Source organism: Pseudomonas sp. LTGT-11-2Z (genome assembly GCF_003691445.1).
Lineage (GTDB): Bacteria > Pseudomonadota > Gammaproteobacteria > Pseudomonadales > Pseudomonadaceae > Aquipseudomonas > Aquipseudomonas monteilii.
In genome coordinates this window covers 1,387,485-1,501,708 of sequence record NZ_CP033104.1, presented here as the reverse complement: position 1 = coordinate 1,501,708, position 114,224 = coordinate 1,387,485, and the positions used below count along the sequence as shown (strand labels likewise).

104 protein-coding genes and 1 pseudogene (2 of these 105 cut by a window edge) are annotated in these 114,224 nt (G+C 62.1%); 63 read left to right on the top strand and 42 right to left on the bottom strand.

Translation table 11 applies throughout. The features are described 5' to 3' along the window. The 7 genes from D8767_RS06860 to D8767_RS06840 form a co-directional block, all read right to left on the bottom strand. Positions 1-716, bottom strand: partial view of an HlyD family secretion protein gene (locus D8767_RS06860; RefSeq protein WP_016713808.1) — the 5' portion only. The gene continues 154 nt to the left of window position 1, outside the view; the window shows 716 of its 870 coding nt (coding positions 1-716); the start codon lies at positions 714-716; its stop codon lies off the left edge, out of view. Positions 717-728: 12 nt separating this feature from the next. Beyond that, positions 729-935, bottom strand: coding sequence for a DUF1656 domain-containing protein (locus D8767_RS06855; protein WP_016713807.1), 207 nt, complete (start codon positions 933-935; stop codon positions 729-731). Further along, on the bottom strand, positions 922-2,910 hold the full coding sequence (locus D8767_RS06850) for an FUSC family protein (protein WP_016713806.1): 1,989 nt from the start codon (positions 2,908-2,910) through the stop codon (positions 922-924). The genes D8767_RS06855 and D8767_RS06850 overlap by 14 nt, the downstream gene beginning before the upstream one ends. A 183-nt stretch (positions 2,911-3,093) precedes the next feature. Next, the gene (ccoM, locus tag D8767_RS29430) at positions 3,094-3,210 is read right to left on the bottom strand and encodes a cytochrome c oxidase subunit CcoM (protein ID WP_008097462.1); all 117 of its coding nucleotides are present in this window, start codon (positions 3,208-3,210) and stop codon (positions 3,094-3,096) included. A 135-nt stretch (positions 3,211-3,345) separates the two neighbouring features. Beyond that, positions 3,346-3,507 (bottom strand): hypothetical protein, encoded by a 162-nt coding sequence (locus D8767_RS28650; RefSeq protein ID WP_016713805.1) that lies wholly within the window; start codon positions 3,505-3,507, stop codon positions 3,346-3,348. A 66-nt stretch (positions 3,508-3,573) separates the two neighbouring features. After that, positions 3,574-3,903, bottom strand: a complete 330-nt coding sequence (locus D8767_RS06845; protein ID WP_016713804.1) for a hypothetical protein — start codon at positions 3,901-3,903, stop codon at positions 3,574-3,576. Positions 3,904-3,965: 62 nt separating this feature from the next. After that, on the bottom strand, positions 3,966-4,661 hold the full coding sequence (locus tag D8767_RS06840) for a M949_RS01915 family surface polysaccharide biosynthesis protein (RefSeq protein WP_016713803.1): 696 nt from the start codon (positions 4,659-4,661) through the stop codon (positions 3,966-3,968). 162 nt (positions 4,662-4,823) lie between these two features. On the opposite strand from D8767_RS06840, the gene rapA reads away from it, so the two are divergent. After that, on the top strand, positions 4,824-7,670 hold the full coding sequence (rapA, locus tag D8767_RS06835) for an RNA polymerase-associated protein RapA (RefSeq protein ID WP_016713802.1): 2,847 nt from the start codon (positions 4,824-4,826) through the stop codon (positions 7,668-7,670). A gap of 237 nt (positions 7,671-7,907) precedes the next feature. Then, positions 7,908-10,172 carry a bifunctional diguanylate cyclase/phosphodiesterase gene (locus D8767_RS06830; RefSeq protein ID WP_016713801.1) on the top strand — a complete coding sequence of 755 codons (2,265 nt, stop codon included), beginning with the start codon at positions 7,908-7,910 and terminating at the stop codon, positions 10,170-10,172. On the opposite strand, the gene D8767_RS06825 is transcribed toward D8767_RS06830, so the two are convergent. Further along, positions 10,072-10,959 carry an NAD(P)-dependent oxidoreductase gene (locus D8767_RS06825; protein ID WP_016713800.1) on the bottom strand — a complete coding sequence of 296 codons (888 nt, stop codon included), beginning with the start codon at positions 10,957-10,959 and terminating at the stop codon, positions 10,072-10,074. The two genes, D8767_RS06830 and D8767_RS06825, sit on opposite strands and share 101 nt — an antisense overlap. Before the next feature lie 169 nt (positions 10,960-11,128). Next, a complete protein-coding gene (locus tag D8767_RS06820; protein ID WP_016713799.1) occupies positions 11,129-11,440 on the bottom strand; it encodes a DUF2288 domain-containing protein in 312 nt (103 codons plus the stop codon). Between the two features lie 359 nt (positions 11,441-11,799). On the opposite strand from D8767_RS06820, the gene D8767_RS06810 reads away from it, so the two are divergent. The 8 genes from D8767_RS06810 to nhaA all read left to right on the top strand — a co-directional run bounded on the left by D8767_RS06810 (position 11,800) and on the right by nhaA (position 20,714). Next, positions 11,800-12,915 carry a branched-chain amino acid ABC transporter substrate-binding protein gene (locus D8767_RS06810; protein WP_016713797.1) on the top strand — a complete coding sequence of 372 codons (1,116 nt, stop codon included), beginning with the start codon at positions 11,800-11,802 and terminating at the stop codon, positions 12,913-12,915. Between the two features lie 185 nt (positions 12,916-13,100). Then, entirely contained in the window at positions 13,101-14,024 is a 924-nt protein-coding gene (gene livH, locus D8767_RS06805) for a high-affinity branched-chain amino acid ABC transporter permease LivH (protein WP_016713796.1), read from the top strand. Then, positions 14,021-15,277: a high-affinity branched-chain amino acid ABC transporter permease LivM gene (locus D8767_RS06800; protein WP_016713795.1), complete on the top strand. Its 1,257-nt coding sequence runs from the start codon at positions 14,021-14,023 to the stop codon at positions 15,275-15,277. The genes livH and D8767_RS06800 overlap by 4 nt, the downstream gene beginning before the upstream one ends. After that, complete coding sequence (gene livG / locus D8767_RS06795; protein WP_013973920.1) at positions 15,274-16,041, top strand: high-affinity branched-chain amino acid ABC transporter ATP-binding protein LivG; 768 nt, start codon at positions 15,274-15,276, stop codon at positions 16,039-16,041. Before D8767_RS06800 ends, livG begins: the two co-directional genes overlap by 4 nt. Beyond that, positions 16,042-16,743: an ABC transporter ATP-binding protein gene (locus D8767_RS06790; protein ID WP_003254879.1), complete on the top strand. Its 702-nt coding sequence runs from the start codon at positions 16,042-16,044 to the stop codon at positions 16,741-16,743. It begins immediately after the preceding gene. A 159-nt stretch (positions 16,744-16,902) separates the two neighbouring features. Continuing rightward, a complete protein-coding gene (locus D8767_RS06785; RefSeq protein ID WP_016713794.1) occupies positions 16,903-17,577 on the top strand; it encodes a COG3650 family protein in 675 nt (224 codons plus the stop codon). Positions 17,578-17,680: 103 nt separating this feature from the next. Continuing rightward, positions 17,681-19,288: an NAD(P)/FAD-dependent oxidoreductase gene (locus D8767_RS06780; protein ID WP_016713793.1), complete on the top strand. Its 1,608-nt coding sequence runs from the start codon at positions 17,681-17,683 to the stop codon at positions 19,286-19,288. A 250-nt stretch (positions 19,289-19,538) separates the two neighbouring features. Continuing rightward, on the top strand, positions 19,539-20,714 hold the full coding sequence (gene nhaA / locus D8767_RS06775; RefSeq protein WP_016713792.1) for a Na+/H+ antiporter NhaA: 1,176 nt from the start codon (positions 19,539-19,541) through the stop codon (positions 20,712-20,714). Between the two features lie 68 nt (positions 20,715-20,782). On the opposite strand, the gene D8767_RS06770 is transcribed toward nhaA, so the two are convergent. Continuing rightward, positions 20,783-21,247: a glycine zipper 2TM domain-containing protein gene (locus tag D8767_RS06770; RefSeq protein ID WP_009684613.1), complete on the bottom strand. Its 465-nt coding sequence runs from the start codon at positions 21,245-21,247 to the stop codon at positions 20,783-20,785. Positions 21,248-21,394: 147 nt separating this feature from the next. Between D8767_RS06770 and D8767_RS06765 the strand changes: the two genes are divergently transcribed. After that, positions 21,395-21,628 carry a hypothetical protein gene (locus tag D8767_RS06765; RefSeq protein WP_016713791.1) on the top strand — a complete coding sequence of 78 codons (234 nt, stop codon included), beginning with the start codon at positions 21,395-21,397 and terminating at the stop codon, positions 21,626-21,628. Positions 21,629-21,670: 42 nt separating this feature from the next. Here the strand turns inward: D8767_RS06765 and pdxH are convergent, their stop codons facing one another. From pdxH to dinG, 5 genes are all read right to left on the bottom strand, one after another. Then, positions 21,671-22,318 carry a pyridoxamine 5'-phosphate oxidase gene (pdxH, locus tag D8767_RS06760; RefSeq protein ID WP_016713790.1) on the bottom strand — a complete coding sequence of 216 codons (648 nt, stop codon included), beginning with the start codon at positions 22,316-22,318 and terminating at the stop codon, positions 21,671-21,673. Between the two features lie 18 nt (positions 22,319-22,336). After that, positions 22,337-23,317, bottom strand: coding sequence for an OmpA family protein (locus D8767_RS06755; protein WP_016713789.1), 981 nt, complete (start codon positions 23,315-23,317; stop codon positions 22,337-22,339). Positions 23,318-23,416: 99 nt separating this feature from the next. Beyond that, positions 23,417-24,562 (bottom strand): EstA family serine hydrolase, encoded by a 1,146-nt coding sequence (locus D8767_RS06750; RefSeq protein WP_016713788.1) that lies wholly within the window; start codon positions 24,560-24,562, stop codon positions 23,417-23,419. Positions 24,563-24,671: 109 nt separating this feature from the next. Further along, positions 24,672-26,906 carry a beta-galactosidase gene (locus tag D8767_RS06745; RefSeq protein ID WP_016713787.1) on the bottom strand — a complete coding sequence of 745 codons (2,235 nt, stop codon included), beginning with the start codon at positions 26,904-26,906 and terminating at the stop codon, positions 24,672-24,674. Positions 26,907-26,985: 79 nt separating this feature from the next. Further along, the gene (gene dinG / locus D8767_RS06740) at positions 26,986-29,130 is read right to left on the bottom strand and encodes an ATP-dependent DNA helicase DinG (protein WP_016713786.1); all 2,145 of its coding nucleotides are present in this window, start codon (positions 29,128-29,130) and stop codon (positions 26,986-26,988) included. Positions 29,131-29,228: 98 nt separating this feature from the next. On the opposite strand from dinG, the gene D8767_RS06735 reads away from it, so the two are divergent. Next, entirely contained in the window at positions 29,229-29,693 is a 465-nt protein-coding gene (locus D8767_RS06735; protein WP_016713785.1) for a CopD family protein, read from the top strand. 49 nt (positions 29,694-29,742) lie between these two features. On the opposite strand, the gene D8767_RS06730 is transcribed toward D8767_RS06735, so the two are convergent. The 4 genes from D8767_RS06730 to D8767_RS06715 all read right to left on the bottom strand — a co-directional run bounded on the left by D8767_RS06730 (position 29,743) and on the right by D8767_RS06715 (position 32,369). Next, a complete protein-coding gene (locus D8767_RS06730) occupies positions 29,743-30,501 on the bottom strand; it encodes a hypothetical protein (RefSeq protein ID WP_016713784.1) in 759 nt (252 codons plus the stop codon). Next, positions 30,494-30,769 (bottom strand): DUF1145 domain-containing protein, encoded by a 276-nt coding sequence (locus tag D8767_RS06725; RefSeq protein WP_016713783.1) that lies wholly within the window; start codon positions 30,767-30,769, stop codon positions 30,494-30,496. The genes D8767_RS06730 and D8767_RS06725 overlap by 8 nt, the downstream gene beginning before the upstream one ends. A gap of 98 nt (positions 30,770-30,867) precedes the next feature. Further along, positions 30,868-31,587 carry an OmpA family protein gene (locus D8767_RS06720; protein ID WP_016713782.1) on the bottom strand — a complete coding sequence of 240 codons (720 nt, stop codon included), beginning with the start codon at positions 31,585-31,587 and terminating at the stop codon, positions 30,868-30,870. 89 nt (positions 31,588-31,676) lie between these two features. Beyond that, positions 31,677-32,369, bottom strand: a complete 693-nt coding sequence (locus D8767_RS06715; RefSeq protein ID WP_016713781.1) for an OmpA family protein — start codon at positions 32,367-32,369, stop codon at positions 31,677-31,679. Positions 32,370-32,528: 159 nt separating this feature from the next. Between D8767_RS06715 and D8767_RS06710 the strand changes: the two genes are divergently transcribed. Genes D8767_RS06710 through D8767_RS06695 form a run of 4 tightly spaced genes read left to right on the top strand, consistent with a single transcriptional unit; the run spans position 32,529 to position 34,189 of the window. Beyond that, positions 32,529-33,023, top strand: coding sequence for a DUF6231 family protein (locus D8767_RS06710; RefSeq protein ID WP_016713780.1), 495 nt, complete (start codon positions 32,529-32,531; stop codon positions 33,021-33,023). Positions 33,024-33,025: 2 nt separating this feature from the next. After that, complete coding sequence (locus tag D8767_RS06705; RefSeq protein ID WP_025754557.1) at positions 33,026-33,502, top strand: YchJ family protein; 477 nt, start codon at positions 33,026-33,028, stop codon at positions 33,500-33,502. 2 nt (positions 33,503-33,504) lie between these two features. Further along, the gene (locus D8767_RS06700) at positions 33,505-33,984 is read left to right on the top strand and encodes an LEA type 2 family protein (RefSeq protein WP_029380282.1); all 480 of its coding nucleotides are present in this window, start codon (positions 33,505-33,507) and stop codon (positions 33,982-33,984) included. Positions 33,985-33,991: 7 nt separating this feature from the next. Continuing rightward, positions 33,992-34,189, top strand: a complete 198-nt coding sequence (locus D8767_RS06695; RefSeq protein ID WP_009684590.1) for an SEC-C metal-binding domain-containing protein — start codon at positions 33,992-33,994, stop codon at positions 34,187-34,189. Positions 34,190-34,221: 32 nt separating this feature from the next. On the opposite strand, the gene D8767_RS06690 is transcribed toward D8767_RS06695, so the two are convergent. The 4 genes from D8767_RS06690 to D8767_RS06675 are packed head-to-tail and all read right to left on the bottom strand — an operon-like array spanning position 34,222 to position 37,827. Next, a complete protein-coding gene (locus D8767_RS06690; RefSeq protein ID WP_016713769.1) occupies positions 34,222-35,124 on the bottom strand; it encodes a pyridoxal-phosphate dependent enzyme in 903 nt (300 codons plus the stop codon). Continuing rightward, complete coding sequence (locus D8767_RS06685; RefSeq protein ID WP_016713768.1) at positions 35,121-36,332, bottom strand: MFS transporter; 1,212 nt, start codon at positions 36,330-36,332, stop codon at positions 35,121-35,123. The genes D8767_RS06690 and D8767_RS06685 overlap by 4 nt, the downstream gene beginning before the upstream one ends. Further along, positions 36,329-37,117, bottom strand: coding sequence for an alanyl-tRNA editing protein (locus D8767_RS06680; protein WP_016713767.1), 789 nt, complete (start codon positions 37,115-37,117; stop codon positions 36,329-36,331). The genes D8767_RS06685 and D8767_RS06680 overlap by 4 nt, the downstream gene beginning before the upstream one ends. Continuing rightward, positions 37,114-37,827: a serine O-acetyltransferase gene (locus tag D8767_RS06675; protein WP_025754559.1), complete on the bottom strand. Its 714-nt coding sequence runs from the start codon at positions 37,825-37,827 to the stop codon at positions 37,114-37,116. Before D8767_RS06675 ends, D8767_RS06680 begins: the two co-directional genes overlap by 4 nt. 170 nt (positions 37,828-37,997) lie before the next feature. On the opposite strand from D8767_RS06675, the gene D8767_RS06670 reads away from it, so the two are divergent. The 7 genes and pseudogenes from D8767_RS06670 to pdeM all read left to right on the top strand — a co-directional run bounded on the left by D8767_RS06670 (position 37,998) and on the right by pdeM (position 49,038). Further along, complete coding sequence (locus tag D8767_RS06670) at positions 37,998-39,338, top strand: PLP-dependent aminotransferase family protein (RefSeq protein ID WP_028698541.1); 1,341 nt, start codon at positions 37,998-38,000, stop codon at positions 39,336-39,338. Between the two features lie 103 nt (positions 39,339-39,441). After that, positions 39,442-41,883: a penicillin acylase family protein gene (locus D8767_RS06665; protein ID WP_016713764.1), complete on the top strand. Its 2,442-nt coding sequence runs from the start codon at positions 39,442-39,444 to the stop codon at positions 41,881-41,883. 107 nt (positions 41,884-41,990) lie between these two features. Further along, positions 41,991-43,007, top strand: coding sequence for a ligase-associated DNA damage response exonuclease (locus D8767_RS06660; protein ID WP_016713763.1), 1,017 nt, complete (start codon positions 41,991-41,993; stop codon positions 43,005-43,007). Then, a pseudogene (locus D8767_RS06655) lies at positions 43,004-44,661 on the top strand (ATP-dependent DNA ligase). The gene D8767_RS06660 and the pseudogene D8767_RS06655 overlap by 4 nt, the downstream one beginning before the upstream one ends. 99 nt (positions 44,662-44,760) lie before the next feature. Continuing rightward, positions 44,761-45,876 carry a succinylglutamate desuccinylase/aspartoacylase family protein gene (locus D8767_RS06650; protein WP_016713761.1) on the top strand — a complete coding sequence of 372 codons (1,116 nt, stop codon included), beginning with the start codon at positions 44,761-44,763 and terminating at the stop codon, positions 45,874-45,876. A 67-nt stretch (positions 45,877-45,943) separates the two neighbouring features. Beyond that, complete coding sequence (locus D8767_RS06645) at positions 45,944-48,391, top strand: ligase-associated DNA damage response DEXH box helicase (RefSeq protein ID WP_016713760.1); 2,448 nt, start codon at positions 45,944-45,946, stop codon at positions 48,389-48,391. After that, positions 48,388-49,038 (top strand): ligase-associated DNA damage response endonuclease PdeM, encoded by a 651-nt coding sequence (gene pdeM, locus D8767_RS06640; protein ID WP_016713759.1) that lies wholly within the window; start codon positions 48,388-48,390, stop codon positions 49,036-49,038. The genes D8767_RS06645 and pdeM overlap by 4 nt, the downstream gene beginning before the upstream one ends. A gap of 6 nt (positions 49,039-49,044) precedes the next feature. On the opposite strand, the gene D8767_RS06635 is transcribed toward pdeM, so the two are convergent. Continuing rightward, complete coding sequence (locus tag D8767_RS06635) at positions 49,045-49,272, bottom strand: hypothetical protein (protein ID WP_016713758.1); 228 nt, start codon at positions 49,270-49,272, stop codon at positions 49,045-49,047. Between the two features lie 94 nt (positions 49,273-49,366). After that, the gene (dcd, locus tag D8767_RS06630) at positions 49,367-49,933 is read right to left on the bottom strand and encodes a dCTP deaminase (protein ID WP_003258001.1); all 567 of its coding nucleotides are present in this window, start codon (positions 49,931-49,933) and stop codon (positions 49,367-49,369) included. Positions 49,934-50,261: 328 nt separating this feature from the next. Between dcd and D8767_RS06625 the strand changes: the two genes are divergently transcribed. Beyond that, positions 50,262-50,471 (top strand): cold-shock protein, encoded by a 210-nt coding sequence (locus D8767_RS06625; protein WP_003254922.1) that lies wholly within the window; start codon positions 50,262-50,264, stop codon positions 50,469-50,471. 121 nt (positions 50,472-50,592) lie between these two features. Here the strand turns inward: D8767_RS06625 and apbC are convergent, their stop codons facing one another. After that, entirely contained in the window at positions 50,593-51,687 is a 1,095-nt protein-coding gene (apbC, locus tag D8767_RS06620; protein ID WP_016713757.1) for an iron-sulfur cluster carrier protein ApbC, read from the bottom strand. Positions 51,688-51,846: 159 nt separating this feature from the next. Here apbC and metG point away from each other — a divergent pair, with 159 nt between their 5' ends. From metG to D8767_RS28645, 7 genes are all read left to right on the top strand, one after another. Then, positions 51,847-53,886, top strand: coding sequence for a methionine--tRNA ligase (metG, locus tag D8767_RS06615; RefSeq protein WP_016713756.1), 2,040 nt, complete (start codon positions 51,847-51,849; stop codon positions 53,884-53,886). An 89-nt stretch (positions 53,887-53,975) separates the two neighbouring features. Continuing rightward, positions 53,976-54,524: an Rnf-Nqr domain containing protein gene (locus D8767_RS06610; protein WP_016713755.1), complete on the top strand. Its 549-nt coding sequence runs from the start codon at positions 53,976-53,978 to the stop codon at positions 54,522-54,524. Next, positions 54,521-55,495, top strand: coding sequence for an RnfABCDGE type electron transport complex subunit D (locus D8767_RS06605; RefSeq protein WP_121757785.1), 975 nt, complete (start codon positions 54,521-54,523; stop codon positions 55,493-55,495). The genes D8767_RS06610 and D8767_RS06605 overlap by 4 nt, the downstream gene beginning before the upstream one ends. Then, positions 55,492-56,094, top strand: a complete 603-nt coding sequence (locus tag D8767_RS06600; protein ID WP_016713753.1) for an RnfABCDGE type electron transport complex subunit G — start codon at positions 55,492-55,494, stop codon at positions 56,092-56,094. Before D8767_RS06605 ends, D8767_RS06600 begins: the two co-directional genes overlap by 4 nt. Continuing rightward, on the top strand, positions 56,087-56,611 hold the full coding sequence (locus tag D8767_RS06595) for an Rnf-Nqr domain containing protein (protein WP_016713752.1): 525 nt from the start codon (positions 56,087-56,089) through the stop codon (positions 56,609-56,611). Before D8767_RS06600 ends, D8767_RS06595 begins: the two co-directional genes overlap by 8 nt. Positions 56,612-56,615: 4 nt before the next feature. Beyond that, entirely contained in the window at positions 56,616-57,254 is a 639-nt protein-coding gene (gene nth / locus D8767_RS06590) for an endonuclease III (RefSeq protein ID WP_009684568.1), read from the top strand. Between the two features lie 104 nt (positions 57,255-57,358). After that, on the top strand, positions 57,359-57,535 hold the full coding sequence (locus tag D8767_RS28645) for a PA3496 family putative envelope integrity protein (protein ID WP_016713751.1): 177 nt from the start codon (positions 57,359-57,361) through the stop codon (positions 57,533-57,535). Positions 57,536-57,591: 56 nt separating this feature from the next. On the opposite strand, the gene D8767_RS06585 is transcribed toward D8767_RS28645, so the two are convergent. Next, complete coding sequence (locus D8767_RS06585) at positions 57,592-58,215, bottom strand: response regulator transcription factor (RefSeq protein WP_016713750.1); 624 nt, start codon at positions 58,213-58,215, stop codon at positions 57,592-57,594. A 369-nt stretch (positions 58,216-58,584) separates the two neighbouring features. Between D8767_RS06585 and D8767_RS06580 the strand changes: the two genes are divergently transcribed. Next, positions 58,585-59,052, top strand: coding sequence for a hypothetical protein (locus tag D8767_RS06580; RefSeq protein WP_016713749.1), 468 nt, complete (start codon positions 58,585-58,587; stop codon positions 59,050-59,052). 70 nt (positions 59,053-59,122) lie between these two features. Here D8767_RS06580 and D8767_RS06575 read toward each other — a convergent pair whose 3' ends face one another. Together D8767_RS06575 and D8767_RS06570 are read right to left on the bottom strand one after the other, a co-directional pair. Beyond that, positions 59,123-60,340, bottom strand: a complete 1,218-nt coding sequence (locus D8767_RS06575) for an argininosuccinate synthase (RefSeq protein ID WP_016713748.1) — start codon at positions 60,338-60,340, stop codon at positions 59,123-59,125. A gap of 174 nt (positions 60,341-60,514) precedes the next feature. Beyond that, positions 60,515-61,474 carry an OmpA family protein gene (locus tag D8767_RS06570; protein ID WP_016713747.1) on the bottom strand — a complete coding sequence of 320 codons (960 nt, stop codon included), beginning with the start codon at positions 61,472-61,474 and terminating at the stop codon, positions 60,515-60,517. Between the two features lie 130 nt (positions 61,475-61,604). Here D8767_RS06570 and pyrC point away from each other — a divergent pair, with 130 nt between their 5' ends. Together pyrC and rnt are read left to right on the top strand one after the other, a co-directional pair. Next, entirely contained in the window at positions 61,605-62,651 is a 1,047-nt protein-coding gene (pyrC, locus tag D8767_RS06565) for a dihydroorotase (protein WP_016713746.1), read from the top strand. 59 nt (positions 62,652-62,710) lie between these two features. Next, positions 62,711-63,322 (top strand): ribonuclease T, encoded by a 612-nt coding sequence (rnt, locus tag D8767_RS06560; RefSeq protein WP_225917480.1) that lies wholly within the window; start codon positions 62,711-62,713, stop codon positions 63,320-63,322. An 84-nt stretch (positions 63,323-63,406) separates the two neighbouring features. On the opposite strand, the gene D8767_RS06555 is transcribed toward rnt, so the two are convergent. Further along, positions 63,407-64,009, bottom strand: coding sequence for a peroxiredoxin (locus D8767_RS06555; RefSeq protein WP_012273884.1), 603 nt, complete (start codon positions 64,007-64,009; stop codon positions 63,407-63,409). Between the two features lie 224 nt (positions 64,010-64,233). Here D8767_RS06555 and D8767_RS06545 point away from each other — a divergent pair, with 224 nt between their 5' ends. Further along, complete coding sequence (locus D8767_RS06545) at positions 64,234-64,452, top strand: bacterioferritin-associated ferredoxin (RefSeq protein WP_016713743.1); 219 nt, start codon at positions 64,234-64,236, stop codon at positions 64,450-64,452. Positions 64,453-64,653: 201 nt separating this feature from the next. Beyond that, on the top strand, positions 64,654-65,127 hold the full coding sequence (gene bfr / locus D8767_RS06540) for a bacterioferritin (protein WP_016713742.1): 474 nt from the start codon (positions 64,654-64,656) through the stop codon (positions 65,125-65,127). Between the two features lie 57 nt (positions 65,128-65,184). On the opposite strand, the gene grxD is transcribed toward bfr, so the two are convergent. Both grxD and D8767_RS06530 read right to left on the bottom strand, forming a co-directional pair. Continuing rightward, entirely contained in the window at positions 65,185-65,520 is a 336-nt protein-coding gene (gene grxD, locus D8767_RS06535; protein WP_016713741.1) for a Grx4 family monothiol glutaredoxin, read from the bottom strand. Positions 65,521-65,611: 91 nt separating this feature from the next. After that, entirely contained in the window at positions 65,612-67,720 is a 2,109-nt protein-coding gene (locus D8767_RS06530; RefSeq protein WP_016713740.1) for a molybdopterin oxidoreductase family protein, read from the bottom strand. A 373-nt stretch (positions 67,721-68,093) separates the two neighbouring features. Here D8767_RS06530 and argF point away from each other — a divergent pair, with 373 nt between their 5' ends. After that, complete coding sequence (gene argF / locus D8767_RS06525; protein WP_016713738.1) at positions 68,094-69,014, top strand: ornithine carbamoyltransferase; 921 nt, start codon at positions 68,094-68,096, stop codon at positions 69,012-69,014. After that, entirely contained in the window at positions 69,011-70,120 is a 1,110-nt protein-coding gene (locus tag D8767_RS06520; protein ID WP_016713737.1) for an ABC transporter ATP-binding protein, read from the top strand. The genes argF and D8767_RS06520 overlap by 4 nt, the downstream gene beginning before the upstream one ends. A 37-nt stretch (positions 70,121-70,157) precedes the next feature. Here the strand turns inward: D8767_RS06520 and ybaK are convergent, their stop codons facing one another. After that, positions 70,158-70,628 carry a Cys-tRNA(Pro) deacylase gene (ybaK, locus tag D8767_RS06515; protein WP_016713736.1) on the bottom strand — a complete coding sequence of 157 codons (471 nt, stop codon included), beginning with the start codon at positions 70,626-70,628 and terminating at the stop codon, positions 70,158-70,160. A 303-nt stretch (positions 70,629-70,931) separates the two neighbouring features. Here ybaK and D8767_RS06510 point away from each other — a divergent pair, with 303 nt between their 5' ends. The 4 genes from D8767_RS06510 to glpD all read left to right on the top strand — a co-directional run bounded on the left by D8767_RS06510 (position 70,932) and on the right by glpD (position 75,908). Further along, positions 70,932-71,783, top strand: a complete 852-nt coding sequence (locus tag D8767_RS06510) for an MIP/aquaporin family protein (RefSeq protein WP_016713735.1) — start codon at positions 70,932-70,934, stop codon at positions 71,781-71,783. 51 nt (positions 71,784-71,834) lie between these two features. After that, on the top strand, positions 71,835-73,334 hold the full coding sequence (gene glpK, locus D8767_RS06505) for a glycerol kinase GlpK (protein ID WP_016713734.1): 1,500 nt from the start codon (positions 71,835-71,837) through the stop codon (positions 73,332-73,334). Positions 73,335-73,436: 102 nt separating this feature from the next. Then, positions 73,437-74,192, top strand: a complete 756-nt coding sequence (gene glpR, locus D8767_RS06500) for a DNA-binding transcriptional repressor GlpR (protein WP_016713733.1) — start codon at positions 73,437-73,439, stop codon at positions 74,190-74,192. A gap of 174 nt (positions 74,193-74,366) precedes the next feature. After that, positions 74,367-75,908 carry a glycerol-3-phosphate dehydrogenase gene (gene glpD, locus D8767_RS06495; protein WP_016713732.1) on the top strand — a complete coding sequence of 514 codons (1,542 nt, stop codon included), beginning with the start codon at positions 74,367-74,369 and terminating at the stop codon, positions 75,906-75,908. A gap of 48 nt (positions 75,909-75,956) precedes the next feature. Here glpD and D8767_RS06490 read toward each other — a convergent pair whose 3' ends face one another. Then, entirely contained in the window at positions 75,957-80,381 is a 4,425-nt protein-coding gene (locus tag D8767_RS06490; RefSeq protein ID WP_016713731.1) for an NEL-type E3 ubiquitin ligase domain-containing protein, read from the bottom strand. Between the two features lie 332 nt (positions 80,382-80,713). Here D8767_RS06490 and D8767_RS06485 point away from each other — a divergent pair, with 332 nt between their 5' ends. The 7 genes from D8767_RS06485 (at position 80,714) to D8767_RS06455 (ending at position 87,592) form a co-directional block, all read left to right on the top strand. Next, entirely contained in the window at positions 80,714-81,631 is a 918-nt protein-coding gene (locus D8767_RS06485; protein ID WP_016713730.1) for a glutamate/aspartate ABC transporter substrate-binding protein, read from the top strand. A gap of 147 nt (positions 81,632-81,778) precedes the next feature. Continuing rightward, the gene (locus D8767_RS06480; protein ID WP_016713729.1) at positions 81,779-82,525 is read left to right on the top strand and encodes an amino acid ABC transporter permease; all 747 of its coding nucleotides are present in this window, start codon (positions 81,779-81,781) and stop codon (positions 82,523-82,525) included. Continuing rightward, on the top strand, positions 82,526-83,197 hold the full coding sequence (locus D8767_RS06475; RefSeq protein WP_028698557.1) for an amino acid ABC transporter permease: 672 nt from the start codon (positions 82,526-82,528) through the stop codon (positions 83,195-83,197). Beyond that, a complete protein-coding gene (locus D8767_RS06470) occupies positions 83,194-83,928 on the top strand; it encodes an amino acid ABC transporter ATP-binding protein (RefSeq protein WP_003258023.1) in 735 nt (244 codons plus the stop codon). The genes D8767_RS06475 and D8767_RS06470 overlap by 4 nt, the downstream gene beginning before the upstream one ends. Positions 83,929-84,001: 73 nt before the next feature. Beyond that, the gene (locus D8767_RS06465) at positions 84,002-85,906 is read left to right on the top strand and encodes an ATP-binding protein (protein WP_028698558.1); all 1,905 of its coding nucleotides are present in this window, start codon (positions 84,002-84,004) and stop codon (positions 85,904-85,906) included. Beyond that, positions 85,903-87,231, top strand: a complete 1,329-nt coding sequence (locus tag D8767_RS06460; protein WP_016713725.1) for a sigma-54 dependent transcriptional regulator — start codon at positions 85,903-85,905, stop codon at positions 87,229-87,231. Before D8767_RS06465 ends, D8767_RS06460 begins: the two co-directional genes overlap by 4 nt. A gap of 25 nt (positions 87,232-87,256) precedes the next feature. Beyond that, complete coding sequence (locus D8767_RS06455) at positions 87,257-87,592, top strand: GlpM family protein (RefSeq protein ID WP_016713724.1); 336 nt, start codon at positions 87,257-87,259, stop codon at positions 87,590-87,592. An 18-nt stretch (positions 87,593-87,610) separates the two neighbouring features. Here D8767_RS06455 and D8767_RS06450 read toward each other — a convergent pair whose 3' ends face one another. After that, entirely contained in the window at positions 87,611-88,606 is a 996-nt protein-coding gene (locus D8767_RS06450) for an alpha/beta fold hydrolase (RefSeq protein WP_016713723.1), read from the bottom strand. Between the two features lie 196 nt (positions 88,607-88,802). Here D8767_RS06450 and metR point away from each other — a divergent pair, with 196 nt between their 5' ends. Then, positions 88,803-89,720: a transcriptional regulator MetR gene (metR, locus tag D8767_RS06445; protein WP_019097212.1), complete on the top strand. Its 918-nt coding sequence runs from the start codon at positions 88,803-88,805 to the stop codon at positions 89,718-89,720. Here the strand turns inward: metR and D8767_RS06440 are convergent. Next, a complete protein-coding gene (locus D8767_RS06440; RefSeq protein WP_016713721.1) occupies positions 89,704-90,117 on the bottom strand; it encodes an NUDIX domain-containing protein in 414 nt (137 codons plus the stop codon). The two genes, metR and D8767_RS06440, sit on opposite strands and share 17 nt — an antisense overlap. A gap of 240 nt (positions 90,118-90,357) precedes the next feature. Between D8767_RS06440 and D8767_RS06435 the strand changes: the two genes are divergently transcribed. Continuing rightward, entirely contained in the window at positions 90,358-91,977 is a 1,620-nt protein-coding gene (locus D8767_RS06435; RefSeq protein ID WP_016713720.1) for an FMN-binding glutamate synthase family protein, read from the top strand. Between the two features lie 40 nt (positions 91,978-92,017). Here the strand turns inward: D8767_RS06435 and D8767_RS06430 are convergent, their stop codons facing one another. After that, positions 92,018-93,436 (bottom strand): amino acid permease, encoded by a 1,419-nt coding sequence (locus D8767_RS06430; protein WP_016713719.1) that lies wholly within the window; start codon positions 93,434-93,436, stop codon positions 92,018-92,020. Between the two features lie 392 nt (positions 93,437-93,828). On the opposite strand from D8767_RS06430, the gene D8767_RS06425 reads away from it, so the two are divergent. The 3 genes from D8767_RS06425 (at position 93,829) to D8767_RS06415 (ending at position 98,366) form a co-directional block, all read left to right on the top strand. Further along, on the top strand, positions 93,829-96,978 hold the full coding sequence (locus D8767_RS06425) for a transglycosylase domain-containing protein (protein ID WP_016713718.1): 3,150 nt from the start codon (positions 93,829-93,831) through the stop codon (positions 96,976-96,978). 88 nt (positions 96,979-97,066) lie between these two features. Beyond that, positions 97,067-97,612, top strand: coding sequence for a PadR family transcriptional regulator (locus D8767_RS06420; RefSeq protein ID WP_016713717.1), 546 nt, complete (start codon positions 97,067-97,069; stop codon positions 97,610-97,612). Beyond that, entirely contained in the window at positions 97,605-98,366 is a 762-nt protein-coding gene (locus tag D8767_RS06415) for a siderophore-interacting protein (RefSeq protein ID WP_016713716.1), read from the top strand. Before D8767_RS06420 ends, D8767_RS06415 begins: the two co-directional genes overlap by 8 nt. Before the next feature lie 66 nt (positions 98,367-98,432). Here D8767_RS06415 and D8767_RS06410 read toward each other — a convergent pair whose 3' ends face one another. Then, the gene (locus tag D8767_RS06410; RefSeq protein WP_016713715.1) at positions 98,433-99,074 is read right to left on the bottom strand and encodes a Pr6Pr family membrane protein; all 642 of its coding nucleotides are present in this window, start codon (positions 99,072-99,074) and stop codon (positions 98,433-98,435) included. 1 nt (position 99,075) lies between these two features. Further along, positions 99,076-99,297, bottom strand: coding sequence for a VF530 family DNA-binding protein (locus tag D8767_RS06405; protein ID WP_016713714.1), 222 nt, complete (start codon positions 99,295-99,297; stop codon positions 99,076-99,078). Between the two features lie 164 nt (positions 99,298-99,461). Here D8767_RS06405 and D8767_RS06400 point away from each other — a divergent pair, with 164 nt between their 5' ends. From D8767_RS06400 to D8767_RS06380, 5 genes are all read left to right on the top strand, one after another. Beyond that, positions 99,462-101,510, top strand: coding sequence for a TonB-dependent receptor (locus tag D8767_RS06400; RefSeq protein WP_122048288.1), 2,049 nt, complete (start codon positions 99,462-99,464; stop codon positions 101,508-101,510). Positions 101,511-101,727: 217 nt separating this feature from the next. After that, positions 101,728-103,062 (top strand): carbohydrate porin, encoded by a 1,335-nt coding sequence (locus D8767_RS06395; protein ID WP_016713712.1) that lies wholly within the window; start codon positions 101,728-101,730, stop codon positions 103,060-103,062. A gap of 29 nt (positions 103,063-103,091) precedes the next feature. After that, positions 103,092-105,503 carry a glucose/quinate/shikimate family membrane-bound PQQ-dependent dehydrogenase gene (locus D8767_RS06390; RefSeq protein ID WP_016713711.1) on the top strand — a complete coding sequence of 804 codons (2,412 nt, stop codon included), beginning with the start codon at positions 103,092-103,094 and terminating at the stop codon, positions 105,501-105,503. 227 nt (positions 105,504-105,730) lie between these two features. After that, positions 105,731-108,151, top strand: coding sequence for an endopeptidase La (lon, locus tag D8767_RS06385; RefSeq protein ID WP_016713710.1), 2,421 nt, complete (start codon positions 105,731-105,733; stop codon positions 108,149-108,151). Between the two features lie 107 nt (positions 108,152-108,258). Beyond that, positions 108,259-108,651 carry a protease inhibitor I42 family protein gene (locus D8767_RS06380; protein ID WP_016713709.1) on the top strand — a complete coding sequence of 131 codons (393 nt, stop codon included), beginning with the start codon at positions 108,259-108,261 and terminating at the stop codon, positions 108,649-108,651. A gap of 6 nt (positions 108,652-108,657) precedes the next feature. On the opposite strand, the gene D8767_RS06375 is transcribed toward D8767_RS06380, so the two are convergent. Together D8767_RS06375 and D8767_RS06370 are read right to left on the bottom strand one after the other, a co-directional pair. Further along, on the bottom strand, positions 108,658-109,593 hold the full coding sequence (locus D8767_RS06375; RefSeq protein WP_016713708.1) for an alpha-xenorhabdolysin family binary toxin subunit B: 936 nt from the start codon (positions 109,591-109,593) through the stop codon (positions 108,658-108,660). 1 nt (position 109,594) lies between these two features. Beyond that, positions 109,595-110,785: an alpha-xenorhabdolysin family binary toxin subunit A gene (locus D8767_RS06370; protein ID WP_016713707.1), complete on the bottom strand. Its 1,191-nt coding sequence runs from the start codon at positions 110,783-110,785 to the stop codon at positions 109,595-109,597. A gap of 210 nt (positions 110,786-110,995) precedes the next feature. Here D8767_RS06370 and cmoA point away from each other — a divergent pair, with 210 nt between their 5' ends. Both cmoA and cmoB read left to right on the top strand, forming a co-directional pair. Then, the gene (cmoA, locus tag D8767_RS06365; RefSeq protein WP_016713706.1) at positions 110,996-111,739 is read left to right on the top strand and encodes a carboxy-S-adenosyl-L-methionine synthase CmoA; all 744 of its coding nucleotides are present in this window, start codon (positions 110,996-110,998) and stop codon (positions 111,737-111,739) included. After that, on the top strand, positions 111,736-112,692 hold the full coding sequence (gene cmoB / locus D8767_RS06360) for a tRNA 5-methoxyuridine(34)/uridine 5-oxyacetic acid(34) synthase CmoB (RefSeq protein ID WP_016713705.1): 957 nt from the start codon (positions 111,736-111,738) through the stop codon (positions 112,690-112,692). Before cmoA ends, cmoB begins: the two co-directional genes overlap by 4 nt. Before the next feature lie 68 nt (positions 112,693-112,760). Here cmoB and D8767_RS06355 read toward each other — a convergent pair whose 3' ends face one another. Further along, positions 112,761-112,964, bottom strand: coding sequence for a hypothetical protein (locus tag D8767_RS06355; RefSeq protein ID WP_016713704.1), 204 nt, complete (start codon positions 112,962-112,964; stop codon positions 112,761-112,763). A 239-nt stretch (positions 112,965-113,203) separates the two neighbouring features. Between D8767_RS06355 and D8767_RS06350 the strand changes: the two genes are divergently transcribed. Both D8767_RS06350 and D8767_RS06345 read left to right on the top strand, forming a co-directional pair. After that, complete coding sequence (locus D8767_RS06350) at positions 113,204-113,878, top strand: heavy metal response regulator transcription factor (RefSeq protein ID WP_016713703.1); 675 nt, start codon at positions 113,204-113,206, stop codon at positions 113,876-113,878. Beyond that, positions 113,875-114,224, top strand: the start of a protein-coding gene (locus D8767_RS06345; protein WP_122048287.1) for a heavy metal sensor histidine kinase. Its footprint extends 1,033 nt past the window's final position; the window shows 350 of its 1,383 coding nt (coding positions 1-350); the start codon lies at positions 113,875-113,877; its stop codon lies beyond the right edge, outside the window. Before D8767_RS06350 ends, D8767_RS06345 begins: the two co-directional genes overlap by 4 nt.

The following is a 114,224-nucleotide window of genomic DNA, read 5'->3' as shown; positions in this document are numbered from 1 at the left end:
TGGCTGTCCGGGTTGCTGTTGCGGTCGGTAATACCGCGGCTGATGCTCTCCACATGCCCTTGCATCGGCTCACCCGCCCCCATCAGCCAGACTTTCACGGTATCCCCCACACGAATACGGGGCAGCTTGGTTTCCTCGAAGTACGCCTGGATATAAAAGGTTGAATCATCCACCAGGGCCATGACCGCTTCCCCGGTGTTCACATAATTGCCTTCGGCCAGACGCAGGTTGGTGATATGCCCGCTGCGCGGCGCCCGCACTTCACTGCGCGCAAGGTTGATCCTGGCCACCTGCAACTGCGCCTCGGCTTCGTGCAACTCGCCACGCGCGATGGCCGCATTGATCTGGGCGTTTTCACGCAACTCGGCACTGATCGCCTCGGGCCCCAAGGCCGTGCGTCGGGCGGCTTCGCGTTCGCGCAGGCGCAATTGCTGGGCGCGGGTCTCGGTCACGGCGCTGGCCTGGTCGAACGCGGCCTGGAAGCGCTCGCGGTCGATAGTCATCAACAGGTCGCCCGCCTTGACCTGCTGGTTGTCATGGACCTTAAGCCCGCGTACCCAGCCGGACACGTCAGGCGCAATCACCACCACATCGGCGCGCACACGGGCATCGCGGGTCCAGGGGGTAAGCATGTAGTACTGCCACAGCTGGTAGCCGGCCAACACGGCCAAGGCCACCACACACAGCGTCACCAAGGTACGTACGGCCGCACGCATCGAAACACTCCTTCATAAAGGCCCCAGCAGGCGTACCACCAGGAACAACACACAAACGAACAGCGCCGCGTCAAACAGCGCCTCATGCCAGATCCAGCGCCCCAGCGGCGTGGCCTGCACCACCAGGCGCAACAGGCCGGTGAGCAGCAGCGCCAGCAACACATAAAGCAGAAACGGGCTGAGCAGCACGCCGCCCACTTCCCATTCACGCAACCCCATGGGCTTCCTCCTGCCAGCGGCACCACTTGCCCCAGCTTTTTTGCAGTTGCAGCACCGCACCTTCCGCCAGCCGCAACGGGTCGCTGGCAGGCAGCCGGCGCAGGGCCGCGATGAATTGCTCACTGGCGGTGTCCAGGCGCTGCCCGCGCCCGGCGGCAGGCCCTTTGGCCAGCACCGCCTCCACCTGTTGCAGGTACTCGCGCTCGGCACGCCCCAAGGGGGCCTGGGCGACCGCCAGGCACATGCGCAGGTGTACCAGTTCATCACCAATGTCCAGCCCATGCAGGCCGTCGTCCCAGCGCTTGCGCTCGTCTTCCGGTAATTCACTGGCATGCCGCGCCAGTTGCATCAGGCGGTCAGCCATCCGCCCGCCAAACCAGCTGTCAGCCCCACGCAGGTCGCGCCGGGTCAGGCGCACCAGGTCGCTCTGGGTGGCTGCGCGCAGTCGCCGGCCCAACCAGGCCGGGTGACGAAACACCAATAAACGAAAGGCCATGACTGCTGCAGACACCCCCACCAACATGGCCAAGGCACTGTTCAGCATGGTCGCCACACCGAACTGCATGGCGTTGAGCGGCGACACCAACACAATGAAGTGCAGGCAATAGGAGGTGGCCGTGGCCCCGGTACGGGGGTGGGCCATGCCCAGCGCACCAAGAAACAGCGGCACACCCATGGCAAGGCACAGCATGGCGAAGCTGCTCCACTGCGGCAGCACAATTTGCCCGACCAGAAACGCAGCAGGTATGGCCAGGAAAATCCCGCGCAAAAAACTCAAGCCAATCTGCGCGCCGTTCTCACGGCTGGCGAACAGGCTACAGACTACGCAGGTCAGCACCAGGCCACCCGGCGCCGAAGGCCAGGCCGTGGCCAACCAGAACCCGCTCATTACCAGAAAGGCCAGCGCGCTGCGCGAACCAAACAGCAAGGCCAGTGACCAGTCGCGGTGCGCAGCCAGGCCTTGGGACACATCCTTGGGCGCCCTGCCCGCCTCCACATCCTCCAGCGCCTGGCCGGCAGCCATGGCGTAATCCAGCAGCAGGGCCATGCGCGCCAGACAGAAGTGCTCCGCCGAACTGATCTGCTCATCGTGGGCGGCATCCCAGATACGTTGGCGCAGCAGTAACAGGCCGGGCTTGTCGGGTTTGCCCAACAGTGTGCGCACTTCGTGCAACCAGGGCGCCAGGTGCTCAGCCTCCCGCTCATCCAGTTGCCGCCACTGACGGCGCACCGAACGGGAGATGCGCAACAGCACCATCAGCTTCTGGCTGAGCCCACGAATGGCGCGGGCACGCTGCCGGCCTCGGTTGCCTTCGAACCAGGCATGTTCGCGCTGGCTGTCGATGGCCACGATGCGCCCCAAGCTCTCCAGCAAGCCTTTGCGCGCCTCGTCCTCGCCACCCAGCATGGCGCTGGCAGCTTGCAGACCGTTCTGCCAGGCCTGTCGGGCCTGCCCGCCCAGTTGCTGCTCCACGCGCATGGGCCAGAGCAAGGCACTGCTGGCAGTGGCGCAGAAAATGCCTAGGCAGATCTCGGTGCAGCGCGCCACCGCCTGGTCAAACACCTGCAGCGGGTGGTCGATGGCCGGCAAGGCGATGATGGCAGCGGTGTAGCCGGCCAGCACGAAGGCATAAGCCCAGGCGCTACGCAGCTGGGTGGAGGCGGCGGTGCACAGGGCCAGCCAAAGGGCCAGGGTGAGCAGAAACAAACCTGGGGTCTGTGCAAACAGGCCAATGAACAGCACCGACATGACGGTGCCAACCAAGGTACCCGCCAGCCGCGCCAGGCCCTTCTGCACCACCATGCCGGACAGCGGCTGGGCAACAATGAAAGCGGTCATCAGTGCCCATGACGGTTGCTCCAGCCCCCAACGCATCGCCAGCCACAACGCCAGGCCGCCACCGAGCAGAGTCTTGATGGCGAACTTGAGGGCGAGGCTGCTGGGGGCGAACAGGGCCTGGAAGGTAATGGGCACGAAGCGGACCTTGCGGGGATGGTCTTGTAGAAAAGATAGACAATGGGGAGCAGGATAAAGTAGAAATGGATAATTAGCTAGCTAATCATCTTTATCGAGATGCAACCAAAACACAAATCCCAGGCAAAAAAATGGGCGACCGAAGTCGCCCTAAATGCCTTGCGTGCTCGTGTACCCGGAAGGTCAGCGCGGCTTGCGCTTGTTCGAGTCCTTCCAGATGAAAATGCCCAGACCGGCAAAGAAGGCAAACATCAACCCAACCGTTACCACACCGGCGATAACCACGTTGTCGAAGAACATGCTGGCCTCCCCATTCGTTTGCCGTTGTCCGATGGGTGCAAGATAACCAATGTGGTGGGGGGGAAAATTGATCGGGATCAATGGTGCCCGAGGCCGGGCACGCGAGGGGAGTGCAGGGTTGACCTGCGTCAAATTTCAGCGCTTCTTCGGCTTGCTCTTGGGTTTCTTTTTCTTGCTGCTGTTCAACGGCAGGGCCTGCTCGAACGCGTTGCGCATGTCGTTCAGGCGCTTTTCCTTGAGGTCGTGGACGCGCTTGGCGCGTTCGGCATCGAAATCGATGAGGTTGTCTTGGCTCATGGGTGGGCTCGACGATCTACTGAGACTTGCATGATGAGGCCAGCCGCAGGTGCTGACCAGCCCCTGTCAGACTTCGATATCCACCAGCAGCCCCTGGCGTACGTGTTCGCCCATCAACGGGGCCACCGGCACGGTGTTGTCGGCGTTGACCTCATCACCAGGCATGGCACTGTAGCGTTCCTGATCGCCCTTTTGCCTGCGTTGCTGCTGGCGACGTTGTTCATCGCGCAGCAACAGTGCTTGCTCTTGCGGGTCACGCTGGTGCTTGAGGTCGATGGCACTTTCGCCGGACGCAGGCTGCGTCGGCACCACCGGTTTGATGTCGGGGGTGGGTTTGACCGGGTCCTGTTGCGAGGTCACCGGGGCGGCACTGAGCGGAATGATCGGCGGCAGCATGGACGTTCTCCTGTGCCCCTGTATCGGCAGGTGCGGGTTTACCTTGATGTCATGGACAACATTTACTCGGTTTCGTCGTCAGGCTCGTCGTCATCTGGCGGGCTGGCTTCGCTCCAGGGCCGCTTGTAAACCTGCTGCCAGACCGCGTCCATATGGTCGCGCAAGACCTGCGGCGCGGTTTTCAGCGAAGCACTGTCCTCGCGCTCGCCACCGACCGGTTCCTCGCCCGCCGGGGTGATCAGCGACTGGCCGGTAATGGTGTAGCTGGCCTGCCCTTCGCGCATCTCGATGGCGATGTCGTGCGGGTCGATACCGCCGCCACAGAAGGCATGACTGGCTACCGTCACCTCGGCGACACCGTCCTTGTTCAAGTCGCTGGCATCACTGACGTCGGTGTAGAAGTCCACGTCCAGGTCCAGCCCTGGGCAGGTGGTTTCCTGCTCGATCTGCCAACGCGCCTTGAATGCATCACTTTCGGCTGTGCGCCCGTACAAGGTGGCCTTGAGTACCACCTTGTCCACTTCCTGTTCGCTTTCCGGGTCACTGGCCTGGCCATCGCTGCGGCTCAGTACCAGCAGGCCTTCACCGTCGCGGTCGCGGTAGTGCACGCTCTTGATCGGCGTCTGGACGCCCAGCACTTCAAGCTGTTCCATCGGAATGGGGGGCAAGGTCTCGAAATTCTTCTGTTCGCAGGCACTGAGCAGCAGCAGGCTGCCCACGGCCATGGAAGCGCTCATCCAGCGGTGCTTGGCAGACATATAGAAGCGGTGCCCTCGTCGGCTGCACAGTGCGAGGCGATGAAACAGCTAGACTGACTTACTTCCTGTTGTCGTTCAGCACCTTTTGGTGCGTTCGCACTTTGGTCTGACCGGCCGATCCGTTAACATAATCGGCTTTTTCATCGCGGGAGTTCAGGCAGTATGGCGCAGCAGTATCAACCGGGGCAACGCTGGATCAGCGACAGCGAAGCCGAGCTCGGCCTGGGTACCATCCTGGCGCAGGATGGCCGCCTGTTGACCGTGCTTTACCCGGCCACTGGCGACACCCGCCAGTATTCCCTGCGCAATGCGCCGCTGACCCGCGTGCGTTTCTCGCCCGGCGACCAGATCACCCACTTCGAGGGCTGGAAGCTGACCGTGCGCGAGGTCGAGGACATCGACGGGCTCATGGTGTACCACGGCCTGGACGCGCAGAACCAGCCGCGTACCCTGCCAGAAACCCAGCTGTCGAACTTCATCCAGTTCCGCCTGGCCAGCGACCGCCTGTTCGCCGGGCAGATCGACCCACTGTCGTGGTTCAGCCTGCGTTACAACACCCTGCAGCACACCAGCAAGCAGATGCAGTCGGCACTGTGGGGCCTGGGTGGCTGCCGCGCGCAACCGATCGCCCACCAGTTGCACATCGCCCGCGAAGTCGCCGACCGCAGCGCCCCGCGCGTATTGCTGGCCGACGAAGTGGGCCTGGGCAAAACCATCGAGGCTGGCCTGGTGATTCACCGCCAATTGCTGTCGGGCCGTGCCAGCCGCGTACTGATCCTGGTGCCGGAAAACCTCCAGCACCAGTGGCTGGTGGAAATGCGCCGCCGCTTCAACCTGCAGGTAGCCCTGTTCGACGCTGAACGCTTCATCGAGAGCGACGCCAGCAACCCGTTCGAGGACGCCCAGCTGGCGCTGGTTGCCCTGGAGTGGCTGGTCGACGACGAAAAGGCCCAGGATGCGCTGTTTGCTGCCGGCTGGGACCTGATGGTGGTCGACGAAGCTCACCACCTGGTCTGGCACGAAGATCAGGTCAGCGCCGAATATGGCCTGGTCGAGCAACTGGCCCAGGTGATCCCGGGTGTGCTGCTGCTCACCGCCACCCCAGAGCAGCTTGGCCAGGACAGCCACTTTGCCCGCTTGCGCCTGCTCGACCCCAACCGTTTCCACGACCTGGCCGCCTTCCGTGCCGAGAGCGAGCACTATCGCCCGGTCGCCGAAGCCGTACAGGAACTGCTCGACGAGGGCCGCTTGTCGCCCAAGGCGCACGCCACCATCCAGGGCTTCCTGGGTGCCGAAGGCGAAGCCCTGCTGGCCGCGGTCAACGATGGCGACACCCAGGCCAGTGCGCGCCTGATTCGCGAACTGCTTGACCGCCACGGCACCGGCCGCGTGCTGTTCCGCAACACACGTGCCGCAATTCAGGGCTTCCCTGAGCGCCAGTTGCACCCCTACCCGCTGGCCACGCCCGAGCAGTACCGCGACCTGCCGGCTGGCGAACACGCTGAGCTGTACCCGGAAGTGGCCTTCCAGGCCCAGGGTGAGGCAGCCGACGACGAACGCTGGTGGCGTTTCGATCCACGCGTCGACTGGCTGATCGATACCCTGAAGATGCTCAAGCGCACCAAAGTGCTGGTGATCTGCGCCCACGCCGAAACCGCAATGGACCTGGAAGACGCCCTGCGCGTGCGCTCCGGCATCCCGGCGTCGGTGTTCCATGAAGGCATGAGCATTCTCGAACGCGACCGTGCCGCCGCCTACTTCGCCGACGAAGAATTCGGCGCGCAGGTGCTGATCTGCTCCGAGATCGGCAGCGAAGGTCGTAACTTCCAGTTCGCCCACCATCTGGTGATGTTCGACCTGCCCGCGCACCCCGACCTGCTCGAACAGCGCATCGGCCGCCTGGACCGGATCGGCCAGAAGCACACCATCCAGCTGCACATCCCGTACCTGCAGGACAGCCCGCAAGAGCGCCTGTTCCAGTGGTACCACGAAGGCCTCAACGCCTTCCTCAACACCTGCCCGACCGGCAACGCCCTGCAACACCAGTTTGGCCCGCGCCTGTTGCCGCTGCTCGAAGGTGGCGAGAGCAAGGCCTGGGATACACTGGTGGCCGACGCCCGCAGCGAGCGCGAACGCCTGGAGGCCGAACTGCATACTGGCCGCGACCGCCTGCTGGAGCTCAACTCTGGCGGCGCTGGCGAGGGCCAGGCGCTGGTCGAGGCCATTCTTGAACAGGACGACCAGTTCGCCCTGCCGATCTACATGGAAACCCTGTTCGACGCCTTTGGCATCGACAGCGAAGACCATTCCGAGAATGCCCTGATCCTCAAGCCAAGCGAGAAGATGCTCGACGCCAGCTTCCCGCTGGGCGACGACGAAGGCGTGACCATTACCTACGACCGTGGCCAGGCGCTGTCGCGCGAGGACATGCAGTTCCTCACCTGGGAGCACCCGATGGTGCAGGGCGGCATGGACCTGGTGCTGTCCGGCTCGATGGGCAACACCGCAGTGGCGCTGATCAAGAACAAGGCGCTCAAACCGGGCACTGTGCTACTCGAACTGCTGTTCGTCAGCGAAGTAGTAGCACCACGCAGCCTGCAACTGGGCCGCTACCTGCCGCCGGCGGCACTGCGCTGCCTGCTCGACGCCAACGGCAACGACCTGGCATCGCGCGTAGCCTTCGAAACCCTCAACGACCAGCTCGAAAGCGTGCCGCGCGCCAGCGCCAACAAGTTCGTCCAGGCCCAGCGCGATGTGCTGGCCAAGCGTATCAGTGGTGGTGAAGAGAAAATCTTGCCGACCCACATCGAGCGCGTGGCCGAAGCCCAGCGCCGCCTGGCGGCAGAGGCCGACGAGGAGCTGGCCCGCCTGGTGGCACTGCAAGCGGTCAACCCGAGTGTGCGTGACAGCGAAATCAACGCCCTGCGCAAGCAGCGTGAAGATGGCCTGGCAATGCTGGAAAAGGCCGCCCTGCGCCTGGAAGCCATTCGCGTGCTGGTGGCGGGCTAAATACCGGAGCTATGGGGCCGCTTTGCGGCCCCATAGCCGGCACAGCAGCCCTGATCTCGCGAGCCTCTATTACGGTCCAAACTCTTTATTCCTGGCCACAATCACGCTGATTACCAAATCGTAGAAATCAATGTGCCATTAGTCAGGAAGGCTTAAATACTCCTTCCTATACTGCCTCTGGACAGTCTGCACAGGGTTGTAGCGCAGACGAGTGAAAACTCGATCAAGAGGCATTCCATGGAGTGGTTAGGGCTGCAACTGTTCGCCGACTTGCCGGCAACCGGGCGTATCGTCATTGATTGCCGTCATGAACCGTTTCTGGTTCTGCTCGCCTACTTCGTTGCCTGCGCGGCCTGCTTCGCCACGCTCGACATGGCCGAGCGACAATCCCACAGCCCCGAACCCACTGCCCACCGCCAATGGAACATGCTCGGCGCTTGCTGCCTGGCCGGTGGCATCTGGGCCATGCACTTCATCAGCATCCTGGCGTTCCAGGCACCGGTGGAAGTGCACTACGACGTTTCCCTGACCATTCTTTCGCTACTCATCGCCCTGGGCGTAGCCTGGCTGGCCATGTACAGCCTGGAACGCACACAAATGCGCGTGCATCATTTTGTGCAAAGCGCAGTGTTGATTGGCCTGGGCATCATCCTCATGCACTTTGTCGGCATGGCCGCCTTGGAAACCGGCGCCGTGCAGTATTACCAGACCGGCCTGCTGCTGGCCTCTGGCGCCATTGCCCTGCTCACCAGCCTGGCCGCGTTGTGCCTGGCCCGCTACTTCCGTAATGGCAGTGGCACTCTTTATCAGGCCATGAAGTACGGCGCCAGCCTGCTGATGGCTGCCGGTATCGTCGCTACCCATTTCACCGCGATGTCGGCCATGACGCTGGTCATCCCGGCCGATACCGCCCTGCGCCTGCCTTCTGGCGACAACAGCCTGCAACTTGGGCTGGGCATCGGCTTCATCACACTGCTCATCAGCGGTGCCAGTATCAGTGCCGCATTGGCCGACAAGAAGTTGCAGAGTAAAGAGCACGACCTGCGCCGGGTCAGCGTGCTACTCAGCCAGCTGGACCAGGCCCGCGCCTCGCTGCAACAAGCGGCGCATTACGACGCGCTCACCAATCTGGTCAACCGCCGTGGCTTCAACCAGGTGTTCGCCGAGCGGCTGGCCGAACACCAGGCCAGTGAAAGCCGCCTGGCGGTGATGTTCCTCGACATCGACCATTTCAAGCGCATCAACGACAGCCTCGGCCATGACGCCGGTGACGAGTTGCTCAAGGTGATCGCCAACCACATCAAGGCCGCCACCCGCAGCCAGGACCTGGTCGCGCGCTTCGGGGGCGACGAGTTCTGCATCGTGACCAGCCTCAATAACCGCGACGAAGCCCGCCATCTGGCCCAGCGCATCATGCAACGAATGAAAGAGCCGATCGACCTGGGTGGACGGCGCATGGTCATGACCACCAGCATCGGTATCAGCATCTTCCCTGACGACGGCACCAGCGTCGAAGAGCTGCTCAAACATGCCGACCTGGCCCTGTATCAGTCAAAGGACAACGGGCGCAACAGCCTGAACTTCTTCAACGACAACTTGAAGACCCAGGCCACGATGGCATTGCAACTGGAAGAAGAACTGCGCATGGCACTGCTCGAAGAACGCGGGCTCTGCGTCCATTACCAGCCCATCTTCGATATGCGCAGCGGGCAGCTGGCCAAGCTGGAAGCCTTGGTGCGCTGGCAGCATCCGCAACATGGCCTGCTCGGCCCCGAACGCTTTATCGGCATTGCCGAAGCCAACGGCCTGATCATCGACCTCGACCTGTGGGTACTGCGCCACGCCTGCAACGATCTGGCCCACCTGCAGCGCTATGGCTACGGCGACTTCAAGGTCTCGGTCAACTGCTCGGCCGTGACCCTCAACCATGACGAGCTACCCAACGAAGTGGAGAAAGCTCTGTTTCACGCCGGGCTCTGCGCCCGGCAACTCGAGCTGGAAGTGACCGAGAACGCCCTCATGGGTGATCTCCAGCACACGGTGAACCTGCTCAAGCGCGTTCGCGCCCTGGGTGTGACGCTGTCGATCGACGACTTCGGCACCGGCTACTCGTCTCTGGCCTACCTCAAACGCCTGCCGCTGGATGTACTGAAGATCGACCGCACGTTCCTGCAGGATGTGCCGGGTAGCCAAAAGGATCGGGAAATCGTCCAGGCGATCATCGTCATGGCACACACGCTGCACTTGCAGGTGGTCAGTGAGGGCGTAGAGACTACGGAACAACAGGCGTTCCTCAAAACCCACGGCTGCGACTATCTGCAGGGTTACCTGCTGGGTCGCCCGGTACCACTGGCCGAGCTGCGACCACTGCTGGAGCGGTTGCAGCGCCAGGACGGCGTGCTCAACCCTTGTTACGGTAAAGTTCTACCAGGGTCGCCGGATCTTTTTGCAGGTAACCCTGGCTACCGTGCAGGCGCATCAATTGCGCGGCGAGGCCACTGAGCGGCGTCGCCGAACCCTGCTCGCGGGAGAATTTGACCGCGCCATCAAGGTCCTTGAGTAGCGTGCGCACATGCCACTTGATCGGTTCGAAGCGGCTTTCGGCCATTTGCGGCGCCAGGATCTGCAGGGGCTTGGAGTCGGCAAAGCCACCGGCCAACGCTTCGGCGATCAACGTCGCATCCACCCCGGACTGCTCGGCCAACGCCACGACTTCGGCAATGACCAAGGCGTTGCACGCCACGATCATCTGGTTACAGGCCTTGGTCACCTGGCCTGCGCCCACCGCCCCCATATGCGTCACCCGCTGGCCAAGTACCTGCAGCACCGGCCGGGCACGCTCAAGGTCAACCGCCTCGCCACCGACCATGATCGCCAGGGTACCGGCTTCGGCACCGGGCGTGCCGCCAGACACCGGGGCATCCAGCCAGGCCATGCCACACAGCGCGGCCAGTTCGGCAGCCATTTCACGGGTGGCGGTGGGCTCCAGGCTGGAGAAATCGATCAGCAACTGGCCACTGCTTCCACCCTGGGCAATGCCGTGTTCGCCGAACACTACCTCGCGCACCACAGCCGTATCGGCCAGGCACAGCAGCACCATGTCGCTGCCCTGGCACAGTTCGGCGGGGCTGTGGGCCAGGCGCGCACCGGCGGCGACAAGTGCAGCGCACTTGTCCGGGCTACGGTTCCAAACGGTCAGCGGATACCCCGCCGCCAGCAGGCGTCGGCACATGGGCAGGCCCATCAGACCGATGCCAGCAAATCCAAGCGAAGGTAGTGCAGTGCTCATCAATGACTCCCGACTGTTCGAATTGTTTTACAGGTTGGCAGCGGGGTAGACACATTACGCATCCCGTAAACTGTTACCGCCACGCCGAATTGTTACTTCCCTCTACCCGCCTTGAATGCTTTCAAGCACCAATAAGGGGCTACTGCGCATTTTTGCGCACCAAAAACGATCACGCCACTTCGGGGCCCTTCACCTGAATCACGATGAACGGCGAAACCACTACCGCCCAGATCTCTGGATCGCGGCTTTGCAGGTCCAGCGCTTGTTCGGCCGACACCGGCCCAACAGTGCCATCACTACGCCACTTGGCGAAGATCTCGCTGCGATTCTCGGCCATCGCCTCGGCAACGGTGATCAGGTCCAGGCTGGGGTCGACCCAAATCAGGTCACCCTTGGCCCAGAAACGCTCCAGCGCTTTCCACTCGATGATTGCCGTCTCGCCAAGCAATTTGGCATAGAGGGTGCTTGTTTGATCAGTCATGGGTGGTATCCGCAAAAATCGGCCAATAAAAAAGGCCGGCATTTTTGCAGAAAAACCTGGTTTCAAATATGTAATTTGGTCGATTGACCCCGAAGTTGTGGGGTGGGGTCACAGATACAGGCAGTTTGATGGCGCCTTTCTGTATCTTTCTGTCGATCAAGCGACAACCCAGGAAACAGGCACTTTTCGACCGCTTTTCAAGCGCTCGAACAGCGCTCTACACTGTACCGGTACAGTTCCGGGACATGTTCCGGGGGAAGGTGGGCTTGCGCGTTGGCATGGCCACGCCGCAAATCCCGCCCGGTCTGTAGCCCTGGCCGCCAGGACTATAAGAATTACAACAGAATGAGTGGAGCACTATGATCAAGATTTCCAAGCTGTTCGCCGCAATGGTACTGGCCGGGGTAGCCAGCCATTCGTTTGCCGCCGATACCATCAAGATCGGGATTGCTGGCCCTAAAACCGGCCCTGTGACCCAGTACGGCGACATGCAGTTCATCGGCGCCAAGCAAGCCATCAAGGATATCAACGCCGCGGGCGGCGTCGATGGCAAGATGCTCGAAGCCAAGGAATACGACGACGCCTGCGACCCTAAACAGGCCGTGGCAGTCGCCAACAAAGTGGTCAACGACGGCGTCAAGTTCGTCATCGGCCACCTGTGCTCCAGCTCCACCCAGCCAGCGTCCGACATCTACGAAGACGAAGGCGTAATCATGATCACCCCGGCCGCCACCTCGCCGGAAATCACCGCCCGTGGCTACCAGCTGATCTTCCGCACCATCGGCCTGGACAGCGCCCAGGGCCCGGCTGCCGGCAACTACATCGCCGACCACGTCAAGCCAAAAGTGGTTGCAGTGCTGCACGACAAGCAGCAGTACGGTGAAGGTATCGCCACTGCGGTCAAGCAAACCCTCGAGAAGAAAGGCACCAAGGTTGCCGTATTCGAAGGCCTGAACGCCGGCGACAAGGACTTCTCCTCGATCATCCAGAAGCTCAAGCAGAACAACGTCGACTTCGTCTACTACGGCGGCTACCACCCCGAGCTGGGCCTGATCCTGCGCCAGGCGCAGGAAAAGGGCCTGAAAGCCAAGTTCATGGGCCCAGAGGGCGTGGGTAACGACTCGATCTCGCAAATCGCCCAGAACGCCTCCGAAGGCCTGCTGGTCACCCTGCCGAAGTCGTTCGATGCCGACCCGGAGAACAAGAAGATCGTCGACGCCATCAAGGCTGACGGCAAGGACCCAAGCGGCCCGTTCGTGTTCCCTGCCTACTCGGCTGTCGAGCTGATCGCCCAGGGCATCAAGGCCGCCAAGTCCGAAGACACCGACAAGGTGGCAGCCGCCATCCACGCCGGCTCCTTCAAGACCCCGACCGGCACCCTGTCGTACGACGAGAAGGGCGACCTGAAAGACTTCAAATTCGTGGTCTACGAATGGCACTTCGGCAAGCCGAAGACCGAAGTCTCCCCTCAGTAACTGCGTGACTAATAGCTGACCGAAGAAGCCCACTGTGCGAGCAGTGGGCTTTGTTTTACGAGGTTCATGGGCCCGATCCCCGCGATCCGGGGGCAGGCTCACCTGAAAATCTTAAAACCGTCACCCGCGGTTTCCTGGCCTACCCCCGCCAGCGAAATGCAAATCAGGTTTTTAGGAGCGCTGTAATGCCTGAGATCTACCATTTCTTCCAACAACTGGTTAATGGATTGACCATCGGCAGCACCTATGCCTTGATCGCCATCGGCTACACGATGGTGTACGGCATCATTGGCATGATCAACTTCGCCCACGGCGAGGTGTACATGATCGGTTCCTATGTGGCCTTCATCGCCCTGGCGGGCCTGGCCATGATGGGTATCCATTCGCTGCCTATCCTGATGACCGTCGCCTTCGTCGCGACGATCTTCGTCACCAGTGCCTATGGCTACAGTATCGAGCGCGTTGCCTACCGCCCCCTGCGCAACAGCAACCGTCTGATCCCGCTGATTTCCGCCATCGGCATGTCGATCTTCCTGCAGAACACCGTCTTGCTGTCGCAAGACTCCAAGGACAAGTCCATCCCCAACCTGATCCCCGGCAGCTTCTCGTTCGGGCCAGGTGGTGCTGAAGAAGTACTGATCAGCTACATGCAGGTCCTGGTGTTCGTGGTCACCCTGGTGGCCATGACCTGCCTCACCCTGTTCATCTCCCGTTCCCGCCTGGGCCGCGCCTGCCGTGCCTGCGCCGAGGACATCAAGATGGCCAACCTGCTGGGCATCAACACCAACAACATCATCGCCCTCACCTTCGTCATCGGTGCCGCCCTGGCCGCCGTGGCGGCCGTGCTGCTGAGCATGCAGTACGGGGTGATCAACCCCAACGCCGGTTTCCTGGTGGGCCTGAAAGCCTTCACCGCGGCGGTACTGGGTGGCATCGGCAGCATCCCGGGCGCCATGCTCGGCGGGCTGGTGCTGGGTGTGGCCGAAGCGTTCGGCGCCGACATCTTCGGCGACCAGTACAAGGACGTGGTGGCATTCGGCTTGTTGGTTCTTGTCCTGCTATTCCGGCCGACCGGCATCCTGGGCCGCCCGGAGGTTGAAAAAGTATGAACAGAAATCTCAAACAGGCGTTCTTCAGCGCCTTGCTGGTATGGGCCGTGGCCTTCCCGGTGCTGGGCCTGAAACTGAGCATCGACGGCATCAGCCTGGCCGTGCACAGCCAAGGGTCGTTCACCATCAGCATCATCGCCGTGTGTTCGGTGCTGATGTTCCTGCGCGTGCTGTTCGACAAGCAGTGGAGTGCGGTAATGGGCAGCCGTTCGGATCGCAAGCTGATCCCGCCGGCCGTCAGCAACTACCTGACACTGCCCAAGACCCAGCGCTACGTGATCATTGGCCTGATCGTCGCGGCACTGGTATGGCCGTTCTTCGGCTCGCGCGGTGCAGTCGACATTGCCACGCTGATCCTGATCTACGTGTTGCTGGGCCTGGGCCTGAACATCGTGGTCGGCCTGGCGGGCCTGCTCGACCTGGGTTACGTGGGCTTCTACGCCGTCGGCGCCTACAGCTACGCCATGCTCTCGCACTACCTGGGCTGGAGCTTCTGGGTGTGCCTGCCGATCGCCGGCCTGATGGCCGCCACCTTCGGCTTCCTGCTTGGCTTCCCGGTGCTGCGCCTGCGTGGGGACTACCTGGCGATCGTGACCCTCGGCTTCGGCGAGATCATCCGCCTGTTCCTGCGTAACCTCACCGACTGGACTGGCGGCCCCAACGGCATCAGCAATATCCCCAAGCCGGAGTTCTTCGGCCTCACCTTCGAACGCCGCGCCGCCGAGGGCATGCAGACCTTCCACGAGTTCTTCGGGCTGGAATACAACTCGATCAACAAGGTGATCTTCCTGTACCTGGTGGCGCTGTTGCTGGCCCTGCTGGCGCTGTTCGTCATCAACCGCCTGCTGCGCATGCCGATCGGCCGCGCCTGGGAAGCCCTGCGAGAAGACGAGATTGCCTGCCGTGCGCTGGGTTTGAACCCGACCGTGATCAAGCTCTCGGCATTCACCCTGGGTGCCTGCTTCGCCGGTTTCGCCGGCAGCTTCTTCGCTGCGCGCCAAGGCCTGGTGACGCCGGAGTCGTTCACCTTCATCGAGTCGGCGATCATCCTCGCCATCGTCGTGCTCGGCGGCATGGGCTCACAACTGGGCGTGATCCTCGCGGCCATCGTGATGATCCTGCTGCCCGAGCTGATGCGTGAGTTCAGCGAATACCGGATGCTGATGTTCGGTGCGCTGATGGTGTTGATGATGATCTGGCGTCCGCAAGGCCTGCTGCCTATGCAACGTCCACACATGGAGCTGCGTCGATGAGCCGCGAAATTCTGCAAGTCAGCGGCCTGAGCATGCGCTTCGGCGGCTTGTTGGCGGTGAACGGCGTAGGCCTGACCGTCAAGGAAAAACAGGTGGTGGCGTTGATCGGCCCGAACGGCGCCGGCAAGACCACCGTGTTCAACTGCCTGACCGGCTTCTACAAGCCCAGCGGTGGCACCATCCTGCTCGATGGCCAGCCGATCCAGGGCCTGGCCGGCCACCAGATTGCCCGCAAGGGCGTGGTGCGGACCTTCCAGAACGTGCGCCTGTTCAAGGAAATGACCGCGCTGGAAAACCTGCTGATCGCCCAGCACCGTCACCTCAATACCAACTTCTTCGCCGGCCTGTTCAAGACCCCGAGCTTCCGCCGCAGCGAGAAAGAGGCCATGGAGCGCGCGCAGTACTGGCTGGAGAAGGTCAACCTGACCGAGTTCGCCAACCGTACCGCCGGCACCCTCGCCTACGGCCAGCAGCGCCGCCTGGAAATCGCCCGCTGCATGATGACCCAGCCGCGCATCATCATGCTCGACGAACCGGCTGCGGGCCTGAACCCGAAAGAAACCGAAGACCTCAAGGCACTGATCGCCTACCTGCGTGAGTCGCACAACGTCACCGTGCTGCTGATCGAGCACGACATGAAGCTGGTGATGAGCATCTCCGACCATATCGTGGTGATCAACCAGGGCACCCCCCTGGCCCACGGCACGCCGGAAGAGATCCGCGACAACCCTGATGTGATCAAAGCCTACCTGGGGGAAGCGTAAATGCTGAAGTTCGAAAACGTTTCCACCTTCTACGGCAAGATTCAGGCGCTGCACAGCGTCAACGTGGAGATCAACCAGGGCGAGATCGTTACCCTGATCGGCGCCAACGGCGCTGGCAAGTCGACCTTGCTGATGACCCTGTGCGGCTCGCCGCAGGCGCACAGTGGCAGCATCAAGTACCTGGGTGAAGAGCTGGTCGGCCAGCCGTCCTCGCACATCATGCGCAAGAGCATCGCCGTCGTGCCGGAAGGCCGCCGCGTGTTCGCCCGCCTGACCGTAGAGGAAAACCTGGCGATGGGTGGTTTCTTCACCGACAAGGGCGACTACCAGGAGCAGCTGGACAAGGTGCTGCAGCTGTTCCCGCGCCTGAAGGAACGTTACATCCAGCGTGGCGGCACCATGTCTGGTGGCGAGCAGCAGATGCTCGCCATTGGCCGGGCACTGATGAGCAAGCCCAAGCTGCTGCTGCTCGACGAGCCTTCGCTGGGCCTGGCACCGATCATCATCCAGCAGATCTTCGACATCATCGAACAGCTGCGCCGTGATGGTGTGACGGTGTTCCTGGTGGAGCAGAACGCCAACCAGGCGCTGAAGATTGCTGACCGGGCGTATGTGCTGGAGAACGGCCGGGTGGTGATGCAGGGCACGGGTGAAGCCTTGTTGACTGACCCGAAGGTGCGCGACGCGTACCTCGGCGGTTGATAGATAAAGGGCCAACTACTGGCCCTTTTTTTTGCCTGCCAGAAATGTAATGCCTGTGCCGGCAATAGGGCCGGTACAGGCAACCATAAACTTGTGATCCCGCGCCAGCCTGAGTAACGTGGCCAGCTTTCACGGCAAAGATTCCCCGGAGCCCGCCCCATGCGCCTCACCCCCACCCTGCTGCTCACCGCCCTGCTGCCCCTGTTCGCCGGCTGCCAACTGATGGCGAGCCCGCCAACCGACCCGAACATCGGCACCACGCGCATGCAGGGCGAACTGCGTGCCGCCGGTGGCCAGTTGCTGTTCAAGCCATGCAGCGAAAACCGCACCTTCGTGATCAACGACGTCGGTGCGACGGGCATCCTGCAAGAGGCCGCCAACCTCGCCAAGGACGCCAACGACAAGCTGTTCGCCGACGTACGTGGGCGCCTTACCGGGAGCAAGCAGGCCAACAATGATGGTCAGCTGGAAGTGCGCCGCCTGTACCGCCTGGAACCTTCCACCCGCGCTTGTGACGACCCCAACTTCAAGCAGCTGACCCTGCGCGCCAATGGCCACGAACCGGAGTGGGACATCAAGGCCAGTGGCAAGGGCATGGTGCTCAACCGTGTCGGCCAGGAGCCCCTACCCCTGCCCTTCCTCGAAGAAGAAGTACCCGGCGGCGGCCTGACCCTGACCAGCGAAGCCAACAACCAGCATGTGGAACTGTGGGTCGCACCGCAGCGCTGTGTAGACAACGCCACCGGTGCCATCCACCACCTGCGTGCCGAGCTGCGCATCGACGGCAAGACCCTGCAGGGCTGCGGTTACTACGGCGGCGCACGCGACAACTGATCGCCGGGCGCTTTTATCCTGCCGTTCGGGGCGGCTAACAGCTTATACTTGGCGGTTTGTGTAAAGCCGCCGGCCGCCCATGGCCGGGATACTGGACCCTGCCATGCTACGAATCACCGAACTGAAGCTGCCCCTGGACCATCCCGACGAAGCCCTGCGTGAAGCCATCGTCCAGCGCCTGGGCATCCGCGACGAGCAACTGCTCAGCTTCAACCTGTTCAAGCGCAGCTACGATGCGCGCAAGAAGAACAGCGAACTGCTGTTCATCTACACCATCGACCTGGAAGCCAGCAACGAAGCCGAACTGCTCAGCAAGTTCGCCGACGATCGCAACATCGGCCCAGCGCCGGACGTCACCTACAAGTTCGTCGGCCAGGCCCCGGCAGGCCTGCAGGAACGCCCGATCGTGGTCGGTTTCGGCCCCTGCGGCATCTTCGCCGGCCTGCTGCTGGCACAGATGGGCTTCAAGCCGATCATCCTTGAACGCGGCAAGGAAGTACGCCAGCGCACCAAGGATACCTGGGGCCTGTGGCGCAAAAGCGTGCTCAACCCCGAGTCCAATGTGCAGTTCGGCGAAGGCGGCGCCGGCACCTTCTCTGACGGCAAGCTGTACAGCCAGATCAAGGACCCGCAGCACCACGGCCGCAAAGTGCTGGAAGAGTTCGTCAAGGCCGGTGCGCCCGACGAGATCCTGTACATCAACAAACCGCACATCGGTACCTTCCGCCTCACCGGCATGGTCGAGCAAATGCGCCAGGACATGATCGCCCTGGGTGCCGAAGTACGCTTTCAGCAGAAGGTGACCGACCTGTTGGTCGAAGACGGCCAGCTGACCGGCGTGGTACTGGAGAGCGGCGAGCAGCTGCATTCGCGCCATGTGGTCCTGGCGCTGGGCCACAGCGCCCGCGACACCTTCCGCATGCTGCACGCCAAAGGCGTGTACATGGAAGCCAAACCATTCTCGGTCGGTTTCCGTATCGAGCACCCGCAAACGCTGATCGACAAGGCGCGCCTGGGCAAGTACGCCGGCCACCCGAAACTAGGCGCTGCCGACTACAAGCTGGTGTACCACGCCAAGAACGGCCGTTCGGTGTACAGCTTCTGCATGTGCCCGGGCGGCACCGTGGTTGCGGCTACCAGCGAGCCGGGCCGTGTGGTGACCAACGGCATGAGCCAGTACTCGCGGAACGAGCGCAACGCCAACTCCGGCATCGTCGTCGGCATCGACCCGGAGCGAGATTATCCGGGCGGCCCACTGGCCGGTATCGAGCTGCAAGAGCGCCTGGAAGCCCATGCCTATGTGATGGGGGGCAGCAACTACCAGGCGCCTGCGCAATTGGTAGGCGACTTTGTAGCTGGCCGGCCCTCGACCGCGCTGGGCAGTGTCGAGCCGTCCTACAAGCCGGGCGTGACTCTAGGCGACCTGGCACCAAGCCTGCCGGACTTTGCCATCGAAGCAATTCGTGAAGCGTTGCCAGCGTTCGACCGGCAGATCAAAGGCTACAACCTGCACGATGCCGTATTGACCGGGATCGAGACGCGCACTTCGTCGCCACTGCGGATTACCCGGGGTGAGGATTACCAGAGCCTGAACCTGAAGGGGCTGTTCCCGGCGGGTGAAGGGGCCGGGTATGCGGGCGGGATTCTGTCGGCGGGTGTCGATGGCATTCGCATTGCCGAGGCGGTGGCGAGGGATATGCTCGGCCTCTGATGCTTGATTGCCTGTCAGCGCCCTTTCGCGGGTTACCCGCAAAAAGGCGCTGACAGGCATCAGAATAATCCACCCCCAACATCAGGCTTCCCCTCCCCCCTCCTGCCTCACTTCCATCTAGGCTTCCCCCAGGCCTGTCAGCAACACCATATAACAAAAACGAATATAGTTTTTGTTTTAAAGCATATAGCCACGGGCTAGGGTGTACGCCCGTTCCATTCGTAAACTGCTCATGGAGAGCCTATAGCCCGTGCGTAGCCTGTTCACCCGTTTCTTCCAGCTTGAAGCCGCCAGCGGCCTGCTGCTGATCGCCGCCGCCGTACTGGCACTGATCATCAACAACTCACCGCTATCCTACCTGTACAGCGGCCTGCTCGACGTTCCCGTCGCCGTTCAGGTCGGCGCGCTGAACATCGCCAAGCCGTTGCTGCTGTGGATCAACGATGGCCTGATGGCGCTGTTCTTCCTGCTAATCGGCCTTGAGGTCAAACGCGAGGTGGTCAACGGCCACCTGTCCAAACCTTCGCAGATCGTGCTTCCTGCCACGGCCGCTATCGGCGGCATGGTGGTACCCGCGCTAATCTACTGGTTCATCAACCGCGAAGCCCCTGCCGCCGTTGCCGGATGGGCGATCCCCACCGCTACCGACATCGCCTTCGCCCTCGGCGTACTGGCCTTGCTGGGCAAGCGCGTGCCGGTGTCGCTGAAGCTGTTCCTGATGACCCTGGCGATCATCGACGACCTGGGTGCAATCATTGTCATCGCCCTATTCTATTCCGGCACCCTGTCGAGCGTGTCGCTGCTGCTGGCTGCGGCCTGCCTGGTGGTGCTGGTGGCGTTGAACCGCCTTGGCGTGGTCAAACTTGGGCCGTACATGGTCGTTGGCCTGATCCTGTGGGTCTGTGTGCTCAAAAGTGGCGTGCATGCAACGCTGGCGGGTGTCGCCCTGGCCTTGTGCATTCCACTGCGCACACGCAACGCCGAAACTTCGCCGCTGCTGGCCCTCGAACATGCCCTGCACCCGTGGGTGGCCTATGCCATCCTGCCGCTGTTCGCCTTCGCCAACGCCGGTGTCTCGCTGGCAGGCATGACCCTAGAAAGCTTCACACACCCCGTGCCGATGGGCATCGCGGTCGGCCTGCTGCTGGGCAAGACCATGGGGGTTTTCGGCCTGACATGGGTGGCCATCAAGCTACGACTGGCCGCGCTGCCTACGGGCTCCAGCTGGGGGCAATTGCTGGGGGTCGCGATACTCTGCGGCATTGGCTTTACCATGAGCCTGTTCGTTGGCTCGCTCGCCTTTGTGCCGGGTAGCAGCGAATACGCCGGCATGGACCGCATGGGTATTCTTACCGGCTCGTTCTTCGCCGCAGTGATCGGCTATGCCGTCACCGCCATGGCCAGCCGCAAAACCCACGCGGGCTGAGTTGGCTGACGCATGAAAAACCCCGACTGGCAGGTGCCATGTCGGGGTTTTGTTTTACCGTGCGGCGGTCAGTGCGAAACGCGGCTGGTACCGTCAACGGTCATGATGCGTACACGGTCGCCCACGCGGAAGATTTCGTTCTCCTGCACGGCCTGAACGTAGGCGCGCATGCTGCCATCGTCCTCACGTACGGTGATCTCGACGCCTTGGGTGCGCGTCAGCCCTTCCTCGGCAGCGGACCCGGCCAGGCCGCCGGCAACAGCACCGATAACAGCTGCCACGATGCTGCCACGGCCACCGCCTACGGCACTACCGGCAACGCCACCCACGATGGCGCCAGCGCCGCCACCGATCGGGGTCTTGGTACCCTCGATCTTGACCGGGCGCAGGGATTCGATGGTGCCCATGCGCACGGTTTGCACGCGGCGGGCTTCGTCACGGGAGTAGCTATCACCGGTCAAGCTCGAGGCACAGCCCCCCAGCAGCAGCGACATGGTGGTAAAAGTCGCCACCAGCAAAGCGGATTTACGCATGGGTAAAGTCTCCATAAGTCAGGTGCTCATTAGACGCTGCACATTGACGGCTGTCACGGTACAAACGTAATAAAATTGTTTTCATTCAGCCGGGGTACAGCCTGCCGGGCTGTGTCGAAGGCCTTTCAAGTGAGACCAAGGATAGCCATGGATTACTTCATCGTCGTGGTCACCACCGTTGCAGGGCTGTATTTTCACGGGTGGTTGTATGTGCGCATGCGCCGCTGGATGGACCGTGACCTGGCGTTGTCATTGGCGGGGGCGGATGCGGGGAAGCGCGCGTATATGCTGCAGCGGCTGGAGCAAGCGCGGGTGGAAAAGGTGGGGCGCAAGCAGTTGGCAGGGTGGTTGGAGCGGGAGGCTGCGGGGTATGTGGGGTAGCCTCTGGTCGAGTGTTGGGGCCGCTTTGCGGCCCCAACGTTTTCAGGGTGCCAGACGCTCGCGCTGCCATTGCCCATCAACCAGCCGATAGTTCAGCCGGTCATGCAGGCGGCTCGCCCGGCCCTGCCAGAACTCGATACGCTCAGGCAGCAAACGGTACCCCCCCCAATGCTCAGGGCAATGTGGCTGGGTGTCCGAGAAGCGCGCCTCAGTCGCCTTGACCAGCCCCTCTAGCTCTTCACGCCCAGCAATCACCCGGCTCTGCGGCGAAGCCCAGGCCCCCAGGCGGCTGCCCAGCGGGCGCACCTGGTAGTAGTCGTCCGACTCCTTGGCCGTGACCTTTTCCACCCGCCCCTCAATGCGCACCTGGCGTTCCAGCGCCGGCCAGAAGAACGTCATGGCTGCAAAGGGGTTGGCTTGCAGCTGCTGGCCCTTGGCGCTGTCGTAGTTGGTGAAGAAGGTAAAACCACGCGTGTCGAGCCCCTTCAGCAGCAGCACACGGCAATGCGGGCGGCCTTCGCCGTCGACAGTGGCCAGGGTCATGGCGTTGGCTTCCACCGGTACCTGCTCGGTTTTCACCGCATCGGCAAACCACTGGTGAAACAGGGCGAACGGCTCACCCGGAGCCTGGGCTTCGGCCAGGCCATCACGGGTGTAGTCGCGGCGCATATCGGCCAGGGATTGGGTCATTGCTGCGTTCCTTGACGATCAGTTGGTCTTCGCAGGGCTGTTGGCAGCTACTTTCTTGTCAGTGGTAGCTTTCTTGGCGGCTGGCTTGGCCGGCGCGGCTTTTTTCTTGGCGGTGGTCTTGGCTGGAGCCTTGGCCTTGGCTGCTGGTTTTTTCGCCACTGGCTTCTTCGCTGCTGGCTTGCTGTCGGCGGCCTTGGCAGCTGGTGCCTTGGCATCCTGAACCGCAACCATCGAAGCCGGCGCAGGTGCCGGGCCGGCCTGCTGATATTTGGCCAGCAGTGCGACCATGGTGTTCTGCGGGGTCAGCAACATTTCAACACGGCGGTTCAGGGAACGGCCTTCGGCGCTGTCGTTGGCGGCACGCGGCATCACCGAGCCCATGCCCTTGAGGGTCAGGCGGTCACGCTGCAGGCCGCTGAGGCGGAAAATGGCCGATACCGACGCGGCGCGCTCCAGGCTGAGCTTCTGGTTGGCAGCTGCAACACCGCTGCTGTCGGCGTGGCCGAGCACCAGCACGGCAGTTTTCGGGTCACCTTCGACGGCCTTGGCCACTCGGGTGATCGGGCCGAGCGTCATGGGCAGCAGCATGTTCGGGCGGTCAGGGTTGTACGAGCTGTCTACCGGCAGGGTTACCGCCAGCACATTGTCGCGACGCTCCAGCTCCAGCTTGCTGTCCTTGATGGCTTCGCGCAGCTTGGGCTCGTACTCGTCCAGCCAGGCCTGGGTGGCCTTCTGGTCGATCTTCGGCACCACAGGCCCTTTGGCTTGCTTGTCATCACCACCGAACGGCCACCACCAACGGCTGGCGCTTTCAGACTTGGCATCGGCTTTGGCCACGTTTTCAGTGACGGCTGCCTTCACTTCCTGCTCGGCGACCTTGTCCGAACCGAAAGGCCACCAGCTGGAGCCACCTGCCTTGGAGCCTTCCGGAGAGTGGCTGGCACAGCCGGTAACGGCGGTCAGGCACAGGGCGAGTGCTAAGGTTTTATGTGAAGACATCAGCGATACACCATGAAATTAAAAGAAATTGTGCCCACACACATAAGGCGTTGGCATTGAGGATAGTCAAAGGGCTGGAGCAATACCCGCATTACCCGATCAAAGGCAACTGGCAAGGACACGCACCAGCTTCTGGGCTCGTGGGTCCATCAGCACATAAGGGCCAAGGGTATTGACCACGAAGCCGAACGCCACATCATGCTCCGGGTCGGCAAAACCGACCGAGCCACCGGCACCGGGGTGGCCAAAGGCACGTGCGCCGAGGCCGAATGTGGCATTGGCCACATCGGGCTGGTCGAGCATACAGCCGAGGCCGAAACGGGTCTGGGTGAGCAAGGTACGGTCCTGGCCCAGGCTGTGTTCACGGGTCAGTTCATCGAGCAGTTCGGACTCGAGCAGGCTGCCGTCCAGCAGCCCGGCATAGAAACCCGCCAGGCTGCGTGCATTGCCATGGCCATTGGCCGCTGGCTGCTGCATGCGCCGCCATTCCGGCTTGTTGGTGCTGGTCAGGATCGCTGGCGGGTTGGTGAAAGCACGGGTCGACAACGCCGCGGGCTCACGCATGGTCACCTGCAACAGGCGCTGCGCGGCGGCATCCCCGGGGTTGCCCTTGCCACGGGCGATATGCGCGACACGGTGGAACTCTTCATCTGCCAGGCCAACATGGAAGTCCAGCCCAAGCGGGCGGGCGGTACGGGCCACGATCGAGTCGCCAGGGCCACGGCCATCGGCTCGACGGATCAGTTCACCAATCAGCCAGCCATAGGTGATGGCGGCATAGCCGTGTTCCGTACCTGGAGCCCACCAAGGTGTCTCGGCCGCCAGGGCATCCACCATGGTCTGCCAGTCATACAGGGCTTCGGCTGGCAGCAGTTCACGGATGGCAGGCAGGCCGGCACGGTGGCTAAGCAGTTGGCGCAGGGTGATCGACTGTTTACCCGCTTGGGCAAACTCGGGCCAGTATTTGGCCACTGGCGCATCGAGGGCCAACTTGCCCTCGCCCACCAGTTGCAGGGCAGTGACGGCAGTGAAGGTCTTGGTACAGGAGAACAGGTTGGCGATGGTGTCGCTATGCCAAGCCTGCTGCCCATCCTTGTCGGCGCTGCCGGCCCACAGATCGATGACGGTTTCGCCACCAACCTGGATGCACAGCGCGGCGCCACGCTCCTGGGGATCATCGAACAGCGCGGCAAAGGCTTCGCGCACGGCTTCGAACTTCAGCTCATAGTGACCCTGGATCTGCACCCGCTGTACCCCGTACGACCATGTTCAAAAAAGGTATGCATTGTTTCAGTAGTTGGGTGTTTTGCAAACTGGCTTGGGCCAAATGGTCGCGACGAACGGTAACCTGCACTCAAGGCGTCGGCTTTTCCAGTTGGGTACGCAGTTGGCTCACGGCCTGCAGGTTGCTCTTGCGCACAGCGTCGACAAACCGTGGGTAGGGCATATCCGTAATCGCGACCAGCCCCAGGTGCCCATTCTCGCCGTCGAGCAGGCGGCCGCTAGCTGGCTGATCGAGGTACTGGAACCAGTGAGCACCCACGATCATCGGCTGCGCCAGGGCCGCCTTGAGGAAGTTGCCATAAGCCGGGCCACGGTCTTCTTCCCGCGCCACCTCCAGCGGCCCAGGCCAGAACGGCCCGCGATCGCGCGAACCGAACTGGAACTCGGACACCAGCACCGGCTTGTCCAGCTCGGCCAGGCGCGCGAAGTCGTAGCCGTCCTGCGGCTTGAGGGTATAGAAGTTGAAGCTGAGCACATCGCAGAATTCGGCACAGGCCTTTACCGCCTCCGGCGTGCTGACCGCATAGCGGCCACCCAGCAGCAGGTGATTGGGGGCATGCCATTTCAATGAGTCGGCAATGGTCTTGAAGTAAGTCTCGGCGAACACCTGCTGGAAGTGCTGGTAGTCGCGCTCGATTTCCGGGTGTTCCGGGTTGGGCAACGGTGCCTCGAAGCCCGGGTCTTCCATCAGCTCCCAGGCGGGCAGTTCGATGCCCCAGGCCTTGGACAGCCCCTCCTGGTTACGGTACTTGTCGCGCAACTGCTTGAGGAAGGCGCGCTTGGCCGGTACGTCGGTGGTCAGGCGCAAGGTGCCATAGGCCAGGCCATAGCGGGCTTTGGGGTCGTTACCGGGAGCAGCCCACGCCAACTCGTTGTCGGCAAAGTAGCCGATCAGCCAAGGGTCGTCGCGGTGATCGCGGGCGGCAATGGCCACGGCGCGCTCTGTAGCCATGGCAAAACGTGGGTCGAATGGGTCGGGCATACTGCCCCACCAGTCCATGCCGGTGCTGATGCTGGCGTAGTCGCCCACGATCGACAGCGGCAAGGTGTAGGGCATCCGCTTGGCCTGGCCCAGGGCAGGCTCGCTCCAGTTGCCGATCGTGTTGAACCCCCAGGCCTGCAACCGGTCGAGCGCATGCGCCTGCCAGCGAGCAGCATCCAGTACCAGCGGCGGGCAGTTGGCTGGCTGCCCTTCCAAGGCCGGCGGGCAGGGTTTACCGTAGGTACGCTGCAGGTTGGCAGCATAGAAGTCGAACCAGCGCCCTTGCTTGAAATTGCGCCCTTGCGACGAGGCATTGCCATCGTCGTTGTTGCCTTCGCCATAGAATGCCGCCAATGCCTCGCCCTCACCCGGCAATGCCTTGAACATGCCTTCACGGCCGGCGACGTAAGTACGCCCGCCATCTGCAGCTACCGCATTTACCCCCAGGGAGTAAAACGGGTGCCCCTCGGGCGTTACCAGGTACCAGCGGCCATCACGCTTTTCGGTACGAAAGAACCCTTTGGCCTCGAACGCCGGCCCGGCAACAAGCCCGCCGTAGCTGTCCAGTTGCTGTTTGTCACGCTCAGCCAGCCAGCCCTTGAGCTGTTGCTGCTCGCGCTTATCGGCCGCCTTGAGTTGATCGTCATTGGCGACCTTCTCTGGCCAGTTGGCGCGGGTGGACTGGCCGTAGGCATCGATCAGCTCGTGGTAGGCCGCCTGATAGGCCTGGTCGTCATCCTGGATGCCCACCCGTTCGATCAGCAGGTTCTGCGCCACCTTGGGGTTGGGGATGCTCAGGCTGACCGAGGTCACCTGCTTGAGGTCAACCGCGCCAGCGCTGCTGGTCAGTAGCAGGCGCTGGCCGCCGTGGTTCCAGGGCATGGGAGGGCCGGCGCGCATGCCCTGGCTCAACGGCGAGCTGGCCGTCAGTGGCACCATCACCGTTTGCGCAGGGCCAGCCGGCAGGTCGATGCGGCTGGTCAAGGTGCGGCCATCGCTGCCTTGCACCGTAATATCAACCGTCAGTGCCCAGTCCATGGCACTTTGCAGGCGCAAGGTGAGGAATTGCCCGGCAGACCAGTCCCACACGCCACCTTGCGGGCTCAGGCGCAAGGTCGGTCGCGGGGCCGGGTTGAACACCACACGTCGCAGCACCTCGCCCTCGGCCGTTTGCTCCGCGTTGTACTGCGGCATGCCTGCATCTTCGGTCGCCACGTTGACCACCGAGGCCGGGCGCACGAAGCTGAACAGCGTCTGCTGCCCGGCCAGCAAGGGCGAGCTGAACAACAGGGCGAAAACGGCGGGCAGGGTACGGCGGACCATAAGGCTGGGGCTCTCCTTCAGGGCCGTCATGGCCCAAGACTGAGTAATGGACAACGCGCCGGAGCAAGTGCTCCGGCAGTCAGGAAATCTCCCGCCGGAACGGCGGCAGCGCATTGAGAATAGCCTTGCCGTAGCGCTGGGTGACCAGGCGCCGGTCGAGCAAGGTGATGACGCCGCGATCCTGCTCGGTACGCAGCAGGCGCCCACAGGCCTGGATCAACTTCAACGAGGCGTCGGGCACGGCAATTTCCATGAACGGGTTGCCACCGCGAGCCTCGATCCACTCCGACAAAGCGGCTTCCACCGGGTCGTCGGGCACGGAGAAAGGTATTTTGGCGATGACCACATGCTCGCAGTACGCACCTGGCAGGTCGACACCTTCGGCAAAGCTGGCCAGGCCGAACAACACGCTGTGCTGACCATCATCGACCCGCGCCTTGTGCTTGTTCAGGGTTTCCTGCTTGGACAGGTTGCCCTGGATCAGTACCAGCTTGCGCCAGTCACGGTCCAGGCCATCGAACACATCCTGCATTTGCTTGCGTGACGAGAACAGCACCAGCGCGCCACGGGCATCCTCGACGATGTTTGGCAGTTCACGGATGATCGCCGCCGTATGCGCCGCCGCATCGCGGGGGTCGGCCTGCAGGTCGGGGACCCGCAGCAGGCCGGCATCGCCATGCACGAACGGGCTGGGCACCACGCAGGTGACGGCATCGCGCGGCAACCCCGAGCGCATGCGGAAACGGTCGAACTTGCCCAGCGCGGTCAACGTCGCCGACGTGACCAGTGCGCCGTGGGCAACACTCCACAGGCTGCGGCGAAGCATTTCGGCAGCGAGGATGGGGCTGGCGTTGACTTCGATGTCGAACAGAGCGCCACTCTCGGCCAGCGTCAGCCAGCGAGCCATGGGCGGGCTGTCTTCCGGGTCCTCGGCGGTAAAGGCCGTCCACAGTTCCCAGTTGCCTTGGGCACGGGTGACCAGGCTGCCAAACAGCGGGTACCACTCCTCGGCCTGATGGCTGGCGATGCCGATATTGACCTCGCCGTCCATGCCCTCCTTGAGCAGGTCGGCCAGGCGGGTGAACAGGTCGTTGAGGCGGGCAAAGCCCTTTTTCAGTTCGATGCCCACTTCGCGGATCTGCTCTGGCACCACACCGCCCTCGAAGCGGTAACGCGGGCGTTCGCGGCCTTCGGTATCCTCGCTGGGGCGGAAGTCTGCCACCTGCTCGCACAGGGTGAACATGAACTGCTGTTGGGTACGCACTTCCCGCGCCAGCTCCGGCACCTGCTCGATGTACTTGCCAAGGTCACCGGGCAACGGGTGCTGAGCCAACAGTTTGGTCAGGTTCTTGGCGGTCTGTTCCAGCCAGTCGGCGGTGGAACGCAGGCGCGAATAATGGGCGAAATGGCCGATGGCCTTGTCTGGCAGGTGATGGCCTTCGTCGAACACGTACAGGGTATCGCGCGGGTCGGGCAACACCGCGCCACCGCCCAGGGCCAGGTCGGCCAGCACCATGTCGTGGTTGGTGACGATCACGTCGACCTTGCCCATGCCTTCGCGGGCCTTGTAGAACACGCACTGCTGGAAGTTCGGGCAGTGGCGGCCCGTGCACTGGCTGTGGTCGGTGGTCAGCCGTGCCCAGTCCTGGTCTTCCAGGGCCTCGGGCCAGCTGTCACGGTCACCGTCCCAGCGGTTGCCAGCGAGCTTCTCGATCATGCTGTTGAACAGCTTCTGGCTGCGCTCGTCGACTTCGATGCGGAAGCCTTCTTCCTCGAACAGCTGGGCGGTGGCCGACTCGGCATGGCCTTCCTGCAGCAGGATGTCGAGCTTGGACAGGCACAGGTAACGGCCACGGCCCTTGGCCAGGGCGAAACTGAAGTTGAGCCCGCTGTTGCGCATCAGGTCGGGCAGGTCCTTGAAAACGATCTGCTCCTGCAGGGCCACGGTCGCGGTGGCGATCACCAAGCGCTTGCCGGCGGCCTTGGCGGCCGGGATGGCTGCCAGGCTGTAGGCCACGGTCTTGCCGGTACCGGTGCCCGCCTCGACTGCCACCACGGCAGGCTCCCCGGCACGGCGGCCTTCATCGTCGCAGGCGATGTCGCCAAGCACCTTGGCCACTTCGGCGATCATCAGGCGCTGGCCATAGCGCGGCTTGAGGCTCTTGGCTTCGAGAAAACGCGAATAGGCGCCCTGGATGGTGGCTTTGAGTTCGTTGCTGATCATGGTCTGCAGGCGCCCGAAGGGCTGGATATATTTTCAGTGTTTCACACGGGGCGGCTATCATACCCCGCTATTGCCCATTATGCCGCATGGAGATCCGGATGCTTGCCTTTGCCCTGCCCTACACACTGCATGTCCTGGCTGCCCTGATATGGGTCGGCGGCATGTTCTTCGCCTGGCTGGTGCTGCGCCCGGCAACGGTTGCAGCCCTTGAAGGGCCTGCGCGCCTGCGCCTGTGGGTGGAAGTTTTCCGACGCTTCTTCGGCTGGGTCTGGGTGGCTGTAGCGATTTTGGCGATAAGTGGTATCGGCATGTTGCACATGCGCTTCAGCGGCTTCGAGACTGCGCCGAAGTATGTGCAGGTGATGATCGGTGGAGGGATCGCCATGTTTGCCTTGTTCATGCGCATTCAGGCATTGCTGTTGCCCGAGCTGAAGACGGCGGTGCAAGCCGAGGACTGGCCGACGGGTGCGGCAGTGCTGGGGCGGATTCGGCGCATGGTGGGGATCAACCTCCTGCTGGGCCTGGCGGTCGTTGCAGTTGCCAGTTCGCGACTGATGCTCTGACAGCTGATTATCTAACGACCTGCGCGGCCCCTTGTAGGAGCGGTGTGGCTCAGAGGCGCTGCAGGATCAGCTCACCCGCGGCCCCCGCCAACCCAGGTTGGCCCGGCTGTCCCGGCCGGCCATTGGCCCCAGCGTCGGTGCTGTACACAAGGCAACCTTTACTCGCCCCGCCTTTACCCGCCTTGCCTGCCGCCCCGGCCTTGCCCGGTGCGCCGCCATCCAGACGCACCACAATGTGCTCCTGCGGGAACCCTTGCGGCAGGCTCAGACGAATGCGCCCACCCGGGGCGCCGTCGTGCCCGTTGCCGCCATTATCGCCATTGGCACCACGACTGGCCTGGCCCCATGTGCAACCACCTGCCTGGCCATTGGCACCATCAAGCCCCACGTACCCCGGCGCACCGGCGCCGCCACGGGCATCGATCGCCACCCGTTCGGCATCCAGTTCAGCCAGTTTCAGGTCCAGACTGCGGCCCGAGCGGGCTGCCCGCTGGTAGCTCCCGGCAGCCCCTGGAGCACTGAATTCACTGCCTTCGCCCAACCTGGCGCTGCGCGCCTCGATCAGCAACGGGCTATCGGAAGGTGCAATGGCGATACGCGCATCACGCCCCAGCTCCAGCTGGTCGACCTTCAATTCCGCAAGCGAGGCAGGCAGCAGCAGGGTTGCCGAATCAGCGACACGCAAGTGCGTGAGGTGCACGCTGGCCGACTTGTCGGGCAGGCGCAGCATGGAATTGGCGGCGACTTCCAGGCTTTCGGCCTGAGCCAGGGGAGTGGCCAACATGGCCAGCAACATCAGATTACGCATTTCGCGGCGCCTCCTGCGCACGGGGAATGGACATGACATGGAAGATGCCCGTCAACAGGATCTGCAATCGGTCGAACCAGCGATGGCTGCGCCCACGCAGGCTGCCATTGAAGAACAGCACTTCGAGCAGGTGCAGGCCGAACAGGAAGATACCCGCGGCATTGATCAGCAGATTGAAGGGCAAAGGTTGTGGCAACAACTGATTGAACAACACCACACCCCAGAAAGCGACCGTCAGGACCTTGCCCAGGCCCAGGATGAACTTCATACCCCGCCCCTATCGATTGTTGTTATGTCGAGACGGCCCGATCGAGCGGGCCGTGCGCCCCACATTAACTGCAATGCCAAGGCAGGCGCCAGCACCGCTCAGTTGAGGTGCAGCTCCACCCGTCGGTTGCGCGCGCGGCCCTCCTCGGTTTCGTTGTCGGTGACCGGCTCGCTTTCCCCACGCCCTTGGCTTGTGACCTTGCCGGGCTCCAGGCCCTGGCTGATAAGGTATTCGGCAACACTGCTGGCACGGCGCTCGGAAAGCGCCTGATTGTAGGTGTCGGAGCCCACGCTGTCGGTGTGCCCGACCACGGCGACCTTGGCTACCGTCGGGGAATTGAGCTTCGCCACCAGGCCTTGCAGCCGTTGCTGGGCCGCCGGGGTCAGGTCGGCGGAATCGAAGGCGAACATCACCGCGCCGTTGTCATCCAGGATGATGACCTCAGGTGCAGGTTCGGGTGCGGTAGCAGGGGGGGCTGCCGGATACACCTTCAACGGGCAACCCATGTGGTCGACCGCCGTGTTGGCTGGGGTGTCGGGGCAACGATCGCGGCGGTCGAAAATACCGTCGCCATCTTCGTCACCGTCCTGGGCATAGCAGATCAGCCCCCCGGTAATGGCGCCCAGGGCGCCGCCACCTGCGGCCCAGGCAGAACTTTCGATAGCGCCCAGGCCGCCACCGACCAGGCCGCCCAACAGGCTGCAGATGGGCCAGGTCCTTTGGTTGAGGGGCGCGCTGCCATCGCTATGGGTAGCGCAGCCTGCGAGCAGGCTGGCAGCCACCAACAGCGGCAGAGCCGCCTTCGACGTCACACTCATGCTGAATGCTCCTGTGTCTTTGGCCACAAACGGCTGACCGGCATCAAGACGCGCCCGTGCCACTGCTCAAGGCACGGGCGCATGCCGTGTTACCGCTGGATCTTGATCTCGGTACGACGGTTCATCGCACGCCCTTCGGCCGTGGCATTGTCAGCCACCGGTTGGGTTTCACCGGCACCGACCACCGAAACGAAGCTGCTGCGCGGTACGCCGCTCTCGACCAGGTAATCGGTCACCGAGTGGGCACGACGCTCGGACAGTTTCTGGTTGTAGCTGTCGGAACCGACACTGTCGGTGTGGCCGCTGACACTCAGGCGGGCGGATGGCGCTTCCTGCTTGAGGCGCGTGGCAATGGTGTTGAGGCGCTCTTTGTCGCGGGCGGTCAGCTTCGCAGAGTCGAATTCGAAGTGCACATCGCGAATGACGATGACCTCTTCTTTCTGCACCACCACTTCCTCGACCACGGCTGCCGGCTCAGGCGGGCACCCGTTGGCATCGACCTGCACCCCACGCGGGGTGCCAGGGCACTTGTCACGGCTGTCCGGCACGCCGTCGCCATCCTCGTCGCCATCTCCATGGGCCCAGCAGTAACCCGCCGCCAGGCCACCGCCCAGCAACGCGCCCCAGCCAGCCCAGCTGGAACTTTCAATAGCGCCCAATGCGGCGCCGCCTACACCCCCGACGGCGGCACATTTCGGCCAGTCGGTTTTTTGCAAACCTGCACAACCAGTCAACACACTGGTGAGCAGTACCAGGGGTATCGCTGTGCGTACTATGCTCATTTCATTGCTTCTCCTAGGGGGAATCGGCATAAGGCCGATCTCTGGGAGTAAAGACCGCGCATTCCAACCCTGCCAGCAATAAGCCACGACGCGGTCACATGCCTCTTTGCCCGCAGGCTGCGGCCCGCTAGTCTTGGACGACTTGAACGAGGATTGGCAATGACCGAAGGTTTCTCCCAACGTACGCCGCAGCAGGCTTTGGCAGCCCTGCTGGAGCGCTTCACCCCGCAACGCCTGCTGCTGGTGGGCACACGTTTCCCGGCGCTCGACGCCTTCGCCGAAGCACACCCGCAGGTGACCATCGCCACAGCGGCCCCTGGCCCGCTTCCGGCCGAGCTTGCGGCCCAGCGTTTTGACCTGGCGGTGCTGGTGGACTGCCTGGAGCACCTGCCCAAACGCACGGGCCTGGAGCTGCTCGGCGGCATCCGCAACCTCAATGCCAGCCGGGTTGCCGTGCTGGCCGATCTGGCCGCCTGCGGCTGGCAAGACACCGACTTTTTCGCCCTGGCCCTGTCGGCCAGCGAGAAATTCTGCCGTGACCAGCAGGTATTGAGCCTGTTCACCTATGATCTACATGACTACAAGCAGGTCCCGGACTGGCTCAACGCCAGGTTCTGGGCCAACCCTGAAAACTTCGGCAAGTACTGGTGGTGATGATGAGTGTCTCGGTCTGCCCCTGTGGCAGTGGCAACCTGCTTGATGCCTGCTGTGGGCATTACCATGCCGGCACCCCGGCACCCGATGCCCAGGCGCTGATGCGCTCACGCTACAGTGCCTACGTGCTGGGCCTGGTCGACTACCTGGTGGCCACCACTTTGCCCGCCCAACAAGCCGACCTGGACCGCGCCGCCATGGCCGCCTGGAGCGCCCAGAGCACCTGGCTGGGCCTGGAGGTAGAAAGCGCTGAAGTACTCGGCGGCCAACCGGAACACGGCTTTGTCACTTTTACCGCACGCTGGCACGACCAGGAGGGCGACCACCAGCACCGTGAACGCTCGGCGTTCGTCCAGCATGCCGGGCGCTGGTACTTCATCGACCCTACGGTCGGGTTGAAGGCCGGGCGCAACGACCCCTGCCCCTGCGCCAGCGGGCAGAAGTTCAAGAAATGCTGCGCCAGTTACGTCGGGAGCTGAACATGAACGCCCGCGCCCGTCTGCTGCTGCTGCTCGGTACACTGATGGCATGGCTGGCGGGCTGCAGCAGTTGGGGCGGTGAACACTGGCGCGAACCCGAGGTGCGCCTGGTCGAAGTCGAAACGGTCAAGGCCAGGTTGCTGGAGCAGGAATTCGTGCTGCACCTGCAAGTCGACAACCCCAATGACAGCCGCCTGTTCATCCGCAACCTGTCGTATGCCGTGCGCCTGAACGACCTGCTGCTGGTGCAGGATGAAACCAGCGTATGGCGCAGCGTGGGCGGGCATGCCCGGCGTACCTTCAAGATCACCGCGCGTACCAACCTGTGGCAGCACCTCAAGCCGCTGGCCAAGCTGCTCAGAAGCAAGCAACCGCTGCACTACACCCTGCAGGGCGAACTGGCGATCGGGCTGCTTATCCATCGGGACCTGCACTTATCGCGCAGTGGTGAGATAATCCCCGGCGATCACATCCCGGAGTAACCCTGCAATGTCCCAGCAACCCCACGTTCATGGCCCTGACTGCAACCACGACCATGATCACCACCATGACCATGGCCATGTTCACGGCCCGCACTGCAACCACGGCCACCAGGAGCCGGTACGCAACGCCCTGAAGGACGTTGGCCGTAACGACCCGTGCCCATGCGGTAGCGAGAAGAAGTTCAAGAAGTGCCACGGCGCCTGATCTGACGTTGCCTCCCTGCTGAGGGCCTTGGCCTAGGCGGCCTTGCGCCGTGTCGCCCCCAGCAGGTCCTGGTACCACAGGCCGGCGTCATAGGCGATGGTCACCACAGTGGTCCCGGCATACCGCGGGTGCTGGGCCATGCGCTGAGCAACGGCCAGGCAGGCGGCAGCGGTATTGCCCACAAAAATGCCACTTTGCATGTAGAACCAGCGCTGCGCAGCCAGCATCTCAGCGTGTTGCACCTGGGCCCGCTCGTCCACCAGCGACCAGTCCATGAAAGGCGGGCAAACCCCCACTGCCATGCCTTCGAAGCGGTGGTCGGCAAACACACCCGCCCTTGAGTCGCACCCGCTGGGGTCGACCAACACCGTCGACACCTCGAAACCGTGATCCTTCAGCCCCAGCGTAATGCCCGTGAAGCTTGCCCCCGTACCCGCACAGCCAACAAACAGGACATCCCGCCCTGCCCCGGCGTTGGTCAGTTGCACGGCCAGCTCGCTGGCCGTCTGGTAACGATGGGCTTCGATACCCATCGGGTTGTTGAACTGGTCGGTATAGAAGTATGACTTGCCCAACGCGGCCTGGTTATCCAGGTGGTGCATGACCACATCCTTGGGGGTGGCACCGGCCATCAACATTTCCTTGCCGATCAGCCGCGCACCGAAACACTCGAGCAAATCCCGCTTGGTCTGGCTGAAGCTCAGCCCGACCGCCAGCTCCACGGCGACCTGGTACTTGTGACAGGCTGCCAGCAAGCCGAAGCCAAAACTGCCACCGGTTTTCTCGATGACGGTTGTCACACCGGGAATGATGTCGCCATTGCGTACGGCATGCTCGACGATGCGCCGGGCCGCCCGGTATTTGTGGCTTCCCCCAGGGTTGTTCATTTCCAGCTTGGTATAGATGCGATCACTGACACTGATGAGCTCGCTCATTTGCGGCTACCTTCCATTGAAGTATGCAGGCAGGTCTTGTTCTGCAGCAGGCCGGCAGTGGCAACCAGAAGCCCGATGCACAGGGCCATGCAGATGGCGTTGGTGCCATCCCAGCCGACCGTGCTCAGCAACAGCGAAGGGCTGAACGCGCCGAGGGTGGCGAAGATGGCAATGGCCAGGTCGTTCTTGCCCTGCATCTGCATCGCTGCCGGGCTGTTCTGCAGCGACTGGGCCAGCAAGGCGCCGCCGCCTACATACGTCAGGTTCCAACCCAGCCCAAGGGCAATCAGTGCCAAGGTCATCATGGCGTAGCTGTGCGACCAGATATTCAGGGCCGAGCAGCCGATCAGCAGGGCCAGGCCCGCGCAAATGGTGGTCCTGATACCTAACCGCTGGATGATCGCACCGGTGAAAAACGACGGGGCAAACATGGCAATCACATGCCACTGGATCGCCAGGCGTACGTCCGAGAAGTCCTCGTGCATGTGTTTCATGTGCATCGAGGCCTGGATCATCAGCAGGTTCATGATCCCGTAGCTCAGTGCAGCAACACCCATGGCCACCACCACGCTCGGGCTTAACGGCTCGGTGCGTGGGCGGGCCGACTGGGCGGCGCTGTTGACCGTGCTGGTCACACCGCCATCGTCTGGCAGGCAAAGGGCAATCAGCAGTGACAGCAGCGCCAGGCCGACAAACGCGGCATAACACAACGAAAACAGTGGATAGCCACCAACATCACGCAGCCACTCGGTAAGCGTCGGCCCGACCACCGCGGCGATGACGCCCCCTGCCACGACCAGCGAAAGGGCTTTGGGCTTCAGGGCCTGAGACAGATTGTCGGTGGCCGCGAAGCGGTTGAAGTTGGCGAAGGCGATATACACACCCAACGCAGAATGGCTAAGTACCAGCGTTGCAAAATGCTGGTGCTCCACCGCCAGAAAGCCGCTGACACCCGACAATGCCAACGGAATTGCGCCCAGCATGAAAGCCTTCTTGCGGCCGATTCGGCTCATCAGCCTGGAGACTGGGTAGGTTGCCAGCATCAGGCTCAGAAACTGAAACCCGTACGGCACCGTGGACCACGCGGCATCAGGCGCCAGCGCCGCGCCGACAATGGCGGCCATGGTCACGGACATGACCGCTGTGGTCAGGTTGATCGACTGTGCGGTGAAATACAGGTACGTGCGCCGCGGTAACGTGCTGTTCATAGTGCGTGCCCGTGGTAGGTGGACAGGTCGATTTCGGCATCGGGGAACGCGCAGATCAGCCGTTCCTTACCTTTGCCCAGGCGTTTGCGCCTGACGCTCAGGCGCCCGATACGCCCTGGTGAATCGAGGTGTGTGCCACCGCACGGAATTTCGATGCCGTTGTAGGTCCACAAACGTGCGTCTTCCAGGCCCTCGACCGCGTAGTGCTCGATGGGTGCATCGAAGCCGATCAGTTCGTTGGCCCGCCGTTCTATTTCAACCACCTCTTCGGCCGTGAAAGCGTCCTCGACCAGGAAGTCGAAACGTGCCGAATCCTCTTTGATGTGGCAGCCGATGGTCCATTGCTGCAGCTCTTCACGCAGCCCGATCGCAGCGGCATACAGAAAGTGACTGGCACTGTGAGACAGCGTCAGCCGTTCGCGCCGTTCAATATCGATGGTGATGCGGGCCGGCATGCCTGGCGTGACGTCATCCAGCAGGTGCAGGTCATCAGGGTGCAGGCTGTGAATAATGATGCCGCCCAGTTTTCCGCCTTTGAAACCTTCGAGGCGAATCGGGCTGCCATACAGTTTTTTCACCCAGACAAAGCGCGCAGTTCCCACCGGTAATTCAATGGTGCCGAAGTCTGCTTCTTGGCCGCCGCCTTCCGGGTAAGCCACGGTACTCTGCAATTCAATGCCATCACTGTGCACGCGTGTTACTTGCGTATCAACGCCGGCCAGGTACTGGTCTTTGTAATACAGCTTTTCGGTATTGCGTAACACTTCATAGTTCAGAGCGTTCATGGTTCCAGTACCACCTGCAATGATGTTTTAACCTGTACCCGGGCAGCCGCGGGAACATCTTTGGTAATAATGCAGCCCGGACCGATAAATGCGCCGTCACCGACGTGGATAGCGCCCAGCACACTGGCGAACGCGCCGATTTGTACCCGGTTGCCCAAGGTCGGGTGCCTGGGGCTTGAAGGGTTGCCGCTGATACCGCGGGCGCCCAGTGTGACGCCGCCCAGCACGTAGCAATCGTCACCAATGGTCGAGGTTTCGCCGATGACGGTGCCCATGCCGTGATCAATGATGAAGCGTGCGCCAATACGGCTGCGGAAGTGGATTTCCGCCCCGGAGAGCATTTTGCCGCGCCTGGAGATCATGGCCGCCAGGCATTGACCGCCGGCACCATAGGCAGCAGCGGTATTGTTGTAGATCCAATGGGCGAGCCGATAATGCAGAACGGCAGAATAAGAGGTGTACGTTCTTGCAATGAATACCAGGTCGCGGCCAGCTGCCGGATCTTTCAGGGCAAAGGCCTGCAAATCGGCATGGGCTTGTTCGGTGACACACTGAATAACCGAAGTTTCTTTAAACGCTTCGAATTCATCAACTGAACAACACTCCAATAGCGCCGATGTAACAAGGTTCCTTACAACCTTGAATGTTTCCGGTTCATCAGGCACAGGTAGCCTGGCAATGACGGCTGATTGCATATCCATAGAGTGCATGGGCTCAATATCCAGTTGTCTGGTTGAACAGACGCTTAAGGTGCTGCCTTTGCGGGCAACCAACACTTCCGACCAGGGAATAGTGGCATGTACTGGCCAGTTGAAAACGAACAGTCGACAAGCATTTCCGTTAACTGTTAGGCTTTTTTTCTAACGGTTTGAGACCTGCCATGAACACCCGCAGCCTTCATCACCAGTTAAGACAACGCCTGGATGCAGGGGAGTGGCTGCCCGGGCAGCGCATGCCCTCCATCCGCAAACTGACAGCTGCAGTCGACTTCAGCTACCACGACGTTGTTTCGGCCTACGCCCAGCTGGTCAGCGAAGGTGTGTTGACCGCTTCGCCGGGCAGGGGCTACTTCGTCGCGACCCGGTCACGGCAAACCAGTGCGATCCACGAGCCCGAATGCATGGCGGGCGACCCGCTCTTCAAGCTGCTGCAAGGCGGACAGCACTACACCAAGCTGGGCAGCGGCTGGCTCCCCCCCGCCTGGCGTGACACCGAGCTGCTGGCCAAGGCCATTCGCCGCACGGCGCGGCTGGAGCAAAGCTCGCTGGCCGAATACGGCGACATCCAGGGCTACCTGCCCATGCGCAAACAGCTGTGCGTACACATGAAACGGCTGACCCGTGTCGATGTCCGCCCCAACCAGTTGCTGACCACGCTGGGCGCCACACAAGGCCTTGACCTGGTTGCGCGGCTGCTGATCAAGCCAGGCGACCACGTTTTCGTCGACGAGCCGGGTAACGGCAACCTGATCAAGCTGATCCAGCTGGCGGGCGGGCACGTTGTCGGCATACGGCGAACCCAGGACGGGCCAGACGTGGAAGAGATGAAAACCTACCTGGCCAGGCACAAGGTCAAGGCATTTTTCTGCAACAGCACCTTCCACAACCCGACCGGCAGCAACATCAGCCCGCACAACGCCTTCAGTGTCCTGCGCCTGGCGGTAGAGCACGAGTTCTTCGTGGTCGAGGACGATGTGTATGGCGACTTCAGCCCGGCCGTACGCCAGACCTTTGCCGAGCTGGACAACCTTGACCGGGTTATCTACATCGGCAGTTTCTCCAAATGCCTGTCCGCATCGCTACGCGTGGGTTTCATCGCCTGCTCACACGACCTGATCGAACCGCTGACACGCCTGAAACTGCTGACCTGTGTTGCCGTCCCGGCGTTTTGCGAACGCTTCGTCAACACCATATTGTCGGATGGCACCTATGCCCGGCACATGAATGATGTGCAGCAGCGCCTGATCAGGCAGCAGGTCCAGACCCAGCGGCTTCTGATCGAGCGAGGTTGGCAGTTTGAAATCGCACCGCAAGGGGGGATGTTCCTCTGGGTCTACCACCCGGACCTGCCAGACCTGCAACCCCTGGTGCGCAAACTGGAACAAAACAAGATCCTGCTGATGCCAGGTTCTGCGTTCGCCGTCACCCGTGACTACCGGCGCTATGCGCGCATCAATTGCACGCACTTTTCCGAGACGTTGGCAGACCACTTCAACGTTTGAGGCAGCGCTGGCAAATAAACCGACCTGGGACCTTGCATGGCGCCTGCGCGCTTACTACCTTAGCGCCTTTCGAAACCCGCCACGCCTTGCAGGAGCCCTTGTCATGGCCGCCCCCGCCTTTCCTCCCTTCCGCCCGCGGTTCGCAACCGCTGCCACGCTGCTCGGCATGCTCGGGCTGGCCGGCTGCCAGACGGGCGGCTACCAGGACAGCGTGCCACCGACCAGTGGCGTGCAGCCGCTCAAGGGCCTGGCGCAGAATGTTTCAGTACGCCGCAATGCCATGGGTGCGCCACTGATCGAAAGCAGCAGCTTCCATGATGCGCTGTTCAGCCTGGGCTATGTGCATGCCGGTGACCGCATCGAGCAGATGGTCGCCATGCGCCTGCTGGCCCAAGGCCGTCTGGCCGAACTGGCCGGCAGCGAAGCGCTGGACATCGACCGCCTGATGCGCGCGGCCAACCTCAAGCAAAGCGCCGCCCAGCAGTACGCCGACGCCTCGCCACGGCTCAAGCGCTTTTTCGAAGTGTACGCACGCGGGGTCAACGCCTACCTGTTCCGCTACCGCGACAAGCTGCCGGCCGGCCTAGCCAGCAGTGGCTATCGCCCGGAATACTGGAAGCCCGAAGACTCGGCACTGATCTTCAACCTGTATGCGTTCAGCCAATCGGTGAACCTGCAGGAAGAATTGAGTGCCCTGACCCTGGCGCAGAAAGCCGGCAGCGACAAACTGGCCTGGCTGCTGCCTGGCGCCCCGGACGAGCCATTGGCCGAAGGCGAGGTGGACAAGCTCAAGGGCCTGAACCTGGCCAGCCAGCTGCCGGGCCTGCCAGCGCTGGCGGCCGCCAGCCAGAAACTGGCCGACCTTGACCTGCTCGGCAGCCCGGGCTCGGCCAACCTGGCCCTGGCCCCGCAGCGCAGCCGCAGCGGCAAGAGCCTGCTGGCCAGCGACAGCCGCGCTACCTGGGCCCTGAGCCCGGTACAGATTCACACCGGCAAGTACCAGGTTGCCGGCCTGTCGTTGCCGGGTTTGCCGATCGTGCTGGCCGGTTACAACGGCAAACTGGCCTGGAGCAGCAGCGCCGTGATGGCCGACAACCAGGACCTGTTCCTGGAACAACTGCGTCGTCAAGGCAGCCAGCTGAGCTACCTGGCCGACGGCAAATGGCTGCCGGCCCGCGCCCGTAGCGAAACGTTCTTCGTCCGAGGCCAGCGCCCGCTGCGCGAGGTGATGTATGACACCCGCCACGGCACCCTGCTGGCCCAGCCAGACAACGCCAGCCTGGGCCTGGCGCTGAACCTGCCGCAGTTCAAGGGCGACCGCAGCCTGGATGCACTGTTCGACCTGACCCGCGCCAGGAACGTGGAACGCGCCTTCGACAGTACCCGCGAAGTGACCGCCGCGGCTCTCAACTTTGTCTTCGCCGAGCCGGAACACATCGGCTGGCAAGTCAGTGGCCACTACCCCAACCGCCGCGAAGGCCAGGGCCTGCTGCCCTCGCCGGGCTGGGACGGGCGCTACGACTGGGACGGCTATGCCGACCCGATGCTGCACCCGTATGACCAGGACCCGCCTGCTGGCTGGATCGGCCACGCCAACCAGCGCAGTCTGCCGCGTGGCTACGGCATGCAGCTGTCCAGCACCTGGTACTACCCCGAACGCGCCGAACGCCTGGCCCAGTTGGCCGGCAATGGCCGCCACGACAGCCGCAGCCTGATGGCCCTGCAGAACGACCAGGTAACCCTGCTGGCCGAAAAGCTCAAGCAGATGTTCGACGCCCCCGGCATGGCCCAGCCACTGAAGCAGGCGATCGACGCCCTGCCTGCCGCCCAACGCGACAAGGCCCGCGACACGCTGGCCCGGCTCAAGGCCTTCGATGGCCGGCTGAGCCCGGTGTCAGCGGATGCCGCGCTGTACGAGCTGTTCTTGCAGGAGGTAACGCGGCAGACCTTCCTCGACGACCTGGGCCCGGAATCCGGCCCTGCCTGGCAGGCGTTCGTCAGCAATGCCCGCTTGTCGTTCTCGGCCCAGGCCGATCACCTGCTGGGCCGCGACGACAGCCCGTTCTGGGATGACCGCAACACCCCACAAAAAGAAGACAAGCCTGCCATTCTCGCCCGCAGCCTGGCGGGAGCAATGGACGCCGGGATCGCGCAACTGGGCGCCGACCGCCGCGCCTGGCAATGGGGCAAGCTGCACCAGTACCGCTGGCCAGCACCGGCCTACCATGGCCTGGGCGAAGCCATCAGCCGCTCACCGCTGGCTGCAGGTGGCGACTTCACCACCCTCGCCCTGACGCCATACGCCTGGGGCAGCGACTTCGACACCCGCCTGCCGGCCTCAGCGCGGATGATCGTCGACTTCGGTCAGGCCGAACCGTTGCAGGTGCTGACCAGCAGCGGCCAGTCCGGTAACCCGGCAAGCGCGCACTACAGCGACGGGCTGGATGCCTGGTTCAAAGGCCGGTTCATGAGCCTGCCGCTGCAGCAGCAGAACTTCGGGCGGGCGTATGGCAACCAACGACTCACGCTGGTGCCTGGCAAATAACGGGCATCGCCTGTTTTGGGGCTGCATTGCAGCCCCAGCCATTTCCAGTCGAACTTCCTTTCTCCGGCATGGCTCCTAACTGGTAACTCCAAACCAGCGCCCGCGCCATGGACCTTGTCATCGCCCGCCCCGAAGGCCTCTACTGCCCGCCCGGTGATTTCTACATCGACCCTTGGCGGCCCGTGGACCGCGCCGTGATCACCCATGGCCACGGTGACCATGCACGGACCGGCAATGGCCATTATCTGACCGCCAGCCCCGGTGCTGGCATTCTGCGTAGCCGGTTGGGCCAGGGCATCGATTTACAGACCCTGCCCTACGGTGAGCGCCTGCTTCACCATGGGGTGACCCTGAGCCTGCACCCGGCCGGACACGTGCTGGGTTCGGCACAGGTGCGCCTGGAGTACCAGGGTGAAGTCTGGGTCGCGTCCGGTGACTACAAGGTGGAGCCCGATGGCACCTGTACGCCCTTCGAACCCGTGCCGTGCCACACCTTCATCACCGAATCGACGTTCGGCCTGCCCATTTATCGCTGGCCCAGCCAGGCTGAGGTGTTCGCCGACATCAATGCCTGGTGGCGGGCCAACAGCACACAGGGCAAGGCCAGCGTGCTGTTCTGCTATGCCTTCGGCAAGGCCCAGCGGATCTTGCATGGGCTGGACGCCAGCATCGGCCCGATCCTCGTGCACGGCGCCGTCGAGCCGCTCAACCGCGTGTACCGGGACGCCGGTATCCACCTGCCGAAAACCCTCTACGCCGGCGATATACCGCGCAACGACCCACTGCTGCGCCAAGCGCTGGTCCTGGCGCCCCCGTCAGCCAGCGGCAGTAGCTGGATGCGCCGCTTCGGCGAGTACAGCGATGCCTTCGCCAGTGGCTGGATGCTGTTGCGCGGCACCCGCCGGCGGCGCGGTGTCGACCGGGGCTTCGTCCTCTCGGACCATGCCGACTGGCCCGGCCTGCTGTGGGCAATCGGCCAGACCGGCGCCGATCGGGTGATGGTCACCCACGGCTCGGTCAACGTGCTGGTGCGCTACCTCAACGAACAAGGCCTCGATGCCCGCGCCTTCGCCACCGAATACGGCGACGAAGACGACGTCGTCACTGCCGAACCCACACCATGAAAGCCTTCGCCACGTTGTACCTGCGCCTGGATGCGACCACGTCCAGCAACGCCAAGCTTGAGGCACTGCGCGACTATTTCGCCAATGCCCCCGCCGAGGATGCCGCCTGGGCCGTGTACTTTCTGGCCGGCGGGCGCCCGCGCCAGCTGGTGCCCACTCGCGTGTTGCGCGCACAGGCAACGGCTCAGGCCGGGTTGCCAGACTGGCTCTTCGAAGAAAGCTATCAGGCAGTGGGTGACCTGGCCGAAACCATTTCGCTATTGCTACCCATACACGCCGATGGCAGCGATGAAGGCCTTGCCATCTGGGTGGAGCAGCATTTGCTGCCCCTGCGCGGGCTACCGCCTGAGCAGGTTCAGCAGCGCCTGCAGCCGCTCTGGGCGCAGCTGGATCGCCCCAGCCTGATGCTGTGCCTGAAGCTGATCACCGGCAGTTTTCGCGTGGGCGTATCGAAGTTGCTTGTCACCCGCGCCTTGGCGCAACTGGCCGGGCTGGACGCCAAGCGCGTGGCCCAACGCCTGGTCGGTTACACCGATATTGGCCATCGCCCTACCGCAGCCAGCTACCAGAAGCTGATCGCCCCGGAGTCCGCCGATGAGCATCGCCAGCGTGGCGGCCAGCCCTACCCATTCTTCCTGGCCCACCCGCTACAAGCCTCTACCGACCAGTTCGATACTTTGCTCGGGCCGCCAAGCAACTGGCAAATCGAGTGGAAGTGGGACGGCATTCGCGCCCAGGTGGTCAAGCCGAGGGCCAGCTGTGGGTGTGGTCGCGCGGCGAAGAGCTGGTGACCGAGCGCTTCCCCGAACTGCACAGCCTGGCGCAGACGCTACCCGATGGCGTGGTGCTCGACGGCGAGATTCTGGTCTGGAAACCAGGTGCTACAGAGGCTGAACTGGCCGTGCAGCCTTTTTCCCTGCTACAGCAGCGCCTGGGGCGCAAAACGCTGGGCAAGAAATTGCTGACCGACGCACCGGTGGTGTTGCAGGCCTACGACCTGCTGGAGTGGCAAGGCGAAGACTGGCGCAACCGGCCGCAGCACGAGCGCCGCAGCCAACTGGAACGCTTGGTCGATGCGTACCCGCTTGCCCCCGTGCTGCTGTCGCCGCTGCTGACAGGCCCGGACTGGGCCAACCTTGCCCACCAGCGCGAACAGTCGCGCAGCCTGGGTGTCGAGGGCCTGATGCTCAAGCAGCGCGAGGCCCTTTACGGTGTGGGGCGCACCAAAGATATGGGTACCTGGTGGAAGTGGAAGATCGACCCGTTCAGCGTCGATGCCGTGCTGATCTATGCCCAACGCGGCCACGGCCGGCGTGCAAGCCTGTACAGCGACTACACCTTCGCCGTGTGGGACGCACCGGCCGGCACCCCGGAGCGAGCATTGGTACCCTTTGCCAAGGCCTATTCGGGGCTCAGTGACGAAGAAATGCGCAAGGTCGATGCCATCATCCGCAAGACCACGGTGGAAACCTTCGGCCCGGTACGCAGCGTAACGCCTACGCTGGTGTTCGAACTGGGATTCGAAGGCATTGCCTTGTCCAGGCGCCACAAGAGCGGTATTGCCGTGCGCTTTCCGCGCATGCTGCGCTGGCGGCTGGACAAGCCGGTGGAAGAGGCGGATGACCTGGCCACCTTGCAGGCACTGCTGGCCTGAAAGGTCGCGACCCCAGTGAGGCGCAACGCTAAAAACTATGCTTCTATCAGTGTGCCGACCTGTGTCGCAGACCGTATTCGCCACGCATCCAGGACCACCATGCACCATTCAACCCACGACCTGCTCTCTCCCGTTCCGGGCATCACCCGCCAGTTGCACAGCTTCCACTTCGGCCCTCGCAGTGGCGGCAAAGTCTATATCCAGGCCTCCCTGCATGCCGACGAACTGCCCGGCATGCTGGTGGCATGGCACCTCAAGCGCCGCCTGATAGCGCTGGAAGAACAAGGCCGCCTGCAGCGCGAGATCATCCTGGTGCCGGTGGCCAACCCGGTCGGCCTGGAGCAAGTGCTGCTGGATGCGCCGCTGGGGCGCTTCGAACTGCAAAGTGGCGAGAACTTCAACCGCAACTTCGTCGACCTGTCGGACAGCATCGGCGACCAGATCGAAGAGCACCTGACCCAGAACCCGGCGCACAACGTCGAGCTGATCCGCGAATACCTGCGGCGTGGGCTGGACGCGCACCCGGCCCGCACACCGCTGCAAGCCCAGCGCCTGATCCTGCAGCGCCTGGCCTGCGATGCCGACATGGTGCTGGACCTGCACTGCGACTTCGAAGCCGTTGAACACCTGTACACCACACCCGATGCCTGGCCACATATCGAGCCGCTGGCCCGCTACCTGGGCGCCCAGGCCAGCCTGCTGGCCACCGACTCGGGCGGGCAGTCGTTCGACGAATGTTTCAGCCTGGTCTGGTGGCAGTTGCAGCAACGCTTCGGCAAGCGCTTCCCGATCCCGCTGGGCTGCTGCTCGGTCACTGTCGAACTGCGCGGCCAGGCCGATGTCAGCCATGACCTGGCCAGCAAAGACTGCCAGGCGATACTCGACTTCCTTACCCACGCAGGCGTTATCGAAGGCGCCAGCCCTGCCCTGCCGCCCTTGCCCAGCCCGGCCACGCCGCTGGCTGCTGTCGAACCGGTAGTGACGCCGCTGGGCGGCTTGCTGGTGTATCACGCCATACCCGGACAGCACCTGGAAGCTGGGCACTTGATTGCCGAAGTCATCGACCCGCTCAGTGACCGGGTAACGGCTGTGCGCAACAGCCAACCGGGCCTGCTGTATGCCCGCAGCGTAAGGCGCATGGCCACTTCTGGCATGGTCATCGCCCATGTTGCTGGCGAGCAGGTATGTCGCAGTGGCTACCTGCTGAGCAACTGATTCGGTAAAACCATTGCACCTGGCGGGCGGTCTGTAGAAGCACAGTCTTCAAAGGACCACTTGCCTCATGCCCGCCACCGACCTTGCCAATGCCTGGTTTGCCAGGCGTGGCTGGAAGCCATTCGCTTTCCAGCGCCGCGTTTGGGCGGCTGTGGCGCGCGGCGAGTCCGGCCTGCTGCACGCCAGTACCGGGGCCGGCAAGACCTACGCCGTGTGGCTCGCCGCGCTTCGTGCGTTCAAGACCCAGCCCCAAGGCAGCCAACCGGTGCCATTGCAGGTGGTGTGGGTGACGCCCATGCGTGCCTTGGCCGCCGACACCGCACGCGCCCTGCAGGTGCCCGTGGATGAACTGGCGCTGCCGTGGAGCGTTGGGGTACGCAGCGGTGACACAGGCAGCGCAGAACGAGCCCGACAAGCTCGGCGCCTGCCAAGTGTGCTGGTCACCACACCCGAGAGCCTGACGCTGCTGCTGACGCGCGCACAGGCCCGCGAAGATTTCGCCACCCTGCGGCTGGTGGTGGTGGATGAATGGCACGAACTGCTGGGTAACAAGCGCGGGGTACAACTGCAGTTGGCCCTGGCCCACCTGCGCCACTGGCATCCAGGCCTGCCGACCTGGGGCCTCTCCGCCACCCTGGGCAACCTGCAACATGCGCTGGACGTTCTGCTGCCGCAAGGCGGCCTGCTGGTACAGGGCCGACAGGACAAGGCGCTGCAAGTCGATACCCTGCTGCCAACAGCGATCGAACGCTTCCCTTGGGCCGGGCACATGGGCCTGAAGATGCTCGACCAGGTCAGCCAGGAAATCGAGGCCAGTGCCAGTTGCCTGGTGTTCACCAACACGCGCGCCCAAGCCGAGCTCTGGTACCAGGCCCTGCTTGAAGCCCGCCCTGACTGGGCCGGACTGATTGCCCTGCACCATGCCTCGCTGGCCCGCGATACCCGCGACTGGGTGGAACGTAGCCTCAAACAGGGCAGCCTGAAAGCGGTGATCTGCACGTCCAGCCTTGACCTTGGCGTGGACTTTCTACCCGTGGAACGGGTGTTGCAAATCGGCTCGGCCAAAGGCATCGCCCGCCTGATGCAACGCGCCGGGCGCTCCGGGCACGCACCGGGGCGGCGCTCGCGGATCACCCTGGTGCCTACCCACAGCCTGGAACTGGTGGAGGCAGCTGCAGCCCGACAGGCACTGATAGCCGGGCACATCGAAGTCCGCTGCTCGCCGCAACTGTGCATGGACGTGCTGGTGCAGCACTTGGTCAGCATGGCCTTGGGCAGTGGTTTTCGCCCCAAGCAGCTACTGGCCGAAGTGCGCAGCACCTGGGCCTTCCGCGCGTTGCGCGACAGCCAGTGGCAGTGGGCGCTGGACTTCGTCTGCCACGGTGGCAGTTCACTTTCCGCCTACCCGGATTACCAGCGCGTCGAGCCCCGGCCCGACGGCGTTTACCGGGTTGCCAGTGAACGCCTGGCACGGCGCCACCGCATGAGCATCGGCACCATCGTCAGCGACGCCAACCTGCAACTGAAATACTGGAGCAAGGGCGGCGGGGGCAAGACGCTGGGCAGTGTCGAAGAAGCGTTCATCGCCCGCCTGCGTCCCGGCGACACGCTAGTGTTTGCCGGGCGGGTGCTGGAACTGGTACGCGTGGAAAACATGACCGCCTATGTGCGCCGCAGCACCGCGCGCAAGGCTGCGGTGGCACGCTGGAACGGTGGGCGCATGCCGCTATCGAGCGAACTGGCCGACGCGCTGGTCGAGCAACTCGATTCTGCGGCCCATGGCCGCTTTGACGGCCCGGAGATGCGAACCGTGCGCCCGCTGCTGGCGTTGCAGGCACAGTGGTCGGCGTTGCCAACCACCGGCACGCTGCTGGCCGAGACCTTCAAGTCCCGCCAGGGCTGGCACGTGTTCTTGTACCCCTTTGCCGGGCGCCTGGCCAACCTGGGCCTGGCCAACCTGATTGCCTGGCGGGTCAGCCGCGTACAACCGCTGTCGGTATCGATTGCCGTCAACGACTACGGGTTCGAACTGCTCAGCCCTGCGCCGGTGGACTGGATAACGCACCTGCCAAAGGCGCTGGGTACCGAGCACTTGCTGGAAGATGTGCTGGCCAGCCTGAATGCAGGGGAAATGGCACTGCGGCGTTTTCGCGAAATTGCCCAGATTGCCGGGCTGGTGTTTGGCGGCTACCCGGCGGCACAGAAGAGCACTCGACAGATCCAGGCATCCAGCGGGCTGTTCTATGAAGTGTTTCGCAAGCATGACGCCGGTAACCTGCTACTCGGCCAGGCACGGGACGAAGTGCTGGGCGAGGAGCTGGAGATCGAGCGGCTGCGTCGGCAATTGCTGAAAATGGCCAGCCTGAAGCTGGACCTGCAGGTATTGAAGCGACCGGGGCCGCTGGCGTTCGCTTTACTGGTAGAGGGCATGCGCGAGACGCTGAGCACCGAGAAGCTTGCAGACCGGATTGCGCGAATGGTTGCAGAACTGGAACAAGCGGCAGGTAAGGCATGAGTGACCAGCCCATCGAACACGCAGGCCAGGTGCTCTGGCTGCTTGCCGACAAGGCCATCTATTGGCCCAGGCGCCGAGCATTGCTGGTGGCCGACGTACACATCGGCAAGGCTGCCAGCTATCGTGCCCTGCACCAACCTGTACCGCGTGGTACCACAGACGCGACGCTCGCCCGGCTGGATGCCTTGCTGGCAGTCCATGACTGCGACCAGTTGATCGTTCTCGGGGATTTCCTCCATGCACGTACTGCCCGGGCGCCTGCAACGCTGGCCAGGCTGCATGCGTGGCGGCAGCGCCACGCGCACCTGAATATTGTGCTGATACGCGGCAATCATGATCGCAACGCCGGCGATCCACCTGCATCGCTTCGCATTGAAGTCAAGGATGAGCCTTGGATACTGGAACCTTTCGCGCTACAACACGAACCAACGCCTCACCCGGCTTACCCAGTGCTGGCCGGCCATGTGCACCCGGTTTTTGTGCTGCGCGGCACGGCTCGCCAGCGCCTGCGACTGCCATGCTTCCTGATCGACGCTCACGTCAGCCTGCTGCCGGCTTTCGGAGAGTTCACCGGTGGCTGGAAGATCGCACCATCCGGCACCAGCCGGGTATACCTGGCTGGCGCAGGGCGCGTCTGGCCGCTGTAACGGCGTTCAGGCGACAGGTGCTGGCGGCGGCTCATCCGGTAAGGTCGGCTCGCCCGGCTCCATGGGTGGCCTCTCGCCAGGCTCTGGTGGCTGCGGGGTATCGGGGTCAGGCTGATGGGGCACGCCCCCCGCCTGCATGGGCAGCGGGTGCGCCAGCAATGACCAGGGCAACAACCCCACGTGGTTGGGCTGCAGGCCTGCCAGCTTGGCACTGATTGCGGGATGGAGTTTCATTGGCTGCTCCTGACGAAAGCCGATGCACATCATACGCACCGGCATTACATCGTTGGAGTGCCAAAGACGCGGGTAATTCCCCGCGCTTGTCGGCTCAGGTGCGCGGCAGGGTGACGCCGCGCTGGCCCTGGTATTTGCCGCCCCGGTCCTTGTAGGACACTTCGCACTCTTCGTCAGACTGCAAGAACAGCATCTGCGCCACGCCTTCGTTGGCGTAGATCTTCGCCGGCAGCGTGGTGGTGTTGGAGAACTCCAGCGTCACGTGGCCTTCCCACTCGGGCTCCAGCGGGGTGACGTTGACGATGATGCCGCAACGTGCGTAGGTGCTCTTGCCCAGGCAAATGGTCAGCACGTCACGCGGAATGCGGAAGTATTCGACGGTGCGGGCCAGGGCGAAAGAGTTTGGCGGGATGATACACACGTCGCTCTTGATGTCGACGAAGCTGCCGGCATCGAAGTTTTTCGGGTCGACGGTAGCCGAGTTGATGTTGGTGAACACCTTGAATTCGTCGGCGCAGCGTACGTCGTAGCCATAGCTGGAGACGCCAAAGGAGATCACCCGGCTGTCTTGTTCGCCGCGCACCTGGCGCTCGACGAACGGTTCGATCATGCCGTGTTCCTGCGCCATGCGGCGAATCCACTTGTCCGATTTGATGCTCATGGCGGGGGTGTCCTGAAGAGTTGCGTGGTGAAAATCGTGACGCGCATCTTACCGGTCCCGGCGCCCAGGTTAAAGTTCTATGCCTCATCCCGCGCCGGGCGGGGGCTTCAGCCGCCGTCGATCCGAATTTGCGTAAAGCGCCTTCTGACCATTGGCAGGTTGCGGAAAGTGGGGTAAGGTGGCGCCACTGTGCTGCACGTGACACCGAGAATCTCTAGTTTGATGCACGATCCTGATCGGCCCATCGCTGAATTTTCTGCTCTCTTTGCGCTCAGTCCCGGGCAGGGTTTTTCCTGACCGTTATCAAATTGTCCAAGGAGACAGAAAAATGTCCAACCGTCAATCCGGTGTTGTTAAGTGGTTCAACGATGAGAAAGGCTACGGCTTCATCACCCCTCAGTCGGGCGACGACCTGTTCGTGCACTTCAAAGCCATCCAAGCTGACGGCTTCAAAACCCTGAAAGAAGGCCAGGCTGTTACTTTCGTCGCTACCCGCGGCCAGAAAGGCATGCAGGCTGAAGAAGTTCAGATCGCCTAAGTCGATCTAGCTTCCTGGCTTTCAAAAAAACCCGCCTTCTGGCGGGTTTTTTTATGCCTCCCTGAAAGACCGAGTCGCCTGTTCGCGGGCAAGCCCGCGATGCAGGTGACTTGGTCTGCGGTCAGTCTTCGCTGATGGTAATGCTCGGCATCGCCGGCGCCGCCGCCTCTTGCAGCACAATCCGCGCGCCTACCTGGCGGGCCAGTTCCTGATAGACCATGGCAATCTGGCTTTCCGGCTCGGCTATCGCCGTCGGCTTGCCGCTGTCGGCCTGTTCGCGGATCAACATCGACAATGGCAACGACGCCAGCAGGTCAACGCCATACTGGCTGGCCAGCTTCTCACCACCGCCTTCACCGAACAGATGTTCGGCATGGCCGCAATTCGAACAGATATGTACGGCCATGTTCTCAACCACACCCAGCACAGGGATGTTGACCTTGCGGAACATCTCCACACCCTTCTTGGCATCCAGCAACGCCAGGTCCTGCGGCGTGGTGACGATCACCGAGCCCGCCACCGGCACTTTCTGCGCCAAGGTCAGCTGAATGTCGCCAGTACCCGGCGGCATGTCGATCACCAGGTAGTCCAGGTCATCCCAGGCGGTCTGGGTGACCAGTTGCAGCAGCGCACCGGAAACCATCGGGCCTCGCCAGACCATCGGTGTGTTGTCGTCGGTGAGGAAGGCCATGGACATGACCTCCACGCCATGGGCCTTGATCGGCACGAACCACTTTTGCTCGCGAATCTGCGGACGGGTGCCTTCGGCAATACCGAACATCACGCCTTGGCTAGGGCCGTAGATATCGGCATCGAGAATACCCACCCGCGCGCCTTCGCGGGCCAGCGCGAGTGCCAGGTTGGCCGCAGTGGTCGACTTGCCCACACCGCCCTTGCCCGAGGCCACGGCGATGATGTTCTTAACGTTGGCCATGGCCGGCACCTGGGCCTGGGCCTTGTGAGCGGCGACCACGCAGTCGATCGATACCTGGGCGCTGCTGACACCCTCAAGGTTGCCGATGGCCGTCTGCAACACCTGGGCCCAACCGTTCTTGAACAAACCGGCGGCATAGCCCAGCTGCAATTGCACGCTGACCTGCCCGCCCTGGATGTCGATGGCGCGCACGCAACCGGCGCTGACCGGATCCTGGTTCAGGTAGGGGTCGGTGTACTGGCGAAGCACGCCTTCGACGGCGGCACGGGTGACGGCACTCATGGAGACTCCCATTGGCAAACTGAATGTAAAACAGGCGCCTATCCTAACCCGTCAATCGTCAGTAGATGCGCATGCGGGGTGAAATATCTTCGCCAGCCCTTTATAGTGGCCGATCATCCTTAATTTTTACCCCGTCGCCAGATAAGTAGCCGAGCCACCATGTCCGAGCCACGTCAGATTCTCGTCACCAGCGCCCTGCCCTATGCCAATGGATCCATCCATCTAGGCCATATGCTCGAGTACATCCAGACAGACATGTGGGTCCGCTTCCAGAAAATGCGTGGCAACCAGTGCATCTATGTCTGCGCCGACGACGCCCACGGCTCGGCCATCATGCTGCGCGCCGAAAAGGAAGGCATCACCCCGGAGCAACTGATCGCCAACGTTCAGGCCGAGCACAGCAGCGACTTCGCCGACTTCCTGGTGGATTTCGACAACTTCCACTCTACCCACAGCGAAGAGAACCGCGAGCTGTCGGGCCTGATCTACACGCGCCTGCGTGAAGCCGGGCACATCGCCACCCGTTCGGTGACCCAGTACTTCGACCCGGAAAAGGGCATGTTCCTGGCCGACCGGTTCATCAAGGGCACCTGCCCCAAGTGCGCGGCGGAAGACCAGTACGGCGACAACTGCGAAAAATGCGGTGCCACCTACGCGCCTACCGAGCTGAAGAACCCCAAGTCGGCGATCTCCGGCGCTACCCCGGTGCTGCGTGACTCCCAGCACTTCTTCTTCAAGCTGCCAGACTTCCAGGCCATGCTGCAGCAGTGGACCCGCAGCGGCACCCTGCAGGACGCGGTAGCCAACAAACTGGCCGAATGGCTGGACTCCGGCTTGCAGGAGTGGGACATCTCCCGCGATGCGCCGTACTTCGGTTTCGAAATCCCGGGTGAACCGGGTAAATACTTCTACGTGTGGCTGGACGCGCCAATCGGCTACATGGCCAGCTTCAAAAACCTCTGCGCACGCCGCCCGGAACTGGACTTCGATGCGTTCTGGAACGAAGGCTCCAAGGCCGAGCTGTACCACTTCATCGGCAAGGACATCGTCAACTTCCACGCCCTGTTCTGGCCAGCCATGCTCGAAGGTGCCGGCTTCCGCAAGCCGACTGCCGTCAACGTGCATGGCTACCTGACCGTCAACGGCGCGAAGATGTCCAAATCGCGCGGCACCTTCATCAAGGCCCGCACCTACCTCGATCACCTGCAGCCGGAATACCTGCGTTACTACTACGCAGCCAAGCTGGGGCGTGGCGTCGACGACCTGGACCTGAACCTGGAAGACTTCGTGCAGAAGGTCAACTCCGACCTGGTGGGCAAGGTCGTGAACATTGCCAGCCGCTGCGCCGGCTTCATCCACAAAGGCAACGAAGGCGTGATGGTAAGCGGTGATGCCGCGCCTGAGCTGACCGAAGCCTTCCTGGCTGCCGCTCCGTCCATCGCTGAAGCCTATGAAGGCCGTGACTTTGGCCGCGCCATGCGTGAAATCATGGCACTGGCCGACCGCGCCAACGCCTGGATCGCCGACAAAGCACCGTGGTCGCTGGCCAAGCAGGAAGGCAAACAGGATGAAGTGCAGGCCATTTGCGCCCAGGGCATCAACCTGTTCCGCCAGCTGGTGATCTTCCTCAAGCCGGTACTGCCGGTGCTGGCAGCAGACGCCGAGGCTTTCCTCAACGTTGCCCCGCTGGCCTGGAACGACCACCTGTCGCGCCTGGAAAACCATAAACTGAACCCGTTCAAGGCCCTGATGAGCCGCATCGAACCGGCCAAGGTCGAAGCCATGGTCGCCGCCAGCAAGGAAGACCTGCTGGCAGCCGAAGCCAAGGCCCCGGCCGGCAACGGCGAGCTGACCAAGGATCCGCTGTCGGCAGAAATCGAGTTCGACACCTTCGCTGCCGTCGACCTGCGCGTGGCGCTGATCGTCAAAGCCGAAGCCGTACCGGGTGCCGACAAACTGCTGCAACTCACCCTGGACATCGGTGACGAGCACCGCAACGTGTTCTCCGGCATCAAGTCGGCCTACCCCGACCCGTCCAAACTGGAAGGCCGCCTGACCATGATGGTCGCCAACCTCAAGCCCCGGAAAATGCGTTTTGGCGTATCCGAGGGCATGGTCATGGCAGCCGGCCCTGGCGGTGAAGAAATCTACCTGCTGAGCCCGGACAGCGGCGCCAAGCCAGGCCAGCGTATCAAGTAACACCCCCTGCCCCGGCCCTCGTGCCGGGGCAGTTTCTTCTGCGCCTTGATTACCGGACAATCACCCGCATTCCCGGCTATCGTCATCTCATGAGCGATTACCTTCTGGTCCTGATCGGCGCCGCGCTGGTCAATCACCTGTGCCTGTTGCAGCAGCCAATCCCCCGGCTGAACCTGCATGTGCATGGCCTGACCTGCGCTGTGTGCATTGCCTTGGGCACGATCGGCGCACAATTGCTGATGCGGGGGGTACTTGCCCCGCTGCACATCCCCGACCTTGCCCTGTTCCTGTTATTGCCCTGGCTGGCACTGCTCGCCTGGGGCTTGCCTTGGCTGCTGGCCAAGTGGCGCCCGGGCTGGCCCGTAGTCGGGTTGCCAGCGCTGCTGTCGAGCAATGCCACAGTGCTGGGGCTCGCCCTGCAGCAGGCAGGCGATGACAGCACCTGGCCCTCGACGCTGCTGCAAGGTTTACTGGCGGGCGGCGGCTTCTGGCTGGCACTGGTGTTGTTCGCCGATTTGCGCCCGCGCAGTGCCCATGCCGATATCCCCGGCGCACTGCGCGGCCTGCCACTCGAGTTGATCGGCGCCGGGGTGATGGCCATGGCATTTTCCGGCTTTAACGGCATGTTCGGACAATGATCAGCCAGCCCGATCCGCGACTGCGCACCAGTATGGGCCTGGTCCTGCTGGCCTGTTTGCCTGGACTGCTGGCGTTGTTGTGGTTGCATGGCTGGGGCATGCTGCTGAACCTGTTGCTAAGTGCCACCGCCGCATTGCTGTGCGAAGCTGTGCTGCTGGCGTTGCGCGGCCAAACGCTGAGCACAGCGCTAGGCGACGGCAGCGCACTGGTAACCGCCGTGCTGCTGGCGGCCGCCCTGCCCACCCAGGCCCCGTGGTGGTTGCCGGTGGTCGCGGCAAGCGTTGCCATCGGTTTCGGTAAACAGGCTTTTGGCGGCGTCGGACGCAACCCGTTCAACCCGGCCATGGTCGGTTATGCCTTCGTGCTGCTGAGCTTCCCGTTGCAGATGAACCATTGGCCGGGGCAACCCCCAGGCCTGCTCGAGAGTTTGCAGCAGGTATTCACCGGAGGCGAACAGATCGACGCCTGGGCCCGGCCGACGTTGCTCGACGGCCTGCGCCACAACCGCAGCCTGACCATCGAGGAGCTGTTTGCCAGCCATCCAGGCTTCGGTAACATCGGCGGGCGCGGCAGCGAATGGGTCAACCTGGCATTCCTGCTCGGCGGCCTGTTCCTATTGCAGCGCAACGTGATCAGCTGGCATGCACCACTGGGCCTGCTGACAGCGCTGTTCGTTTTCAGCCTGCTGAGCTGGAACGGCTCTGGGTCGGACTCCAACGGCTCGCCCTTGCTGCACCTGTTCTCCGGCTCGACCATGCTGGCAGCCTTTTTCATCGCCACCGAGCCGGTGTCGGGGCCCAGGAACGAACGGGCCAGGCTGTACTTCGGCCTGGGTGCCGGCCTACTCATCTACCTGATTCGCACCTGGGGCAGCTACCCGGATGGCACCGCGTTCGCCGTCCTGCTGATGAACCTCATGGTACCCACGCTTGAACGCCTTACGGCACAGCCCCAACAGGCCGCCCGATGAAACGCCTGACGCATGATGTGAGCTTGCTGGTGCTGATTGGGGTATTGGCAGTGTCTGCCACGCTGGCATGGCGGCACTTGACCGGCCCAGCCATCACCGGTGCCGAGAAGCAACTGCAAAGCCGTCAACGGCTGGCCGTGCTGCCCGAGGGAAGTTATGACAACCAACCGTTGGACAGCCCGCTCGCGAAGCCCGAGGCGCAGCGGCCCAACAGCCGCATCCTCGCGGCTTACCGTGCCACGATGGCGGGCAAACCAAGCGCGATCGTCCTGGTCACTCAAACTCAAGGTTATGCCGGGCCAATCGTACTGAGCGTGGCCATCGCCACGGACGGCCGCCTGATCGGCAGCCAGGTCATGGAGCAACAGGAAAGCCCCGGTCTGGGCGCACGCCTGGGCGACCCGCAGTTGCACTGGCTGGGGCAATTCGACAACCGCCATCAGGGCGACCATTGGGCGCTGAAGCGAGACCAGGGTGACTTTGACCAACTGGCCGGCGCGACCGTGACCTCACGGGCGGTGATCACCGCGCTGCAAGAGGCGCTGAGCTATTTCGATGAGCAGCGCAGCGTACTGCTGGAGGGTGCAGCACATGAATAGGTTCTGCCTGCTGGCCGTAAGCCTGACACCCCTGCTGGGCGCTACCCGAACACTGCATGAGGGCATCGCCATTGGCCTGTGCGCAGTAGTGATGGGCAGCCTGCATCAGCTTTTGCTGACGCCGCTGCGCCAGCGCCTGGCCAGCTGGGCCTATGTGCTAGCCAGCTTGCTGATGCTGGCAGCTTTGGCCAGTTGCCTGCAAATGGCCCTGCGCGCAGGGTCGCTGCCTTTGGCACTTGCCCTGGGCCATTATCCCGCCCTGCTTTGCCTGCAGTGCCTGGCCTGCGATCATCTGCTGCCCGAACAAGGCCGCTGGCGCATGCTCGCCAGGTATTTCAGTGCGGTATTTGCCCTCTGCCTGGTGCTCGGCGCCAGCCGCCAATGGCTGGCCAACGTTGCCGAACTGCACGTGGCCAGCCTGGCCCCGGGCGCCCTGCTACTGCTCGGACTGCTGCTGGCCTTGTACAATCGCTTGCGTCCGGGCCCTGCCCACCCACGTCGTCAAGGAAAGCTCTGAATTCATGAATGCCGCCAAACGCCTGGAGATTTTTCGCAGGCTGCACGAAGACAATCCAGACCCGAAGACAGAACTGGCCTACACCACCCCGTTCGAGCTGCTGGTCGCCGTGACACTGTCCGCGCAATCCACCGACGTCGGCGTCAACAAGGCCACTGCCCGCCTGTTCCCCGTCGCCAATACGCCCGAGGCCATCTATGCCTTGGGCGTTGAAGGCCTTAGCGAGTACATCAAGACCATCGGGCTATACAACAGCAAGGCCAAGAATGTCATAGAGGCCTGCCGGCTGCTGATCGAACGTCACGGCAGCCAGGTGCCACAAACCCGCGAAGCCTTGGAGGCGCTGCCCGGCGTGGGCCGCAAGACCGCCAACGTGGTGCTCAACACAGCGTTCCGCCAGCCGACCATGGCGGTGGACACCCACATTTTCCGGGTGAGCAACCGCACGGGTATTGCGCCTGGCAAAACGGTGCTGGAAGTGGAAAAGAAACTGGTCAAGTTCGTGCCAAAAGATTACCTGCTCGATGCCCACCACTGGCTGATCCTGCACGGGCGCTACGTGTGCCAGGCGCGCAAGCCAAGGTGCGGCAGTTGCAGGATCGAAGATTTGTGCGAGTACAAGCACAAAACCTCCGACGATTGAGGCGATAGCTGGAAACCCCTCACCACGATTGAAAAAATCTTTTTTACCGGCGCCTGCTTTCTGGTTATAAGGACGGCCAATGGCACCTTGGCTTGGAGCGACTCATGAGTACCGATAAAGACGACCTGTCGATCGAAGATGATTTTGTTGCCGCAGACGATGACGCGGAGCCCCAGGTGGAACCCGCAAAGACCAACCTGAGCAAACGCCGCACCATCGATAACATGCTGGAAGAACGGCGCCTGCAAAAGCAGTTGGCCGATTTCGACTACGACCTGTAAAGCCGGACCTGTAGCCTTGGCGAAGCCTCCAGACTGGAGGCTTCAAGGCTTGGCGGTCAGTTCAGTCCTTGCCGCTGCGCCAACTCGATCAGGTCAACCAGCGACCGTGCATTGAGCTTGAGCAGCAGCCGCGACTTGTAGGTACTGACCGTCTTGTTGCTGAGGTACATGCTGTCGGCAATCTCCTTGTTCGAACGCCCTCGCGCCAGTTGTTGCAGCACCGTCATTTCACGCGCGGAGAGGCGGTTGACCATGTCCACCTCGGTTCCCGCCCCCCTGCCACGTGACGCGTGCAAGGCCTGGTTAGGGAAGTAGCTGTAACCCGACAACACCGCCTTGATGGCGCTTAACAACTCGGTAAGTTCCTGCTGCTTGCACACGTAACCCGCAGCGCCCGCCTGCATGCAACGCATCGAGAAGTTGCCAGGGGCCTGCGATGTCAGCACCAGTACCTTGCTAGCCGGGCTGAACGTCGTCATGCGGGCGATCACCTCCAGGCCATCCAGTTTCGGGATCCCGATATCCAGCACCACGATATCCGGCAGGTGTTGCCGAGTAAGCTGCAGCGCAGCCACTCCATTATCGGTCTCCGCCACGACGTCATACCCATGCCGCTCCATCAGCATGCGTACGGCCAGGCGTATGACCGGATGATCATCCACGATAAGCACTTTATTCATGCGATATCCATTCATTCATTGTTTTGCTTTGGCACGCCACGATAACCGACAGGACGCTTGATGGCGCGGCGATTTACTGACGAAACTCATGGACAGACAAAACTTACAACACTTACAGAAATTTCCTACACTTCACGACCAAGGTTGTAACAAACGCGTTCCTTAGCACCCAAACAACGGTATCACCCGCCTGCAAAAACGCACCAGTTGAAAACTGAACATCTGCTGGCGAAACGTCCAACTCAAACACGCTGAAAAAACAAAGCCGAGTGGCTTTATGTCGATTATTCCTCACCTGGAAAACAATCCAGTCTTTAGTTGAGTACCGCAGTAAGGTAATGATGGGCAAAACCGCTGGAGATGGCCCATATGACCCAAGCACAACCTGTTGCCCCGCTGACGATCATTGCCATCTTCGCGGGGATTATCGAAGCCTCCGCCCTTGCCACACTGCCCTTTCTCAGCGAGTCCAGCCAAAAGCTCTACACTTGGTTCCTGGTAGGCTTTCCGTTCTTTCTGACGGCACTGTTTTTTCTCACGCTCAACTTCAATTACAAGTCGTTCTACAGCCCGCCACCAAACAAGATGGCACACGACAAAACGCCAACTGTGAACAGTGTCATCAGTGATGCCCCTGAGGCGGCGCAAGGCGAGCCTGTCACGTTCATGTTTTCCGGCCCCGACGCTTATCGCATGATGGAACAACAACTCTTGCATGCACTTGCCCAACCGCCCGTACCGCCCCGAATATGGCGCTTTTGCAACCTGGAAAAACGTCAATGTGCGCAGCTGTCGATCAGTGCACTCGAGGGTGATTTTGTGAGCCAACACAGTTGAATGCCCTGACTTTTCTACACGCAAAAAAAACCCCGGCTTAAGCCGGGGTTTTCATTGCACAAGCGCGCAATCAGAGCATCGAACGGCCCTTGTTGGCGGCAATGCGCATGCGCAGTGCGTTCAACTTGATGAAGCCTGCAGCATCGGCCTGGTTGTAGGCGCCGCCATCTTCCTCGAAGGTCGCGATGTTGGCATCGAACAGCGAATCGTCCGACTTGCGGCCAACCACGGTAACGTTGCCCTTGTACAGCTTCAGGCGCACGACACCGTTCACGTTGACCTGGGAAGCGTCGATCATCTGCTGCAGCATCAGACGCTCCGGGCTCCACCAGTAGCCGGTGTAGATCAGGCTGGCGTACTTCGGCATCAGCTCATCTTTCAGGTGAGCGACTTCGCGGTCCAGGGTGATCGACTCGATGGCACGGTGCGCCTTGAGCATGATGGTGCCGCCAGGGGTCTCGTAGCAGCCACGCGACTTCATGCCGACGTAACGGTTTTCCACGATGTCGAGGCGGCCGATGCCGTTGGCACCACCGATACGGTTCAGGTCGGCCAGGACGGTGGCCGGGGTTTTCTCGACGCCATCAATGGCAACGATATCGCCGTTGCGGTAGGTCAGCTCGATGTAGGTCGCCTGGTCCGGGGCGTTCTCAGGCGAGACGCTCCAGCGCCACATGTCTTCTTCGTGCTCGGTCCAGGTATCTTCCAGGACACCGCCTTCGTAGGAGATGTGCAGCAGGTTGGCGTCCATCGAGTACGGCGACTTCTTCTTGCCGTGGCGCTCGATCGGGATGCCGTGCTTTTCGGCGTAGTCCATCAGCTTCTCGCGGGACAGCAAGTCCCACTCACGCCACGGGGCGATGACCTTTACGCCAGGCTTGAGGGCATAGGCCCCCAGCTCGAAACGAACCTGGTCGTTGCCTTTGCCGGTAGCGCCGTGGGAAATGGCGTCAGCACCGGTTTCGTTGGCGATTTCGATCAGGCGCTTGGCGATCAGCGGACGGGCGATGGAAGTACCCAGCAGGTACTCGCCTTCGTAGACGGTGTTGGCGCGGAACATCGGGAACACGAAATCACGCACGAACTCTTCGCGCAGGTCGTCGATGTAGATCTCTTTAACGCCCATTGCCTGAGCCTTGGCACGGGCCGGCTCGACCTCTTCGCCCTGACCCAGGTCAGCGGTGAAGGTCACCACTTCGCAGTTGTAGGTATCCTGCAGCCACTTGAGAATCACCGAAGTATCAAGGCCGCCGGAATACGCCAGTACGACCTTTTTTACGTCCGCCATGCCATCACTCCACGGGGTTGTACGGAAAGGGATCGATTCTAACGGCCTTGCAGATAAAATTACAGTGGGGCGACAGCTTCTGACGACAAAGCGACAGGAACTTTCGATGGCGCGACGAGGCTTACGCCTTGGTATATTCAGCGCCTGTGGTGAGCACCCATGGCCAATACGGTCTCAGGGCGCCTTCGCCCCCGGCGCGGCAGCAGCCGGGCTGGCTGGAGCTGGAGCTGGGGTAACAGACGCCGCTGGCTCAACCGGTTTCTCCACTGGCTTCTCAACCACCGCAACCCGATCCAGTTCGATATTCACTCGCCGGTTGCGCGCCCGGTTGGCAGGGCTGTTGTTTTTCGCCACCGGGTACTGCTCACCATGGAAACGCAGGATGATCTGCTCTTCCTTCAAGCCATGGGCCTTGAAGTAATCAGCCACCGACAATGCCCGACGGCGCGACAGGTCGCGGTTGGTCAAGCGGTTGCCGCTATTGTCCGAATGGCCGTCGAGCTCGATCTGGTTAACCGTCGGGTCGGCTTTCATGTAGTCAAGGATCAGGTCCAGACGCGCCTTGGCGGCTTCATCCAGTTCAATGCCGCCCCCCGGGAAGCCCACCTGGGTCTGACGCACCTGGTCGTAGTTCATCGCAAGCAGCTTGCCCGCGCAGGCCTGATAGTCGCTGTAAGCCTTGGCAAAGCTGACCGGCAACACCCGCACCTCCATCGGCCTGCCCGCCTCACCGGCATAGTTGCGCACCACCGTGCTGCGCCCGTCGAGCAGGCCATTGATCAGGCGGCTGGCCTGGCCTTGGGACGAGTTGAACAACACTCCGGTACGGGCCATGCGCACACTGCCCAGGTTGATGTCGCCGCGCCCGGGTTGCCATGGGGCCGCCGCCGCCAGCAGGCTGGCGGTGCCTGCACCCAGTAGGTTGCTGTCCGAGCGCAACTGGAACACCGGCTGCTCACCCGCCCGGCGTACGAACTCCCCGCTGCCGAAACCTTCGATCGGCTGGATCAGACGGCACTCGAACTGGTCACCCTCGACCTTCCAGGCAATGTTCTCCATGCGCGTCTGGAAAGTCAGTGCACCGGCCGGCAGGCTGGCGAACAGGGTCAACAGGGCTAGGTAACGCTGGCGCACGGGCGGCTCCACAAATTCTGACGGCTTACCTGCAGGCTATCGGACGCTGGCCGGAAAACTTGATAGCCGTGCTCGACCCAGGGTTTTCCGGTAGCATTAGGGCTTGAGTTCGACCCGCCTGGAATCCCCAATGTCCGATCGCCTGACCCTCCTGCGCCCCGACGACTGGCACATCCATCTGCGCGATGGTGCCGTCCTGCCCCACACCGTTGGCGACGTGGCGCGTACTTTCGCCCGTGCCATCATCATGCCAAACCTGGTTCCTCCGGTGCGCAATGCCGCCGAGGCTGGCGCCTACCGTGAGCGCATCCTTGCCGCGCGCCCGGCCGGTAGCCGCTTCGAGCCGCTGATGGTGCTGTACCTCACCGACCGTACCAGCCCCGAGGACGTCCGCGCGGCCAAGGCCAGCGGCATCGTGTACGCCGCCAAACTGTACCCGGCCGGCGCCACCACCAACTCCGACTCGGGCGTGACCAGCATCGACAACATCTTCCCGGCCATCGAAGCACTGGCGGAAGTTGGCATGCCCCTGCTGGTGCATGGCGAAGTGACCCGTAGCGAAATCGATGTGTTCGACCGCGAGAAGCGCTTCATCGACGAGCACATGCGCCGTCTGGTCGAGCGCTTCCCTACGTTGAAAGTGGTGTTCGAACACATCACCACCGGCGATGCCGCGCAGTTCGTCACCGAGGCCCCGGCCAACGTTGGCGCGACCATCACCGCTCAGCACCTGCTGTACAACCGCAACCACATGTTGGTTGGCGGCATTCGCCCGCACTTCTACTGCCTGCCGATTCTCAAGCGCAACACCCACCAGGTGGCGCTGCTGGATGCGGCCACCAGCGGCAACCCGAAGTTCTTCCTTGGCACAGATTCGGCACCTCACGCCCGTCACGCCAAGGAAGCCGCCTGCGGTTGCGCCGGTTGCTACACTGCCTATGCGGCCATCGAGATGTACGCCGAAGCGTTCGAACAACGTAACGCACTGGACAAGCTTGAAGGCTTTGCCAGCCTGCACGGCCCGGCTTTCTATGGCCTGCCGGCAAACACCGACACCATCACCCTGGTCCGCGAAGAGTGGACCGCCCCGGACAGCCTGCCGTTTGGCGAGCAGACGGTAATCCCGCTGCGCGCTGGCGAAAAACTGCGCTGGCGCCTGCTGGAGGACAACGCGTGAGCGAAGACCTCTACGAAGACGACCTCGACTCCCAGGGCAGCAGCGGCTCTCGCCACCCGATGGCCGAGCGCTTCCGTGGCTACCTGCCGGTCGTGGTGGATGTGGAAACCGGTGGTTTCAACAGCGCCACCGATGCCCTGCTGGAAATTGCCGCCGTCACCATCGGCATGGACGAGAAAGGCTTCCTGTTCCCCGAGCACACCTACTTCCACCGGGTCGAGCCGTTCGAGGGTGCCAATATCGAAGCTGCGGCGTTGGAGTTCACCGGTATCAAGCTGGACCACCCGCTGCGCATGGCCGTCAGCGAGGAAAGCGCGCTGACCGACATCTTCCGTGGCGTGCGCAAGGCGCTCAAGGCCAATGGCTGCAAGCGGGCGATCCTGGTCGGCCATAACAGCAGCTTCGACCTGGGCTTCCTCAATGCAGCGGTAGCGCGCAACGACCTGAAGCGCAACCCGTTCCACCCGTTCTCCAGCTTTGACACCGCCACCTTGGCGGGCCTGGCGTATGGCCAGACCGTGCTCGCGCGCGCCTGCCAAAGTGCGGACATCGACTTCGACGGGCGTGAAGCGCACTCGGCGCGATACGACACCGAGAAGACGGCAGAGCTGTTCTGCGGCATCGTCAACCGCTGGAAAGAAATGGGCGGCTGGCGCGACTTCAACGATTGAGTTGATGCTGGGGGCGCTTCGCGCCCCAGAAGCCAGGCACAAAAAAACCGGCCACCAGGGCCGGTTTTTTCATGCGCGCCGCAATTACAGCTTGCCGGCGTTCTCGCTCAGGTAGGCAGCAACGCCTTCTGGCGAAGCGTTCATGCCTTTGTCGCCTTTTTTCCAGTTGGCAGGGCACACTTCGCCGTGCTCTTCGTGGAACTGCAGGGCGTCAACCAGGCGCAGCAGCTCGTCCATGTTACGGCCCAGTGGCAGGTCGTTGATGATCTGCGAACGGACAACACCGTTGGTGTCGATCAGGAAGGCGCCACGGAAAGCCACGCCGCCTTCGGACTCGACGTCGTAGGCTTTGCAGATTTCGTGGGTCATGTCGGCAGCCAGGGTGTACTTCACCTGGCCGATGCCGCCGTTGTTGACCGGGGTGTTACGCCAGGCGTTGTGGGTGAAGTGCGAGTCGATCGAAACGCCGATCACTTCAACGTTGCGGGCCTGGAAGTCCGGGATGCGGTTGTCCAGGGCGATCAGCTCGGACGGGCAGACGAAGGTGAAGTCCAGCGGGTAGAAGAACACCAGGCCGTACTTGCCCTTGATGGCCGAAGCCAGGTTGAAGCTGTCGACGATCTCGCCATTGCCCAGCACGGCTGGAACGGTGAAATCGGGGGCTTTCTTACCAACGAGTACGCTCATTGTAATCTCCTGATGAGGGTGAAAAACCGTTTGCCGGGCCAGACGGGCTTGCCCGACATCCAACAAAGGCCGACCATCATACACGGCTTCTGGTGACAGGCCGAATCCATCAGGCGGGCAACCGCCGGTCGCTCAAGCACGGCCCTTTCAGAAAGTCCTTTGACAAGCATTCTCATTAACATTAAGCTCCACCCCATCGACTCAACCCGCGATGGTCAGCCCTTATGTATGTGTGTCTTTGTCTCGGCGTTACCGACGGACAGATCCGCGATGCGATCTATGAAGGATGCTGCAGTTACAAGGAAGTGCGAGCCGCGACCAATGTCGCAAGCCAGTGTGGCAAATGCGCCTGCCTGGCCAAGCAGGTGGTCCGCGAGACCCTGACCGAGCTTCAGGTCAGCCAGGCAGCCCTGCCCTACCCTGTGGAATTTACCGCAGCCTGAATGCCCAGATTTCAAAGAACCGGACCTTGTGTCCGGTTTTTTTATGCCTGTAATTCAATAAGTTAGCGCCGCAACGCGGTTCACAAACATTCTTATTCCTATTAATTTTCACTTATTATTCAATAACTTAGGTTTGACACTCCTAAGTATCGGGATCAAACTTCGCTGTATTGGCACACTTCTACAGGGCAGGAACCCGAAATGAAAGGCGACGTAAGCGTCATCCAGCATCTCAACAAGATCCTCGGAAACGAGCTGGTCGCGATCAACCAGTACTTCCTGCACGCACGCATGTACGAAGATTGGGGCCTGAACAAACTCGGCAAGCACGAGTACAAGGAATCCATCGACGAGATGAAGCACGCTGACAAACTGATCAAGCGTATTCTGTTCCTCGAAGGCATCCCGAACGTTCAGGACCTGGGCAAGCTGATGATCGGCGAGCACACCAAGGAAATGCTCGAGTGCGACCTGAAGCTCGAAAAGAAAGGCCTGGTCGACCTCAAGGCAGCCATCGCCCATTGCGAAACCGCTGGCGACTTCGGCTCGCGTGACATACTCGAAGACATCCTCGAATCCGAGGAAGAGCACATCGACTGGCTGGAAACCCAACTGGGGCTGATCGACAAGATCACTATCGAGAATTACCTGCAGTCGCAGATGGGCGAAGAGTAATTCTTCACCGCATAAAAAAACCCGCGATGCGCGGGTTTTTTTATGCTTGCCGGAAAATCAGGCTTCGGAAGCCTTGGCCTTGGCAGCCGCTTCCTTGATCAGGGTTTGCAACTCACCCTTTTCGAACATTTCCAGCATGATGTCGCTGCCGCCGACCAGCTCACCGGCTACCCACAGCTGTGGGAAGGTGGGCCAGTTGGCGTACTTTGGCAGGTTGGCGCGGATTTCCGGGTTCTGCAGGATGTCGACGTAGGCGAACTTCTCGCCACAACCCATCACAGCCTGCGATGCCTTGGCCGAGAACCCGCACTGCGGGGCATTCGGCGAGCCTTTCATGTAAAGCAGAATGGTGTTGTTGGCAATCTGCTCTTTGATCGTATCGATGATATCCATCTAGCACCTCAGCTGAACTTTCCGACGCGGTCGTCGGCACGGTGACGCATTGTAACGGAAAGCCGAGCGGCGTGCTCGGCCTTACCATTGCTCATGCGGCCTCTACCTGCACGGGCACGCCATTGAGTGCAGCGTTGCCGGAAACCGCGTCCCGAAGGCGCTCGTCGGTCAGGTCATTGGCACTCACGCCGGGTTGTGTCTGGGCGATCTGCATGTGCACGCCCTGGCGGCCATGGCCGAAGCCATGGGGCAGGCTGACCACACTCGGCATCATGTCATCGCAGGCCTGTACCTCGACTTCAAGGTCCCCCGTGCGCGAGCGGATACGTACCCGCTGGCCGTCCTGCAGGTGCCGCTGCTGCAAGTCTTGCGGGTGCATCAGCAACTGATGACGCGGCTTGCCTTTCACCAGGCGATGGAAATTGTGCATCCATGAGTTGTTGCTGCGTACATGTCGGCGGCCAATCAGCAACAGTTCGCCGGCTATCGGAGGCGCCTGTTGCGCCAGGCGCTGCACGTCGTCCAGCAACACTTGGGGGGCTGCTTCGACAGCCTTGCTGGCAGTTGCCAGGCGCCCGGCGAGGTTGCTGCGCAAAGGCCCGAGATCGAGCCCGTGCGGGTGATTGGCCAGTGTTGCCAGCGAGAGCTGCCATGGCGTTGCCTCACCGTAGCGCCCTTTGCGCAGGGCCATGTCGATCATCTGCGCCGGGGCCCAGGTCGGTTTCAACGCCAGCTCGGCACGCCTGGCAAACGCCTGCGCCAGGCCGACGAAGATTTCCCAGTCGTGCAGCGCGCCTTCCGGCTTGGCCAGGATCGCCCGATTGAAACGGGTGACGTTGCGCACGGCCAGCAGGTTGAAGGTGCTGTCGTAGTGGTCGTTTTCCAGCGCGCTGGTGGAAGGCAGAATCAGGTCGGCATGCCGGGTGGTTTCGTTGATGTAGAGGTCGATGCTGAGCATGAACTCCAGCCCCTCCAGGGCTGCATCTAGCTGGCGACCGTTAGGTGTGGATAGCACGGGGTTGCCGGCCACTGTCACCAGTGCGCGAACCTGCCCTTCGCCTGGTGTCAACATCTCTTCGGCCAGCGCCGCCACGGGCAGCTCACCACCGTACTCGGGCAAGCCCGATACCCGGCTTTGCCAGGCGTTGAAATGGCCACCCGAGGTGGTCGCCACCAGATCGACGGCAGGCTCCGTACACAACGCGCCACCTTCACGATCGAGGTTACCGGTCACCAAGTTGATCAGTTGCACCAGCCAATGACAGAGGGTACCGAAGACTTGGGTAGAGACCCCCATGCGCCCATAACATACGGCCTTGCCTGCAGCGGCGAAATCCCGTGCCAGCTGACGGATATCCGCAGCGGCAATACCACAATGCACGCTCATGGCCTCGGCGCTGAGCGGCGCAAGCGCTTCGCGCACTTGTTGCAGGCCGTTGACCGGCAAGTGCGAACCCTGCGCCAGGCCGTCCTCGAACAGGGTGTTGAGCAAGCCACACAAAAAGGCCGCATCGCCACCCGGGCGAATAAACAGATGGGTATCGGCCATGGCCGCCGTCTCGCTGCGCCGTGGGTCTACCACTACCAGGCGCCCTCCCCGCCCGCGCAAGGCTTTCAGGCGCTTTTCCACATCTGGCACGGTCATGATGCTGCCGTTGGAGGCCAGCGGATTGCCGCCGAGAATCAGCATGAAGTCCGTCTGGTCGATATCCGGGATCGGCAGCAGCAGGCCATGGCCATACATGAGGTGGCTGACCAGATGTTGTGGCAACTGGTCCACCGAAGTGGCCGAGAAACGGTTGCGCGTCTTGAGCAGGCCAAGGAAGTAGTTGCTGTGGGTCATCAGGCCATAGTTATGCACGCTCGGGTTACCCTGGTACACCGCCACGGCATTGCGCCCGTGCGCTTGCTGGATCGCCCACAGCTTGTCGGCGGCCAGGGCAAAGGCCTCGTCCCAGCCAATGGCCTCCCAGCGCTCTCCCACCCGCTTGTGCGGCTGGCGCAGGCGGTCGGGGTCGTTCTGGATGTCTTGCAGGGCCACAGCCTTGGGGCACACATGGCCGCGGCTGAACGGGTCCTCGGGGTCGCCTTTGATCGAGCTGATCAGCGCCCGCCCATCGTCTTCGTGGCTGACTTCGATGTTCAGCCCGCAGATCGCTTCGCACAGGTGACAGGCACGGTGGTGCAGGGTCTTGGTCATGGCCGCCTCTGCCTTGTTGTTGTCGAACAGTGACTATGCGCCCGGCCCCTCCCCCGGGCCAGCGCCCTTCGCCGTGTGAATCCACCGACATCAGGCGCACGATTCGCGACAGCCATTTGCCAAATTGCCAGCAAGCCGTGTACAACCCTGTGTAGTAAATAAAAAACAGCACCGGCCAGCGGGTAAAGACACCCTTTGCAACATCCTTTCGAATAGGCCGCTGTTTCCCCCTTGGCTTGAGGCGACATTTACTTATAGTATTGCGCCTTTCCCTATTTCGTCCGCCCCGTGCGGCTTACGCCGCAGGTCACTCCCGTTGTCAAAAAAAACCATACGGTCGACCTGCATACCGTTGCAGATAAGGTAGTCAATCATGAGCGCTAGGCACTTTCTCTCCCTGCTGGACTTCACCACCGACGAATTGCTCGGGGTGATCCGCCGCGGCATCGAGCTGAAGGACCTGCGCAAGCGAGGCGTGCTGTTCGAGCCCCTGAAGAATCGCGTATTGGGCATGATCTTCGAGAAGTCCTCGACCCGCACCCGGGTATCGTTCGAAGCCGGCATGATCCAACTCGGTGGCCAGGCCATCTTCCTGTCGCCGCGCGATACCCAGCTGGGCCGTGGCGAGCCGATCGGCGACAGCGCCATCGTGCTGTCGAGCATGGTCGACGTGGTGATGATACGTACCCACGCCCACAGCACCCTGACCGAATTCGCCGCCAAATCGCGCGTACCGGTTATCAACGGCCTGTCCGACGAGTCGCACCCGTGCCAGCTGCTGGCCGACATGCAGACGTTCCTGGAACACCGCGGTTCGATCCAGGGCAAGACCGTGACCTGGATCGGCGACGGCTTCAACATGTGCAACTCCTATATCGAGGCTGCCCGGCAGTTCGATTTCCAGCTGCGCATCGCCTGCCCCGAAGGCTACGAGCCGGATGAACGCTTCATGGCGCTGGGCGGTGACCGCGTGCAGATCATCCGTGACGCCAAGGAAGCCGTACGTGGCGCTCACCTTGTGGTCACCGATGTCTGGACTTCCATGGGCCAGGAGGAGGAAACTGCACGGCGCCTGGCGCATTTCGCGCCTTATCAGGTCACCCGCGAACTGCTCGACCTGGCGGCACCCGATGTCCTCTTCATGCACTGCCTGCCCGCCCACCGTGGCGAGGAAATCAGCCAGGACCTGCTCGACGACCCTCGTTCGGTCGCCTGGGACGAAGCTGAAAACCGCCTGCATGCACAGAAGGCGCTTCTCGAATTCCTTGTAGAACCGGCTTACCACCACGCATGAGTCAACCCCTATTGCTCAACTTGCGCAACCTCGCCTGCGGCTATGGCGACCAGCGCATCGTCCAGAACCTCAACCTGCACCTGAACGCAGGCGACATCGGTTGCCTGCTGGGTTCATCCGGTTGTGGCAAAACCACCACCCTGCGCGCCATTGCCGGCTTCGAGCCGGTGCATGACGGTGAAATCCAGCTGGCCGGCGAAGTCATTTCCCGCGCCGGCTTCACCCTGGCCCCGGAAAAGCGCCGCATCGGCATGGTGTTCCAGGACTACGCGCTGTTCCCGCACCTGACCGTGGCGCAGAACATTGCGTTTGGCATCGCCAAGCACCCGCGCCAGGCCGCCGTAATCGAAGAGATGCTCGAACTGGTCAAGCTGAGCGGCCTGGGCGGGCGTTACCCGCATGAGCTGTCTGGTGGCCAGCAGCAACGGGTCGCTTTGGCGCGCGCACTGGCGCCAGAGCCACAGTTGCTGCTGCTCGACGAACCGTTCTCCAACCTTGACGTGGAGCTGCGTCGGCGCCTGAGCCACGAGGTTCGCGATATTCTCAAAAGCCGCGGCACCAGCGCCATCCTGGTGACCCATGACCAAGAAGAAGCGTTTGCCGTCAGCGATCAGGTGGGCGTGTTCAAGGAAGGACGTCTGGAGCAGTGGGACACGCCCTACAACCTTTACCACGAGCCACAAACACCGTTCGTGGCCAGCTTCATCGGCCAGGGGTACTTCATCCGGGGACAGATGAGCAGCCACGAGGCCGTCAATACCGAGCTGGGTGAACTGCGCGGCAACCGTGCCTACATCATGGCGCCAGGTAGCTCGGTGGATGTGCTGCTGCGCCCGGACGATATCGTGTATGCGCCGGACAGCCCGCTGAGGGCGGCTATCGTGGGCAAAAGTTTCCTGGGGGCATCGACCTTGTATCGCCTGCAACTGCCGACTGGCAGCCAGCTGGAGGCGATTTTCCCCAGCCATGTCGACCATCAGGTGGGTGGGGATGTGGGGATCGCAGTGAAGGCCGATCACCTGGTGCTGTTCCCGGTGCCGGGCAGTGTGGCGGCGCAATTGCTTCGGCAGGAGAATGGCGTGCGTCGATACAGTTCGGCGACCTGACTTTAGATCCTTGGGGCCGCTTTGCGGCCCCAGATACTCAGCCTCGACCGATCCCGGCAAACTTGCCCTGGGTATGCTCGGCCAGCACCGCTGCGGCCAACTCCACTTCCAGCCCACGCCGGCCAGCACTGACATGGATGGTTGCAAAGTTTTGCGCTGAATCATCAATGAACGTCCGCAGACGTTTCTTCTGCCCCAACGGGCTGATCCCACCGACCAGATAACCCGTGGCACGTTGCGCCACCGCAGGGTCGGCCATTTCGCACTTCTTCACCCCGGCAGCATGGGCCAGGGCCTTCAGGTCCAAAGTGCCCACCACGGGCACCACCGCCACCAGCAACTCCCCCTTCTCGCTGCTCGCCAGCAACGTCTTGAACACCTGCTGCGGGTCGAGCCCCAGCTTTTCTGCTGCCTCCAGGCCGTAGGATGCCGACTTGGGGTCATGCTCATAACTGTGTACGCGGTGCTCGGCACGGTGCTTCTTCAACAGGTCTAGGGCGGGGGTCATGCAGGGGCTCCGGTCTTGGACGGCTCGGCGGCTACTTTAGGACAATTCCCACATCCCAGCCAGCGCACCGCAATTGGGCACCTCTAGCACGGGGATCCGAGGCTGATTTTAGCGGCCATATCGTGACTGGTAGTTCACTTTCGACCTTTGACATCAGCGTTTCTTGTCTATATTTTTTCGTTTCTGAATAAATGGTGCACTTATAAGGTGCATTTCCTACATCTGCCCGGGGTCAATGGGGATAGACACCGGGCTTTGCTGTCGAGCGCCACGCGCCTCACAACAAAAAAAACGAGGTCATACATGACGACTGCTCTACGCCAACCCATGCTGTCCAGCCAATGCCTGGCCGAGTTTCTCGGCACCGCCCTGTTGATCTTTTTCGGTACCGGCTGCGTTGCCGCCCTCAAGGTCGCCGGCGCCAGCTTCGGCCTATGGGAAATCAGTATCATCTGGGGCGTCGGCGTGAGCATGGCGATCTACCTCACCGCCGGCATTTCCGGCGCGCACCTGAACCCGGCCGTGAGCATCGCCCTCACCCTGTTTGCCGGTTTCGACAAGCGCAAGCTGCCCTTCTACATGCTGGCCCAGGTGTGCGGCGCGTTCTGTGGGGCAGCGCTGGTGTATACCCTGTACAGCAACCTGTTCTTCGATTTCGAACAGGCCCACGCCATGTTGCGCGGTAGCGAAGCCAGCCTGGAGCTGGCCTCGGTATTCTCCACCTACCCACACCCGTCGCTGTCCACCGGCCAGGCATTTCTGGTGGAAGTGGTGATCACCGCCATCCTGATGGCCGTGATCATGGCCCTGACCGACGACAACAACGGCCTCCCACGCGGAGCCATGGCACCGCTGCTGATCGGCCTGCTGATTGCCGTGATCGGCAGTGCCATGGGCCCCTTGACCGGCTTTGCGATGAACCCGGCCCGCGACTTCGGGCCAAAACTCATGACCTTCCTGGCCGGCTGGGGCGAAATCGCCTTCACTGGCGGGCGGGATATTCCTTATTTCCTGGTTCCGGTGTTCGCACCAATCCTTGGCGCCTGCGTGGGTGCTGCGACCTATCGCGGCCTTATCGCCCGCAACTTGCCAACGGCACCTGCCGCGAACCCTGAGACAAATGACATCCGCCAGGGCGATACTCAAGCCAGTTGATGCCGGCATCACGCCCAGCCCTGACCCCCTATTTTTGCAAGGCCTACGACCATGACAGACACCCAGGATAAGAACTACATCATCGCCCTGGACCAGGGCACCACCAGTTCGCGGGCAATCATTTTCGACCGCGACGCCAATGTGGTGGGTACCTCCCAGCGCGAGTTCGCCCAGCACTACCCGCAGGCGGGCTGGGTCGAGCACGACCCGATGGAGATCTTCGCCACGCAAAGCGCGACCATGGTCGAAGCCCTGGCCCAGGCCGGTATCAGCCACGCTCAGGTCGCGGCACTGGGCATTACCAACCAGCGCGAAACCACCGTGGTATGGGACAAGGAAACCGGTCGCCCGGTGTACAACGCCATCGTCTGGCAGTGCCGCCGCAGTACCGAAATTTGTGCCCAGCTCAAGCGTGACGGGCATGAAGCCTACATTCGCGAAACAACCGGCCTGGTCACCGACCCCTACTTCTCTGGCACCAAGCTGAAGTGGATTCTCGACAACGTCGAAGGCGCGCGTGAACGTGCCGAGCGTGGCGAGCTGCTGTTCGGCACCATCGATACCTGGCTGATCTGGAAGTTCTCCGGCGGCAAGGTACACGTCACCGACTACACCAATGCCTCGCGCACGCTGATGTTCAACATCCACAGCCTGCAATGGGATGACAAGCTGCTGGAGATCCTGGGCATCCCGCGCCAGATGCTGCCAGAGGTGCGCCCGTCCTCGGAGGTGTACGGCCACACCAAGAGCGGCATCGCCATCGCCGGTATCGCCGGCGACCAGCAGTCGGCACTGTTTGGCCAGATGTGCGTGGAGCCAGGCCAGGCCAAGAACACCTACGGCACCGGCTGCTTCCTGCTGATGAACACCGGCGACAAGGCGGTAACGTCGTCCCATGGCCTGCTCACCACCATCGCCTGCGGCCCGCGTGGCGAGGTGGCCTACGCGCTGGAAGGTGCGGTGTTCAACGGTGGTTCCACCGTGCAATGGCTGCGTGACGAACTGAAAATCGTCAACGATGCTTTGGATACCGAGTACTTCGCCAGCAAGGTCAAGGACAGCAACGGCGTCTACCTGGTGCCTGCCTTCACCGGCCTGGGTGCCCCGTACTGGGACCCGTATGCCCGTGGCGCGCTGTTCGGCCTGACCCGTGGCGTGAAGGTAGACCACATCATCCGCGCCGCACTGGAGTCGATCGCTTACCAGACCCGCGATGTACTCGACGCCATGCAGCAAGATTGCGGCCAGCGCCTGTCCGAGCTGCGCGTGGACGGCGGTGCGGTGGCCAACAACTTCCTCATGCAGTTCCAGGCCGACATCCTCGGCACCTGCGTAGAGCGGCCGAAGATGCGCGAAACCACAGCGCTGGGCGCCGCCTATCTGGCTGGCCTGGCCTGTGGCTTCTGGAGTGGCCTGGACGAGCTGCGCGATAAAGCCATCATCGAGCGCGAATTCAGCCCACAGCTGGATGAAGCGCAGAAAGAGAAGCTGTATGCCGGCTGGAAAAAAGCGGTCGAGCGCACCCGTGACTGGGAAGATCACGAGGCGTAATGCCTATCGGGGCCGCCACGCGGCCCCAATCGTCTACTGGCCGTCATCCGCGTCCTACGGCATCATTGCAGAATTTGTCCGGCAGCCCCAAAGGACCGCCCCATGAATCTGCCCCCCCGCCAACAACAAATCCTCGAACTGGTGCGTGAGCGCGGTTACGTCAGTATCGAAGAAATGGCGCAGCTGTTTGTCGTGACACCGCAAACCATCCGCCGTGATATCAACCAGCTGGCCGAACTCAATTTGCTACGTCGCTACCACGGTGGCGCGGCCTACGACTCGAGCGTGGAAAACACCGCTTACGCCATGCGTGCCGACCAGATGCGCGACGAAAAGCAACGCATCGCCGAAGCCGTAGCCCGGCAGATTCCCGACCATGCTTCGGTGTTCATCAACATTGGCACCACCACCGAATCCATCGCCCGGGCACTGCTCAATCACAACCACCTGAAGGTCATCACCAATAACCTGCATGTGGCTGCGATCCTCGCCGCCAAGGATGACTTCGAAGTGCTGGTGGCCGGTGGCACGGTACGCCGCGATGGCGGGGTGGTCGGCCAGGCCAGTGTCGACTTCATCAACCAGTTCAAGGTCGACTTCGCCTTGGTCGGCATCAGCGGCATCGATGAAGACGGCAGCCTGCTCGACTTCGACTATCAGGAAGTGCGGGTATCTCAGGCCATCATCGCCAATGCCCGGCAAGTGATCCTTGCCGCCGACTCCAGCAAGTTCGGGCGCAATGCCATGGTGCGTCTGGGCTCAATCAGCCTGGTCGATTGCCTGGTAACCGACCAGGCGCCAACGACCACCCTCACCCAACTGCTCAACCAGTACAAGATCCGCCTCGAGGTGGTTTGAGCCGCCTGCGGGCTGCCGAGCGGCCCGCTATTTTCGTAAATGTTCATTTTATTGTCATCTGATCAGTTTTTTCTATAAAGACTGACTGGCGACCGGCTTTCTGTTGCGCTAGTATTTTCGAAAACGAACATCAATGTTCATATTCGATGTAAACAGCACCAGGAGGCCTTTCCCGTGTCCCAGCCCGTTTCGTCCCAGCCCCCACTCGCCGACTGCTATGACCTCGCCGTGATCGGCGGTGGCATCAATGGCGTGGGCATCGCTGCCGACGCCGCTGGGCGTGGCCTGAAGGTATTTCTTTGCGAGAAGGACGACCTGGCCCAACACACCTCGTCAGCCAGCAGCAAATTGATCCACGGCGGCCTGCGCTACCTGGAGCACTACGAGTTCCGCCTGGTGCGTGAAGCGCTGGCTGAACGTGAAGTGCTGCTGGCCAAGGCACCGCACATCGTCAAACCGATGCGCTTTGTTTTGCCACACCGCCCGCACCTGCGCCCGGCGTGGATGATTCGTGCAGGCCTGTTCCTGTATGACCACCTGGGCAAGCGCAAGCGCCTGGGTGCCTCGCGCAGCCTGCGCTTCGGCCCGGGCTACCCGCTCAAGCCGGCCATCACCCGCGGTTTCGAATACGCCGATTGCGCGGTGGACGACGCCCGCCTGGTGGTGCTGAACGCCATGGCAGCTCGCGAACATGGCGCGCACGTGCGCACCCGCACCCGTTGCCTGCGCGCCGAGCGCGTCGATGGCCTGTGGGAGGTGTCGCTGCAACACGCCGATGGCAGCCTGCAGACCATTCGCGCCCGCGCCCTGGTGAACGCCGCCGGCCCATGGGTCGCCAGCTTCATCAAGGACGACCTAAAGCTTGATGCCCCCTACGGCATCCGCCTGATCCAGGGCAGCCACATCATCGTCCCGCGCCTGTATGAGGGCGAGCATGCCTATATCCTGCAGAACGAAGACCAACGCATCGTCTTCTGCATCCCCTACCTGGATCGCTTCACCCTGATCGGTACCACCGACCGCGAATACAGCGCAGACCCGGCCAAGGTGGCGATTACCGAGCAGGAAACCGACTACCTGTTGAAGGTCGTGAACGAACACTTCAACCATCAACTCAGCCGCGCCGACATCCTGCACACCTATTCCGGCGTGCGTCCGCTGTGCAACGACGAGTCTGATAACCCATCTGCGGTGACCCGCGACTACACCTTGGCATTGTCTGCCGCCGATGGCGAAGCACCGTTGTTGTCGGTGTTCGGTGGCAAGTTGACTACCTACCGCAAACTGGCCGAGTCGGCCATGGTGGAGCTCAAGCCATTCTTCACCCAGATGCGCGACAGCTGGACTGCCGAAGCTACCTTGCCAGGTGGCGAAAACATGACAACCGTCCAAGCATTGGTCGATGCCATCCTTGCCCGCAATGGCTGGTTGCCGGTAGACATTGCAAAGCGCTGGGCCGTGACCTATGGCAGCCGCGTCTGGAGCTTGCTGGACGGCGTCAGCGGGCCAGACGATTTGGGCCAGGCCATCGGTGGCGGGCTGTTCAGCCGGGAAGTCGATTATTTGCGTAAGCAAGAATGGGCAATCAGTGCCGACGATATTCTCTGGCGGCGCACCAAGCTGGGCTTGTTCACCTCGGCAAGTGAACAAGAAACGCTGAAAGACTATCTAAAGGAAACCGCCTGCAACGTGTCGGTTGGCGATCAGGCTGCATGAGTTGACTCGGCGCGATGCATGAGCAATGCACCGCGCCGATACGCCCAGTCAGCGTTGCCAGCGCATGAAGGCTTCCTGAGTCAGTTGCTCGATCAATGCACGTTCTTTCTTTTCCAGTTCCTTGGTCAGTGCCTTGCACTGTTCGAGATAAGTGTTTTCACTGAGCGTTCCGTCAGTTACAAGCGCTTCGGCATGCTCCAGCGCCAGACGCTGGTCATCCACCAATGCCCTGAATCGCAGAAAGTACGTGTTGCGCAAGTAGTCTTGCCAATAGGATTGGTCGGCGAGTGACTGCCTAAGCCGTACATCGCTCTCCGCTGACAGGATTTCAGCCCTGGCGACATTGATGTCTTCAACGGTCACCAACGACTCTGCCAGGTAGTGCATGCGCACCGGCTGAGCCGGTAATTGCAAAGGCCCGGCGAGCCCGACCCGATAGGCAAGATACGTTTCGATGTCGTCGATGCTCTCCAGGCGCGCAGGCTCGTTGGCAAAGGCCTCTCTGAGCCGATTGAGCTTTTGTGCAGCCGCTCTGTCAACTTCTTGCAACCGATACAGCGAGCGCCCCAACCTTACCAAGGCCCTCTCGCTCTGCATCTGCGAAAGGCCCGCCGTTTCACGATGAACCAGCGCACGAACCTCCAGTTGGCTAAACAACCAAAGCACACGGTCTTCACAGGTCGCCACCCCCCCTGCCTGCGCGAACATGAGCTCACGTAACTCACCGTTCTGCTCGCACGCCTCGATAATGGCCCATACCCTTGCCCGGTAGTACATCGGGTGTTTCAAGAAGTCTGGCGAACTGCCAAGGTCATGCAGGAAGTGAAAGAAGTCACTGGAGCCCGGCTCATTGCGCAAATTGAGCCATGCCTGCTCACGCGAACTCCGCAACGCACCGACTGCCCCCGTCAGCCACTGAGACAACTCCGCCTGCTGCAACAGATGCTCACGGTAGCTCGGGCTTCCCTCCACAACGGGTTGCACCGCGCTGGACGGGCCCGGCTGTGCTTGTACATAGCGTTCACTGGCTTCGTCCAACGGATTGCCACGCAGCTCCATTTGTTCCAGGCGCGCCCGCAGGCCTTGCAGATCCTGGTTAACTTGCTGGATCTGGTTTTCACGCAGGTCGACAAGGCCGCGCCATGGCAATTGCTGGAGGTTCTCCGGCAATTCGGCAAGCGCGGTTCCGCGTAGTCCCACATTCCGCAAGTTCAACAACCCCCTCACCTCTGGGGCAATCCCCAACGGGTTGAAGTTGATCTCAAGGTCTTCAAGGTTACGCAGCCTCCTCAACCGCTCGTTATCTGCCAGGGCAAAAATGATCTGGTTGTTGTCCAGACGCAGTTGTCGAAGCTCGGGCAAATGCTCCAGGCCCGCAGGGATCGACAACAACCGGTTGTCACGCAAGTCCAGCTCCCTCAGGTTTGGAAAACGCCTGAGGAAATCGGCGTCGATTTCCTCCAACGCCATATCGCGCATAACCAGTCGTGTCACGTGCTCGAACATGATGTCCTGCGGCAAGCCAGGCAGGCGGCCCACCCGTTCGGCGCAAATCTCTAGCGCGTAAGTGCCATCGCTCAACATTCCCGCTTTACGGCGCCAGCAACGGCGAATTGCCCTCACCACTCTGCTGCGCCTTAGCAGGTCGAGAATATTTACATACTCCGCTCGCCAACTCGCCAGCCCTTGACGCAGGCTCATCCACTGCTCATGTAACCGCTCATACCGTGACCACGGGTCAGCCCCCGCTGCCATGGCATCCAACACATAGCGCTGCAGCTGCTCATCGTTGAGCGTGGGAAAAATCTGCCTGATTCCGCGCCTGCTGGCTTGCGCACGGCCATTCCCTCGCCCACTCAGCGGGTAGCCAAGCCGACCATCGGCAAAGCGAACCGGCGGCCGTACAGCCCCAGGGACAGGTCCTTGCCCAATGAGCCGGGACGCAACATCGCGGTGAAGGCGCGCGTGAGCTGCCAGCACGTTTACCAATTGCGACTCACTAAGCATTGCATCCCCCAGCAGTAACTTCTGGTCTTCCCCCATCACCAGCAAGAGCGCATTCATGAGGCTGTCGGTGGTAGTCACGCCAGCTTGAGCGCCCCCCGTCAGATCATGAATGCTGTAACGGCGTTTCTCGCGCACGATGCAAATGACCTGCTGTGACACCTCGGCCCCCACCCGGCCAAGCACATCCCCTTCGGGCGAGCCCTCCCGTAACTCGACGCGAAGCGAATCGGGCCAGGCCGCGAGTTCCTGTACCAACCCCAAGGCCAATCGTTCAGTATCGGTGTTAACCGCAGATGCTTGCCTCAAGCCCGCGCAGGCTCGGTCCAGGCGGCTGTCACGGAGAAACCAGCGCGCTCTTTCTGCCATGGCCAGCGACACCCGCCCGGTGCTATTCAGTAGCTCCAGATCACCACTGTTCACTTGCTGACGTATTTCTTTTGCGCCTCGCACGCTGAGCCCTGGGAAATGCCGGCGCAGTAGAGCATCTTCCACCTCTTCAGCCTCCTGCGCCGCCGCGACCAACATGTCGAAAGCAGCGGTATCCATCGCAGGATGCGCAGCATGTAACCGGTAACGGTCCAACGCATCCTGAAGGCGCGCAGGTGTGGGCGCGTTTTCTACGTTCAAGCGCCGTAACTGCGCCTCATCGAAACCTGTGCAATCGAGCACGGCCGTAGCCTGCTCTGGGCTGATATCAGTGAACCTGGCCGCCAGCCTCTGCAATAACAAATGCTCTCCCTGCCATTCCTGAGGTTGCTCGAGCGCATGGCGCCAACCACCACTGCCATTGCGCTCCAGCAGTGGGCGGTAGGCATCTTCACGCGTAGGGTGGCGGATCAGCAGGTCCTTGCGATCCCGAGAACTCGCCAGCTGGAAATTCCCTTCTGACAAACGCAGATGCCCAGCCTGGCGATCGATAGAGACCAGCCCCGTCGACGGGCTACCCATTCTGTCGACACGGTAGGCACTCATGTCCCGGGAGCACAGTTTCAGGCGCTCGTTGCCAACCACTACCGGTATCAATTCATCAACAAAGCTCACGCGCTCTAACAGCCGTGCGCCTGCCGTTGCACCCGCCCCCAGGGCCGCACCAACGACAATCGTTTCTGCTACCGAGAACAAATGCCCCAGCGCAGCCTGCCGATCACCGATTTTCCAATCCTGATAGCCCTCATAGACTTCGTCGGCGACTTGAAGCGCTGCAATGCCCAGCATGACCTCACCCAGCACCGGGACAAAAAAACCAGCCAGGCCAAGCAACGCCAATCCGGTACTTGCATAGGATCTCAGTTCGGCGTTACGCGACTCGGCATCCTTGACGCCGGTCGGGATGGCCAGAACCTTGGCGTCATCAAGAATCTTGTCGATACGCTGGCTCCGCAGGTAGCGGAACAGCGACAGTTCAACAACCAGGTTTCGACAATCGAGGCTGAGCGGTGTGCCAGCCTTGGCTTTCTCTTTGCGCCCCTCAAGCTGGGTACTGAATGAAATCCGATCACGCTCGGCGATGAACCGGCCGAAAAAACTGGCATAGGCTGCCTCGTGCAAACGCAACCCCAATACCTCATAGAACCCGTCCCAGGACCGGAAATGCTGAATGGCCTGAACGGGATCACCCGGGATCCACACCAGCAGATTGCGCATTGCTCCCTTACTGTCTCTGACTTCAACAGTCACCACTCCGTGTACGCATTTGCCCAATACATAAAGCTGCCGAATCTTGAACATGTTCGGTGAAGCCGGGCTCGATTCAACGCCTTGCATACTGCCCGATGCCGTCTTGTCGCAGAGACTCAAAAGCTGCACGCTCGTGTGCTCATCAATCAGCCCTTTGAGCGCCGCAATACGCACAGCGGCCTCCATGGCTGAGCGGGAAGACTCTTCAAGCAGGTTCGCCACGTTTTGCCGAGCCTGCTCATCGGCGGGCAGCAAAGTCTGATGCAGTGTGTTCTGGTACAGGCCGCCAAGATCCAGTTCACGGCTTAGCTTGGCAAACTGCACGAAAGAGACAGGTAACACTGCACCAGATGGGGCCTCGAGCCGGCGACGAATCCGGGGCCGGGCCTGCACTTCATCCAGGGCGAAGTTATGCAGGGCCGCAGACAACAGGGGCACCGAAGCGGTACGCACAACGCGCACAACGGGGGGCAGTGGAAACATACTGGCGTATTCCTTTCGCACCACCGTGCACAGCGAGGCTTTGCGTACATCCACGTTGATGTTGTGCTCCGCTTGCAGTTGCTTCTCCAGCTTTGGCGCGGAGAACTCCACCAGCCCGGCAAGGCCTTTCAGCAGTTCTCTTACGCGTTCTGCACCCGCCTGCTCCGCACGCAAGGCAAGGTGCAGATCCCTGAGCGCTTCGACAGACGCCTTTCTGATCCAGTCCGGTATTTGCTTGGCGATCACGGCATCAATGGAATCCGCAGGGATGGGGTTCGAGCCAAGGTGTTCACGCGCATCGGTCATGGGTTCTGCCTCCTGAAATTCAGGTAGCAGGCCACGGCCTCACGCTACGAAAGTGGTAATTAAATATGAGTACCATCAACTCACCAGCCCCCATTCGGATTACCGAACACCAAAATGCAACGCGTTCGGAATACCGGCCGAAAAATTACGTTGCAATTGCCTGGAAAACTTCAAACCCCAGGATTTTCGCGGCGTTATGATCGGAGTCAGGGCTTGGCACGAGTCATGCTCTACACTTGGTAGCCGAATGCACTCGCTTCTTGCGGTATTCGTTGAACGAAAGAGTCCGCCAACGGCTCCATAAAAAAAACAAACACGTCGAGGAAAATTTGATGCGTATCGTTCGTCAATTGCTGGGCGCCGCCATCGCGGCTGCTGTGATCGCTTCGCCAGCCATGGCAGAAGAACTGACCGGCACCCTGAAGAAGATCAAGGAATCGGGCACCATCACCCTGGGCCACCGCGACTCCTCCATCCCGTTTTCCTACCTGGCCGGCAAGCCCGAGCCCGTGGGCTACTCGCATGACATCCAGCTGGCTGTCGTCGACGCCCTGAAGAAGCAACTGGGCACGGACATCAAGGTCCGTTACAACCTGGTCACCTCCCAGACCCGTATCCCGCTGGTACAGAACGGCACCGTCGACCTGGAGTGCGGCTCCACCACCAACAACGTCGAGCGCCAGCAGCAAGTCGGCTTCTCGGTCGGCATCTTCGAAGTCGGTACCCGCCTGCTGACCAAGGTCAAGGACGGTCAGCCGGCATACAAAGACTTCCCGGACCTGGCCGGCAAGAACGTGGTAACCACTGCGGGCACCACGTCCGAACGCATCCTTAAGGCGATGAACGCCGACAAGCAGATGAAGATGAACGTGATTTCCGCCAAGGACCACGGTGAAGCCTTCAACATGCTCGAAAGCGGCCGCGCCGTGGCCTTCATGATGGACGACGCCCTGCTCGCCGGCGAAATGGCCAAGGCCCGCAAACCGTCGGACTGGGTCATCACCGGTACCCCGCAGTCGTACGAAATCTACGGCTGCATGGTGCGCAAGGATGACGCAGCCTTCAAGAAAGCGGTCGATGACGCCATCGTCGGTTACTTCAAGTCGGGCGAAGTCAACAAGAGCTACGACAAGTGGTTCCAGCAGCCGATCCCGCCAAAGGGCCTGAACCTGCAGTTCCCGATGAGCGAAGAGCTGAAGAAACTGATCGCCGAGCCGACCGACAAGGCAGCGGACGAGAAGAAGTCCTGATCCTCAGCGTTTAGTGGCCTGATGCGCATCCGCGCACGATTGAACCCACAGGCCGCAACATTAGTGTCTACCCTTTCATCCGAGGGCGCCCAGCGCCCCCGGATGCTCGAAGGTGCCCGTGAAACAACCGTCTGAGGGGAAATCCCGATGAATTACAACTGGGACTGGGGCGTGTTCTTCAAGTCCACCGGCGTGGGCAGCGAAACTTATCTGGACTGGTACGTCACCGGTCTGGGCTGGACCATCGCCATCGCCATTTCCGCCTGGATTATCGCCTTGCTGCTGGGCTCGGTGCTCGGTGTGATGCGTACCGTGCCGAACCGCGTGGTATCCGGTATCGCGACCGCCTATGTGGAGCTGTTCCGCAACGTGCCGCTGCTGGTGCAGCTGTTCATCTGGTACTTCCTGGTACCGGACCTGTTGCCCGAAGGCCTGCAGGAATGGTTCAAGCAAGACCTCAACCCGACGACCTCGGCACTGATCAGCGTGGCGATCTGCCTGGGCCTGTTCACCGCCGCCCGCGTGTGTGAACAGGTACGTACCGGTATCCAGGCGCTGCCCCGCGGCCAGGAAGCCGCTGCCCGTGCCATGGGCTTCAGCCTGCCGCAGATCTACACCAACGTGCTGCTGCCGCAAGCCTACCGGATCATCATTCCGCCGCTCACGTCAGAATTCTTGAACGTGTTCAAGAACTCCTCGGTGGCGTCACTGATCGGCCTGATGGAGCTGCTGGCACAAACCAAGCAAACCGCCGAGTTCTCGGCCAACCTGTTCGAGGCCTTTACCCTGGCCACGCTGATCTACTTCACCCTGAACATGGGCCTGATGCTGCTGATGCGCATGGTCGAGAAGAAAGTCTCGGTGCCTGGCCTGATTTCCGTAGGGGGCAAATAAATGGACATGGATTTCAGCGAAATCATCCCGGCCCTGCCTGCCTTGTGGGAAGGCATGGTCATGACCCTGCAACTGATGGTCATGGGCGTGGTTGGCGGCATCGTGCTGGGCACCATCTTGGCCCTGATGCGCTTGTCGTCGAACAAGCTGCTGTCGAACGTGGCCGGCGCTTACGTCAACTACTTCCGTTCCATCCCTCTGCTGCTGGTGATCACCTGGTTCTACCTGGCGGTGCCATTCGTGCTGCGCTGGATCACCGGCGAGGACACCCCGGTGGGTGCCTTCACCTCCTGCGTGGTGGCGTTCATGATGTTCGAGGCCGCCTACTTCTGCGAAATCGTCCGCGCTGGCGTGCAGTCGATTTCCAAGGGCCAGATGGGCGCCGCCCAGGCCCTGGGCATGACCTACGGCCAGACCATGCGCCTTATCATCCTGCCCCAGGCCTTCCGCAAGATGACCCCGCTGCTGTTGCAGCAGAGCATCATCCTGTTCCAGGACACCTCGCTGGTGTACACCGTAGGCCTGGTGGACTTCCTCAACTCGGCACGCTCCAACGGCGACATCATCGGGCGCTCCCATGAGTTCCTGATCTTCGCCGGTGTCGTGTACTTCCTCATCAGCTTCTCCGCTTCGTGGCTGGTCAAGCGCCTGCAAAAAAGGATCACCGTATGATTTCCATCAAGAACGTCAACAAGTGGTACGGGGACTTCCAGGTACTGACCGACTGCAGCACCGAGGTCAAGAAAGGTGAAGTGGTGGTGGTGTGTGGCCCGTCGGGTTCGGGCAAGTCCACCCTGATTAAGTGCGTGAACGCCCTTGAACCCTTCCAGAAAGGTGACATCGTGGTCGATGGCACCTCGATTGCCGACCCGAAGACCAACCTGCCCAAGCTGCGCTCCCGGGTTGGCATGGTGTTCCAGCACTTCGAGCTGTTCCCGCACCTGTCCATCACCGAGAACCTGACCATTGCCCAGCGCAAGGTGCTCGGTCGCAGCGAAGCGGAAGCGACCAAGAAGGGCCTGGCCCTGCTCGACCGGGTAGGCCTTGGCGCTCACGCCAAGAAGCACCCCGGCCAGTTGTCCGGTGGCCAGCAGCAGCGCGTGGCCATCGCCCGCGCCCTGTCGATGGACCCGATCGTCATGCTGTTCGACGAACCGACCTCGGCACTGGACCCGGAAATGGTCAATGAAGTACTGGACGTCATGGTCGAGCTGGCCCACGAAGGCATGACCATGATGTGCGTGACCCACGAAATGGGCTTCGCCCGCAAAGTGGCCAACCGCGTCATCTTCATGGACAAGGGCAACATCATCGAGGACTGCCAGAAGGAAGACTTCTTCGGCAACCCGTCGGCCCGCCACGAGCGTACCCAGCACTTCCTCAGCAAGATCCTGCAGCACTGATTTTGCCTCACTGAACCGGTCGGCGCCGCTGCCCTTTCGGGCAGTTGGCGCTGGTCGTGACAAGGCCACTGTGATGAAATGCGATCCTTCGCTTCTTCTCCCTGCAAAGCCTGCCGTGAATTCCCGCCTGCTCCGCCAATTGCTGTTGCCACCCCTGATCATCCTGCTGATGGTCGGACTGGGGATGGCTGGCTACCTGATCAGCGAAAGCAACGGCATTCGCACCCTCAGCGAAAACGGTGAGCGCCAGCTGGAGCTGCACGCGCGCACCGTCGAAAGCGAAATCAGCAAGTACACCTACCTGCCGAGCCTGCTGGAGCTGGAAGACAGCGTCTCGCACCTGCTCACCGACCCGGACGGCGGCTCACGGCAAACGGTAAACGAATACCTTGAGGGCCTGAACCGGCGCAGCCGCAGCCGAGCCATCTTCGTTCTCGATACCAATGGCCGGGTACAGGCCACCAGCAACTGGCGCGACGCCGACTCGTTCCTGGGTGAAGACCTGTCGTTCCGCGCCTACTTCCAGACAGCCGTGCGCGGTGAGCCTGGGCGTTTCTATGGCATCGGCAGCACCACCGGCGAGGCTGGCTACTACCTGGCTCATGGCCTGGAGGAGCACGGCAAGATCATCGGCGTGGCCGTGATCAAGGTGCGCCTGGACACGCTTGAGGAGCGCTGGCAACGTGCCCGTCTGGAGGCGTTCGTCAGTGACGAGAACGGCATCATCATCCTTTCCAGCGACCCGGCCCGACGCCTGAAGTCGGTGCGTCCGCTGACCCCGCAAATCAAGGAGCGCCTGGCGCGCAGCCTGCAATACTACTGGTGGCCGCTGAACGAGTTGCAGCCACTGGCCCGGGAAACCCTGGCCGATGGCGTGGAAAAACTGACCTTCCCGGCCAACAGCGAAACCGCAAAAGGCAAACCCCACGAGGTTGCCTACCTGGCGCAGACCCGTCGCCTGGTGGATACACCCTGGCATTTCACCCTGCTGACCCCGCTGCAGGACCTGCGCCGCGAATCCATGGTGCAGGGTATTCTGGTGGGCGTGGCGTTCGCCTTGCTGGCGATCCTCGGCATCGCCTGGAACGAGCGACGCAAGGTCATCGCTACCCGCCTGGCAGCCCGTGAAGCCCTTGAGGAAGCGAATAGCCAGCTGGAGCGGCGGATTGCCGAGCGCACCGCCGACCTGCGTGCCAGCAACGAACGCCTGAAGGGGCAAATTCGCGAGCGCCGGCATGCAGAGCAAACCTTGCGCCACGCCCAGGATGAGTTGGTGCAGGCCGGTAAGCTGGCGGCCATCGGGCAAATGTCCACCAGTATCGCCCATGAGCTGAACCAGCCGCTGGCCGCGTTGCGCACCTTGTCTGGCAACACGGTGCGTTTCCTCGAACGTGGGGCACTGGAAACCGCCAGCACCAACCTGCGCACCATGAACGACCTTATTGACCGCATGGGCCGCATCACCGCCAGCCTGCGCTCCTTCGCCCGGCGCGGCGATGACAGCGGCCAGGCCTCGCTGGCCAAGGCGGTGGAGGCGACCTTGCAAGTATTGGCCAACCGCATCAGCGCCTGCCATTTGCAGTTGCACCACCAGTTCGACGACCAGCAGCTGGCTATCGACCAGACGCGCCTCGAACAGATTCTGGTCAACCTGATCGGCAACGCGCTTGATGCCATGGCCGCGCAACCGCTGCCCGAGCTATGGCTGGAAGGCGACCTGCAGGGCGACAAGTACCGCTTGCAGGTGCGCGACAATGGCCACGGCATCGATGCCGAGGCGCGCAAGCACCTGTTCGAACCTTTCTTCACCACCAAACCGGGCGAACATGGCCTGGGCCTGGGCCTGACCTTGTCGGCGAGCCTTGCCGCCGCCGCTAAGGGCAGCCTCAACGTCGAGCACCCCGCCACTGGCGGCACGGCCTTCGTCCTGGCCTTGCCCCTGGTTTCTCCCCCTAGCGAATCGGCAGAGCACCCATGAACCAAGCGCCTCTTACCGTCCTGATCGTCGAAGACGACCCGCATGTGCTGCTCGGCTGCCAGCAGGCGCTGGCGCTGGAAGATATCGCCTGCGAAGGCGTGGGTAGCGCCGAACAGGCGCTGGAACGCATCGGCGACGATTTCGCCGGCATTGTCGTCAGTGACATCCGCCTGCCAGGCATTGACGGCCTGGAACTGCTCAACCGCCTAAAGGCCCGTGATCGCAGCCTGCCGGTGGTGCTGATCACCGGCCATGGCGATATCGACATGGCCGTCGGCGCCATGCGTAACGGCGCCTACGACTTCATGGAAAAACCGTTCTCCCCCGAGCGCCTGGTCGATGTGGTGCGCCGCGCACTGGAGCAACGCGGGCTGTCGCGAGAAGTGGTGGCCCTACGCCGCCAACTGGCCGGACAGAGCAGCCTTGAGGGCCGCATCATTGGCCGTTCCCCCGCCATGGAGCACTTGCGCGAACTGATCGCCAACGTCGCCGATACCTCAGCCAACGTGCTGATCGAAGGCGAAACCGGTACCGGGAAAGAGCTGGTCGCACGCTGCCTGCACGATTTCAGCCGCCGCCAGAGCCAACCGTTCGTGGCGCTGAACTGTGGCGGCCTGCCGGAAAACCTGTTCGAAAGCGAGATTTTTGGCCATGAGGCCAACGCCTTCACCGGCGCCGGCAAACGCCGCATCGGCAAGATCGAGCACGCCAACGGCGGCACGCTGTTCCTCGATGAAGTCGAGAGCATGCCGATCAACCTGCAGATCAAGCTGCTGCGCGTGCTGCAGGAACGTACCCTGGAACGATTGGGCTCTAACCAGAGCATCCCGGTGGATTGCCGGGTAATTGCCGCGACCAAGGCCGACCTCGACAGCATGGGCCAGAGCGGCCAGTTCCGCAGCGACCTGTATTACCGGCTGAACGTGGTCACCCTGGAACTGCCGCCACTGCGCGAGCGCCGCGAAGACATCCTGCAACTGTTCGAACACTTCCTCCAGCAGTCGGCCCTGCGCTTCGACCGGGAAACCCCGACGCTGGACAGCCAGACCTTGTCGCGCCTGATGGCCCACGATTGGCCGGGCAATGTGCGCGAGTTGCGCAACGTGGCCGAACGCTATGCGCTTGGCCTGCCGGCGTTCAAGAAAGGCCCCAGCAGCGGCGCCAGCCAAGGTTTGGGCTTTGCCGAGGCGGTGGAGGCGTTTGAACGCAACCTGCTCAGCGACGCCCTGCAGCGCACCGGGGGCAACCTGAGCCAGGCCAGCCAGGAGCTGGGCATGGCCAAGACCACGTTGTTCGACAAAGTGAAGAAATACGGACTCGGCTGACCTCAACCCAAACTGGAATAACAACGTGGATCTGGTATTCAAAGCGGCCCTGGGCGCTGGCGTGGTAATGCTGCTGGCGGTGCTGTCAAAGACGCGTAACTACTACATCGCCGGGCTGGTGCCGCTGTTCCCCACTTTTGCCCTGATTGCCCATTACATTGTTGGCAAGGGGCGCAGCATTGCCGACCTGAAGACCACCATCCTGTTCGGCATGTGGTCGATCATTCCGTATTTCGTGTACCTGGCGACCCTGTATGTATTGGTTGACCGCCTGCGCCTGGAGGCATCGCTGGCACTGGCCACGGTGGCCTGGCTGATGGCCGCGACGGTGCTGGTGACCTTGTGGGTGCGGATGCACTGATTGATATCGGCGCGGGTTTCAGAGCCCTGCGATATGCGTGACATCCTGCCGATGCGCTTGCAGATAAGGCAACACAGCCCCCAGCAGCGGCGCTTTGAACGGCTCCTGTAAGCGGTGTGCCAGCCCTGGTATCAAGCGCAGTTGGCTGCCTTGAATATGCGCCGCCAGATGCACACCATGCATCACCGGCAGCAACGGGTCAGCCGTGCCGTGCACCACCAGGGTCGGCACCCTCAACTGGTTCAATAGCTCGACGCGGCTTGGCTCGGCCAGGATCGCCATGATCTGGCGCTTGGCCCCGTCCGGGTTGAACGCCCGGTCGTAAGCCACCGCTGCCTGGTGCAGCAACACGGCGCGGTCGTCCCGCACCCCTGGGCTGCCCAACGCCGCCAGCAGGTCGGCCTGCTGCTCGATGGCCACCTCGCGGTTTGGCGCGCTACGCCGGGCCAGCAACTGTACCAGCGCCGGGGCCGGCGCCGGCAACCCCGCCGCCCCGGAACTGGACATGATCAACGTCAGGCTGCGCACGCGCTCGGGAGCCATGGCTGCCAGGTGCTGGGCGATCATGCCGCCCATGCTCACGCCCAGTACATGAAACTGGCGCACCCCCAAGGCGTCCATCAGGCGTAAGCCATCGTCTGCCATGTCGGTCAGGGTATAAGGCGCCGCCACTGGCAAGCCCAGCTTGTAACGCAGCAGCTCCACCGTCAGGTTTGCCGACGGCGGCACCTGGTTCCAGCGTGACAGCCCGACATCGCGGTTGTCGTAGCGAATAACCCTGAAACCTTGGCGGCACAATGCCTCGACCACATCGTCCGGCCAGTGGATCAGTTGCCCGCCCAGGCCCATGACCAGCAGCAAGGCCGGATCACGCGGCGCGCCCACGCTCTGGTACACCAGGCTGACCGTGCCCAGCTCGGCGCGCTGCTCCGGTACCTGGGCGTCACAACGCTGTTCGGCGAAGCTGGCAGGTACGCTGAAAAGGAAGAAAAGAAAAAGCCAAAAAGCCCGCATGAAAGAAACACCAGAATGCAGATCCCCAGTAGAGCGCGAGTCTGATGAATTCTGTTCGGGCGCGCTGCCACAGTTCGGTGACAGTTTCATGACTCCCGCCAGGCGGTGCGGCTGAACGCCCAGTCGACAGGCACGCCAACATGAGAGAAACTCAACTCATTCCCTGTTTCTTCAATCCCACACCCCGGAGTCAGCTGTGCTGGAGATCCGTCACCTGAAAACCCTTCATGCCCTGCGCGAAGCCGACAGCCTGGTGGAAGCCGCCGAGCGCCTGCACCTGACCCAGTCGGCGCTGTCGCATCAGTTCAAGGAGCTGGAAGAGCGCCTGGGCCTGCCGCTGTTCGTGCGCAAGACCAAGCCGATCCGCTTCACCAGTGCCGGGCTGCGCCTGCTGCAACTGGCTGATGCCACCCTGCCACTGCTGCGCGGCGCCGAGCGCGACATTGCGCGCCTGGCCGGTGGCACCGCCGGGCGCCTGCACATGGCCATCGAATGCCACAGCTGCTTCCAGTGGCTGATGCCGACCATCGACCAGTTCCGCGATGCCTGGCCGGAAGTGGAGCTGGACCTAGCCTCCGGCTTTGCCTTCGCCCCGCTGCCGGCACTGGCACGCGGCGACCTGGACCTGGTGGTGACTTCCGACCCGGTGGACCTGGCAGGTATCACGTATGTGCCGCTGTTCACGTACGAAGCGATGCTGGCCGTGGCTAACCAGCACGCGCTGGCCAGCAAGCCCTACATCGTGCCGCAAGACTTGCTCGACCAGACGCTGATCACCTACCCGGTGGAGCGCGACCGCCTGGACATCTTCACCCGCTTCCTGGAGCCGGCCGACATAGAGCCGGCTGCCGTGCGCACGTCGGAGCTGACGGTGATGATGATGCAACTGGTGGCCAGTGGCCGTGGGGTCTGCGGCATGCCGCACTGGGCACTGCACGAGTACAGCTCGCGCGGCTATGTAAAGGGCAAGCGCCTGGGTGAAAAAGGCCTGTTCGCCACCCTTTATGCTGCCGTGCGCACCGACATGCTCGATGCGCCGTACATGCGCGACTTCTTGTTGACCGCCAAAGACACCTCGTTCGCCACGCTCGACGGCGTCAGCGCGGTGCGCTGACTGCCTGGCGGTACAGCGGCAGTATCAGGTCGCGGGTCAAAGGCGCCAGCGGCAGGGCTGGTGCCTGATCGGCAGCCAGCCACACCACCTCTTCGATCTCCGCAGCCGGCGTTACCGACGCGGCGCTGTCGACACGGAACAGTTCGGCTTGCACCTCGAAGCCTGGTTCGTTCGCGGCCGGGGCACTGAACCGGCCCAGATGCACGGCCTGGTCCGCGTTGATGTTCAGCCCCAGCTCTTCATGCAGTTCACGCACCAGCGCCTGCACCGGTGATTCACCGGCATCGATCTTGCCACCTGGCTGCATGAAGGCCTCGGTGCCGCGCTTGCGCACCAGCAAGGTACGGCCCTGGGGGTCGATCAGCAGGGCAGCGGCGATGCGGATGATGTTGGGCATGGGAGGGCTCGCTGGAAATAATGGCCGGGGAGGATCCCATGGGGATCATTGGCCTGACAAGGCCAGCGCCCACAAGAAGACAGCTGCTGCCACAGGGCATGTGTTCCGGCTGTGGTCATACCCTCGATTCGAGAATGGTTTTCGCTACCCCGATTTTAATTTGCAGCGCCCCGCATCTTGGCTATGGTCGGGGTTTGCCCCCAGGCCCTGAGCCTGACCGCGCCATCGCAAGGACCCCGTATGAGCCTGTCACTTCTCAGTCGCTATGCCTTCTTCGCCGCCTGTGTGCTGTTCACCCTGGCGAGCCTGCCCTTCACCCACCACGAATGGCTGTGGCCGTTCACCCTGACCACTGGCATCCTCAGCCTGATCGGCGTATTCGACCTGCTGCAGCAACGCCATGCGGTGCGCCGCAACTACCCGATTCTGGGCAACATCCGCTACCTGGTCGAAGCCATTCGCCCGGAAATCCGCCAGTACCTGCTGGAATCGGACAGCGACGCCTTGCCGTTCTCCCGCGCCCAGCGTTCGCTGGTGTATGCCCGGGCGAAAAACGAAGCCTCGGACAAGCCATTCGGCACCCTGATCGATGTATATGAGTCCGGCTTCGAGTTCATCGGCCACTCCATGCGCCCGGCGCCGCTGGCCGACCCGTCCAGCTTCCGCGTCATTGTCGGCGGGCCGCAGTGCAGCCAGCCGTACTCGGCATCGATTTTCAACATTTCGGCAATGAGCTTCGGCTCGCTCAGCGCCAACGCCATCCGCGCCCTCAACCAGGGTGCCAAGCTGGGTAATTTCCACCATGACACCGGCGAGGGCAGCATCAGCCCTTACCACCGCGAGCACGGTGGCGACCTGGTCTGGGAACTGGGCAGTGGCTACTTCGGTTGCCGCACGCCAGACGGGCGCTTCGACCCCGAACGCTTCGCCGCCCAGGCGCGCAGCCCGCAGGTTCGCATGATCGAGATCAAGATGAGCCAGGGCGCCAAACCCGGCCATGGCGGCATCCTGCCCAAACACAAGGTCACCCAGGAAATCGCCGAGACCCGTGGCGTGCTGATGGGTGAGGACTGCATCTCGCCGTCGCGCCACAGCGCTTTCTCTACGCCAATCGAGATGATGCAGTTCATCGCACAGCTGCGTGAATTGTCCGGTGGCAAACCCGTCGGTTTCAAATTCTGCCTGGGCCACCCTTGGGAGTTCATGGGCATTGCCAAAGCCATGCTGGAAACCGGCATCCTGCCCGACTTCATTGTTGTCGATGGCAAGGAAGGCGGCACCGGCGCGGCGCCGGTGGAATTCACCGACCATATCGGCGTGCCGCTACGCGAAGGGTTGTTGTTCGTGCACAACACCCTGGTGGGCCTTAACTTGCGCGACAAGATCAAGCTCGGGGCCAGCGGCAAGATTGTCAGCGCCTTCGACATCGCCAGCGTACTGGCGATTGGCGCTGACTGGGCAAACTCGGCACGCGGCTTCATGTTCGCCATCGGTTGTATTCAGTCGCAGAGCTGCCACACCAACAAGTGCCCGACCGGCGTGGCGACACAAGACCCACTACGCCAGCGTGCGCTGGTGGTGCCGGACAAGGCCCAGCGGGTATTGAACTTCCACCACAACACCCTGCGTGCCCTCGCTGAAATGCTCGCGGCGGCAGGCCTGGAGCACCCTGCGCAGCTGGAGGCCAAGCACCTGGTGCGGCGCATCTCGGCCACCGAGATCAAGCTGTTCTCGCAGATGCATGTGTTCTTGAAGCCAGGAGAGCTGCTGACGGGCGAGGTGAACGGGCAGTTCTATTCGCGCATGTGGCAACTGGCCCGGGCGGACAGTTTTGAACCGCACAGTGAAGTAGCTGCCTGAGAGAGCCCCGGGGCTGCTGCGCAGCCCCGGTTATTTCAGATCAGGACGCGGTATTTGCTACACCTTGAGCTTCTTTCGGCGCCAGGCGGAACGCGTAATACAACACCGTCAACAGCACCAGGAACGCCGGGCCGATGTACAGGGCCACACGGGTATCCTCGAAGTACGCCATCAAGCCAACCACCAGCACCAGGAACGCCAGCGCCAGGTAGGAGCTCAGCGGCCACAGCCACATACGGTACTTCAGTGCCTTGCGCTCGGCGGTGGTAAGGCCTGCGCGGAACTTGAGCTGTGCGAGCAGAATCATCACCCAGGTCCAGATCGCGCCGAAGGTAGCGATCGAGGTGACCCAGACAAAGACCTTTTCCGGCACCAGATAGTTGGCCAGTACACCCAGCAACAGCGCGCCGATCGACAGCAGCAGCGCATTGCGCGGTACCCCATTCTTCGAAGTACGGGCGAAGGCCGCCGGGGCCTGGCCGTTCTGCGCCAGGCTATAGAGCATGCGCCCGGTGCTGAAGATGCCGCCGTTGCACGACGACAGTGCCGCTGTGATGACCACGAAGTTGATGATGCCGGCCGCAGTCTTGATACCGAGGCGCTCGAAGGTCATCACGAACGGGCTGCCCTGGCTGCCGATTTCGTTCCACGGGTAGATCGACAGGATCACGAACAACGCGCCCACGTAGAACAGCAGAATGCGCCAGAACACCGAGCCGATGGCCTGCGGGATGGTCTTTTGCGGGTTGCGTGCTTCACCGGCGGTCAGGCCGATCATTTCCACGCCCAGGTAAGCGAACATCACCATCTGCAGCGACATCAGCACGCCGGTCACGCCATTGGGCATGAAGCCACCGTTGCTCCACAGGTTGGAAATGCCCATAGCCACACCGTCATTGCCAAAACCAAAGGCGATGATGCCGATACCGCCCAGGACCATGGCGATGATGGTGACGATCTTGATCAGGGCGAACCAGAACTCGAATTCACCGAAAGCCTTCACCGCTACCAGGTTGACCGCGCCCATGCTGCCCAGCGCCGCCAGGGCCCAGATCCAGCGCGGTACGTCGGGGAACCAGATGCCCATATAGATGGCCACTGCGGTAATTTCGGCAACGCAGGTCACCAGCCACAGGAACCAGTAGTTCCAACCGGTGAGGAAGCCCGCCAGAGGGCCGAGGTAGTCCTGGGCATAGCGGCTGAAGGAGCCGGCGACAGGGTTGTGCACGGCCATTTCACCAAGGGCGCGCATGATCACAAGGATGGCCAGGCCGCCGATGATATAGGACAGCATGATCGCAGGGCCGGCCATTTCGATGGCCTTGGCCGAACCCAGGAAAAGACCGACACCGATACAGGCGCCCAGCGCCATCAGACGGATGTGCCGTTCGCCCAGTTCACGCTTGAGCGGGCCGCCTTCAGTGGCAGGGCCGTGGGCAGGGTGGTTGCCGACTGGCATAGCAATACAACCTCATTTTGTTATTGGATTTGACCTTCGTGCAGCACCGGCCATGCCGATAGGCGTGGCGTTGGCTTGCCAGACTGGCCTTGTGGGCCGGCCCGTATGCCGGAATAGAGCGCCCGGCAGGTCGAAGGGGGCGAGCAGTATAGGAAGAGCGTTGTAGGGGTTTTCACTGTATATGTGCAGAAATTTGGCGAGAACCCCGGGATCGCGTCACACTTATCACGATCGCCCGAGCACCATAGCAACATCCCGGTACGAAGAAACCCACACCAAAGCCGCATAGCCCTACCTCGCCTTTCTTCCCGTCCTACAAATTTTTCACCTCACCCGCTCAACGTCTAAGCTTCAGACAAGCAAGACGAAAATACCTGGCCGGATAGAAGACTATGGGCGCACTGTGGCAATCGGAACCAACCAGAACGGAAGCACCCGAGATACCTCCGGCCGAGACGCCACAACCCAAGTCACCCCGTCAGCGTCGGCTATGGTGGCGGCTGATCATCCTTATTCTGCTGGTGGCGCTGGTTGCCATCGGCTTTGCGGCGTATGACGAATTCCGCACCTCCGAGCTGCAATCGCGAGAATTCAGCAAACTGGCCGGCACGCTGACCTATTCGCTGCAGCCAGGCCCCAGCGATGCCATCGTGTACCCGGGTGAAGGGCCGTTCGACAAACGCCTGGGCTACAGCGCGTTGGGCGAGTTCTTGCCACGCCTGCTCAAGCGCGACTACCTGATCAGCGAGCAGGTGAAGTTCTCGCCAGCGTTGATGAACTACGTCGAACACGGGCTGTTCGTGCCTTACATCGAGAAAATCCAGGCCGGTCTGTCGATCACCGACTGCCGTGGCGACACCCTGTACCAGTACAACTACCCGCAGCACCTGTACCCTGATTTTGCAGCGATCCCGCCGGTGATGGTCAACAGCCTGCTGTTCATCGAGAACCGCGACCTGCTCGACACCCAGGACCCGCGCAACAACCCGGCCGTGGACTGGCCACGCTTTGCCAAGGCAGCCTACAGCCAGGTGGCCAAGTACCTGGCCTTGCCCGGCCAGTCCGCTGGCGGCAGTACCTTGGCCACGCAGCTGGAAAAATACCGTCACTCCCCAGACGGCCTGACCGTCTCGGGGGCCGAGAAAATCCGCCAGATGATTTCCGCCAGCGTACGCGCCTACCAAGGCGGCCCTGACACGACTGAGGCTCGTCAGCGTATCGTGCGTGACTACCTCAACAGCGTGCCTCTCTCGGCTGTACCGGGGCATGGCGAAGTGCATGGCATGGCCGAAGGCTTGCGGGTGTGGTACGGCGCCGACTTCGACCAGGTCAACCAGGCCCTGACTTCCACGGCCAGCGACCCCGAGAGCATGGCCGCACGCGGCCTGGCCCTGCGCCAGGTACTGTCACTGATGATTGCCCAGCGCCGCCCTTCGCATTACCTGTCCAAGGGCCGCGTCGAGCTGGCAGAACTGACCGATTCGCACATCCGCGTGCTGGCCGCCAACAAGGTGATCGAGCAGCCCTTGGCCGACGCCGCGCTGGCCAGCAAGGCGGTGTACCGCGACTGGGTTGCGCAGCCGACCATCGTGCCGATTGTGACCAACAAGGGCATCAGCCTGGCACGCAACCGCCTGGCCGCCATGCTCAACCGCCCTTTGTACGACCTCGACCGCCTCGACCTGTCGGCCACCAGCACCTTGCAGGCGGATTTGCAGTTGCAAGTGAGCCAGTACCTGAAGAACCTTGCCGACCCCGAATTCGCGGCGCAGATCGGCCTGATCGGCGAGCGCCTGCTGACCAGCAAGACCACCGACCAGGTGAGCTACAGCTTTACCCTGTTCGAGCGCACCGGCGACGGCTCACGGGTGCGTGTGCAGACCGACAGCACCAACCAGCCTTTCGACATCAACGAAGGCAGCAAGCTGGAGCTGGGCTCGACCGCCAAGCTGCGGGTACTGACCACCTACCTGGAAATCATCGCGCAGCTGCACGACAAGTACGCGGGCAAACCCGCCGCCGAGTTGAAAAAGGTCGAAGTCGCCGAACTCGACCGCATTACCCAGTGGTCGCTGGAGTGGCTTGCACAAAACAGCAAGAACCAGAGCCTGGATGCCATGCTCGATGCGGCGCTGGAGCGCAAGTATTCCGCCAACACCGGTGAAGCCTTCTTCACCGGCGGCGGCATGCATGTGTTCAACAACTTCCGCAAGGAAGACAACAACCGCAACCCGACGCTCAAGGATGCCCTGCGCGAATCGATCAACCTGCCGTTCATCCGCCTGATGCGCGACCTGGTGCGCTACGTGACCTACCAGCAGCCGTACAACCGCGTGCCGCTGCTAAAGGACGACGCCGATCCGCGCCGCCAGGAATACCTGGCCCGCTTCGCCGACAAGGAAGGCACCAATTACCTGATGCGCTTCTGGAAGAAATACCAACGCAAGACCTCGCAGCAGCGCCTGGACACCTTCCTCGACAGTATGCGTGTGACGCCGCAGCGGCTGGCGGCGGTGCACCGCTACCTGTTCCCCGAAGCCGGCCAGGAAACCTTCAATGCCTTCGTCCGTGCCCACCTCAAGGGCGACAAGATTGCCTTGGGCAAGCTGACCGACGGTCGCCTGTCGGAAATGTACGACGCCTACGGCCCAGGCAAGTACGACCTGCCTGATCAAGGCTACATCGCCAAGGTCCACCCGCTCGACCTGTGGCTGCTCGGCTACTTGCTGAAGAACCCCAGCTCGACCCTGACCGAGATGGTCAACGCCAGCCGCTTCGAGCGCCAGGAGGTGTACGGCTGGTTGTTCAAGAGCCGCCACCAAGGCGCCCGCGATAGCCGCATCCGCACCATGGTCGAGATCGAAGCCTTCCTCGACATCCACCAGCGCTGGAAACGCGTGGGCTATCCATTCGACCACCTGGTGCCTTCGCTGGCCACTGCCATCGGCAGCTCGGGCGACCGCCCTGCTGCCCTTTCCGAACTGGTCGGCATCATCCAGAACGACGGCGTTCGCCTGCCAACCTTGCGTATCGATACCCTGCACTTTGCGGCCAACACACCTTACGAAACCAAGCTGATCACCGACCCTGACCGGGGCGTGCGGATTCTGCCGGTTGAAGTCGCGCGTGCCCTGAAAGGCGCCATGTCGCAAGTGGTAGACGCAGGTACCGCGCGGCGTATTTCCGGCAGCTTCAAGCTGCAGGACGGCACACCATTGGTGATGGGTGGCAAGACCGGTACCGGTGACAACCGCATCGAAAGCTTCGGCGCCGGCGGTCGGTTGATTGGCTCGCGCTCGCTGAACCGTACCGCCACCTTCGTGTTCTTCCTGGGCGACAACCACTTCGGCACCCTCACCGCCTTCGTCCCGGGGCGCTCGGCAGAGGCGTTCAAATTCACCTCGGCACTACCCGTGCAGGTGCTCAAGGGCATGGCCCCGATCCTCATGCCGTACCTGCAACCGGGCAATCCGAATGAATGCAAACCGCCGCAGGTTGCCCTGCACACACCACCAGCGGCAGGGAACGTATCGAACGACTAGATGATAATCATCCGCATTAAAGGGCTTGTCTTTAGATATATCTTGAGTAATATCTTAAGATATATCGCAACTGATGGAGCCCTGTCCCATGCGCGAACACACCCCCCATGATCCCTTCGAACGGCGCCCTGGCCGTGGCGAGCGTGGCCCACGCGTTTTCGCCCCCGGAGACCTCAAGCTATTGATGCTCGACCTGCTGGCCGAACAGCCCGGCCACGGTTACGACCTGATCCGCCAGATCGAGAACCTTTTCGACGGCAGCTACAGCCCAAGCCCCGGGGTGATCTACCCCACGCTGAACTTCCTTGAAGAAGCCGAGCTGATCAGCGGCCAGATACAGGGCAGCAAACGCCTCTACGCCATCACCGATGCCGGCCGCCATGCGCTGGCCGAGCAAGCTGTCGCGCTGGACGGCGTGCGTATGCGCATCGAAGTCAGCAAACGCGCCCTGTGCGGCCATGACCGCCCGCCAGAAATTCACGAAGCGGTCGGCAACCTGCGCCACGCACTGCACATGCACAGCGGCCGCTGGACACCGGAAGAAATCGAACGAGTTCGCGACCTGCTCAACCATACCGCCAAGGCCATTGCCTCCGGGCCGGCCGAACCTGTCAGGGAGACTCCCCATGAGTGACACCATCCACCGCGTCAACCACGAGATCCGCCAACGCCGACTGCAGGTACTGCGGGTCACCGACCTCACCCAACGCATGCGCCGCATCACCCTGGGTGGTACCGAGCTGCAAGGCTTCACCAGCGTGGGCAGCGACGACCATATCAAACTGCTGTTCGCCGAAACGCCAGAACAACAGCAGGCCATCGAGGCCCGTAATCTGGGGCGTGACGGTGGTGCACGGCCCACCATGCGCGAGTACACACCACGGCGTATCGACCTGGTGGCCAATGAGCTGGATATCGACTTTGTGCTGCACGGTGACGGCCCTGCCTCCACCTGGGCTGCGCAGGCCGCGCCGGGGCAAACGCTGGATATCGCCGGGCCACGGGCGTCGATGGTGGTGCCGGACATGTTCGACAGCTATTTGCTGGTTGGTGACGAAACGGCCATTCCGGCAATTGGCCGTCGGCTGGAAGAGTTGCCAGCGGGCCGCCAGGTGCTGGCGGTGATCCAGATCGAAGATGAGCAGGAGCGCCAGCCACTGCCGAGCAAGGCTCAGGTTGAAGTGATCTGGGTACGCCGCCAGCAGGAAGATTTGCTGGCACTGGTGAAGAACCTGACCTTGCCGCAAGGCCGGTTGTATGGCTGGGTGGCGCTGGAAAAAACCCTGACCCGCCAGGCCAAGGCGCTGCTGCTGGAGAAAGGGGTGCCGGAAGATGCGCTGAAGGCTGCGGCCTACTGGCGTGCCGACGGGACTGCGGACGACGAGTGATTGTTGTGCCTGTTCCGGCCCTTTCGCGGGTTTACCCGCGAAAGGGCCGGAATTGACACAACATATCTAGAGATTTTCAGCCGCCCGTCGCCCTTGCCATTTGTCCAGCCCCAGCAAAACGACTCCAATCCCCCAGAACCCCATCAACACCCCCAAGGCATTGAGCATCACCTGCCCATATCCAAGGCTCGCCACATCGATGAACGGGTAGGCATACACGCCAATCTCGCTCCCCCGCCACAGCGCATAGGCAAAGTACACCGCCGGGTATATCGCCCAGACCGCCAGGTGCCATAGCCGCAACGTGCCCTTGCGCACCTCGCACCACCAATACAAGGCATAAAGCACCGGCATCACGTCGTGCAGCAATTCATCCGCCAGCCACTGCCAGCCTTGCGGCTGCCACAAATGGCGCAACAACACGCTGTAGGCCAGTGCCACCAGCACGATACTGGCAGCGATCGCGGAACTCACCGAAGGAGACAGGAAAAAACGCTTGGCATGCCCTTCCCGCCCAAACGCCGCATAACTGAGCACCGTCGCCACCAAGGTATTGCTCAGCACGGTGAAGTACCCGTACACGTTGATCAGGCCGCCCATCAGGCTGGCCTGTTCCTGCCAACGCGCCACCAGCACCAGGTACACCTGCACAGTCAGACCGAACCAGCCCAGTACAGCCATACCGGTCAGCCAAGGACGCTGTGGCATGTCAGGCCTGTCGCTGCATTTTCACATACAGCTGCTCGACCTTTTCCCGCGCCCACGGTGTCTTGCGCAAGAAGGTCAGGCTCGACTTGATGGTCGGGTTGCTCTTGAAGCAGCGCACATCGATGCGTTCGGCCAGGCCCTGCCATTGGTAGTGCGCCACCAGCTCGGTAAGGATCTGCTCAAGGGTCTTGCCGTGTAGCGCGTTGTGTTGGGCCGTGCTCATGCTGTGCTCCGTAGGAAAGATGCGCACCTTACACGAGTGTAGTGGTGGGTGGGATCAGTCGACTCGACAGAAAAACCGCTGGCAATGGGCAAAACCTCTGTGCTGAAATAGATATGTTATGTTGTAACATTACAAAATCCTCTGCCAAGGAACGCCCCATCCCCATGCTGTACACACCGCTTCGCCTCTCACCCCTTGCCGTCGCGCTCTGGCTGGCTGCATCACCCAGCCAGGCCGTGGAACTCGAACCCCAGGTCATCACCGCCAACCCACTGGGCAATCGCCAGCTGGCCGCTCCCAGCACCGTGCTTGAAGGCGACAACCTGTTGCAGCAACAGCACGGCAGCCTCGGTGAAACCCTGAACAAACAGCCTGGTGTCGCCTCCACCTGGTTCGGACCGGGTGCCAGCCGCCCGGTGATTCGTGGCCTGGACGGCGACCGCATTCGTATCCTGCGCAATGGCGTCGGCGCGCTGGATGCCTCGTCGCTGTCCTACGACCATGCCGTACCGCTGGACCCGGTCACCGTCGACCGCGTCGAGATCGTCCGTGGCCCTGCCGCCCTGCTGTACGGCGGTAACGCCATCGGCGGTGTGGTCAACACCTTCGACAACCGCATCCCGGATGCGCCCATCGAGGGCATTCACGGTGCCGGTGAGCTGCGCTACGGCGGCGCCGACACCACCCGCAGCAGCGCCGCCAAGCTGGAGGCCGGTAACGGTGCCTTTGCCCTGCACCTGGATGCCAACAGTCGCCAGTTCAACGACCTGCGCATCCCCGGCTACGCCCGCAGTTCCAAGGTGCGTGACGCTGACGAGCCCGGCAGCAAGCACCGCCTGGAAAACAGCGACGGTCGCCAGGATGGCGGTGCGGTCGGTGGCGCGTACCATTGGGATCACGGCTATGCTGGCCTGTCCTACAGCGGCTATGACAGCAACTACGGCTCGGTGGCCGAATCTGGCGTGCGCCTGGACATGAAGCAGGACCACTACGCCTTCGCCTCCGAACTGCGCGACCTCGACGGCCCGTTCAGTTCGGTCAAGGTCGATGCCGGCTACACCGACTACGAACACAGGGAGATTGAAGAAGGCGAGGTGCACACCACCTTCAAGAACAAAGGCTACGAAGCGCGCATCGAAGCCCGCCACCAACCGCTCGGGCCGGTGGAAGGGGTGATTGGCGCCCAGGTCAGCCGCAACGAGCTCTCTGCCCTGGGCGAAGAAGCCTTTGTACCGCACACCGATACCGACAGCCTGGCGCTGTTCATGCTCGAGCAGTGGCAGGCCACCGAGCGCCTGAACCTGAGCCTGGGTGCACGCATGGAGCACACCCGGGTAGACCCCGACGCCAAAGGCAACGAAAACTTCGTCGATGCCGACAGCGCGAGCAGCTTCAACGCCTTCAGCCTGTCGTCAGGTGCGGTGTACCAGCTTGACCCGATCTGGTCGCTGGCCGCCAACCTCGGCTACACCGAGCGCGCTCCGACCTTCTACGAGCTGTATGCCAATGGCGCACATGTGGCCACTGGCGCCTTTGAAGTTGGCGATGCCAGCCTGAACAAGGAAAAGGCCATTTCCGCCGACCTGGCACTACGCTTCGACAATGGCACGCACAAGGGCAGTGTCGGGGTGTTCTACAGCCACTTCCGCAACTACATCGGATTGATCGGCACCGGCAACACCCGCGAAGGTGGGCATGACCACGACCACGACGAGGATGACCACGACCACGATCATGACCACGGTAGCTTCCCGGAGTACCAGTACCAGGGCGTGCGTGCGCGCTTCTATGGCATCGAAGCCCAGGACCGCTGGCAACTGGCCGAGAACCGTTACGGCAGCTTCGCGCTGGAACTCTCCGGCGACTACACCCGAGCCAAGAACCTCGACAGTGGCGAGCCGCTGCCACGCATCGCCCCGCTGCGCCTGAACAGCGGGCTTGTCTGGGAACTGGACCGCTGGCAGGCACGGGTCGATGTGCAACATGCGGCATCGCAACACCGCAAGCCGGCCAACGAAACCAGCACCGATGGCTACACCACGCTGGGGGCGAGCGTTGGCTACCGCTTCGAGGTTGGCCAAAGCCAGTGGCTGGCGTTTGTGCGCGGTGAAAACCTGACCGACCAGACTGTGCGTTATGCCAGCTCTATTCTGCGCGATATTGCCCCGGCGCCGGGGCGTAGTGTGGAAGTCGGCCTGCGTACTACCTTCTGAAATCGCGGGGGCGCTTTGCGCCCCCTACAGGCCATTGTTACCAGACAAACAATAATGCCCTGCGACATTTTGTCTTTTTTTCTTACAACTTCCCCTATATCCTCCTCGCCGCAAGCTGAAACGCTTCATCGAAACCCTCTTGTCGCCATATCCATTGAAGGGCCCGACCTTCGATGCGCTTGCCGTTTTTTCAACAATCAAAAGATAGCGCTATCTCATGTTTCAACTGCCCAAACCCTGTTACATCGGCCTTGCCCTCAGTGCCTTGGCGACACCCGCCAGTGCCAGCGAAATGTTCGCCAACGACTCCCCCTGGATGCTCGGCGACTGGGGCGGCACCCGCAGCGAATTGCTGGAAAAAGGCTACGATTTCACCCTCGGCTACACCGGCGAGATGGGCAGCAACCTGCACGGCGGCTACGACCACGACCGCACGGCGCGCTACAGCGACCAGTTCACCTTTGGCAGCCACCTGGACCTGGAAAAGATCTTGGGCTGGCATGACACCGAGTTCCAGCTGACCATCACCGAACGCCACGGCGACAACATCAGCAACGACCGCATCAACGACCCACGCGTCGGCGGCTTCACCTCGGCCCAGGAAGTCTGGGGCCGTGGCGAAACCTGGCGCCTGACCCAGATGTGGATCAAGCAGAAGTACTTCGACGGCGCGCTGGACGTGAAATTCGGCCGCTTCGGCGAAGGCGAGGACTTCAACAGCTTCCCCTGCGACTTCCAGAACCTGGCCTTCTGCGGCTCGCAGGTGGGCAACTGGGTGGGCGGCATCTGGTACAACTGGCCGGTCAGCCAGTGGGCCCTGCGCGTGCGCTACAACCTTACCTCCGAGCTTTACGCGCAGGTCGGCGTCTTCGAGCAGAACCCTTCCAACCTTGAATCCGGCAACGGCTTCAAGCTCAGCGGCAGCGGCACCCAGGGCGCGGTAATGCCGGTGGAACTGGTGTGGAGCCCGCGTCTGAATGGCCTGAAAGGGGAATATCGCGCCGGCTACTACTACAGTAATGCCAAGGCACAGGATGTTCTCAAGGACAGCAACGGCCAGCCGGCAGCCCTGAGCGGCGCCGCCTACCGCAGCAGTTCCAGCAAACACGGCATGTGGCTCGGCGCCCAGCAGCAGGTGACTTCGCTGGCCTCCGACCAGTCGCGTGGCCTGAGCCTGTTCGCCAACGCCACGGTGCATGACAAGAAGACCAATGCCATCGACAACTATGTGCAGGCAGGACTGGTATACAAAGGGCCTTTCGACGCCCGCGCCAAGGACGACATCGGTTTCGCCCTGGCCCGCGTGCACGTCAACCCTGCCTACCGCAAGAACGCCCGCCTGGCCAACCAGGCCGCCGGCGTCGACGACTACGACAACCCCGGCTTCCTGCCCGTGCAGGACACCGAATACAGCGCCGAGCTGTACTACGGCATTCATTTGGCCGACTGGCTCACGGTTCGCCCCAACCTGCAGTACATCCGCCACCCGGGCGGGGTATCGCAGGTTGATGGCGCCCTGGTCGGCGGCCTGAAGATCCAGAGCAGTTTCTAACCCCTTTTTGACCTGACGGAGAACCTACGATGAGCACTGAAAGTGCCAACAATGGAAGCCGCTGGCTACCGCGCCTGATGGGCGCGCTGCTGTTGCTGATGGGCCTGGCCCTGCTGGCCGGCGGCATCAAGCTGAGCCAGCTGGGTGGATCGCTTTACTACCTGATCGCCGGTATCGGTTTTGCCCTGTCGGGCATCCTGCTGCTGGCTCAGCGCCGTATCGCCCTGGGCCTGTATGGCCTGGTACTGCTGGCCAGCACCGTCTGGGCCCTGCTCGAAGTGGGCCTGGACTGGTGGCAACTGGTGCCACGCCTGGCCATCTGGTTCGCCATCGGCGTGGTGCTGCTGCTGCCTTGGGCACGTCGCCCGCTGATCGGCCCGGCCAGCAAAGCCAACACTGCGCTGCTGAGCGTTGCCGTGGTCGCATCCGGCGCTTGCGCGGTCGCCAGCCAGTTCACCCACCCCGGTGAAGTGTTCGGCGAACTGGGCCGCGAAAGCAGTGAAATGGCCAGTGCTGCCCCGGCCATGCCCGACGGCGAATGGCAGGCCTACGGCCGTACTGAACATGGCGACCGCTACTCGCCGCTGCGTCAGATCACCCCACAAAACGCCTACCGCCTGGAAGAGGCCTGGCGTATTCGTACCGGTGACTTGCCGACCGAAAACGACCCGGTGGAGCTGACCAACCAGAACACCCCGCTGAAGGTCAACGGCATGCTCTATGCCTGCACCGCGCACAGCCGCCTGCTGGCCCTGGACCCGGACACGGGTGCGGAAATCTGGCGCTACGACCCTCAGGTCAAAAGCCCGGTCGGCACCTTCAAGGGCTTTGCCCACATGACCTGCCGTGGCGTTTCGTACTATGACGAAAACCGCTACGTCAGCCGCGACGGCAGCCCGGCACCGAAAATCACTGACGCAGGCCAAGCCGTGGCCCAGGCCTGCCCGCGCCGCCTCTACCTGCCTACCGCAGATGCCCGCCTGATCGCCATCAACGCCGACAACGGCAAGGTGTGCGAAGGCTTCGCCAACCAGGGCGTGATCGACCTCACCACCGGTATCGGCCCGTTCACCGCCGGCGGCTACTACTCCACCTCGCCTGCTGCAGTCACCCGTGACCTGGTGATCATCGGCGGCCACGTGACCGACAACGAGTCGACCAACGAGCCGTCCGGCGTGATCCGTGCCTACGACGTGCACGATGGCCACCTGGTTTGGAACTGGGACAGCAACAACCCGGACGACACCAAGCCATTGGCCCCGGGCAAGCTGTACAGCCGCAACTCGGCCAACATGTGGTCGATCGCCAGCGTCGATGAAGACCTTGGCATGATCTACCTGCCGCTGGGCAACCAGACCCCGGACCAGTGGGGCGCCGACCGCACACCAGGCGCAGAGAAGTACAGCGCCGGCGTGGTCGCGCTTGACCTGGCCACCGGCAAGGCTCGCTGGAACTACCAGTTCACCCATCACGACCTGTGGGACATGGACGTCGGCAGCCAGCCGACCCTGGTGCACCTGAAGACCGACGATGGCGTGAAACCCGCGATCATCGTGCCGACCAAGCAAGGCAGCCTGTATGTGCTCGACCGCCGCGACGGCACGCCGATCGTACCGATTCGCGAAATCCCTACCCCGCAAGGCGCGGTGAAGGGCGACCACACATCGCCGACCCAGGCCCGCTCCGACCTCAACCTGCTTGGCCCTGAGCTGACCGAACAGGCCATGTGGGGCGCCACGCCGTTCGACCAGATGCTGTGCCGCATCCAGTTCCGCGAGCTGCGCTACGAAGGCCAGTACACCCCGCCGTCCGAGCAGGGCTCGCTGGTCTACCCAGGCAACGTCGGCGTTTTCAACTGGGGCAGCGTGTCGGTTGACCCGGTGCGCCAGCTGCTGTTCACCTCGCCCAACTACATGGCCTTCGTATCGAAGATGGTCCCGCGTGAGCAGGTTGCCGAAGGCAGCAAACGCGAAAGCGAGACCAGCGGCGTGCAGCCGAATACCGGCGCCCCTTATGCAGTGACCATGCACCCGTTCATGTCGCCACTGGGCGTACCGTGCCAGGCCCCGGCCTGGGGTTACGTTGCCGCCATCGACCTGTTCACCAACAAGGTGGTGTGGAAGCACAAGAACGGTACCACCCGCGACAGCACCCCGGTCCCGATCGGCCTGCCAGTTGGCGTGCCAAGCATGGGCGGCTCGATCGTGACCGCTGGTGGCGTCGGCTTCCTCAGCGGCACCCTCGACCAGTACCTGCGCGCCTATGACGTGAACAACGGCAAGGAACTGTGGAAAGCCCGCCTGCCGGCAGGTGGCCAAGCCACGCCGATGAGCTACACCGGCAAGGATGGCAAGCAGTACGTGCTGGTGACTGCCGGCGGCCATGGCTCGCTGGGTACCAAAATGGGCGACTACATCATCGCTTACAAACTCGCTGAATAACCCTCAAGTGATGCGGTGGCTGTGCTGCCGCATTCGCGGCTAAAGCCGCTCCTACAGGTTCTGTGCTGCCCCCAAGGCAGGCGCCGTACCTGTAGGAGCGGCTTTAGCCGCGAAGAGGCCGGTACAGCCGACCAAAGATGAAAGCCCTGCCTGCTGCCTTCGTCTACCATTGAAACCCATCCCACCCTGCCCCATCTAAGCACCATAGTCATTCACGCAGGTGCCCCATGAGCGACCAGCAGGATTTCCCGGAACACCCCGACGAACACAACGAAGTCGAACACACCACCACGCAGGCCGAAACCGGCCATGCCCTCGCCCTGCCCGGCCAGCGGCTGCCGGACAAGGTCTACGTGATCCCGATCCACAACCGCCCGTTCTTCCCGGCTCAGGTACTGCCGGTCATCGTCAATGAAGAACCCTGGGCCGAAACCCTCGACCTGGTGGCCAAGTCGCCGGACCACTGCCTGGCACTGTTCTTCATGGACACCCCGCCAGAAGACCACCGCCACTTCGACACCGCCGCGCTGCCGCAGTACGGCACGCTGGTCAAGGTGCACCATGCCAGCCGTGAGAACGGCAAACTGCAGTTCGTTGCCCAGGGCCTGACCCGGGTACGCATCCGCACCTGGCTCAAGCACCACCGCCCGCCCTACCTGGTTGAAGTCGAATACCCGCGCCAGCCCGCCGAGCCCACCGACGAGGTAAAGGCCTACGGCATGGCGCTGATCAACGCGATCAAAGAGCTGCTGCCGCTCAACCCGTTGTACAGCGAAGAGTTGAAGAACTACCTCAATCGCTTCAGCCCCAACGACCCGTCGCCGCTCACCGATTTCGCCGCCGCGCTCACCTCGGCCACCGGCAACCAGTTGCAGGAAGTACTCGACTGCGTACCCATGCTCAAACGCATGGAAAAGGTGCTGCCGATGCTGCGCAAAGAGGTGGAAGTCGCGCGCCTGCAGAACGAGATCTCGGCCGAGGTCAACCGGCAGATCGGCGAACATCAGCGCGAGTTCTTCCTCAAGGAACAGCTCAAGGTCATCCAGCAAGAGCTGGGCCTGACCAAGGACGACCGCAGTGCCGACCTCGAACAGTTCGAGCAGCGCCTGGAAGGCAAGACCTTGCCGTCCCAGGCGCGCAAGCGCATCGACGAAGAGATGGGCAAGCTGGCCATTCTCGAAACCGGCTCACCCGAATACGCCGTCACCCGCAACTACCTCGAATGGGCCACCGCCCTGCCGTGGGGTGTTTACGGCAAGGACAAGCTCGACCTCAAGCATGCGCGCAAGGTCCTCGACCAGCACCATGCCGGCCTCGACGACATCAAGGAACGCATCCTTGAATTTCTCGCCGTAGGTGCCTGGAAAGGCGAGATCAGCGGCTCGATCGTGCTGCTGGTCGGCCCGCCCGGGGTGGGCAAGACCAGCATCGGCAAGTCCATCGCCGAGTCGCTTGGCCGGCCGTTCTACCGTTTCAGCGTGGGCGGCATGCGTGATGAGGCCGAGATCAAGGGCCATCGCCGTACCTACATCGGTGCCCAGCCCGGCAAGCTGGTGCAAGCCCTGAAAGACGTCGAAGTGATGAACCCGGTGATCATGCTCGACGAAATCGACAAGATGGGCCAGAGCTACCAGGGCGACCCGGCTTCAGCGCTGCTGGAAACCCTCGACCCGGAGCAGAACGTCGACTTCCTCGACCACTACCTCGACCTGCGCCTGGACCTGTCCAAGGTGCTGTTCGTGTGCACTGCCAACACCCTCGACTCAATCCCTGGCCCATTGCTCGACCGCATGGAAGTGATCCGCCTGTCCGGCTATATCACCGAGGAAAAGCTGGCCATCGCCAAACGCCACCTGTGGCCCAAGCAACTGGAAAAGGCCGGCGTCTCCAAAAGCAGCCTCAGCATCAGCGACAGCGCCTTGCGCCTGGTGATCGATGGTTATGCCCGCGAAGCAGGCGTGCGTCAGCTGGAAAAGCAACTGGGCAAGCTGGTACGCAAGGCCGTGGTCAAGTTGCTGGAAGCCCCCGATGCAAAACTGAAGATCGGCACCAAGGACCTCGAAGCGGCACTCGGCATACCGGTGTTCCGCAGCGAGCAGGTACTGGCTGGCAAAGGCGTGATCACGGGCCTGGCCTGGACCAGCATGGGTGGCGCCACGCTGCCGATCGAGGCGACCCGCATTCACACCCTCAACCGTGGCTTCAAGCTGACTGGCAAGCTGGGTGACGTGATGAAGGAGTCGGCCGAAATTGCCTACAGCTATGTCAGCTCCAACCTCAAGCAGTTTGGCGGTGACCCAGGCTTCTTCAACGAAGCGTTCATCCACCTGCATGTACCTGAAGGGGCCACGCCCAAAGACGGCCCGAGCGCGGGCATCACCATGGCAAGTGCCCTGTTGTCGCTGGCCCGCGACCAGGCACCAAAAAAAGGCGTGGCCATGACCGGCGAGCTGACCCTCACCGGCCAGGTGCTACCGATTGGTGGTGTGCGCGAGAAGGTGATTGCGGCGCGGCGGCAGAAAATCTTCGAGCTGGTCTTGCCAGAGCCTAACCGAGGGGACTTCGAAGAACTGCCGGACTATTTGCGCGAAGGCCTGACGGTTCACTTCGCCAAGCGCTTTGCCGATGTGGCCAAGGTTCTGTTCTAACCTGCACCGGCCTCTTCGCGGCTTTAGCCGCGAAGAGGCCGGCACTGACAACACAAAACCCAACAGCATCGGTTATCCTCGGGCCATCGCCAGCCCCCGGAGCCAACATGACCGCCCCTCGTCTGCTCGTTCCCCTGAGCTTCGCCCTGCTTTCTGCCTGCGCCCAGCACCAAACACAGCCCGTCGAACTGGATGCCGAGAGTGAATGCCCAACCCGGCTGCAGGTTGGCCAGGCACTCACCCTGAGCTTGCCCAGCAACCCGTCCACCGGCTATCGCTGGCGTGTCGAAAACCCAGCCTCAAGCGTACTGCGTAGCCTCGGCCCGGAGATATACAGTGCCCCCGAAGAAGAAGACGTGGTCGGCAGCGCCGGTGTTTCCACCTGGCGCTTCCAGGCCAGCAGCACCGGAGACGCCCAACTGGTGCTGGTCTACCAGCAGCCGTGGGCCGCAGACGTCGCCCCGGTGCAAACCTTCGACTGCAAGATTATCGTCCGCTGAGCACGATCAACTGCGGTCATACGCCATCTGCACGACCTTTAGGTAGTCACAGAGGTCTTTCAGCGCGACCGTGGCAGCATCCAGGCCCATCGTCGCGTTGAGCTTCACGGCCTGAGCCTGCCACTCCAGTTCAACCTTGCGCAGTTCGTGCAACCACGCGTTCTTGAGTGCTTCAAGGCCAGACAACGCCGTGATCGCCTCCCGCTCACCCTGCGCACTCTGCAAGGCTCGCAGCAGCTGCCGCTGGTCGCCCAGCGCTGCCTCTATTTTTTCATCAAGCCTGGTGCGAACCTTGCTCAAGTCACTGAACGTCTTGGCCCCCTCCAGTGCATCAGCATGCTTGGCCAACTTGCCAGTCACAGCCTTCAGCAGGCTGGCATCGATCTTCGGGTCCGTGATCAACCCGATGATCTGGTCAATGTCATCATCGCTCGGGATCAAGCCCTTCAGTGCACTGGCAACGGACGGCCTTTCGAACAATTCGATAGCCTGGCCAATATCTGCCCGCTGCTGGCGCAATTGGGCCAATCGTTGATCGAAGGCTAACGCCTGGCTCTGGAGGCTGACGATTCGTTTGTCCAGTTCCGCTAACGGCTCTACCAAGGCAGACAGTGTGAAAAGTTCCAACCGCAGATTCTGCCTGGACAACAGTGAATGAAGCTGGCTTAAACGGCTTAGCACACTGGCAAGCCGGTAATGGGTATCGCCCCCCAGTTTGCTCGGAATGAAATCGCGGTCCTCCAGCAAAACGATAGCGCCTATCAGGCTCTCCTTGAAGGCGCGTTCGACACCCAGCAACAATGTACGCAGTTCACCCAGTTGCTCACGCGCCCCGGGTAACACGTTCATGTCCCAGCTTTGTATCAGGTGGAATACCTGATCTTGCACGGTTTGCATCTGCACGAAATCCGGCAGGGTCGCATTAACGTTGGTCACGTCCATGTCAAACGTCCTCATATTCTTCAATCAATTCATTAAATAACTCAGACAATGTGTGGCAGATATTGCCTATCTTGCTCCACGGTTTGATAACCTCAGAAAAATCGTGAACAAACGATTCAAGTTGAGTGAGGGTGCTCAGCTCTTTGGCTTCGTTCACGGAGTTATTGGCGTACGAGGCCAGAAACAGCCATACATCTGCCAGGCGCCGGGTAGCTGCCGACAGGTCCTTGCACCTGAACTGCAGGTCCCTGACCAATGTCGAGATACGCTCGAAGTCGTTCAGCGCGGGGGCCATCCTGCCGAGTGCATCCGCCAGTTCTTCGCGCCCTTCGATCAACGCGTTTTTTCTGGCCCGGATCTTTTCTGCCTTGTCACCGAACACCCCGCCGGTGATGACCAGGCCAATCGGCCCCAGCAAGATACCTGTGAACGCGTAGCCCACATTGGCATCGTACTCGGACTTCAACTGGTCAATCTGTTCGTCCCATTGATCCAGCTGCCGCCGTTTCATCAGAATGTCTTGATGGGAAATCTTCTCGTCGAAGTGTTTCAACAACCGTGTCATTCGCGGCTTCAGTTCGCGTTTGATCTCACTGTTGAACCAGTTGGCACGTGCGTCTACTTCATCAATTCGCCGGCGAGTGCCTTCAATTTCCCTGACCAGTTCGTTGATGCCAAGTGTCAGCACACTGGCGATCTGCGCTTGATCTTCTTCACTCAGTTCCGACGTATAAACATCATCGCCCTGCTCGGCCTGTCGCTGCTTGATTGCCATAAAGACATCACTGCTTTCAAGATGCGCAAGCAGGCTGCCGCCACGCTGTACCAAGCTTTCAGCGAACAGTTCAACTTCAGGGCCCAGTTGCTTGATGCTGCGTTCCAGTATGTCCCACTCGTACACATGCCTGTGCAGCGCCGTATACAGGTCATGAACCATCGAGGCGTCAAGGCCGAGTGCCGCATAATCGACTTCGCGCTCGATTTCGGCTCGCGTGTGTGGCAACTGATTTACAGTATTGGCGTATCGCTTGATGACCTTCAGATTATCAGCCGTCAATAAGCTGCCAACGTGCTGGCCACCCTCGAGCCGGTTCTCGATGAATGTAAAATAGCGTTCCGGCAACATCTTGACCTTGGACACCGGGTCCAGTTCATCTACGGTAACTTCTTCCCGCCCAGTATTGGCACTCATCACTTAACCCACTATCCTTTTTCAAATCCAGTCAACCTGCATTCGAAGTGTCCTTCTTCACCCGACTGAATTCATTCATCTTGATAACTTAGCACTGTGGGAAAGTTCACTGCTCCCGGTCTGAACGCTCCGACCCTGAAGCAATGCCATGGCAAGATGCGCGGCCTTTGGATAAAATGCGCCCCCGTTTCACCCTGTATCGAGCCTGCCGTGAGCAAACAACCCGACCGCCTCTTCTCCCAGCCCCTGGAGCAGGTGCCTGATTTCGTCTTCAACGAGGACGTGGTGCGTGTGTTCCCGGACATGATCAAGCGCTCGGTGCCCGGGTACCCGACCATCGTCGAGAACCTCGGTGTGCTGGCCGCGCGTTTCGCCCAGCCAAATACCGCGCTATACGACCTGGGCGCATCGCTGGGGGCAGTTACCCAGTCGCTGCGCCGCCATGTGCGCAGCGACGGCTGCCGGGTGATCGCGGTGGACAATTCCGCCGCCATGGTCGAACGTTGCCGCCAGTACCTCACCGCCCAGGACTCGATGTTCCAGGAGCTGCTGCCGGTGCATGTGCTGGAGGCCGATATCCTTACCCTGCCCTTCGAGCCCGCCTCGGTAGTGGCGATGAACTTCACCCTGCAGTTCATCGCCCCCGACCAGCGTCTGGAACTGCTCGGCCGTATCCGCCAGGCACTGCTGCCCGGTGGCGCGCTGATCCTCTCGGAAAAGCTGCGGTTCGCCGATGAGCAAGAGCAGGACCTGCTCAATGAACTGCACCTGGACTTCAAGCGGGCCAATGGCTACAGCGAACTGGAAATCGCCCAGAAGCGCAGCGCCATTGAAAACGTGATGCGCCCCGATACCCTGGAAGCCCACCAGCAGCGCCTGCGCGCCGCCGGTTTCTCGAAAGTGGTGCCTTGGTTCCAATGCCTTAACTTCGCCTCGCTGATAGCCCTGCCATGATCGATCTGTCCCCCCTCGTCCGCCGCCTCGCGGGCACGCCCCTGGCTTCCTGGTCGCAAGGCCTACAAGCGCAACTGGAAGCCAAGCTGGAGAAAGGCCACGGTGACCTCGACCGCTGGCGCGGTGCGCTCGATGCCCTGCCCGCCCTGCAACCCAGCGATATCGACCTGGTCAACGGACTGCGTCTGGACTGCGACTGCGACGACGACACCCGTGCGCAAATGCGCCAGGCACTGATGGGCCTGTCGCCTTGGCGCAAAGGCCCGTTCGACCTGTTTGGCGTGCATGTGGATACCGAGTGGCATTCGGACTGGAAATGGTCTCGCGTTGCGCCGCACCTGGACCTCAAAGGCAAGCGTGTGCTCGACGTGGGCTGCGGTAACGGCTACTACCAGTGGCGCATGCTCGGTGCCGGGGCCGACATGGTGATCGGCGTCGACCCCAACTGGCTGTTCTTCTGCCAGTTCCAGGCCGTGCAGCGATACCTGCCGGAGCTGCCGGCCTGGCATCTGCCGTTCGCCCTAGAGGACCTTCCCGCCAACCTGGAAGGTTTCGACACGGTGTTTTCCATGGGCGTGTTCTACCACCGTCGCTCCCCCATCGAACACTTGCTGGCGCTGAAAGACTGCCTGGTCAAAGGTGGCGAGCTAGTGCTGGAAACCTTGGTGATCGAAGGCGACGAGAACCAGGTACTGGTGCCTGAAGACCGTTACGCGCAGATGCGCAACGTCTGGTACTTGCCATCGGTTCCGGCCCTGGAGCGCTGGTTGCGCCGTGCCGGTTTCAGCGATGTGCGTTGCGTCGATGTTTGCGTGACCAGCGTTGAGGAGCAGCGCAGCACCGAGTGGATGCGCTATCAGTCGCTGGGCGACTTCCTCGACCCGAACGACCACAGCAAGACCATCGAAGGCCTGCCGGCCCCACGCCGCGCCACCCTGCTGGCGCGCAAATAAAAAAGGCGCCCGATCGGGCGCCTGAATACACCTGCGCCGAGGAGCTGTCGCGCGCAGGTGCTGTTACCTCAGTCCTTGGCCACCTCGCGGGCCTTCTCTTGCGCCTTGCGCTCGCGTTCGGCAACCGCTTGTTGCTTGTCGCCGTGCAGGCGCTGCTGGTCTTCGCGGAAGGCTTGCCAGAACTGCCTGGAGCGTTCCGCACCGCCCTCGGCATAGGCGCTGGCGCTGCCCAGGGCAAGGGTGGCCAACAGCAGGTATTTGGTCAGGTTCATCGTGGTTGCCTCGTGATAACCGATCAGACACGGCCATCCTAGTGAGGGGAAGCTAACAGCAAGGTGAGGCGGGGATTACAGTCCTGCAATCTGCGCAGAACAGACAGCCAGATAACCGCAGCATTACAAATCCGTTATCTGCGCCGCGATTCCTTTCTCATCCCGTAACATCCCGCCCCTTGACCCTGATGCCACTACAGGGTCGAGAATCGCCCCCTTTCATCACACCGAGCCCCTTCATGCGCCTACTGATCATCGAGGACGAACTGCGTACCGCCGATTACCTGCAACAGGGCCTACGCGAAAACGGCTACGTGGTCGACTGCGCCCACACTGGCACCGACGGCCTGCACCTGGCCCGCCAGCAGCCGTATGACCTGGTCATCCTCGACGTCAACCTGCCAGAACTCGATGGCTGGGCCGTGCTGCAGCGGCTGCGTGCCGAGTCGGCCACGCGCATCATGATGCTCACCGCTCACGGTCGTCTCGCCGACCGGGTCAAAGGCCTGGACCTGGGCGCCGATGACTACTTGCTCAAGCCCTTCGAGTTCCCTGAGTTGCTGGCCCGCATCCGCAGCCTGCTGCGCCGCAACGACCAGCAACTGCAACCCAGCACCCTACGCGTCGCCGACCTGGAACTGGACCCCGGCCGCCACCGCGCCTACCGCGCCGGGCAACGCATCGACCTGACCGCCAAGGAGTTCGCGCTGCTACACCTGCTGATGCGTCAGACCGGCGAAGTGTTGTCGCGCACACAGATCATCTCGTTGGTCTGGGACATGAATTTCGACTGCGACACCAACGTGGTCGAGGTCTCGATCCGGCGCCTGCGGGCGAAGATAGACGACCCGTTCGACAACAAGCTCATCCACACCCTGCGTGGCGTAGGCTATGTACTTGAGGCGCGCTTTTGAAAAACCCCAGCCTGTCGCTGCGACTGGGCCTGAGCGTCACACTGATGGGCGCCGCACTCGTGCTGCTGCTTGCCTGCCTGGCGGTGTTCGCGCTGGATCACGAACTGGACAACCGCGCACGCAAAGACCTGGCGCGCAAGATGCTGCAGGTCGAGCACAACCTGCGCGTTGACCTGCGCAGCGAAGACCTGGGCAGCCGCGCCCACCCCCTGCTCGACTTGGTAATGGGGCATGACAACCTCAGCCTCAGCGTAATGGCCCTGGAGGGCCGCCACCCGCACCTGCTCAGCCTCGGCCCGGCTCTGGAGTCGCGGGTGGGCGATTTGCACACCGGTGCCCGCCTGCG

Excerpts from the sequence above, each read along its gene's own strand:
- D8767_RS06465 (WP_028698558.1), top strand. The coding sequence starts at position 84,002 with ATGAAATGCGATCCTTCGCTTCTTCTCCCTGCAAAGCCTGCCGTGAAT.
- D8767_RS06420 (WP_016713717.1), top strand. The coding sequence starts at position 97,067 with ATGCGCGAACACACCCCCCATGATCCCTTCGAACGGCGCCCTGGCCGT.
- D8767_RS28650 (WP_016713805.1), bottom strand. The coding sequence starts at position 3,507 with ATGAGCCAAGACAACCTCATCGATTTCGATGCCGAACGCGCCAAGCGC.
- D8767_RS06705 (WP_025754557.1), top strand. The coding sequence starts at position 33,026 with ATGAGTGTCTCGGTCTGCCCCTGTGGCAGTGGCAACCTGCTTGATGCC.
- D8767_RS06675 (WP_025754559.1), bottom strand. The coding sequence starts at position 37,827 with ATGCACTCTATGGATATGCAATCAGCCGTCATTGCCAGGCTACCTGTG.
- D8767_RS06595 (WP_016713752.1), top strand. The coding sequence starts at position 56,087 with ATGAATAGGTTCTGCCTGCTGGCCGTAAGCCTGACACCCCTGCTGGGC.
- ccoM (WP_008097462.1), bottom strand. The coding sequence starts at position 3,210 with ATGTTCTTCGACAACGTGGTTATCGCCGGTGTGGTAACGGTTGGGTTG.
- D8767_RS06725 (WP_016713783.1), bottom strand. The coding sequence starts at position 30,769 with ATGAAGTTCATCCTGGGCCTGGGCAAGGTCCTGACGGTCGCTTTCTGG.
- D8767_RS06680 (WP_016713767.1), bottom strand. The coding sequence starts at position 37,117 with ATGAACGCTCTGAACTATGAAGTGTTACGCAATACCGAAAAGCTGTAT.
- glpK (WP_016713734.1), top strand. The coding sequence starts at position 71,835 with ATGACAGACACCCAGGATAAGAACTACATCATCGCCCTGGACCAGGGC.
- D8767_RS06710 (WP_016713780.1), top strand. The coding sequence starts at position 32,529 with ATGACCGAAGGTTTCTCCCAACGTACGCCGCAGCAGGCTTTGGCAGCC.
- grxD (WP_016713741.1), bottom strand. The coding sequence starts at position 65,520 with ATGGATATCATCGATACGATCAAAGAGCAGATTGCCAACAACACCATT.
- D8767_RS06790 (WP_003254879.1), top strand. The coding sequence starts at position 16,042 with ATGCTGAAGTTCGAAAACGTTTCCACCTTCTACGGCAAGATTCAGGCG.
- D8767_RS06490 (WP_016713731.1), bottom strand. The coding sequence starts at position 80,381 with ATGACCGATGCGCGTGAACACCTTGGCTCGAACCCCATCCCTGCGGAT.
- dinG (WP_016713786.1), bottom strand. The coding sequence starts at position 29,130 with ATGATCAGCAACGAACTCAAAGCCACCATCCAGGGCGCCTATTCGCGT.
- livH (WP_016713796.1), top strand. The coding sequence starts at position 13,101 with ATGCCTGAGATCTACCATTTCTTCCAACAACTGGTTAATGGATTGACC.
- D8767_RS06460 (WP_016713725.1), top strand. The coding sequence starts at position 85,903 with ATGAACCAAGCGCCTCTTACCGTCCTGATCGTCGAAGACGACCCGCAT.
- dcd (WP_003258001.1), bottom strand. The coding sequence starts at position 49,933 with ATGAGCATCAAATCGGACAAGTGGATTCGCCGCATGGCGCAGGAACAC.
- D8767_RS06350 (WP_016713703.1), top strand. The coding sequence starts at position 113,204 with ATGCGCCTACTGATCATCGAGGACGAACTGCGTACCGCCGATTACCTG.
- D8767_RS06415 (WP_016713716.1), top strand. The coding sequence starts at position 97,605 with ATGAGTGACACCATCCACCGCGTCAACCACGAGATCCGCCAACGCCGA.
- D8767_RS06685 (WP_016713768.1), bottom strand. The coding sequence starts at position 36,332 with ATGAACAGCACGTTACCGCGGCGCACGTACCTGTATTTCACCGCACAG.
- D8767_RS06605 (WP_121757785.1), top strand. The coding sequence starts at position 54,521 with ATGATCAGCCAGCCCGATCCGCGACTGCGCACCAGTATGGGCCTGGTC.
- D8767_RS06690 (WP_016713769.1), bottom strand. The coding sequence starts at position 35,124 with ATGAGCGAGCTCATCAGTGTCAGTGATCGCATCTATACCAAGCTGGAA.
- D8767_RS06825 (WP_016713800.1), bottom strand. The coding sequence starts at position 10,959 with ATGAGCACTGCACTACCTTCGCTTGGATTTGCTGGCATCGGTCTGATG.
- ybaK (WP_016713736.1), bottom strand. The coding sequence starts at position 70,628 with ATGACCCCCGCCCTAGACCTGTTGAAGAAGCACCGTGCCGAGCACCGC.
- metG (WP_016713756.1), top strand. The coding sequence starts at position 51,847 with ATGTCCGAGCCACGTCAGATTCTCGTCACCAGCGCCCTGCCCTATGCC.
- livG (WP_013973920.1), top strand. The coding sequence starts at position 15,274 with ATGAGCCGCGAAATTCTGCAAGTCAGCGGCCTGAGCATGCGCTTCGGC.
- D8767_RS06800 (WP_016713795.1), top strand. The coding sequence starts at position 14,021 with ATGAACAGAAATCTCAAACAGGCGTTCTTCAGCGCCTTGCTGGTATGG.
- D8767_RS06390 (WP_016713711.1), top strand. The coding sequence starts at position 103,092 with ATGAGCACTGAAAGTGCCAACAATGGAAGCCGCTGGCTACCGCGCCTG.
- D8767_RS06575 (WP_016713748.1), bottom strand. The coding sequence starts at position 60,340 with ATGGCGGACGTAAAAAAGGTCGTACTGGCGTATTCCGGCGGCCTTGAT.
- D8767_RS06380 (WP_016713709.1), top strand. The coding sequence starts at position 108,259 with ATGACCGCCCCTCGTCTGCTCGTTCCCCTGAGCTTCGCCCTGCTTTCT.
- D8767_RS06645 (WP_016713760.1), top strand. The coding sequence starts at position 45,944 with ATGCCCGCCACCGACCTTGCCAATGCCTGGTTTGCCAGGCGTGGCTGG.
- D8767_RS06755 (WP_016713789.1), bottom strand. The coding sequence starts at position 23,317 with ATGTCTTCACATAAAACCTTAGCACTCGCCCTGTGCCTGACCGCCGTT.
- D8767_RS06480 (WP_016713729.1), top strand. The coding sequence starts at position 81,779 with ATGAATTACAACTGGGACTGGGGCGTGTTCTTCAAGTCCACCGGCGTG.
- D8767_RS06585 (WP_016713750.1), bottom strand. The coding sequence starts at position 58,215 with ATGAATAAAGTGCTTATCGTGGATGATCATCCGGTCATACGCCTGGCC.
- D8767_RS06405 (WP_016713714.1), bottom strand. The coding sequence starts at position 99,297 with ATGAGCACGGCCCAACACAACGCGCTACACGGCAAGACCCTTGAGCAG.
- rnt (WP_225917480.1), top strand. The coding sequence starts at position 62,711 with ATGGCCGAGCGCTTCCGTGGCTACCTGCCGGTCGTGGTGGATGTGGAA.
- D8767_RS06785 (WP_016713794.1), top strand. The coding sequence starts at position 16,903 with ATGCGCCTCACCCCCACCCTGCTGCTCACCGCCCTGCTGCCCCTGTTC.
- D8767_RS06395 (WP_016713712.1), top strand. The coding sequence starts at position 101,728 with ATGTTTCAACTGCCCAAACCCTGTTACATCGGCCTTGCCCTCAGTGCC.
- D8767_RS06625 (WP_003254922.1), top strand. The coding sequence starts at position 50,262 with ATGTCCAACCGTCAATCCGGTGTTGTTAAGTGGTTCAACGATGAGAAA.
- D8767_RS06635 (WP_016713758.1), bottom strand. The coding sequence starts at position 49,272 with ATGAAACTCCATCCCGCAATCAGTGCCAAGCTGGCAGGCCTGCAGCCC.
- D8767_RS06375 (WP_016713708.1), bottom strand. The coding sequence starts at position 109,593 with ATGGACGTGACCAACGTTAATGCGACCCTGCCGGATTTCGTGCAGATG.
- D8767_RS06450 (WP_016713723.1), bottom strand. The coding sequence starts at position 88,606 with ATGCGGGCTTTTTGGCTTTTTCTTTTCTTCCTTTTCAGCGTACCTGCC.
- D8767_RS06770 (WP_009684613.1), bottom strand. The coding sequence starts at position 21,247 with ATGCGTAAATCCGCTTTGCTGGTGGCGACTTTTACCACCATGTCGCTG.
- D8767_RS06660 (WP_016713763.1), top strand. The coding sequence starts at position 41,991 with ATGGACCTTGTCATCGCCCGCCCCGAAGGCCTCTACTGCCCGCCCGGT.
- argF (WP_016713738.1), top strand. The coding sequence starts at position 68,094 with ATGAGCGCTAGGCACTTTCTCTCCCTGCTGGACTTCACCACCGACGAA.
- D8767_RS06820 (WP_016713799.1), bottom strand. The coding sequence starts at position 11,440 with ATGACTGATCAAACAAGCACCCTCTATGCCAAATTGCTTGGCGAGACG.
- D8767_RS06840 (WP_016713803.1), bottom strand. The coding sequence starts at position 4,661 with ATGTCTGCCAAGCACCGCTGGATGAGCGCTTCCATGGCCGTGGGCAGC.
- D8767_RS06475 (WP_028698557.1), top strand. The coding sequence starts at position 82,526 with ATGGACATGGATTTCAGCGAAATCATCCCGGCCCTGCCTGCCTTGTGG.
- D8767_RS06715 (WP_016713781.1), bottom strand. The coding sequence starts at position 32,369 with ATGAGCATAGTACGCACAGCGATACCCCTGGTACTGCTCACCAGTGTG.
- D8767_RS06545 (WP_016713743.1), top strand. The coding sequence starts at position 64,234 with ATGTATGTGTGTCTTTGTCTCGGCGTTACCGACGGACAGATCCGCGAT.
- lon (WP_016713710.1), top strand. The coding sequence starts at position 105,731 with ATGAGCGACCAGCAGGATTTCCCGGAACACCCCGACGAACACAACGAA.
- D8767_RS06485 (WP_016713730.1), top strand. The coding sequence starts at position 80,714 with ATGCGTATCGTTCGTCAATTGCTGGGCGCCGCCATCGCGGCTGCTGTG.
- D8767_RS06735 (WP_016713785.1), top strand. The coding sequence starts at position 29,229 with ATGCTTGCCTTTGCCCTGCCCTACACACTGCATGTCCTGGCTGCCCTG.
- D8767_RS06665 (WP_016713764.1), top strand. The coding sequence starts at position 39,442 with ATGGCCGCCCCCGCCTTTCCTCCCTTCCGCCCGCGGTTCGCAACCGCT.
- D8767_RS06530 (WP_016713740.1), bottom strand. The coding sequence starts at position 67,720 with ATGACCAAGACCCTGCACCACCGTGCCTGTCACCTGTGCGAAGCGATC.
- glpR (WP_016713733.1), top strand. The coding sequence starts at position 73,437 with ATGAATCTGCCCCCCCGCCAACAACAAATCCTCGAACTGGTGCGTGAG.
- cmoB (WP_016713705.1), top strand. The coding sequence starts at position 111,736 with ATGATCGATCTGTCCCCCCTCGTCCGCCGCCTCGCGGGCACGCCCCTG.
- bfr (WP_016713742.1), top strand. The coding sequence starts at position 64,654 with ATGAAAGGCGACGTAAGCGTCATCCAGCATCTCAACAAGATCCTCGGA.
- D8767_RS06440 (WP_016713721.1), bottom strand. The coding sequence starts at position 90,117 with ATGCCCAACATCATCCGCATCGCCGCTGCCCTGCTGATCGACCCCCAG.
- D8767_RS06425 (WP_016713718.1), top strand. The coding sequence starts at position 93,829 with ATGGGCGCACTGTGGCAATCGGAACCAACCAGAACGGAAGCACCCGAG.
- D8767_RS06510 (WP_016713735.1), top strand. The coding sequence starts at position 70,932 with ATGACGACTGCTCTACGCCAACCCATGCTGTCCAGCCAATGCCTGGCC.
- D8767_RS06610 (WP_016713755.1), top strand. The coding sequence starts at position 53,976 with ATGAGCGATTACCTTCTGGTCCTGATCGGCGCCGCGCTGGTCAATCAC.
- D8767_RS06580 (WP_016713749.1), top strand. The coding sequence starts at position 58,585 with ATGACCCAAGCACAACCTGTTGCCCCGCTGACGATCATTGCCATCTTC.
- D8767_RS06720 (WP_016713782.1), bottom strand. The coding sequence starts at position 31,587 with ATGAGTGTGACGTCGAAGGCGGCTCTGCCGCTGTTGGTGGCTGCCAGC.
- rapA (WP_016713802.1), top strand. The coding sequence starts at position 4,824 with ATGGCGCAGCAGTATCAACCGGGGCAACGCTGGATCAGCGACAGCGAA.
- D8767_RS06810 (WP_016713797.1), top strand. The coding sequence starts at position 11,800 with ATGATCAAGATTTCCAAGCTGTTCGCCGCAATGGTACTGGCCGGGGTA.
- D8767_RS06830 (WP_016713801.1), top strand. The coding sequence starts at position 7,908 with ATGGAGTGGTTAGGGCTGCAACTGTTCGCCGACTTGCCGGCAACCGGG.
- D8767_RS06400 (WP_122048288.1), top strand. The coding sequence starts at position 99,462 with ATGCTGTACACACCGCTTCGCCTCTCACCCCTTGCCGTCGCGCTCTGG.
- D8767_RS06520 (WP_016713737.1), top strand. The coding sequence starts at position 69,011 with ATGAGTCAACCCCTATTGCTCAACTTGCGCAACCTCGCCTGCGGCTAT.
- D8767_RS06855 (WP_016713807.1), bottom strand. The coding sequence starts at position 935 with ATGGGGTTGCGTGAATGGGAAGTGGGCGGCGTGCTGCTCAGCCCGTTT.
- D8767_RS06600 (WP_016713753.1), top strand. The coding sequence starts at position 55,492 with ATGAAACGCCTGACGCATGATGTGAGCTTGCTGGTGCTGATTGGGGTA.
- pdxH (WP_016713790.1), bottom strand. The coding sequence starts at position 22,318 with ATGACCCAATCCCTGGCCGATATGCGCCGCGACTACACCCGTGATGGC.
- D8767_RS06470 (WP_003258023.1), top strand. The coding sequence starts at position 83,194 with ATGATTTCCATCAAGAACGTCAACAAGTGGTACGGGGACTTCCAGGTA.
- D8767_RS06410 (WP_016713715.1), bottom strand. The coding sequence starts at position 99,074 with ATGCCACAGCGTCCTTGGCTGACCGGTATGGCTGTACTGGGCTGGTTC.
- nth (WP_009684568.1), top strand. The coding sequence starts at position 56,616 with ATGAATGCCGCCAAACGCCTGGAGATTTTTCGCAGGCTGCACGAAGAC.
- D8767_RS06700 (WP_029380282.1), top strand. The coding sequence starts at position 33,505 with ATGAACGCCCGCGCCCGTCTGCTGCTGCTGCTCGGTACACTGATGGCA.
- D8767_RS06370 (WP_016713707.1), bottom strand. The coding sequence starts at position 110,785 with ATGAGTGCCAATACTGGGCGGGAAGAAGTTACCGTAGATGAACTGGAC.
- D8767_RS06730 (WP_016713784.1), bottom strand. The coding sequence starts at position 30,501 with ATGCGTAATCTGATGTTGCTGGCCATGTTGGCCACTCCCCTGGCTCAG.
- pyrC (WP_016713746.1), top strand. The coding sequence starts at position 61,605 with ATGTCCGATCGCCTGACCCTCCTGCGCCCCGACGACTGGCACATCCAT.
- pdeM (WP_016713759.1), top strand. The coding sequence starts at position 48,388 with ATGAGTGACCAGCCCATCGAACACGCAGGCCAGGTGCTCTGGCTGCTT.
- D8767_RS06670 (WP_028698541.1), top strand. The coding sequence starts at position 37,998 with ATGAACACCCGCAGCCTTCATCACCAGTTAAGACAACGCCTGGATGCA.
- D8767_RS06780 (WP_016713793.1), top strand. The coding sequence starts at position 17,681 with ATGCTACGAATCACCGAACTGAAGCTGCCCCTGGACCATCCCGACGAA.
- D8767_RS06435 (WP_016713720.1), top strand. The coding sequence starts at position 90,358 with ATGAGCCTGTCACTTCTCAGTCGCTATGCCTTCTTCGCCGCCTGTGTG.
- D8767_RS06650 (WP_016713761.1), top strand. The coding sequence starts at position 44,761 with ATGCACCATTCAACCCACGACCTGCTCTCTCCCGTTCCGGGCATCACC.
- D8767_RS06430 (WP_016713719.1), bottom strand. The coding sequence starts at position 93,436 with ATGCCAGTCGGCAACCACCCTGCCCACGGCCCTGCCACTGAAGGCGGC.
- D8767_RS28645 (WP_016713751.1), top strand. The coding sequence starts at position 57,359 with ATGAGTACCGATAAAGACGACCTGTCGATCGAAGATGATTTTGTTGCC.
- D8767_RS06355 (WP_016713704.1), bottom strand. The coding sequence starts at position 112,964 with ATGAACCTGACCAAATACCTGCTGTTGGCCACCCTTGCCCTGGGCAGC.
- apbC (WP_016713757.1), bottom strand. The coding sequence starts at position 51,687 with ATGAGTGCCGTCACCCGTGCCGCCGTCGAAGGCGTGCTTCGCCAGTAC.
- D8767_RS06765 (WP_016713791.1), top strand. The coding sequence starts at position 21,395 with ATGGATTACTTCATCGTCGTGGTCACCACCGTTGCAGGGCTGTATTTT.
- D8767_RS06555 (WP_012273884.1), bottom strand. The coding sequence starts at position 64,009 with ATGAGCGTACTCGTTGGTAAGAAAGCCCCCGATTTCACCGTTCCAGCC.
- D8767_RS06745 (WP_016713787.1), bottom strand. The coding sequence starts at position 26,906 with ATGGTCCGCCGTACCCTGCCCGCCGTTTTCGCCCTGTTGTTCAGCTCG.
- D8767_RS06845 (WP_016713804.1), bottom strand. The coding sequence starts at position 3,903 with ATGCTGCCGCCGATCATTCCGCTCAGTGCCGCCCCGGTGACCTCGCAA.
- D8767_RS06695 (WP_009684590.1), top strand. The coding sequence starts at position 33,992 with ATGTCCCAGCAACCCCACGTTCATGGCCCTGACTGCAACCACGACCAT.